This is a genomic window from Klebsiella sp. GG_Kp175, assembly GCF_040062325.1.
GTDB lineage: Bacteria > Pseudomonadota > Gammaproteobacteria > Enterobacterales > Enterobacteriaceae > Klebsiella > Klebsiella quasipneumoniae.
On record NZ_JBEAFX010000012.1, the window covers coordinates 1 to 111,607 of the forward strand.

Sequence of the window (111,607 nt, forward strand, 5' to 3'; positions counted from 1 at the left end):
GCGGCGGTGGAAGCCGCTATCGCCCGCGCCAAAGCGCGCAAAGCCGAACAGCAGGATGCCCAGGCGGAAGCCCCGGCAGCCGATCCGGTCGACCCGCGCAAGGCCGCGGTGGAAGCCGCTATCGCCCGCGCCAAAGCGCGCAAAGCCGAACAGCAGGCCGCGCCGGCGGAAACCCCGCCAGCCGAGCCGGTCGACCCGCGCAAGGCGGCGGTGGAAGCCGCTATCGCCCGCGCCAAAGCGCGCAAAGCTGAACAGCAGGCCGCGCCGGCGGAAGCCCCGGCAGCCGAGCCGGTCGACCCACGCAAGGCGGCGGTGGAAGCCGCTATCGCCCGCGCCAAAGCGCGCAAAGCCGAACAGCAGTCTGCCCAGGCGGATATAGCGTCAACCGCAGCCAATGACGACCCACGCAAAGCGGCCGTCGCCGCGGCGATCGCTCGCGTTCAGGCGCGCAAAGCAACACAGCAGGCAGTTAACGAGGAATAAATGGTTTTCAGAATCGCAAGCTCCCCCTATACCCATAACCAGCGGCAGACCTCGCGCATTATGCTGCTGGTGCTGCTCGCCGCCGTGCCTGGTATTGTGATCCAGACGTGGTTTTTCGGCTGGGGCACCGTCCTGCAGATTGTCCTCGCCGCCCTGACGGCCTGGGCAACGGAAGCCGCTATTCTCAAACTGCGCAAACAGCCTGTTGCGGCCACCCTGAGGGATAACTCCGCCATGCTCACCGGCCTGCTGCTGGCGGTGAGTATTCCGCCGCTGGCCCCCTGGTGGATGGTGGTGCTCGGCACCGCCTTTGCCGTAGTGATCGCCAAGCAGTTGTACGGTGGACTCGGCCATAACCCTTTCAACCCGGCGATGATCGGCTACGTCGTGCTGCTGATTTCGTTCCCGGTGCAGATGACCTCCTGGCTGCCTTCTTACGAGATTGCCGCCCATATCCCGACGTTCAGCGATACGCTGCAGATGATCTTCACCGGTCATACCGCCGTCGGAGACGACATGGCCGCCCTGCGGCTGGGTATCGACGGCATCAGTCAGGCCACCCCGCTGGATACCTTCAAAACCTCCCTGCATGCCGGGCATAGCGTCCAGCAGGTACTGCAGTTGCCGGTTTACGGCGGCGTTCTGGCGGGTCTGGGCTGGCAGTGGGTGAATATCGCCTGGCTGGCGGGCGGTCTGTTCCTGCTGTGGCAGAAGGCGATCCGCTGGCATATCCCGGTCAGCTTCCTCGTCAGCCTTGGCCTGTGCGCAACCCTCGGCTGGATCTTCTCGCCGCAGAGTCTGGCCTCGCCGCAGATGCATTTATTCTCCGGGGCCACCATGCTTGGCGCCTTCTTTATTCTGACCGACCCGGTGACGGCCTCGACAACCAACCGCGGACGTCTGATCTTCGGCGCCCTCGCCGGCCTGCTGGTGTGGCTTATTCGCAGCTTCGGCGGTTACCCGGACGGCGTGGCGTTTGCCGTTCTGCTGGCGAATATTACTGTGCCGCTGATCGATTACTACACGCGCCCGCGCGTGTATGGCCACCGTTGAGAGAGCGATGATGTTAAAAACGATGCGAAAACACGGCGTCACGCTGGCGCTTTTTGCCGCCGGCTCCACCGGGCTAACGGCGGCGATCAATGAGCTGACCAAAAGCACCATCGACCAGCAGGCGGCCCTGCAGCAAAAAGCGTTATTCGACCAGGTTTTACCTGCCGACCGCTATAATAACGATCTGCTCAAGAGCTGCTATCTGGTCAGCGCCCCGGCGCTGGGCAAAGGCCAGCATAAAGTGTGGATTGCCAAAAATAACGATCAGCCGATTGGCGCGGTCATGGAAGCCACCGCGCCGGACGGCTATTCGGGAGCGATCCAGCTGCTGGTGGCCGCCGATTTTAGCGGCACGGTCCTCGGCACCCGCGTGACCGAGCATCATGAGACCCCGGGTCTGGGGGATAAAATCGAGCTTCGCCTGTCGGACTGGATCACCCATTTTGCCGGGAAAGTCATCCACGGTCAGGGAGACAGCCATTGGGCGGTCAAAAAAGACGGCGGCGATTTTGACCAGTTCACCGGCGCCACCATCACCCCCCGGGCGGTGGTCAATGCCGTTAAGCGCGCAGGCCTGTATGCACAAACGCTACCTGCGCAACTTCCTGATTTCAGCGCCTGTGGAGAGTAACCATGAGCGAAGTTAAAGACGTCATCGTCCAGGGTCTGTGGAAAAACAACTCCGCTCTGGTTCAGCTGTTAGGGATGTGTCCCCTGCTGGCAGTCACCTCGACCGCCACCAACGCCCTTGGGCTGGGTCTGGCGACCACCCTGGTGCTGACCCTGACCAACCTGACCATCTCCAGCCTGCGCCGCTGGACCCCGGCGGAGATCCGCATCCCGATTTACGTGATGATCATCGCCTCGGTAGTGAGCGTGGTGCAGATGCTGATCAACGCTTATGCGTTCGGTCTGTATCAGTCGCTGGGGATATTTATCCCGCTTATCGTCACCAACTGCATCGTGGTAGGCCGTGCCGAAGCCTTTGCCGCCAAAAAAGGGCCGGCGCTGTCGGCGCTGGACGGTTTCTCTATCGGTATGGGGGCCACCGGCGCGATGTTCGTGCTGGGCTCCCTGCGCGAAATCCTTGGCAATGGCACGCTGTTTGACGGCGCCGACAGCCTGCTTGGCAGTTGGGCAAAGGTGCTGCGCATCGAGGTTTTCCATACGGACACCCCTTTCCTGCTGGCTATGCTGCCGCCAGGCGCCTTTATTGGCCTCGGCATGATGCTGGCGGTAAAATACCTTATCGATGAACGTAGCAAGCAACGGAAGGCGCAGGCGGCCCGGGCCGACGCTGTCGCCCCGTCTGACGCGACAGGGAAAGCGTAACATGAACAAAGCCAAACGCCTGGCGATCCTGACCAGGCTGCGGGACAATGATCCCCACCCCACCACCGAGCTGCACTTCAGCTCGCCGTTTGAGCTGCTGATTGCCGTCCTGCTCTCGGCGCAGGCAACCGACGTGAGCGTCAATAAAGCGACAGCCAAACTCTACCCGGTGGCCAACACGCCCGCGGCGATGCTGGCGCTGGGGGTGGAGGGCGTGAAATCCTATATCAAGACCATCGGCCTGTTTAACAGCAAAGCGGAAAACGTCATCAAAACCTGCCGTATCCTGCTGGAGCAGCACAACGGCGAGGTACCAGAGGACAGAGCGGCGCTGGAGGCATTGCCCGGCGTGGGCCGCAAAACCGCCAACGTGGTGCTGAATACCGCCTTTGGCTGGCCGACGATCGCCGTGGATACCCATATCTTCCGTGTTTGCAACCGGACGCAATTCGCTCCCGGGAAAAACGTCGAACAGGTTGAAGAGAAGCTTCTGAAGGTCGTTCCCGCCGAGTTTAAGGTCGACTGCCATCACTGGCTTATTCTGCACGGCCGTTACACCTGTATCGCTCGCAAGCCGCGCTGCGGTTCTTGCCTGATTGAAGACCTTTGCGAATTCAAAGAAAAAGTCTACGCCTGAGCGCCTTTCTCACGACCATAGCCTCACTCTGGGTTATGGTCCGTATTTAGCTATTTAACCCGCCGTTAACACCGCATAAACCGCATTTTGCTGGGCAATTATCCGGTTATATAACAAACAACTAGCTCATTCATTTTTTATCAACGCAAAATTTCTATACATTTGTGATCCAGATCATGCTCGCAACTCAATGTTGAACGAATGTTATGAAAATGGAAATTAAAGTCAGGTAATACAACGGCTGAGCAAAGATTGCCAGGATAATAGCCCATTAATTTTTAGGATAATGGACCATATCACTACCTCACTGCGCGATCAGCAGAATATATCGCCATTTTGGCGAAAAGCGGGCAATCAAAAAGATAAAAATATCAACGATAACGTAACGGTGAAATTTAACTCTGGATAACATTCATATGTCCGGAGCATTATGCCACCCTGATTATGTGTAACAGATTATTACAAAAGCCTTGCCTGATGCGCCAGGATAGTGAACATTACCTGCCGTTTTCCCTCCAAGAATAACTATAAAGGCGGCGGTCCAACGAGATTGCGCCCCGAACACCCCCCAGTAAATATGGGATGTAAAAAAAGAGGTATATGTGTCTACTGCAAACAATAAACCAGCAGAAAGCGTGAGTCTGAACGCTTTCAAACAACCACGCGCGTTCTATCTCATTTTCTCGATCGAGTTGTGGGAGCGTTTTGGTTACTACGGCCTGCAAGGGATCATGGCCGTTTACCTGGTAAAACAGCTGGGTATGTCGGAAGCGGATTCCATTACTCTGTTCTCCTCCTTTAGCGCGCTGGTTTATGGCCTGGTCGCCATTGGCGGCTGGCTGGGCGATAAAGTGCTGGGTACCAAACGCGTCATTATGCTGGGCGCTATCGTGTTGGCCATCGGCTATGCGCTGGTCGCCTGGTCCGGCCATGACGCCGCTATCGTCTATATGGGTATGGCGACAATCGCCGTCGGTAACGGCCTGTTTAAAGCCAACCCGTCTTCCCTGCTCTCTACCTGCTATGACAAAAACGACCCGCGTCTGGACGGTGCATTTACCATGTACTACATGTCCATCAACATCGGTTCGTTCTTCTCGATGCTGGCAACTCCGTGGCTGGCCGCGCGTTTCGGCTGGAGCGTCGCCTTCGCCCTGAGCGTGGTGGGGATGGTGATCACCATCATCAACTTCGCCTTCTGCCAGAAATGGGTAAAACAGTACGGTTCGAAACCGGACTTTGCCCCGGTGCATATGGGTAAACTGCTGGCGACCATCGCTGGCGTGGTGGTGCTGGTCGCTATCGCGACCTGGCTGCTGCACAACCAGGGTATCGCACGCATGGCGCTGGGCGTCATCGCGCTGGGTATCGTGGTGATTTTCGCCAAAGAAGCGATGGGCCTGAAAGGCGCCGCGCGTCGGAAAATGATCGTCGCCTTCCTGCTGATGGTAGAAGCGATCGTCTTCTTCGTACTGTACAGCCAGATGCCGACCTCTCTGAACTTCTTCGCTATCCGCAACGTGGAGCACTCGATCCTCGGCATCGCCTTCGAGCCGGAACAGTATCAGGCGCTGAACCCGTTCTGGATCATGATTGGTAGCCCTATTCTGGCCGCCATCTATAACAAGATGGGCGACCGCCTGCCGATGCCGCACAAGTTCGCTATCGGTATGGTGCTGTGCTCCGGCGCGTTTCTCGTCCTGCCTTTAGGGGCGAAGTTCGCCAGCGACGCTGGTATCGTCTCGGTTAACTGGCTGATCCTGAGCTATGCGCTGCAGTCTATCGGTGAGCTGATGATTTCCGGCCTCGGCCTGGCGATGGTCGCTCAGCTGGTTCCTCAGCGTCTGATGGGCTTCATTATGGGCAGCTGGTTCCTCACCACCGCCGGTGCGGCAATCATCGCCGGGAAAATCGCCAACCTGATGGCGGTACCGGAAAACGTCACCGATCCGCTGGTGTCGCTGGAAGTGTACGGCCACGTGTTCCTGCAGATCGGTATCGTCACCGCGGTCATCGCCGCCCTGATGCTGCTGACCGCGCCGAAGCTGAACCGAATGACTCAGGACGACAGCGCGGACGTAAAAGCACGCGAAACCGCGGCAGCCTGACGCCGCAGGGAAAACCAATTATTTTTAAGCCGCTAACGTTAGGTTAGCGGCTTTTTTTTTACCCCTGGCGGGACTAACATACAGAAAACTGCAGCCACGAGGAGTAACGCATGAAACTGTTCTACAAACCCGGCGCCTGTTCCCTCGCCTCACACATCGCCCTGCGCGAAAGCGGCCTGGATTTCACTTTGCAGAGCGTGGATCTGGCAAGGAAACAGCTGGAAAACGGGGAAGATTATCTGCTGATCAACCCGAAAGGTCAGGTGCCGGCGCTGCTGCTGGATGATGACATCCTGCTCACCGAGGGCGTGGCTATTATGCAGTACATCGCCGATCAGGTGCCGGACCGCCATCTGCTGGCGCCCGTGGGCTCCGTTGCCCGTTACCAGACCCTGGAATGGCTGAACTACGTGGCTACCGAACTGCATAAAGGCTTTACGCCGCTGTTCCGCCCGGACACCCCGGAAGACTATAAGCCCGTTGCCCGCGCGTTGCTCGAGAAAAAACTGCAGTACGTGGATGCCTCGCTGGCGGATAAACAGTGGCTGACCGGCCATCGCTTCACCATCGCCGATGGTTATCTGTTCACGGTGCTGCGCTGGGGCTATGCGATTAAACTGGATATGGCCGCCTGCGGTCATATCGGCAGCTGGATGGCGCAGGTGGCGGCGCGTCCGGCAGTGGCTGACGCACTGGCGGCGGAAGGCTTAAAGTAAGACCAGACTCTGCCCGGCGGTCTGCCGGGCAGAGTCAGAAAGTTACAGCCGGGTAGCGCTGAAGCAGTGCTCCGGCACGGCAATACGATCCTGCGCCGCCACCACCTGCAGTTCATACTCCTGCATGTTTTTGGTGGTCAACATGATCTCGTACACCGCGGCGGTGACGTGCTCAAGCGCGTCGCGCAGGCTGGCGCCCTGCAGCAGTTTCACCAACAGCAGACCGCTGGTCACATCGCCAACGCCCACCGGCTGACGCAGGCCAAAATCCACCAGCGGCCGGCTGATATGCCAGGCTTCCTCTGCGGTCACCAGCAACATCTCAAAGCGGTCCATGCTCATGCCGGCGCGGGAAAGATGCTTAACCAGCACCACCTCCGGCCCCTGGGCAATCAGCTCCCGCGCGGCGGCCACCGCCTCGCTCACGCTGGCGACCGGATGACCGCAGAGGATCTCCAGCTCCACCAGATTAGGCGCAATGATATCGCTGGCCGGCAGCGCATAGCGCACGTGGAATTCCGCCACGCCCGGGGCGACGATGCAGCCCTTCTCCGGATGGCCCATCACCGGGTCACAAAAATACTTCGCCGCCGGATTGGCCGCTTTTACCTGACGCACGATGCCCAGGATATGCTCGCCCTGTTCAGCAGATCCGAGATAGCCGCTCAGTACCGCATCGCAGGTCTGTAGCTTGTCGATGTCGGCGATGCCCTGGACGATCTCCGTCAGGTGCGAAGGCGGCATCACACAGCCGGTCCATTTGCCGTACTGCGTATGGTTAGAGAACTGTACAGTATTGAGGGGCCAGACATTGGCGCCCAGGCGGCGCATCGGGAACTCGGCGGCACTGTTGCCGGCGTGGCCAAACACTACGTGAGACTGAATGGCGAGGATGTTCTTCATTTTCTTACCACAACCCTAAAAAGAAAAAGGGCGTGGTTTCCCACGCCCTGGTAGTATTTTTTTATTTCCAGCAGACCAGGCAGTAATTCTTCTTACCGCGGCGCAGCAAGGTGTAGCGACCAAACAGGCGATCGCTGTCAGCAAAAACATATTCCGGATCGGCCTGTTTTTCACCGTTGATGGTCACCGCGTTAGAGGCGACGGTTTTACGCGCCTGGCCGCGGGACGGCTGCAGCTCGGAATCCACCAGCGCCTGCAGCAGATCGGCGCCTTTTTCCATCTCGATCATCGGCACGCCGTCCTGAGCCAGCTGTTCGAAGTCAGCTTCGCTGAGGTCGCTCAGGTTGCCGTTGAACAGGCTCTCGGTAATGCGTTTCGCCGCTTCCAGCCCCTCTTCGCCATGCACCAGACGCGTCACCTGCTCTGCCAGCACGTACTGGGCGCGCGGCGCTTTACCGCTGTTTTTATCTTCTTCTTCCAGGGCATTGATCTCTGCAATGTCCATGAAGGTGAAGAACTTGAGAAAGCGATAGACGTCAGCATCCGCGGTGTTGATCCAGAACTGATAGAATTTATACGGACTGGTCTTTTTCGGATCCAGCCACACGGCGCCGCCCTCGGTTTTACCGAACTTGGTGCCGTCCGCTTTGGTAATCAGCGGCACGGTGAGGCCAAACACCTGGTTCTGGTGCAGACGACGGGTCAGATCGATACCGGAGGTAATGTTGCCCCACTGGTCGGAGCCGCCAATCTGCAGCGCCACGCCATGCAGTTTGTTCAGACAGGCGAAGTCGTAACCCTGCAGCAGATTGTAGGAGAACTCGGTAAAGGAGATGCCCTGATCGTCACGATTCAGGCGCTGCTTCACCGCTTCTTTATTGATCATCTGGTTAACAGAGAAGTGTTTACCGATATCGCGGAGGAAGGTCAGCACGTTCATGCTGCCAAACCAGTCATAGTTGTTCGCCGCGATCGCCGAGTTGTCGCCGCAGTCAAAATCAAGGAACGGGGCTACCTGTTTGCGGATTTTATCCACCCACTCCTGCACGGTATCCTCAGTATTCAGCTTACGCTCAGCGGCTTTAAAGCTTGGGTCGCCAATCAGACCGGTAGCGCCGCCCACCAGCGCCACAGGTTTATGACCTGCCTGCTGGAAGCGTTTCAGGCATAACAATGGAACAAGATGCCCCAAATGCAAGCTGTCAGCGGTAGGATCGAAGCCGCAATAGAGCGCGATCGGGCCTTGCGCCAGTCGCTCTGCTAACGCTTCCTCGTCCGTCACCTGGGCTACCAGCCCCCGCTCTTGCAATTGTTTAATCAAGTTACTGCTTGCCATCAAATTCTCCATGTATAAACGACTGCACCTCTGCCGGTACACGACTTTTCGCCAGATGCGAAAAGTACATAGAATAAAGCGCCGGCCCTTTCAGCGCCAGCGCTTCGATAACTAATTTCGGCAATTACGGTGCCAGGCGGTCTATTTTCCAGGCGCCGTTATCGCGCTGGTATAAAAAGCGATCGTGCAGGCGATGTTCGCCCCCCTGCCAGAACTCCATCTGCTCAATGCTGACGCGGAATCCGCCCCAGAAACTCGGCAGCGGTACTTCACCCTGCTGGAATTTCTGCTTCAGCTCGAGGAATTTGCTCTCCAGGATACCCCGAGCAGAGATCCGACTCGACTGCTTCGAGACCCAGGCGCCGATCTGGCTGTCGCGCGGGCGACTGTGGAAATATTTGACCACCTCCAGCGTGGACAGGCGTTCCGCTTTGCCGATCACCATCACCTGGCGCTCCAGCATATGCCACGGAAACAGCAGACTGACCTGCGGGTTATTTTCAATCTGATGGGCTTTGCGGCTGCCAAGGTTGGTATAAAACACCAGCCCTTTTTCGTCGTAATGCTTTAGCAGCACAATACGCTGATAAGGTTGGCCGCGTTCATCTACGGTGGCAACCACCATGGCCGTCGGGTCGGCGAGTTTCGCGTCGCAGGCCTGACGCAGCCAGCGCTCAAACAGCGGCAGAGGTTCAGCTGGAAGATCGTGGCGACGCAAACCGCCACGGGTGTATTCACGGCGCAAGTGCGCGATTTGCTGGAGTTCGTCGTTATCAGACATGGCCATTGAGGATATAGTCATAAGGTGGCGTTATTGTGCGCCCCCCGGACAGAAATCTCAACGTTTGGCGGTCTGCAGCTGGCAGTTATCGAGAACGATGCGGTCGCGCTTATAGACGGTGGCGGTATCGCCTTTCGACCAGAAGACATAGACGCCGTCGGTGTAGCGCGCTCCGGAAGCCGACAGCCCCTCTGACAGATTCAGCTGCTGATTGTCATAGATAAAACTCACCTGCTGGCGTGAGTTATTGCGATGGACCGTCAACGGTTTCTGGTCGCATTGATACTCCAGCGTGTCCGTCTGCATCCGCTCGACAAACTGGTTGTAGTAGCTACAGCCCGCCAGCATAAAAGGTACAACTGCGATAAGAATTTTTTTCATTCGTTTGCCTTCGACTTTCCCGGTCACGGAGGGCACTCCGCCCTCCGCTTAACTTGTCCAGTTTACCGGTCGCGTCGTATTTAAGATTTCAGTTAACTCCGATTCTGCGGCGGGTTGGCAGGGAAAATGGCGCCCAGCACCGTGGCTTCGCTGGCGCCAGTCACAGAGGGCAGATTCCCCGGCAGGCCAGCGATGGTGCGCCAGGCCAGCCAGGCAAAGGCCAGCGCTTCCATATCATCGCCGCTGATCCCCGCTTCATCGGTGGTGGAGACTTCGGTTCCCGGCAGCAGGGCCGCCAGGCGCGCCATTAACAATGGGTTACGCGCGCCGCCGCCGCACACTAACAAACGCTCGCAGCCACCGCTTAACAATACCTGCTCACTGATGGTCACGGCGGTTAATTCCGCGAGGGTTGCCTGCACATCCTGTCCGCGCAGCCCCGGGTAACGAGCCAGATGCTGCTCCAGCCAGCCGTAATTGAAATATTCCCGACCGGTGCTTTTCGGCGCCGGCAAGGCAAACCACGGATCGCTCAGCATATCCTGCAGTAGCGGCAGGAGCACTTTACCTTCACTGGCCCATTGGGCGTCTTTATCGTAAGGTTTACCTTGCTTACGCCAGATCCAGGCGTCCAGCAACATATTGCCCGGCCCGGTATCATAGCCGCGCACCGGCTGGCCCGGCACCAGAAGCGACACATTAGCGATCCCGCCAATATTCAGCACCATCCGCCGCTCAACGGGGTGCGCCAGCAGCGCATGATGAAAAGCCGGCACCAGCGGCGCCCCCTGCCCGCCAAGCGCCATATCACGCCGACGGAAATCCCCCACCACAGTGACGCCGGTATGGGCGGCGATCTGGTTGTTATCGCCAATTTGCAGCGTGTGCGGGGCATCGCCCTGCGGCTCGTGCCATACAGTCTGCCCATGACAGCCGATGGCGATGACGTCCGCGGGTTTGAGACTTTCCTGACGCATCAGCGCCAGCACGGCCTCGGCAAACAGCCTTCCGAGGCGGGTATCCAAACGCCCCAGCTGCGAGAGGGTCAGCGACTGGCCCTGACAAATCGCCAGGATCTCTTCTTTTATCGCGTGTGGGATGGGCCAGGTGAGACTAGCCTGCTGCGCCACCATGTTTTCGTTGATAGCGGCTAAAACGACATCGATACCATCAAGGCTGGTACCCGACATAACGCCAATAAAGCGACCCGATCTCATACGTTTTTCCTTCATTCCATGACCCTCGTATGCGTCTCACTCCATCATAAAGTGTCCGCTAATGCTATGTTGTAATAATACTTTTTAACAATAGAGAGACATTTCGGAGAACATCGTAAAGAACCGGCGTTTAGTTTAGGTTGAAGCACCATTAATTATTATTTTTTGTATATCCCGGGGGGAAGCTATGCCCGCCGACGACTAAATGCCATATAATTAACCGCATGGACGTTCAATTGAACACCTTCGGTGAACAGGAGATTCATAAATGATTTTACGTGTTTTGGCTGTATCGATGATTGGTTTTACGCTCGCGGGCTGTGTGAGCAGCAGCGGCCTGTCCGGCGACGTTTATTCCGCATCTGAAGCCAAACAGGTGCAGAGCGTGACATACGGTACCATCGTGCATACCCGCGCCGTACAGATCCAGAGCGGCGACGACAGCAATGCCATCGGGGCGATTGGCGGCGCGGTTCTGGGCGGCTTCCTCGGGAATACCATCGGCGGCGGCACCGGACGTTCTCTGGCCACTGCGGCTGGCGCGGTCGCGGGCGGCGTAGCCGGTCAGGGCGTACAGGGCGCCATGAATAAAACCCAGGGCGTGGAACTGGAAATTCGTAAAGATGATGGCAACACCATCATGGTGGTACAGAAACAGGGCAGCACCCCGTTCTCTGTTGGACAGCGCGTAGCCATTGCCGGCAGCGGCAGCCAGGTCACCGTCTCTCCTCGCTAACACCTGTCACGATGCGGCCAGTTGCGCCGCATCGTACTTATCACCCACATTTATCTCGCCGTAAAAGTTTTGTATTAGCGATAACACATATTAATTTTAATATTTCATCAATCATTGCGCCTGCGCAATATCTTTGCCCACAGCCCCCACTACTCTTATAACCGTTAATATTATTAAGCCAACCCAACCTCGTTGCTGTTGTTATTATTCTGGAATATTGCCTATGAACAAACATGTGAATCATGTTGTTAGACGTCTTATCATTTATTTTTTTATTTGTTTGCTGGCCGGAGTCGGCATTACCGGGTTAACCAGCTCTTTTGAGACCAGATTCAACAGCACCTCATCAATACTATTTCCCCTGCTGACCAGTTTTCTGATGGTTTTTCATATCACTATTGCCTGTTTTATGGGCATGAAATACTGGAGCAGCAAGCGTCGCCTGTATCTGACGCCTGTCGCTTTCGGTTTTGCCTGTTCGGCGTTACTGATGCTGGGCACCCTCAGTAGCTATCCGGACTGGCTCAGCTGTAATCCCGCGCCGGTGGTGAAACAAAATGACGCTGTGATATATTATTTCTTTCGCAATATAATGATGGCCGTCTTATTCACGTCGTCAATTATTTTGTATTATTTTCGCCGACGGATCATGCACTCCTTTAAAGCCCATGTAATGACTTTCGCGGCATGTATTGTTTTTACGTTAATGATAATTTTTTTGTCATGGATCTACTCCAGCCACTCGCCATGGTTGAGCATTAGGTTTATTGACGATCTGAGCCATACTTTTACGCCGCTGTGGCGGAGTATTATTGGCTGGCTGCTGATGGCAGTCTGGTTTATCGCGCTGATTTTAATAATTTGGTTTAGCAAACTGCGCAATATTTTCTGGTACAGCGGCGCTTTTTTTTGCAGCGCATATTTGTTCACCATTTTCCAGCTGCTCTCTGCCGTTGGGGAGCTCGATCAGGCCTGGTATCAGGCGCGTTTTTTTGAAACGCTGTGCACCCTGTTCCTGATCCTGGTGCTGCTGGTAGACGTCTTTATCCTCTATCGCGAGTCTAACCACAAGTATGTCAACTCATACCAGAATTCGATACGCGACCCGCTGACCCGGCTTTACAACCGCAGCTTCTTCTACGATACCCTCAACCAGCAGCTGGCAAAGGTGAAGGCCCAGCATCCGCTGTCGGTGATCATCTGCGACCTCGACCATTTCAAACGCATCAACGATAACTATGGCCACATCGCCGGCGACAAGGTGATCCAGTTTGCCGCCTCGGTGCTGGACAGCCATTCGCGTAAGGATGACGCGGCCGCCCGCATTGGCGGTGAGGAGTTTGCCCTGCTGCTGGTCAACACCGCAGAGGACGAGGCGCAGGCGATCGCTGAGCGCGTCCGCCTGGCGGTCAGCGCCGAGCAAACCCCTCTGCCGGAGCGGATGACCATCAGTATGGGCGTGTATACGACCCATGACGGCAGTGTGACCGCCGAAGAGTGCGTCCAGCGCGCGGACGAAGCCATGTATGCAGCAAAAAACAGCGGACGTAACCGGGTGGTAATCTGGCGACGCCAGGGCAGGTAAAAAAAGGCCCGGGATAAACCGGGCCGCAAAACGATTAATCTTTTGCCTGGAGATCGAGGATATTTTGTTCAAGTTTACGAATTAAGTGAAGCAACGTTTCCACTTCCTGCTTCGAGACCCCTGCGAGGATTTCATCGCGGGTTTTGCCTATCACCTCTTCCATCTCGTTGATCAGCGGTTCGGCTTTTTCCGTCAGCTTGATGCGTTTGGCTCGCCGATCGCTTGCGCAGGTCTGGCGAGAAATAAGCCCTTTCTCCTCCAGCTGATCGAGCGTGCGCACCAGGGACGGTTGTTCAATACCGATGGCTTTCGCCAGCTGGATCTGCGACTGCTCAGGCGGCAGCTGGTGGATGTTATGCAGCGTAACCCAGTGGGTCTGCGTTAACTCCAGAGGTTTCAGGCGATGGTCGATTAGCGCGCGCCAGACGCGAACTAAACGTGCCAGATCAGAACCAAGTGGCGATTCCAATTTCATCTCCTTATAATTAGCTTGCTAAGTTATTATACTGATTTTAGAATAGTGTGCAGCATTTGAATAATCAAAACAAATGAATTACTTGATTCAACAAAAACCAAAACAATGATTTACACTGTTAAAGAGTAGCACGTCCTGAGGTTATCCCTGTTATGGCAAAGGATTTTTGCTTGTGAAACTGAGTCTTAATTCATCCGGATTGCCGCTGCAGGACCTGGTGTTCGGCGCATCCGTCTATTTCCCTCCGTTGTTCAAAGCCGTCCTGCTGGGCTTCTTTATCTGGCTGTTTTTACATCGCCAGCTGCGTGACTGGATGTATGCGGGCGACATCTGGCATCCACTGCTGATGGATCTCTCCCTGTTCGCGCTCTCGGTCTGTCTGGCCCTGGTGTTACTGATTGCCTGGTGATCTTCCTGCTATGAAAAAATTAAAATATCTTTCAACACTCTTGGTGGCGGCCATCGCTCTGGTTGCCGCGTGGTTGTTATGGAATTTCTACACTCAGTCCCCCTGGACCCGCGACGGTAAAGTGCGCGCCGAGCAGGTCGGGATCACCCCTCAGGTTTCCGGCAGTATATTGCAGCTGAACGTGGCCGATAACCAGCAGGTCAAGGCCGGTGAGGTATTGTTTACCATCGACGACACCCCCTACCGCATCGCGGTGCTGAACGCCCAGGCGCAGCTGGCGAAAGCGCAAGCTGAGGTGGCGAAAGCGCAGGCGGAGCAAAGCAAAGCCGCCAGCGAAGCCCGCCGTCGCAGAAACCTGTCGCAAAATGCCATCTCAGCTGAAGACCTTGAAAACGCCAATACCGCCCTGAATACCGCCACCACTACCCTGGCGGCCGCCAGAGCGGGAGTCGGTGTCAGCGAGGCGGCGCTGAAACATGCGCAGTGGCAGCTCAGCCAGACGGTCGTCAAAGCGCCGGTAGACGGCTGGGTGACTAACCTCTCCACCCGGGTCGGCGATTACGCCACCACCGGCCATCCGGTCTTTGCCCTGGTGGACAGCCATTCGTTCTACGTGCTGGGCTACTTTGAAGAGACCAAACTGCGCCATATTCGCATCGGCGATCCGGCGCAAATCATTCTCTACAGCAATCAGCAGACGCTGCAGGGGCATGTCGCCAGCATCGGTCGCGCGATTGTCGACCAGAGCGTGGAACAGGGAACCGGGCTGGTGGCCAATATCAAACCGAATATCCCCTGGGTCCGCCTCGCCCAGCGCGTGCCGGTGCGGATTGCCTTTGATACGTTGCCGGCCGATGTCACTCTGGTCTCCGGCACTACCTGCACCGTCTCGATCGGCGGACAGTGATGAATCTGCAGACCCTGTCATGGCGCACGCTGCCCTGGGTTAAAGCCACCCGACCGCAGTGGCGATACGCGCTACGCAACGGCATCGCCATGTGTCTCGCGTTAAGCATCGCCTACGCACTGGATCTGGATGAGCCCTACTGGGCGATGACCTCCGCGGCGGTGGTCAGCTTTCCCACCGTCGGCGGGGTGATCAGTAAAAGTTTTGGCCGCATTGCCGGCAGCCTTCTCGGCGCCTGCGCCGCCCTGCTGCTGGCGGGCCATACGCTCAACGATCCCTGGCTGTTCCTGTTCAGTATCTCCGGCTGGCTGGCGCTGTGCACCTGGGCCTGCGCCTTGTTCACCAATAACGTGGCCTACGCCTTTCAGCTGGCGGGCTATACCTGCGCCATCATCGCCTTTCCGGTGATTAATATCAGCGACAGCTACGAGCTATGGGTGATTGCCCAGTCGCGCGTGTGCGAAGTCATCGTTGGGATCTTGTGCGGCGGGTTGATGATGATGATCCTGCCCAGCACCTCCGATGGCAGCAATCTGCTGACGGCCCTGAAAACCATGCACGCCCGCCTGCTGGAGCACGCCAGTCTGCTGTGGGTCCCGGAAACGACGGATGCCATCCGCACCGCCCATGAAAGCGTAATTGGCCAGATCCTGACCTTGAACCTGCTGCGCATCCAGGCCTTCTGGAGCCACTACCGCTTCCGTCGGCAAAATCCCCTGCTGAACTACCTGCTGCACCAGCAGCTCCGCATGACCAGCGTCATTTCCAGTCTGCGGCGTATGCTGCTGAACTGGCCTGACGCCCCGGCCAATACCCGCCAGGTGCTGGAATCGTTGCTCGCGGAGCTCGCCAGCTCCAGTGCTGACAGCTATCACGTCGCCCGCATTCTGGCGCCGCTGGCGCCGCCGCCGGACGCGGATTACCGCCACCTCGCCTTTTGGGCGCGGTTACGCTATTTCTGCCGCATTTATCTGGAAAGCAGCCGCTGGATCCGCCGGGTTGAAAATGCCTCGGCGATCGCCGAGTTCAATGTCCCTTCCGCGCCCGCGCTGGCCCGCCACACCGACCAGGCAGAGGCATTGCTCAACGGCATCCGTACCTTTTGCGCGCTGGTGGCGATTGGCGCGTGGGGGATCAGTACCCAGTGGACCAGCTGCGCGGCGGCCCTGACCCTGGCCTCCATTTGCTGCGTGCTCTATTCGGTTTCCGCCTCGCCGTTTCGTTCGTTGACGCTGCTGATGCAGACCCTGGTGCTGCTGTCGCTGTTCAGTTTTGTGGTGAAATTTGGCCTGATGGTGCAGATAACCGACCTGTGGCAGTTCTTGCTGTTTCTGTTCCCGTTGCTGACCACCATGCAGTTACTCAAGCTGCAGTGGCCAAAATTTGCCGGCCTGTGGGGGCAGCTTATCGTCTTTATGGGCTCGTTTATCTCCGTCACCAACCCACCGGTTTACGACTATGCGGCCTTTTTTAATGACAATTTAAGTAAGATTGTCGGCGTGGGCTTTGCATGGCTGGCCTTTGCGGTGCTCAGTCCCGGCTCGGACGCCCGTAAAGGTCGACGCCACATCAGAGCGTTACGGCGTCACTTTGTCGATCAGCTCAGCCGCCACCCCCAGCACAGCGAGCACGAATTTGAATCGCTGGTATATCACCATGTCAGCCAGCTCAGTCAGAGCCAGGATGCGCTGGCTCGCCGCTGGCTGCTGCGCTGGGGGGTGGTATTGCTGAACTGCTCCCACGTGGTCTGGCAGCTTCGCGAGTGGGAAACGCGCTCCGATCCTCTCGCCCAGGTGCGCGACCTGTGTATCAACCTGCTGCGCGATGTGATGAGCGAGCGTGGCGTGCAGCAGCGGCCGCTGGCCTCCACGCTGCAGGAGCTGCTGCGGATCTGCGAAGTTCTGAACCACCATCATCAGCCGGCGGCCCGGGAGCTGGCCGCCGCGATATGGCGACTGTATTGCGCGCTGTCGCAGCTGGAACAGGCTCCGGTCGCCGGAACGATTGGCGAAAAGATTACTTAATCACCCCGCAGGCAAACCGTTCGCCGCCGCCGCCCAGCGGCTGCGGACTGTCGGCCATATTATCGCCGCCGACATGAACCATCAGCGCTTTGCCTTTCACTTCCGCCAGCGTTTTCAGACGCGGAGCGATAATCGGCTGGTCAGCCACACCCGCGTCGTTGACCACCAGTAGCGGTAGATCGCCAAGATGCCCGGTGCCCAACGGCCCTTCATGTTTACCGGTATGTTGCGGATCGTAATGTCCGCCCGCCGCTCCGGCGGCTACGGCTTTGCCCTCTTTCATCGCCGGCTGGCAGCTGCCTTCAGCATGAATATGAAAGCCGTGCTTGCCCGGCGGTAACGCCCGCAGATTAGGAGCAAATTCGAGTCCGCGGTCGGTTTCGGTGATTTTTACACTGCCGATGGATTGACCAACGCCCTGGCTGGTCACGAGATTAAGTGGCACATCTTCACTGACGGCCTGCGCGCCAGCGCAAAATGCGAGGGAAAGGATAGCGAGAATACATCGTTGCATAACACCTCCGGATGGCTGTCTCTCTGTTAAGTGTAAACCAGGAACTGCTTTCCGGAGGCGAAATGCCCGTTACGGCACGTCGTAACCGAGCGCGGCTTTGCGGATACGGAACCACTGCTGGCGGGTCATACTCAGTTTTTCGGCCACAATCGCCGAGCGAACGCGCTCAATTTTACCCGAGCCGATAATCGGCAGCGGCTGCGACGGCAGGCGCATCACCCAGGCGTAAACCACCTGCTCGATGCTGTCGGCGTTGAGCTCGTGGGCCACCTGGGCCAGCTCGTCGCGCAGCGGCTGAAAGCCCTCTTCATTAAACAGGCGGCCGCCGCCGAGGCAGGACCAGGCCATCGGACGAATACGCAGCTGCTGCAGCTGGTCGAGGGTACCGTCAAGCAGCAACGGCTGATGCACCGGCGAGATCTCCACCTGGTTGGTAGCAAGCGTAAACGGCAGGCGCGACTGCAGAAGGGTGAACTGGGCAGGGGTAAAGTTCGAGACGCCGAAATGACGTACCTTGCCGCTGTGGTGCAGCGCGAGGAAGGCTTCAGCCACCTCGTCGGCGTCCATCAGCGGATCCGGCCGGTGGATCAGCAGCAGATCGAGATGGTCCGTTGCCAGGTTGCGCAGCGATTGCTCGGCGCTGAGCACGATGTGGTCCCGGTCGGTAATGTAGTGACCGATGGTGTTTTCAGCGCGCGCCCGGGTGGCAATGCCGCATTTGCTGACAATCTCCATCCGGCTACGCAGATGCGGCGCCAGCTTCAGGGCTTCACCAAAGGCGGATTCACACTGGTAATCGCCATAGATATCGGCGTGATCGACGGTGGTAATGCCTAAATCGAGATGCTGTTCGATAAAGCCGACCAGCTCGTCTGGCGACATTTTCCAGTCCATCAGACGCCAGTAGCCCATCACAAAACGCGAAAATTCCGGCCCCTGGGGAGCCATAGCAATACGCTGAACCATAACCGCTTCCTCAATAAAAAAGTGCTCTGAGTATACGTAATTTTTGGCTTAAAACAGTGAGGGTTGCTGCGGTTCTTCCGCCGCCTCTGGTCTGTTCGCGCGTATTTTGCGCAGCAGGCGTTGACGGCACAGACGCAATACCTCCTGTTTCTGCGCATCGCTCATCGTTTGCCAGTTAAAACGCTCCTCACGGCTACGGAAACAGCCGCGACAGTAGCCGCGCTCATCGGTCTGACAAATTCCCCGGCACGGGCTCTGCACCGGGAAAAACTCTAACTGCTCTGCCACCACACGCCTCCTGTCCCCTCATCTCCTTTCATTGAAGACGTTTCCCTGCGCCGACGCAAATTTTGTTCACTCCGTGCTGCGCCAGCTAACATTTTTGCGCTAAGTCTTGCATTAGACCAATCGGTCTACTACAGTGTGCGCCATGAACAGACACAGCGATTGCGATACCCGAGAACATATCCTGGCCACCGGCGAGCAGCTATGCATGCATCGCGGCTTTACCGGCATGGGCTTGAGCGAACTCCTGAAGACGGCGGAAGTGCCCAAGGGCTCTTTCTATCATTACTTTCGCTCTAAAGAAGCCTTCGGCGTCGCCTTGCTTGAAAACCATTACGCCGGATATCTGCAGCGCCTTGTCGATCACTTCGCCCATGGCGAGGGCAACTATCGCGATCGGCTGCTGGCCTACTATCAGCACACGCTGAATCAGTTTTACCAGCAGGGGATTATTAGCGGGTGTCTCACCGTCAAGCTGTCGGCAGAGGTTTGCGATCTGTCGGAAGACATGCGCACCGCCATGGACCACGGCGCCAGCCAGATCATCGCCCTGCTGGGCGACGCGCTGGAGAAAGGGCGTCAGGAAGGCAGTCTGACCTTTGACGGCGAGGCCAGGACGCTGTCGCAGGTACTCTATTCCCTGTGGCTCGGCGCCAACCTGCAGGCCAAAATAACGCGTAGCGCAACGCCGCTGGAGAGCGCCCTTGCCCACGCGAAACAGATTATTGCGGCGCCTGCTGTATAACAGGCGTTTTTATTTCATCAGTTCCTAGACGACCGGTCTACTCAGGAGTCATTATGTCGGAATCAAAATTATTCACCCCGTTGAAAGTCGGTGCCGTCACCGTCCCTAATCGCGTATTTATGGCTCCACTGACGCGTCTGCGCAGCATCGAGCCGGGCGATATCCCTACCCCGCTGATGGGCGAATACTACCGTCAGCGCGCCAGCGCCGGGCTGATCATCACCGAAGCGACGCAGATTTCCGCCCAGGCCAAAGGCTATGCCGGCGCGCCAGGGCTGCACAGCCCGGAGCAGATTGCCGCCTGGCAGAAAATCACCGCCGGCGTTCACGCGGAAAACGGCCATATCGCCGTGCAGCTGTGGCACACCGGACGAATTTCCCATAGCAGCCTGCAGCCCGGCGGCGCCGCACCGGTAGCGCCGTCTGCGCTGAGCGCCGGCACCCGCACCTCGCTGCGCGACGAAAACGGCCACGCCATCCGCGTCGACACCTCGATGCCTCGCGCTCTGGAAACCGAAGAGATCCCGGGGATCGTCGATGATTTCCGTCAGGCGGTGGGCAATGCCCGTGACGCCGGTTTCGATCTGGTTGAACTGCACTCGGCCCACGGCTATCTGCTGCACCAGTTCCTCTCGCCGTCGGCGAACCAGCGTACCGACCAGTATGGCGGCAGCGTGGAAAACCGCGCCCGTCTGGTGCTGGAAGTGGTCGACGCCGTGAGCAAAGAGTGGAGCGCTGACCGGATTGGCATTCGCGTGTCGCCGATTGGCAGCTTCCAGAATGTGGATAATGGCCCGAATGAAGAAGAAGACGCGCTGTATCTGATTAGCGAGCTGGCGAAACGCGGTATCGCCTATCTGCACATGTCCGAGCCGGACTGGGCGGGCGGCAAGCCGTATAGCGAAGCTTTCCGTCAGAAAGTTCGCGACCGCTTCCCTGGCGTGATCATTGGCGCTGGCGCCTACACCGTTGAAAAAGCCAACGACCTGATCAACAAAGGGCTGATTGATGCCGTGGCCTTTGGCCGCGATTACATCGCCAACCCGGATCTGGTGGCCCGCCTGCAGAAAAAAGCGGCGCTTAACCCGCAGCGCCCGGAATCCTTCTATGGCGGCGGCGCGGAAGGCTACACCGATTATCCTACGCTGTAATCCCTCCATTGATAGCGGCGACGTATCGCCGCTATACTCAACGCTCTGATCTAGCAAATAAACTGCATAGGGGACATTATGCGCTTACTCCACACCATGCTGCGCGTTGGCGACCTGCAACGTTCTATCGACTTCTATACCAACGTGTTAGGCATGAAGCTGCTGCGCACCAGCGAAAACCCGGAGTACAAATACTCCCTCGCCTTCGTCGGCTACGGCGAAGAGAGCGATACCGCGGTGATCGAACTGACCTACAACTGGGGCGTGGACAGCTATGAGCTGGGCACCGCCTACGGTCACATCGCGCTGAGCGTCGACAACGCCGCCGAAGCCTGCGAGCGGATCCGCCAGAACGGGGGCAACGTCACCCGTGAAGCCGGGCCGGTAAAAGGCGGCACCACCGTTATCGCCTTCGTGGAAGATCCTGACGGTTACAAAATTGAGCTGATTGAAGAGAAAGACGCCGGCAAAGGGCTGGGCAACTAACCCCTCCCGACCATAGCGTCTTTATTTTCATCGCTCGCCCGGGCGCTGCGGCGCCCGTTGTTTTCACCCCTGCCTGCTGCAAGCCGTGGCAAAATTTGCCATAATGCGCGCTACTTTTTACCAGCTAAGAGAATCTGATGTCCGAGAACGCTCAACTGAATGGTCTGTGCGACCGTTTCCGCGGTTTTTATCCAGTGGTGATTGATGTTGAAACCGCAGGATTTAATGCCAAAACCGACGCCCTGCTGGAGATCGCCGCCATTACGTTGAAGATGGATGAGCAAGGCTGGCTGATGCCCGATGAAACGCTGCATTTCCATGTTGAACCTTTCGAGGGCGCCAATCTCCAGCCCGAAGCGCTGGCCTTTAACGGGATTAACCCGCACGATCCAGAGCGCGGCGCCGTTAGCGAATACGATGCCCTGCATGCCATCTTCAAAATGGTACGCAAAGGGATGAAAGAGAGCGACTGCAGTCGGGCTATCATGGTGGCGCACAACGCCACATTTGACCACAGCTTCACCATGACCGCCGCCGAACGGGCGGGGCTAAAACGCAACCCGTTCCATCCGTTTGTCACCTTTGACACCGCCGCGCTGAGCGGGCTGGCGCTGGGCCAGACGGTGCTGTCGAAAGCCTGTATTGCCGCAGGTATGCCGTTCGACGGCGCGCAGGCCCATTCCGCCCTCTACGATACCGAGCAGACGGCGCAGCTGTTTTGCGAGATAGTGAACCGCTGGAAGCGTCTGGGCGGCTGGCCGCTGCCGGTAGCGACGCCGGAGTGATAAAAAAAGCGACTTCCAGGAAGTCGCTTTTTTACTGACAGCGGGAATTATTCCGCTTTCGGCTCGTCAGTGTGATATTTCGCCGCGGTCTCTTTGATCAGCTGCTGCAGTTCACCGCGCTGGTACATTTCGATGACGATATCGCAGCCGCCCACCAGTTCACCGTCCACCCACAGCTGCGGGAAGGTCGGCCAGTTGGCATATTTTGGCAGCTCAGCGCGGATATCCGGGTTCTGCAGAATATCAACGTAAGCGAAACGTTCGCCACAGGCGGACAGCGCCTGAACGGCCTGAGCGGAGAAACCGCAGCTTGGCAGCTTCGGCGAACCTTTCATGTACAGCAGGATCGGGTTTTCAGCGATTTGGCGTTGGATCTTTTCTAAAGTCGAGCTCATTGTCGTGCTTCCTTAAACTTCTTTCTACGGCAGTAACTTGTCATTGTAGCGTCCCGAGGGCAGGACCGATAATAACATTTTTTTCACTATTCATATTTTATCTTCTGTTGCGCGAAGTTGCCTTAAAAATATCATTTTGACGCCGCGGGCAGGCGCGCGTTGCGCATTTTCTGTGCGAGGCGGTCAATGTCTGACGCGTTTTCTTGCAATCGTTAACCAATCGACATTTTTGATACAAAAGAATATTAACTTTCCGGGTTTTTATGCTTTAGAATCGTTCCGGTTTGTCATTCATCGTCAGGCATTTGTACATGTCTGTAATTAATCAGGGGATTGCTCAGTGGCGCGGCTAAACAAAATCGCGATATCGCTCTGTGCATTACTGTTCACATCTATCTCATTCACACCACTGGCTCAGGCTTCAGGGCATACGCACGCCTCCGCCTCGCCAAAGGCGTTGCCCGCGAAAAGCGGCTCAGAGCGCAAGAAAAAAGCAACCAGTCAAAAAAGTAAAACCACCGCTAAAACCACCAGTAAAAAGTCCTCGAGCACCCGGCTCCCTACCCGCACTACCGCAGCAAGCCAAACCGCGCTTCATCGTCAGGCCGTCGGCGCCACGAAAAAATGCGTGCTGCGTAAAGGGTATAAAAAGCAGTGCGCGAAAACGGTGGCCGCCAGCGCCGAGCCTACCCTGGCGTTGAACAGCGTCAAAAGCAAATGCGTGGTGCGTAAGGGCTATAAAAAGCGCTGTAAACCCGAGGCCAGCGAAGCGAATCTGACGATCGCCGATGCGCATAAAGTCCGGGTGCAAAAAGCGCAGAGTACCGCCATGAACAAACTGATGGGCCAGCTGGGTAAACCATATCGCTGGGGCGGCACCTCCCCGCGCACCGGGTTCGACTGCAGCGGGCTGGTCTATTACGCCTACAAAGACCTGGTCAAGATTCATATCCCGCGTACCGCCAACGAAATGTATCACCTGCGCGATGCGCGTCCGGTCGATCGTGACGAACTGCAGAGCGGCGACCTCGTCTTCTTCCGCACCCGCGGACGCGGCACTGCCGACCACGTAGGCGTTTACGTCGGCAACGGGAAATTCATTCAGTCACCGCGCACAGGTCGCGATATACAAATCACCTCCCTGAGCGAAGATTACTGGGTTCGCCATTACGTCGGTGCCCGGCGCGTCATGACCCCGAAAACCATTCGCTGATCCCGGTCTGCCGCTACGGCGGCAGCCCTCTTCACCTGCCCGTTCTCCGCCCCTACCGTCAGGGGAAACTGCATATTCGCCTCTGTGACCGGCCCTTCCCGACGATAGCGGGTGGGCGACATGCCAAAGTGACGGTGAAAGGTGCGGCAGAATGCCGCCTGCCCGTCGTACCCCAAACGTTGAGAAATACTCTGCATCGAGGCCTCGGTCTGCGTTAAGTAGATTGTCGCGATGGTCATCTTCCGTCGGCTGACGTAGCTCGCCAGCGTACAGCCGGTCACCATGGCGAATTGCCGTTGGAAATACCAGTGCGAGTAGCCGGACTTTTTCGCTATCGCGCTCACCGGCAGGGTGTCAAAAATATGTGCTTCGATCCAGTCAACGATCCCCTGCACTACCGGGATCATTTTCGGGCTTACCACTTCATCTGTTTTTGCCATCGTAGCCATCCTGTGGAAATTGCTGCCGGCGGCTATATTTGTCATACAAATATAAAAATAGACAATGAATTATTGGCATAGCGGCGATTACCTGAAAGCATAGCATCATTAATTAATTGATTTAGAATGCTTATTTCCACTCAGGCGCTTGCGCTGCAGGGATCTTCGAATGACGTGCTGAGAAATGAACCATCGCGGCGAGAGAATGTAGACCCTGCCCCCTTTAACTTATACATTTTTGCAACATCTACGGGCGTCTTACGCTCTGCTCCGCAGAAAACGGTTAAGCCTTCGGCAGTTGCGCCTGTGATAATAGCCTTTATCGTTGTAAGGCTTTTCACTGCCTGCGGCAAATGTTAACATTCTCAATACAATAACAGGCCGGGACGCGACAGCGTCGGCCGGTAAGCACTCGATTCAGGTGAAAACCTCATCTTGTCAATGTGAGATAAAACAAAAAAGTTATAAGGAGAGTAGCAATGTCGTTTGAATTACCTGCATTACCATATGCAAAAGACGCCCTCGCGCCGCACATTTCCGCAGAAACCCTGGAATACCACTACGGTAAACACCACCAGGCGTATGTCACTAACCTTAACAACCTGATCAAAGGCACCGCATTCGAAGGGAAATCGCTCGAAGAGATCGTGCGCACCTCTGAAGGCGGTGTTTTCAATAACGCGGCGCAGGTGTGGAACCACACCTTCTACTGGAACTGCCTGGCACCGAACGCCGGCGGCGAACCGGAAGGCGAGCTGGCTGCCGCTATTGCCAAATCCTTCGGCAGCTTCGCTGAGTTTAAGGCCAAATTTACCGACGCCGCGGCGAAAAACTTTGGCGCTGGCTGGACCTGGCTGGTTAAAAATGCCGACGGCAGCCTGGCTATCGTCTCCACCAGCAACGCCGGTACCCCGCTGACCACCGACGCCAAGCCGCTGCTGACCGTTGACGTCTGGGAACACGCTTACTACATCGACTACCGCAACGCCCGTCCAAGCTATCTGGATCACTTCTGGGCGCTGGTTAACTGGAAGTTTGTTGCCGCTAACCTGGCCGCATAAACGACAAACCGCAGCTGGGTCCCCCCGGCTGCGGTTTTTTTTAGCGCTTTCCCACCCGTTTATGACTGACTGGCAAAGGCCTCTTCCGGCTGCGCTCGTCCGCTAAACCAGACCAGCAGCAGCGCCAGACCGGCAATGATCGCGCCCATCACCGGCACAAAAGCGTATCCCAGTCCGCCGGAGATCACCGCCCCGCCGGCGGCGGCGCCCAGCGCGTTGCCAAGGTTGAACGCCCCAATATTCACCGAAGATGAGAGCCCCGGTGCCTCATGCGCCACGCGCATCACTCGCATCTGCAGCGGCGGCACCACCGCAAAGGTGGCTGCGCCCCAGACGATCATACTGATGGCCGCACCCGCCTGGGATTGCGCCAGCAGCGGGATCGCCAGCATGATCGCCATCAGCAGCAGCAGAAAGCCTTTCAGCGTGCCGGAGACCGACCGGTCGGCGAATTTGCCACCCAGATAGTTGCCCAGCGAAAAACCAACCCCAATCAGCACCAGCATCGCGGTAATAAACAGCGATGAAGCATGGGTCAGCGTATTTAGGACCGGCGAAATGTAGGTATACAGCGTAAACATCGCCCCGGCGCCCAGCACGGTGGTCAGCAAGGCTGAGAGCACCTGCGGCCGTAACAGGACCGAAAGCTCTTGTTTGACATCCGGCCGCTCGCCCGCGCTGCCCTTCGGCAGGGAGAACCACAGGCTCACCATTGCCAGCAGGCCTAACCCCGCGGTGGCGAGGAAGGACATCCGCCAGCCGATGGTTTCCCCAAGCCAGGTCGCGGCAGGCACGCCGCCGATATTAGCGATGGTGAGGCCCATAAACATGGTGGCCACCGCGCTGGCCTGCTTGTGCCTGGGCACCACGCTGGCCGCCACCACCGACCCCAGGCCAAAAAAGGCGCCGTGGTTGAGGCTGGTAATAATGCGCGACAGCAGCAGCGTAGTGTAATCCGGCGCAATGGATGACAGCAGGTTGCCGACGGTGAAGATCCCCATCAGAAAAATCAGCGCATTGCGTCGGGCGCGATGCGACAGCAGCAGAGTCATCAGCGGCGCGCCGACCATGACGCCGATGGCATATGCACTGATCAGCATTCCCGCCACCGGTATTGAAACGTCCACGCCTTTGGCAATCACCGGCAGCAATCCCATTGGGGAGAACTCGGTGGTACCGATGCCAAAGGCGCCGATCGCCAGCGCGAGTAAAGGAAAGTTGATTTTCATTCAATGACTCCATCAGACCGTCGGGAGGGACGGCATAACATCAGAAGCCAAAAGCATGACATCAATCACAAAAAAACAAAAGTGAACGAAATGACAAAAGATTTTTGCAGAATTGATAATAATGGCGGGATACGGGGAGGAAGCCGCGCTCCTCCCTCATTGGAGCATTAGTGCAGAATGGCGGTCAGGCTGAATGCGACGATCACGCCGAGAGCAATAATCGTGGTGATCAGCGAAAACTTTAAATTGGTATCCATCATTTTTCCCTCTTGTTATCCCCACACCAAAAGTGAGCTTGCTCATTTTTGCACAAAAAATCGCAAAAATCTTCCGGGATTTAGGGCGATGCACATTTTTGCTCTTCCACTTTGCCCCAAGATCGGACAAAATCCCACGCTAATTTAAAAGCGTATCGGCCATTGACCCCTTCCTGTCGTTCTGTGTCGTTTTCCCGACGTGATGCAATGTTGAAAATTGTATTCAGGGTGTGTGTAGGCAAACGTTTACGTATCGATGATCAGGCGATCAGGTCAAGGCATGGAGTGAGATGTAATGGCAACTATTAAAGATGTAGCGAAGCGCGCAAACGTTTCCACTACAACTGTGTCACATGTAATTAACAAAACCCGTTTCGTTGCCGAAGAGACGCGTAATGCGGTATGGGCGGCGATTAAAGAGCTGCACTACTCGCCGAGCGCCGTGGCCCGCAGCCTGAAAGTCAATCATACAAAATCGATTGGCCTGCTGGCGACCAGTAGCGAAGCCGCCTATTTCGCTGAAATCATTGAGTCCGTGGAAAAGAGCTGTTTCCAGAAGGGCTATACTCTGATCCTCGGCAACGCCTGGAACGACCCGGAAAAACAGCGTGCCTATCTGTCGATGATGGCGCAAAAACGCGTCGACGGTCTGCTGGTGATGTGTTCGGAATATCCGGATTCCGTCCTGAGCATGCTGGAAGAGTACCGCCATATTCCGATGGTGGTGATGGACTGGGGCGAAGCCAAAGCCGACTTTACCGATGCGGTGATCGATAACGCCTTCCAGGGCGGGTATATCGCCGGACGTTACCTGATTGAACGCGGTCACCGCGAAATCGGCGTGATCCCGGGCCCGCTGGAGCGCAACACCGGCGCGGGGCGACTGGCCGGCTTCATGCAGGCGATGAAAGAGGCGCATATCAGCGTGCCGGAAAACTGGATTGTACAGGGCGACTTCGAGCCGGAGTCCGGCTACCGCGCCATGCAGCAGATCCTCAGCCAGCAGCACCGTCCAACGGCGGTCTTCTGCGGCGGCGACATTATGGCGATGGGCGCCATCTGCGCCGCGGATGAAATGGGGCTGCGCGTGCCACAGGACATTTCGCTGATCGGTTATGATAATGTGCGCAACGCCCGCTATTTCAGCCCGGCGTTAACCACCATTCATCAGCCGAAAGATTCGCTGGGCGAAGCCGCGTTCAATATGTTGTTGGATCGTATCGTCAACAAGCGCGAAGAGTCGCAGTCTATCGAGGTGCACCCTCGGCTGGTCGAACGCCGCTCGGTGGCGGATGGCCCGTTTGTCGACTATCGTCGCTAAAGCATTGGCGGGCGTGGATCACTCCGGCGCCCGCAGCCACTCCCGATTCAACGTGTCGCTGTCCCCCAGGTAGTCCAGCATCCAGTTTAACGCCGGTGAAGCATCATTCTGCTGCCAGGTCAGACAGCAGGCCGCATCCGGAAACGGATTTTCCAGCGCCAGCGCGGTCCACTCGCCGCGATCCACCCATGGCCGGGCGAAATGGCTTGGCACCATGCCGACGCAGAGCCCTGCCGACAGACAGGTGGCCGACGATTCCCAGTCGGGGACCACCACCCTCTTCTGGTTATCCAGCAGCCACGTTGTCCTTTTGGGCAATGAACGCGAGGTATCCTCCCGCACCAGCGATGGCCAGTTGCGCAGGACATCATCGCTCAGCGGACCCGCCATCTTCGCCAGCGGATGATCGCTCGCCACCACGCAGTCCCAGCTCAGCATCCCCATATCGCGGAACGCGTAGCGCCCCCCGACAGGAATAGAGCGCGTTGCGCCAATCGCCAGCTCCACGCGGCCGTCGGCCAGCGCATCCCATACGCCGTTAAACACTTCCTGGAAAACGATCAGTTCGACGTCGGGAAAATGGCGATAGAAATCCACGATCATCTGGCGCATCCGCGCGGGTTTCACGATATCGTCCACCGCGATTGACAACTGCCCGCGCCAGCCGTTAGCGATTTGCTGGCACTGCTGGCGGGTGATCTGCATTTTTTTGATAACAGAGCGCCCTTCCTGTAAAAACCAGACCCCGGCAGGGGTCAGCTCCACGTCACGATGACGGCGCTCAAACAAGGGGACGGCCAGCCACTCTTCGAGCTGACGCACGGTATAGCTGACGGCGGAAGGCACCCGGTGCAGCTCCTGCGCCGCCGCGCTGAAGCTGCCGTTACGGGCGACGGCATCAACCACTTCCAGAGAGTATTCAGACCACATTTTCTGCCTGCAAAATTTTTGAATGCATGTGACAAATATTAGCGTTTCACAAGCCACCATGCACTCCCTACACTCTGCGGCATCGTACCTGTACTCCAAAAAAGAGAACGTTATGTCACAACCTGGGAAAGGATTTTTAGTCTGGCTGGCCGGCCTGAGCGTGCTGGGCTTTCTGGCCACCGATATGTACCTGCCGGCATTTGCCGCCATGCAGCAGGATCTCGACACCTCCGCCGCATCCATTAGCGCCAGCCTGAGCCTGTTCCTGGCCGGCTTCGCGCTGGGCCAGCTGTTCTGGGGGCCGCTGTCGGACCGCTACGGGCGCAAACCGGTGCTGCTGAGCGGCCTGGCGATTTTCGCGGTCGGCTGCCTGGGGATGCTGTGGGTGCAGAACGCCACTCTGATGCTGGCGCTGCGCTTTCTGCAGGCGATTGGCGTCTGCGCCGCGGCGGTCACCTGGCAGGCGATGGTGACCGATTACTATCCCGCCCAGCGCACCAACCGCATCTTCGCCACCATTATGCCGCTGGTAGGGCTGTCCCCTGCGCTGGCCCCGCTGCTGGGCAGCTGGCTGCTGGTGCATTTCGAGTGGCAGGCCATCTTCGCCACCTTGTTTGCCATCACCCTGCTGCTGATGCTGCCTGCCCTGCGCCTGAAAGCCGCCGCTAAGTCGGCCACTGTGACTGAAAAGAAAATCACTTTTCTCGCGCTGCTGCGCTCCCGGGAATACAGCGGCAACGTCCTGATCTACGCCGCCTGTTCCGCCAGCTTCTTCGCCTGGCTTACCGGTTCGCCGTTTATCCTTCATGAGATGGGCTACGGCCCAACCGCTATCGGGTTGAGCTATATCCCGCAGACCATCGCTTTTCTGGTGGGCGGTTATGGCTGTCGTGCGCTGCTGCAAAAATGGTCCGGACAGCAGATGCTACCTTGGCTGCTGGTGATCTTCGCCGTCAGCGTCGCCGCCACCTGGCTGGTGGGTCTGCAAACGCATGCCTCGCTGGTGGCGTTAATGATCCCGTTCTGCCTGATGGCGGTAGTCAACGGCGGGATCTACCCTATCGTGGTCGCTCAGGCGCTGAAGCCTTTCCCGCAGGCAACCGGCCGCGCGGCGGCGCTGCAGAACACGCTCCAGCTTGGCCTGTGCTTCCTGACCAGCCTGTTAGTCTCCGCGCTGATCGCCACGCCGCTGCTGACCACCACCAGCGTGATGCTGGTCTCTATTTTGTTAGCCGGAGTGGGTTATCGACTGCAGCAGACGCCAGAGCTGGCGGTCCACTCTTCCCACGCCTGACGCCCGTCGCCAGAGCCCGGACCAGTGATTAGCACGCTAAGATATTTTTATTGAAAGCCAGTACTTAGCGTCCTATACTGGATCCGGGTTCACATAAATAAAAAATATTTAACAGATTAACGGATGCAGGATGCCTCCGTTTCACCATGGAAGGCCTTTCGGCAAGGGTTATCTCCCTTCCTCTGTTCTACGTCGGATAGCGACTTCACGGATTATCCGTGAGATTTCTCACAAAGCCAAAAAAGCGTCTACGCTGTTTTAAGGTTCTGATCACTTGGGCGTGATGGAGAAGCTATGAGTTCATCGTGTATAGAAGAAGTAAGTGTACCAAATGATGACTGGTACCGGATTGCAGCTGAATTGTTGGGCCGTGCGGGAATTGAAATCAACGGCTCCGCGCCGTCAGACCTGCGGATTAAAAACCCTCTTTTTTTTAAACGCGTATTGCAGGAGGGGTCGCTGGGTTTAGGCGAAAGCTATATGGACGGCTGGTGGGACTGCGAGCGTCTGGATATATTCTTCCATAAAGTGCTCCGCGCCGGGCTGGAAAAACAACTCCCTCATCATTTCAAAGACACACTCCGCATCGCAGGCGCTCGCCTGTTTAACCTGCAAAGTAAAAAACGCGCCTGGATTGTCGGCAAAGAGCACTATGACCTCGGCAACGATCTTTTCAGCCGGATGCTGGATCCCTACATGCAATATTCCTGCGGTTACTGGAAAGAGGCGCAGACCCTCGAAGCCGCGCAGCAGGATAAGCTGGATCTCATCTGCCGTAAGCTGGAGCTCGAGCCAGGCATGCGAGTGTTGGATATCGGCTGCGGCTGGGGCGGTCTTGCCGAATATATGGCGCGAAATTACCAGGTGAGCGTTGTCGGCGTGACCATCTCCGCCGAACAGCAAAAGATGGCCCAGGCGCGCTGCGATGGCCTTGACGTAGAGATTCGTCTTCAGGATTATCGCGATCTGCACGACAGCTTCGACCGCATTGTCTCCGTCGGCATGTTCGAGCATGTGGGTCCCAAAAATTACGCCACCTACTTTGAGGTCGCCGATCGTAATTTAAAACCCAACGGCCGCTTCTTACTGCACACCATCGGTTCCAAAGTCACCGACCATAACGTTGACCCGTGGATCAATAAATATATCTTCCCCAACGGCTGCCTGCCGTCGGTACGGCAGATCGCTGATGCCAGTGAGAAGCACTTTGTGATGGAAGACTGGCACAACTTCGGCGCCGATTACGACACCACCCTGATGGCCTGGTATGAGCGTTTCCTCGCCAGCTGGCCGGAAATTGCCGATAACTATTCAGAGCGTTTCAAACGCATGTTCAGTTATTACCTGAACGCCTGCGCCGGCGCCTTCCGCGCCCGCGACATTCAGCTCTGGCAGGTGGTGTTCTCGCGCGGGGTTGAACACGGACTGCGCGTCGCCCGTTAAAACACAGTCCCCCGCTCACCGGCGGGGGATTTTTTTTCAGGCTTCACTGACCTTTGCCGCCATCTCTTTCGCCGCCAGCACGCGTTCGACCGTATCGACAACCGCCTGGGTTTGCGGGTCGATCTCGATATTGACGCGGTCGCCCAGCTTTTTCGCCCCCAGCGTGGTCCGCTGCAGCGTCTCCGGAATAAGATGCACGCAGAATCGGGTTGCCGTCACCTCACCTACCGTCAGGCTGATGCCATCGATACCGATGAATCCTTTATAAAGGATATATTTCATCAGCGTCGGGTCCTGTACTTTAAACCAGATCTGACGGTTATTTTCGGAAGTGAGGATCTTCACGATTTCCGCGGTGGTCATAATATGGCCGGACATCAAATGCCCGCCGATTTCATCACTGAATTTCGCCGCCCGCTCGACGTTAACTTCATCCCCGACCTGAATATCGCCGAGATTGGTAATCCGCAGCGTCTCTTTCATGAGATCAAAGCTGATGCGCGCGCCGTTGATGTCGGTCACCGTCAGACAGCAACCGTTGTTGGCTACCGATGCCCCGGTTTCGAGCCCCTCCAGCATATGCGCCGGCAGCTCCACCACGTGGGTGCGAAAATTGGGTTTATCATCAATGGAGACCACTTTCGCGGTTCCCTGAACAATACCAGTAAACATGTTTGGCTCCTGTTGAAAATCATGACGGTATCATTACCGTTTTCGCTATCGGGAACAATAACAGGAGGGCTGAGCGGTTGCCAGCGCGCTTCGTGCCTCGACTCTTTTTTCACTGGCTTAATGGCTAATCCTCGCTACAATAGACTGGAATTTCCTCATTTTTATCCCCTTGCTGCCAGTTACGGCGGCTTTTTTAGTCTCAAAATAACAACAATACAAAGGTGTTCACGTGCAGAAGTATTTCATTGAAGCGCGTCAGTTATTAGCTCTGGCTATACCCGTCATTCTTGCGCAGGTAGCGCAGACGGCGATGGGTTTTGTCGATACCGTGATGGCGGGCGGCTACAGCGCCACCGATATGGCTGCGGTGGCCATCGGAACCTCCATCTGGCTGCCGGCCATTCTCTTCGGCCATGGGCTGCTGCTGGCGCTGACCCCGGTGGTGGCGCAGCTTAATGGCTCCGGGCGGCGGGAGCGTATCGCGCCGCAGGTGCGTCAGGGCTTCTGGCTGGCGGGGCTGGTCTCGGTGCTGATCATGGTCGTGCTGTGGAATGCCGGGTATATCATCAGCTCCATGCATAATATCGACCCGCTGCTGGCGGAGAAAGCGGTTGGCTATCTGCGCGCGCTGCTGTGGGGGGCGCCGGGCTATCTGTTCTTCCAGGTCGCCCGTAACCAGTGTGAAGGGCTGGCAAAAACCAAGCCCGGAATGGTCATGGGCTTTATCGGTTTACTGGTCAACATTCCGGTGAACTACATCTTTATCTATGGCCATTTCGGCATGCCAGAGCTGGGCGGCGTCGGCTGCGGCGTGGCGACCGCCTCCGTTTACTGGGTGATGTTTGCCAGTATGCTGTGGTGGGTGCGCCGGTCGCGTTCGATGCGCGATATCCGCTGCGCCGAGGGCTTCAGCGGCCCCGATTTCGCCGTCCTGCTGCGGCTGGTGCAGCTGGGGCTACCCATCGCCCTGGCGCTATTCTTCGAAGTGACCCTGTTTGCCGTCGTCGCGCTGCTGGTCTCCCCGCTCGGGATCATTGACGTCGCCGGCCACCAGATTGCGCTGAACTTCAGCTCGCTGATGTTCGTTCTGCCGTTGTCGCTGGCGGCCGCGGTCACCATTCGCGTCGGCTTCCGCCTCGGCCAGGGCTCAACGATCGATGCCCAGGTTTCCGCCCGTACGGGTGTGGGCGTGGGCGTCTGCCTGGCGGTGTTTACCGCTATCTTTACCGTGCTGATGCGCAAGCAAATTGCCCTGCTGTACAACGATAACCCGGAGGTGGTGATGCTGGCCTCGCATCTGATGCTGCTGGCGGCGGTCTACCAGATCTCGGACTCTATTCAGGTGATCGGCAGCGGTATCCTGCGCGGCTATAAAGATACGCGGTCTATCTTTTTTATCACCTTTACCGCGTACTGGGTGCTGGGTTTACCCAGCGGCTACCTGCTGGCGCTGACCGACGTGATTGTCCCCCGCATGGGGCCCGCCGGCTTCTGGTGCGGATTTATCATCGGCCTGACCTCCGCCGCTATTATGATGATGCTGCGGATGCGTTTTCTGCAGCGCCAGCCCTCCAGCATCATCTTACAGCGCGCCGCGCGCTAATCCTGCCAAAGCCCGCCACCCTGGCGGGCTTTTTCTTTCTTCAGTTATGTTCCGACGTTGTACATTCCGTTACTCCCCGACACCAAAGACTCACTGATGAGCGCCCCGGAGATGCATATAGTGTGGCCAACAGCCCCGCAGTGGGGTTACTCAGGAAACCAATTCGAGGATTTCAGCATGAAAAAAGTATTAGCTCTGGTTGTTGCCGCTGCTATGGGTCTGTCATCTGTTGCTTTCGCAGCCGACGCCGCGACCACCACCCCGGCTACCGCAGCCAGCCACACCACCGTTCACCACAAGAAACATCACAAAGCGGCGGCGAAACCGGCAGCCGAACAGAAAGCCCAGGCAGCGAAGAAACACCATAAAGCGGCGACAAAACCGGCCGTAGCGCAGAAAGCCCAGGCAGCGAAGAAGCATCACAAAGCCGCGGCGAAACCGGAAGCAGCGCAGAAAGCCCAGGCAGCTAAAAAGCACCATAAAGCCGCGGCGAAACCGGCCGTAGCGCAGAAAGCCCAGGCAGCAAAGAAACACCATAAAGCGGCGACAAAACCGGCCGTAGCGCAGAAAGCCCAGGCGGCGAAGAAGCACCATAAAGCGGCGCACCACGCAGCCAAACCGGCGGTACAACCGGCGGCATAACGGTCAGGGCGTTAAGGTGATAAACCGGCGCTGAATAGCGCCGGTTTTTTTTCAGGAGGACATCATGCTGCAACGCTATCGCTTCGAATTGCTGTTGGTTCTGCTCATCGTCTGCGCGCTGTTTACCCTTCGCTTGATGTTTAAATAGCGGGCTGCTGAACCCATTTACGGGCCGGCGGCGTATAGTCGCGGAAACCGGCGATAATCTCCTCTGGCGAAGCAGCAAACGGCAGCATCTCCGCGTAGCGCGGGTGCATAAATCCTTCCCGTACCATGTTATTGACCATCGCCTGCAGCGGATCGTAATACCCCTTGATATTCAGGAATGCGCACGGTTTTTCATGGATGCCCAACTGCGCCCAGGTCCACTGTTCGAAAATCTCTTCAAGCGTCCCCGCTCCGCCCGGCAGAGCAATAAAGCCGTCGGCCAGCGCCGCCATTTTGGTTTTCCGTTCGTGCATATCCTCCACCACATGCAGCTCCGTCAACCCGCGGTGGGCAATTTCCCGCTCCACCAGGCCGCGCGGCATTACGCCGATGACCGTGCCCCCGGCCTCCAGCGCCGCATCGGCAACCGCCCCCATCAAGCCAACTTTGCCGCCGCCATAGACAACAGCCAGTCCCTGCTGCGCCAGCATGTGGCCAACCCGTCGGGCGGTTTCGAGATACAGCGGATGTTCGCCAGCTGAAGAACCGCAGAAAATACCAATCGATTTCATCTTCCTTATTACTCCTCTCTTCTGGTGGGCGCTAATTTAACACAACGGCAACCCTTACCCGCAGGGTGAGACCGGCAAAGAAAAGAGAGGCGAGGCGCCTGCTGGCGAAGAAATATCCTTGTGGTTCAGTAAAATATCGCCGGAGTGGGTAAAAGATCCGCAATCGCATGCAATGTACAAGAAAAGTGACGTTTACCTCTTGCCACATCCCCTGCCTGCCGCTAATATGCGTCCCCGTTGTCACCACAACATTGCGTTCGTAGCTCAGTTGGTTAGAGCACCACCTTGACATGGTGGGGGTCGTTGGTTCGAGTCCAATTAAACGCACCATAATGCGTCTGTAGCTCAGTTGGTTAGAGCACCACCTTGACATGGTGGGGGTCGATGGTTCGAGTCCATTCAGACGCACCAATCTCGTTTCGTATCATTCCCTCTCAACATTAGCCTGCTGCATCGTGACCGGAAAACGCACGCCTTCTGCGCTTCCAGCCTGAACGTCATCGAACCCTGCCAGCGACAAAGCGAAACCCGATTATTCGCGACTATGAATAGCCTGCGCCATCGCCAGGGCATCCTCCCCTGCCGGCAACCGCGAAGGGGCTTGAGGATCGTTCACCATCCGCCAGACGGCCTGAGCCACATCGACAGCCTGCGTCACGCTGGCGTTATCCTGGATGCTGTCGAGGATCTGCTGGCCGAGCGGCGCATAGCTCTCCGGGAGCTGGCCCATCGTTCGACGCGCGTTTTCCCCGAAGCGGGTCTGGGGAGCGCGTCCCGGCAGGATCACACCGACGCGAATATTAAAGGGCCGCAGCTCCAGCGCCAGCGACTCCGTGAAGGCATTCACCGCCGCTTTACTCGCGGTATAGACCGCCAGCAGGGGCATCGGCTGCAGGGTGACCGCCGAGGTGATATTAACGATCGTCCCGCTACGGCGCGCTCTGAACCGGGGAAGTACCGCCTGGGTCATGGCGATAGTCCCAAGCGTGTTGGTGGCAAACAGGTTCGCTATCGCCTCGTGCGACGCCCCCTCCAGGGCGTTGAGCATCCCCACTCCGGCGTTATTGACCAGAACGTCAATCTCTCCGGCCTCGGCAATCGCCTCGGCGATACTCTGCGCTGAGGAGACGTCAAGACGCACCAGCCGCAGACGGTCGCTGGCCGGCAACAGATCCTCGCGCGGAACCCGCATCGTGGCGATAACCTTCCAGCCCTGTTCAAGAAAATAACGCGCCGTCTCCAGACCAAAACCCGATGAACAGCCGGTGATCATAATCGTTTGCATCTCTCTGTCTCCGTTGGTTTCTTCCTTTTCATCATAGACAGCCCGCTCCGGACGATATAGGGTCAATAATCCATTATTCTTTAGCAGGAGTCCGGAAATGAGCGACCCGCTGGCGGAAATCATAGCGATGCTCAATCTCAGAGCGGTGCTGACCAAAACCATTGAGGGGGCGGGAGAATGGCGCGTTAAACGTTCAGACCAGGGAATGTCGTTCTACGGCGTGGTACTGGAAGGCGGCTGTCGGCTGGAAATAGACCAGCATGAACCGCAGATCCTGCGCGCCGGGGATTTTATGTTGATCCCGGCGGCGTACCGCTTCGCGTTAACCAGCCTGACCCCGCCGCCTTCACCGGCGCTGGAGACCACCCCGGTGAAGCTTGCGGCGGAACACTTTCGCCTGGGAGCTCTCGACCAGCCAGCGGAGATGCTGGCGCTGATTGGCCACTGCGCTGCCGATTCGGATAACGCCAGCCTGCTAACCTCCCTGCTGCCCGCCTTAGTGGTGGTTCGCGACCAGCCGCGGCTGGCCACCTTTGTCGGGCTGCTGAAAGAGGAAGCCCAGGCGGATCGCGCAGGCAAATCTTTCGTTCTGGCGCGGATGGTTGAGCTGCTGTTTATCGAGGCCATCCGATCCTGCGGAACGCTCGCCACCCCCGGACTGATGCGCGGCCTGAGCGACCCGCGGGTCGCCCAGGCAATCCGCCTGCTGCATCAGGCCCCCGCCAGACGCTGGACCGTCAACGCCCTGGCCGCCGACTGCGCGCTGTCTCGCTCGACGTTATTTGAACGCTTTACCGGCCTGACCGGAATGACCCCGATGGGCTATTTGTTGAGCTGGCGCATGACCCTGGCCATGCAGTGGCTGGGCGAGACGGGCATCAGCATAACGGATATCGCCGAGCGCCTCGGCTATGGCTCGACCAGCGCGTTCAGCGTGGCCTTTACCCGATATGCCGGGATATCGCCGGGCAAATATGCCCGCCAGCGGGCGGCGCAGCGCCCCCCAGGCCCGCCATAAGTTAACCTGCCGCAATCGTCGTCTGCAGCCAGCGCTCAAACAACTGCAGCGCCGGCTCCCCCTCGCCGCCGCCGGGTTTGATCAGGCAAAAGCGCTTGGCCAGCGTCGGCAAGCCCGGCCATGGGGCGACCAGCGTCCCGCTGCGCAGTTCGCTCTCCACATACATCTTCGGCACCAGGGCCACGCCCTGCTGGCTGAGTACCGCAGCGATCGCCATCTCATGCAGATCATAGCGCGGCCCCTGCGCCGGGTTATCCAGCGCCAGACCGCACTCGCGGGCATAGTGCAGCCAGGCGTCCGGGTTTTGCCGCCGATGAATGCGCGGCAGCCGGTTCAGCAGCCCCGGGAGATCGTCATCCGTCAGCAGCGCGGCATGACAGACCGGCAGCAGATACTCCGCAAATAAAAACGTTACATCCATTCCGGTCCACGCCGGGTGATCAAAATGGATGGCCGCATCAAATCCGCTGCCCGGCAGAATAAAGGGGTCGCTGCGGGCGGCGATATTGACCACGATATGCGGATGCTGCGCCGTGAACTGCCCGAGCCGGGGGATGAGCCAGCGGCTGGCGAAGGTGGGGAGCACGGCGATCTCGAGACTGCGGCCATCGGCGGGCATCCCGCTGACATCGTGGGTTTCCCGCTCCAGCCTGCTGAGGATCTCGCGGACCTGTCTGGCATAGCGGGCGCCAGCCGGATTGAGCCGTACCCGGCTCCCGATCCTGTCAAAGAGTTTGCTGTCGAGGAGCGCTTCCAGACGGGCGATCTGCCGGCTGATGGCCCCTTCCGTTAACGCGAGCTCCGCCGCCGCGCGGGCAAAGTTGCCGTGGCGGGCGGCGGCCTCAAAGGCCAGTAGCGCAGCGCTGCTGGGAATTTTACGACGCATAGCCAATGCTCCTTGTGCGGGCCCATTGAAAATCAGTGACAGAATATCACTGATTGATGAATAAACATCGTTTTTCAGCGCCATTATCGCCGGATAGGATGAGGAAAACTCACTAAAGCGCGTTATGCGCTGAATCATCTGTCTCTCGAGGTCACTATGCTCTATGTCGTCGAATGCGCCTACACCGACCCGCAAAGCGAAGCGGCGTGGAATACCTTTTACAATCGGGAAAAATTGCCGGCGCTGGTCTCGGTGCCCGGTTTTCATGCCTCCCAGCGCTTCTGCGCGTTCAGCGAGGGCTGCCCTCGCTACCTGGCCCTACACGATATCCGCGATGCCGCCGTCCTCGACAGCGACGCCTATCGCCGCAATGGTGGGGGTCATTTTGCCCGCTGGCAATCGGCGATCGCCGACTGGCATCGCCACCTCTATCTCACGACTCACGCGCTGCTGGAGGTGGCTCCTGACGAGGTGCTGCTGCTGAGCGATACCGCGGAAGCCCTGCCCGTCGCTGCGCCGATCGTCCTGCAGCCCGGGGGTCTGGCCACCCGGCATACCCGCTATGCCGCCATCGTCCCGCGTGACGATCTGCATCACCGGGTCACCTCTGCCGCGGTCTTTATCTATCAGCCCATTACCGCCAGGTTGCGTCACCCGGCGGAGCAAGCGTGAGGTCAACATGACACCAGCTCCCTTTTATACCCTGACAGCAGGCGACCTGACGATAAGCGCCATCAGTGATGGTCAGATGACGGCACCGCTGACGCTACTCGCGGGGATCGCCCCTGAAGAGGCGGCGCGTCTGCAGCGCCAGGCCGGGTTAACCTCGCCGGAGGCCATCGAGATCGGCGCTTACCTGATCCGCGGACGCGGGCACACGCTGCTAGTGGATACCGGCACCGGCGGGGCCAACGGCGTCGGCGGCGCGCTTATTGCCAATCTGGCGCTGCTCGGCGTGCGCCCTGAGGAAATTGACACCATCCTTCTCACCCACGCGCACCCGGACCATATCGGCGGCCTGCTGACCGCCGCCGGTACACCGGCTTATCCCAACGCCATGGTGTTCCTACCCTCGCGGGAAAGCGCTTACTGGCTGGCGCCATCGACACTGGACAACGCCAGCGATCGTGGACAACGTAACGTGCTGCTCGTCCGCCGCATAATGGCGATCTGCGCGACGCAAATTCGTGATATTGATGAAGACGAGCCGGTAGCCGGGATCCGGCCATGTCCCCTGCCCGGCCATACGCCAGGGCATACCGGATATCGCCTTGAGGCGGGCGGAACGTCGCTGCTAATCTGGGGGGATATCGTCCACTTTCCCTCGATCCAGAGCGCCCGGCCAGAGGTGTCGGTGGCATTTGACGTCGATCCTGACCAGGCCCGGCATACACGGGAAAGTCTGCTGCGCCAGGCCGCCCGCGAACGGTGGCTCATCGCCGGTATGCATCTTGGCCTGCCAGGTTTCGCCCGCGTGGAGAATACCGCCTCAGGCTACTGCCTGCGCCCGGTGTGACCTTCGCGGCGAACACCGATCACAGCGAAACCCCGGTCGTGACATTAACGCGACCGGGACGTGGTGTCTGGGGAAGTGGACTAGCCGTTAACCGCGGCTCTTCCAGCCTTTTTTACTTTTGCAGCTGGCTTTGGTGGCGACCCATGGGTGACGCAGTTGGGTCAACTGAAGATCCTGAGAGGCCGGGCTGGCGGACCAGCGTTTGTTGCACAGAGGCTTACGAGTTGCAATGACCATAAAAACGCTCCTGAAAGTAATGAACAGTTCCCTGGGTAATTCCATAAGTTCAGAATCAGCTTATCACCGCTTAAACGTAGTTATTTCAATCTTTGTTTTGCTATGTAAATGGTGATTGCCACCTGAAAGGTATTAAATTGATCTAGATCAATGTAAGTGCGATTTTTTGATTTCGCCACCTATATTTTCAACCGTTTAACTTCGGCCACCGCTTGATTAAGACTTTTCCTATACCACATAATCCAACAGAAGAGGGCAAGATTATCAGATTTTTATTCTAGTTATGTATGCTAATGTGGTTAATTGTTTTGATTATTCTAGCTAATAAAATTCACTTGGTCAGACCGCCGCAGGCGGGTACTCTGCACCGGCAATACGGGGATTTGTCAGGGAGTGGTGGATGACTACAGGCTATAAACTACTTGGCTATAAGTTAGCGGATAATATTTTCTACTGCCTGCATCATCGGGAAATTATCGCGTTACGTGGGACGCGAACGCAGGTTCAGCTGCGCAGCACCATGGCTTGTTTACTGGAATATTTGCTGGCACATGGCAGAGAACGTCTGGTCAGCGATGAAGAGTTAATGATTAACGTCTGGGAAAAAAATAATCTCCGTCCGTCCGCGCAGCGATTATGGCAGGTTATCCAGACCCTAAAATCTCGCTTAAACCAGGCGGGGGTCGAAAGCACATTAATTGTCCGCGTTAAATGCGCAGGGTATTATATTAATCCTGCTTGCGTAGCCGAAATTTATTCCTTCAAACCGCCGGGCATGATGAATTATATAAACAACTCGCCTGCTGATATGAATAAGCTCCTGGTTCGCAACTAATCTCCTCTCCACGCCGTTTAGATCGCTTGCAACAGGGTTTATTCTTTGAATATTTTAATTCACAGCAATAATATTTATTTTAATATCGGCCTCGCCCAGTGTTTCAGAGATATTCAGGAAACCCTGCCCGGTCTGAATATTATTCATTCACTGCCGCTCAGCCATCTGCCCGATCTGGCCGGGATGGATGTAATTATTTTAGCGCTGGAAAACTATCACGATTATCAGGCCGCTGCTGAATTAGCCCAGCGCTATCCCGGTCTGGTGGTCGGATTTACCTCCGCCAACAATGTGAGACGCGGGCGCGCCTTTTACGCAGATACCCTCCTGTGGGTCAGCCAGCGGGAAAGCGTTCACGAGATCGGCCGCCTTCTGCGCCGGCTGGCAGACCGTAGCCGCCCTTTCGCGCCGCGCCATCAGCGTCAGAGTCACTCCTCCCGGCTGCGAGCCCCACTTAATGACCTGGAGATGCAGATGATTCGTGGCGTGGTCGACGGACAGTCAATTAATCAGATGGCGGACGCGCTGGGGGTTAATCGAAAGCGGGTTTATAACGGACTGGAGCGGATCAAAATGAATTTTCGCCTCGTCAGCCATACTCATTTTCATCATTTTATGACCGCGGAGGCCACGTTTAGCCACCTCTGCGCCGATCACAGTTGCTATAGACCAGGAGTACGGCCAGCCCGGCAACGACGTGCCGCATCGCGACCGCCGAAAATCATTCATATAATTTGAATGAGTTTCGCAAATTGTTTTGATTTTAACCACGAGGTATTGCGCGTATTCTTTATCACATCAGGGCGACAAGCCCTATATCAGACATCAGATTAAGGAATACGACCATGAAATCCATCAAAACTTTAGTTGCTGTTGCTGCACTGTCACTGTTCTCTTCCGTTAGCTTCGCCCAGAGCGTCAGCGCCACCGCCTCCACCCTGGACCGTGCTGAAGCCAAAATCGCCGCCCAGGCCGCCGAGCAGGGTGCGTCCTATAAAATCACCAGCGCCCAGTTTAATAATCGCGTCCATATGACGGCTGAGCTGAGCAAATAATCTCTTCGTTCTTTCGCAATGAAAAAAGCGCCGTCAAAAACGGCGCTTTTTTTTCGCCTCTTTCTCCGGGCAGTGATTTCCTGAGCGGCGCGCTGTGGCGTTCAGCCAATTCCGGGCCAATACTTACCGTATCCCCCGGAAAAGAGAACCCGATGATGAAAGTCTGGATCGTCAACAAACCCGGTTCACTGGACAATCTGCAGCTTGTCGATCTTGCCGACCCCGGCGCGCCGGCGGCAGGCGAGATCCGCGTAGCGCTCCACGCCACCTCCCTGAATTATCACGATTTGCTGGTAGCGACGGGGGTGATTCCTACCGCCGATCGGCGGATCCTGATGGCGGACGGCGCGGGGGTGGTCGAAGCGGTTGGCGCCGGAGTCAGCGAGTTTCAGCCAGGCGACCGGGTGGTGGCTGGCTTTTTCCCGCAGTGGCTGGATGGCCGTCCTGGCCCGCAGGTGAAGGACTTCAGCCAGACCCCGGGCGACGGCGCCGAGGGGTTTGCCTGCCAGTATGTGGTCAGACCGGCCAGCCATTTTACCCATGCGCCTGACGGATGGAGCTTCAGGGAAGCGGCGACTATCACCACCTCCGGCCTCACCGCCTGGCGCGCGCTGGTGGTGGAGGGGCGGCTAAAAGCGGGCGATACGGTGCTGACGCTCGGCACCGGCGGCGTGTCGATAACCGCCCTGCAGCTGGCGAAAAGCATGGGCGCGCAAGTCATCGTCACCTCCTCATCAGATGAAAAGCTCGCCCGCGCGCGCGCCCTGGGGGCTGACCATCTCATCAATTACCGCACCACCCCGGCGTGGGGTGCTACGGTGCAGGACATCACCGGTCATCGCGGGGCCGATATTATCCTCGAGCTCGGCGGACCGGGCACCCTGAGCCAGTCGTTCGAAGCCGTACGTGTTGGCGGACACATCGCCCTCATCGGCGTCCTGACTGGCTTCGAAGGTCATGTGCCCACCCATCTGCTGATGAGTAAACAGGCCCGGTTGCAGGGGCTGGTGGTGGGTCATCGCCGGCAACAACAGGACTACGTCAACGCGCTGAACCTGCAGGCGTCGCGGCCGGTCATCGATAAAGTGTTTGATTTTGCGGCCTTACCAGACGCCTTCCGCTATCTGCAAAGCGGCGCCCATTTCGGCAAAATTTGCGTGGAGTGGTAGGGGTGAGGAGATGAGATGAACAGGGCCTCCGTGCCCTGGGAACGGCTTTATTCGAAAAAGACGTCCGGATTGTCCGACAGCGAAACAAAGGATTTCGTGTTTTTATCCAGCGCCTGAATCTCGCCGCTTTCAATGTCGTAGAACCAGCCGTGCAGGCGCAGGGTATGGTCGCGCAGGCCGACCGCCACCGACGGGTGGGTTTTGATGTTGTTCAGCTGAGCGATGACGTTTTCCTGCACCATGCCGTTGACCTTATCGGTTTCGCTGGCCCAGGTTTTCTTTTCCACCACCGCTTTTGCAGCATCAGCGTAGCGCAGCCAGTGAGACACCGCCGGCATCGGCTCCAGGCACTGGCAGGTGGCGATCGCTTTCATCGCCCCGCAGTTTGAGTGGCCGCAGATCACGATATCAGTCACGCCCAGCGCAACCACGGCATACTCAATGGTCGCGGATACACCACCCGGCTCCGGCCCGAAAGACGGCACGATATTCCCGGCATTACGAATAACAAAGAGCTGTCCCGGCTCCTGCTGGGTAACCAGTTCCGGCACCAGACGGCTGTCAGAGCAGGAGATGAAAAGCGCTTTGGGATTCTGGCTGGAAGCCAGGCTGCGGAAGAGCTCTTTACGCTGGGGGAAGATCTCTTTCTGGAAGTTGAGGAAGCCCTCAATGATATGTTGCATAGCAGTGTCTCTTCTCTGTAGTTATTACGGTATGACAAAGATCACAGTTATTCAGTTTACCATTGCTGACAAGAATGGGAATCGTTATTCAAACAGTTGCGCAGAAAACGCGCGCCGCGGATGCCCATTCAGCCTCGCCTATTCCACAGGGTTTTCACGTGCTTTCCTGAGCCAGTTTGCTACTCTGTCTGCTCGTACCGCCCCCACGTTGCCGACCGCCTGACGGCGGCGAACACACCAGGAGTTGCTATGTTCTTATCCAGCCTGATGGCCATTGCCGCGGTGCTGATCATGGGCGTGATCAGTCCCGGCCCGAGCTTTATTTTTGTCGCGCGCAATGCGGTCGCCCGCTCGCGCCTGCATGGTCTGGTGACCGCCCTCGGCACCGGCGCCGGCGCCGCCATTTTTTCTATTATGGCGATGCTGGGCCTGCAGAAGGTGCTCACCGCGGTGCCAGAGCTGTTTATTGGCTTAAAAGTAGCGGGCGGGCTCTACCTGTTATGGCTGGGCTATAAGATTTTCCGCGGTTCGGCGCAGCCGATGGATTTCTCCGCCAACGGTATGGCCGGTAACCGTTCGTTGCTGAAGACCTTCCGCGACGGGCTGTATACCCAGCTGAGCAATCCCAAAACCGCGCTGGTGTTTGCCTCGATTTTTACCGCCCTGCTGCCGACGCAGATCCCCACCGCGTTCTATTACATCGTGCCGCTGATGAGTTTTCTGATTGACGTCAGCTGGTATTCGCTGGTGGCGCTGGTGCTCTCCGCCGATCGCCCGCGTCGGGTCTACCTGCGGTTGAAGCGGCGAATCGATATCGCCACCGCGACGGTGCTGGGGGCGCTGGGCCTGCGGCTTATCGCGACCTCACTCACCCGCTAGCGGCTACACGGTATGGATACGGATATCGTGTTGCTGAAAGGCAACGCGATATTCGCGACTAATATTCTCCTCCACCACCAGCACATCGATATCGCTGCTCGCGGCCACCACGAACCGCGCCACCGCCGGAATTTTATCCGAGGTCAGGCCGATGATAATTTCGCTGCACTGCTTAATCACCGCTTTCTTAAACTCACAGTCGGCATAGTCAAAGCCGGTCAGGCCTGACTCTGGCGCCATGGCGCAGCCGCCGATAAACCCCTGGTCGAATAACATCCCCTGCACCTGAGCCACCGCCGCGGCCCCAACGCAGCCCCCGCTCGCCCGCTGCACCTGACCGCCGAGCATCACCACGTCGTAGAGCGGCTTTTTCACCAGCACCGCGGCGATCTCCGGAGAGTTCGTCACCACTGTCAGCGCAAGCTCGGCGGGCAGCGCCTCGGCCATCGCCAGATTGGTGGTGCCGGTATCAATGAAAATAGTGCCGCCGGGTTTCACCAGCCGGGCGCACTGCTGCGCGATCCTGAGTTTTGTTGCTCGGTTTTTATCTTTCCGTTCACTGTAGTCTCCCGCTTCCGGCAGGCTCAACACCGCCCCGCCGTAGACTTTTTTACAGACGCCTTCGCGGCTAAGCTCATGCAGATCGCGGCGGATAGTATGCTCAGACACCTGAAGACGCGCCGCCAGATCCGCACACACCACCCTGCCGTTTTCCTGCAGGATCTGGCAAATCAGCGCTTGTCGCTGTTGGGGAAAAGCAGCATAATCGAGCAAAGCAACTCCTTAAATAATCATAAACGAGCAACAGTAAGCATGATCGTCTGCCCTGCTGTGATTGTCAATGTTCCTGCCCGGAGGTTTACCATGAAAATTGCCCATTTCGCTCTGTGGACCCAACAGCTTGAGGCTCAGGCCCGCTTCTGGGTCGAGTTCTTTGCCGCCAGTATTAATGAAAAATACCTCAGCCAGACCAACCCCGGATTTGCCTCCTATTTTGTCACCATCGACGACGAAGTAGTGATCGAGCTGATGACCAAGCCTGGCCTGCAGCAGGCCAGCGCGGATAATAACCATACCGGCTGGGCGCATCTGGCCCTCTCGGTGGGCGGCGCAGAACAGGTCGATGCCCTTGCCCAACGCGCTGGAGCGGCGGGAATACTGGTTTCACCCCCGCGCACCACCGGCGACGGCTATTATGAGGCGGTGATCGCCGATCCCGATGGCAACCTGATTGAAATCGTCGCATAGTCAGTAGACCGCCAGCTATAAGGAGGCATCCATGGCACGTTACCGGATCATCGACACCGCGGCCTGGCCCCGCCGGGACCATTTCACCTTTTACCGACAATTTGCCAACCCCAGCTTTAATCTCTGCGTTCCGATAGAGGCGCAGCGCCTGTACGAATGTGCGAAGGACCGGCGGGTCTCATTTTTTCAGCTCGCGCTCTATGCCCTGCTGCGCGCGGCCAACGGGGTGCCGCAGCTCCGACAGCGTGTGCGCGATGGCGAGGTGATTGAATATCACAGCCTGGCGGTCATGACGCCGGTGATGACCGTCGAGGAGGGCTTCCGCCAGGTATGGTGCGACAACGCTGCCGAGTTCACCGCCTTCAGCGCCGCGGCAACGCCGAAGATCGTCGCGGCAAGAGAGACATCGCCGGCGCCGCTCATCGTCGATGGCGAACATTTTATCTGCGCCAGCTGTCTGCCGTGGCTCCACTTTACCTCGATGACCCATGCGGAATACGCGGTGGGCGCCGCGATTCCGGCGCTCACCTGGGGGAAACTGCAGAACGGCGTGATCCCGGTGGCCGGGCGATTTAACCATGCCTTCGTCGATGGTCTCCATGCCAGCCGCTTTTATGCCCTCGTCGAAGCGGGGTTTCGTGACCCCGAGCGGCTCTGGCAGCCGCTAACCGCGACCGCCCCCTCACTGCTTCCCCCTACGGCGAAGGATCGCTGAGAACTCGGCACACTCACCGCCGGGCAGTCTTCCCTCTGTCCGGAGGTCGCTTTTCCCTAACTGTCGCCTTTGCAACAGGCAGCGCAAAAGCGCGCTGCATTTGCAGCAGTCCGCTCCGTCAGCAGACATAGCCACCCCGCTAAATATCGCCAACCTGCCTTCCTCTCTCGCTGGCACGTGTTTTGCTTACTCATACATATAACCCATGGGCATTATGAATAATTTATTTATCCAATTTACGCATAAGCTATTCACTGAATAAGAGAGAAGATGATGTCAGCCAGTTCACCCGCTCTGCCTTACACCCAGTCCTCGCCGCAGGCGCATATTATTGCCAGCGATGCGGAAGCCCTCGCCATCGCCGATGAGATCGCCGCCGTGCTCAAACCCGGCGCCGCCGAGCGCGACCGCACGGGTATCGTCCCGGTGGAGATCGTCAACACCTACTCCAACAGCGGGCTGTGGGGTATTACGGTGCCGCGCCGCTTTGGCGGCGCCGAGGTCTCGGCCGCGACCCTGGCGCAGGTCATTGCCATTCTTTCCGCGGCCGATCCATCGTTAGGTCAGATTCCCCAGAACCACTATTGCCTGCTGGAAGATATTCGTCTGCAGGGCAGCGACGACCAGCAGGCGTTCTTTTTCGCCCAGGTACTGCAAGGCTATCGCTTCGCCAATGCCCTGTCGGAAACCGGGGGGAAAACGGTCCTCGATATTCGTACCCGTATCGTGCAAGGCGCCGAGGGGCTGCGGATCACTGGCCGTAAAGGCTATTGCACCGGATCACTGTATGCCCACTGGATTGGCATTCTGGCGCTGGATGCTGACGATCGCGCCCAGCTCGCCTTTGTGCCACAGAACAGCCCGGGGCTGACGGTGGTCGATGACTGGGCGTGCCTCGGTCAGCGAACTACCGCCAGCGGCACCGTACTGGCCGATAATCTTCCGGTCAATCCCTTCCACCTTTTCCCAACGTGGAAGTCCTACGCCAGCCCGACCCTTGCCGGCCCCTTTGCCCAGTTGACCACCGCGGCGATAGACGCCGGTATCGCCCGCGCGGCGCTGGACGATACCGTGGCGTTCGTGCGCAACAGCGCCCGACCGTGGATCGACGCCGGTGTGGCGCGGGCCAGTGACGACCCGCTGACTATCTACCATATCGGTCAGCTGGATAGCCGTCTTGCCGCTGCCGACGCGCTGCTGGAGCGGGCCGGACGGGTGCTCGACCGCTATAAAAATGACCTCAGTGAGGAACATGTCGCCGAGGCATCGCTGGCCGTCGCCCGCGTCAAAATCTGGACCACTGAAGTGGCGCTGGAGGCCGCCAGCCGCCTGTTTGAGCTGGGGGGCACGCGGGCTACCGGTGAGTCGCTCAACCTCGACCGCCACTGGCGCAATGCCCGGGTGCACACCCTGCACGACCCGGTACGCTGGAAGTATCAGCTGCTCGGAAACTGGGTTCTGAACGGTATTCGTCCGCAACGACATGACTGGAACTGATATGACGAGTCTGCTGGCATTTTTCGCACAAATCGACTGGAGCGATGTGGCCCAGGCCGCCCTCGATACCCTCACCATGCTGGCCTGGTCGCTGGGCTGGACCGTGCTGCTGGGCCTTCCGCTGGGGATCGTACTCTATCTCACCGGCGAGCCGCGTTTGCTGTACGCCCCGCGTCTTTACCGCCTGTTGTCATTGTGCGTCAACGTGCTGCGCTCCCTGCCGTTCATCATTTTACTCATTGTCATGATCCCGTTGACCACGTTGCTGACCGGCACCTCGCTGGGGGTGGAAGGAACCATTCCGCCGCTGGTCGCCGGCTGCGCCCCGTTCTTCGCCCGGCTGGTGGAAACCGCTCTGCGCGAGGTGGAGCACGGCCTGGTGGAGGCCAGCTGGTCGATGGGCGGCAGCACCTGGCAGCTTATCTGGCACACGCTGTTGCCGGAGTCGCGGGCCGGGCTGATCGCCGCTGTGACCGTGACGGCCATTTTGCTGGTCGACTACACCTCGATGGCGGGGGTGATTGGCGGCGGTGGGCTGGGCGATCTGGCCATTCGTTTTGGTTATCAGCGCTTTCAGACTGACGTGATGGTGGTCACCGTCCTGATGCTGATTGCGCTGGTACAGCTTCTGCAAATGAGCGGCGACTGCCTGGTGCGCTACGTCAGCCGCAAATAATTTACCCTTCCAGGTTTCAGGAATCACTATCATGAAAAAATCCATTATCGCCGCCGGACTTCTGGCCCTCTTCTCCACCACAGCAATGGCTAACGAGACGCTGATCGTCGGCGCCACGCCGGTACCGCATGCGGAAATCCTGGAGTTTGTGAAGCCCGTGTTGGCAAAGGAAGGCGTCGATTTACAGATCAAAGTATTTAACGATTTTATACAGCCCAATCAGCAGCTGGCGGAGAAACACCTCGACGCTAACTACTACCAGTACCGTCCGTTTCTCGATAACTACAACCAGACCCGGCATACCAACCTTGTTCCGGTGGTCGGGGTGCATATCGAACCTTTCGGCGCCTACTCCAGCAAATACACGAGTCTCACCGCGGTGCCGGACGGGGCGACGATCGCCATTCCTAACGATCCGGTGAACACCGGACGCGCGCTGGTGATGTTAAGCAACGCCGGGCTGATTACCCTCAAGGATCCGCACAATCCGCAATCGGCAACGAAGGACATCACCAGCAACCCGCATCACTTTAAAATCCGCGAACTGGAGGGCGCCATGCTGGCGCGGGCGGTGAAGCAGGTCGACCTCGCCTTTATCTTTGCCAACTATGCGCTGGAGGCCGGTATCGACACCGATAAAGCGTTGCTGGTGGAAAAAGGCAGCGATCTGTACGTCGAATATCTGGTGGCGCGTCCGGACAATATTCAGGACCCGGGCATTCAGAAACTGGCGCAAGCGCTGCATTCGGACGCCGTTCGTCAGTTCATTCTGACGCGTTATCAGGGCAAAATTTTACCCGGATTTTAATCACCGCGGGCAGCGGCGACAGCCGCTGCCCGGGCAAACGGAGCGCATCATCGTGACGCATATCCCCGCCCCACCGATCCATATTGAGTTTGCTGGTATCAGCAAAGCCTATCCTAACGGCGTGCAGGCGCTACAGGACATTGACCTGACCATCCGTCAGGGCGAAATTTTCGGCATCATCGGCCGCAGCGGCGCCGGAAAATCCACCCTGCTGCGCCTGTTTAATCGCCTGGAAAGTGCCGATAGCGGCGAGATGTTCATCCACGGCGAGTCGACCGTTCGCTACTCCCCGCGCCAGCTGCGCGACCTGCGTCGGCGGGTGGCGATGATTTTTCAGCACTTTAACCTGATGGCCACCAAAACCGTGGCGCAGAATATTGCGCTGCCGCTGAAGATGGCTGGCATCCCGGCCGGCGAACGTCAGCGGCGGGTTACGGAAATGCTTGAGCTGGTGGGCCTCAGCGCCCTGCGCGACAGCTACCCTGCCCGCCTTTCCGGCGGCCAGAAACAGCGAACCGGCATCGCCCGGGCGCTGGTCACTCAACCGGAAATTCTGCTGTGCGATGAGGCAACTTCGGCGCTGGATCCGGAAAACACCTTGTCGGTGTTAACCCTGCTGAAGGAGATTAACCAGCGCCTGGGGCTGACTATCGTGCTGATCACTCACGAAATGGAGGTTATTCGCACCCTCTGCGATCGGGTCAGCGTGCTCGAAGGCGGACGCATTGTCGAACAGGGGGAGGTCTGGCGCGTGTTTGGCAACCCGCAGCATCCGGTGACGCGAGCTATGCTCGGCCTGCAGCTCCCCGACCGCCCGGAGGCCGGGCCATCGCTGCGCGACGGCGAGCAGATCGTGACCTTACGGTTTGACGGCAGCAGCGGTCGCGAACCCAATCTGCAGCATATCGCCAGCCTGCTGGGGGGCGACGCCCGCCTGCTGTACAGCAACTGCGAGCGTATCCAGGGCCGGGTCATCGGCCAGCTGCAGGTCCGGCTGAGCGGGCCGCTGGCCGCCAGCGCGCTGGTGCAGGATGGCTGGGTCGCGGACAGCATTTTGACCCACCCTCTTCAGGCAGCGGAAACCACTGCGCCATAGCCATAGAATGGAATTATATTTCCGATCCTTTGCTAAGGATAATTGGTTATAAATCATAGCGTTTCAGTGTTAGACAGGGCGAAGTGCGCCTCTTATCTTTCGTCATGAATTGTAAATCACCACGCAATCACTTGATGAGGTAGCACTTTTGTCCAGATTACAACAAGGATTAAAAACCCAAAAAACCCGCTTCGCCCTGGCGCTAAAAGTGGCCCTGCTCGGCGGCGTGGTAGCATTTTCTTCTGCTGTCTTTGCTGAGGGTCTCCTGAAAGAAGGCATCACCCCGGCCACTGACGCCAGTCAGATCCCGGCCAGCGCCAAGCTGCGTAAAGACACGGTGGTGGCCGGGATCTCCGAGCCGCAGGGGATCTTTAACCCCTACTTTTTCGTCAACGGCTGGGATGAGAACGTCACGAACGTCATTTTTTCACGCCTGATCGACTGGGACAGCCAGGGCAAGCTGGTCCCGGGGCTGGCGGAGAGCTGGACGGTCAGCCCGGACAGTAAAGTCTATACCATTAAATTGCGCCCTGGTCTGACCTTCAGCGATGGTTCACCGCTGACGGCGGAAGATGTCGCCTTTACCCTGACGGTCCTGCTCGACCCCAAATATGATGGCGATACCGACATCACCCTGGCCAATATCGCTGGCGGCGCAGAATACAAAGCCGGCAAGGCTGACAGCGTCAGCGGCCTGAAGGTCATCGACCCGCTCACTCTTCAGGTGACCACCACCCAGCCAGGCGCCACCACGCTGGCCAAAATTGGCGGGCCAGTGCTGTCGAAAGCCTGGTACGGCAAAGGATATCAACGGGGACATCTCGACTATCTGCGCTCACTGCACGGCAAGCCGCTGGGCAACGGCCCTTACGTGTACGATACCTATATTCCCGGTCAGGAAATTCGCTTCCATGCCAATAGCCATTTTTACCGTGGGACGCCGCCAACGCCGCGCTTTATCTATCGCGTGACCAATCCGTCGACCAACTTCCAGTTGTTCCAGACCGGGGAGACCGACTACGACGCCTTTACCTCGCGTCCTGACGATATCGAACAGCTGAAGATGCTCGGCTTCGCCAACATTAATCTTTACGGCTCCAGCGACTACAGCCAGGTGGAATTCAACGTTCATCGTCCGGCGCTGCAGGATAAGCGGGTACGCCAGGCGCTGATTTACGGCCTGGACCGGCAGAAGCTGATCGACGTGGTCTATCAGGGGTACGGCAAAGTCGCCATCGAGCCGATCGCCCCGATCTCCTGGGCCTTTAACGCAGAAGGCGTCAATCCTTACCATTACGATCCGGCGCAGGCGAAAAAGCTGCTGGATGAGGCCGGCTGGAAAGCTGGCGCCGACGGTATCCGCGTCAAAGAGGGCCAGCGCCTGGAGCTGACCCTGCTGGTGAGCAAGAAGGTGCTCAACGATGCGTTGATCCCCATCGCCAAAGAGAACTGGCGGCAGATCGGCGTGCTGCTTAAGCCGCAGGTGGTGGATTTCAACGCTCTGATGGCGCAGCGCAAAGCCGGAAATTACGATCTCGCCTCGTTCAGCACCAGCACTCTCAACGACCCGCACGACGGGGTATGGGATTTCTACAGCAGCGAAGCTAAAGAGTCCGGCTACCACAACGCGGAGGTCGATAAGCTGATTAACGCCGGCAACGCGGTGCTCGACATCGAAAAGCGCAAGCCGATCTATCACCAGCTGTATAAAGTGCTGGCCGACGATCCGCCGGTGATCCTGCTCGGCTATCGCAACATCCTTTCCGCCAGCAGCGCCCGCGTCACCGGCTTTAAACCGGATATCTACAACGGCCTGACCGGCAGCCTGCCGGATGTGAAAATCGTTAAGTAAATCCCCTGGCCGCCGGGTTAACCGGCGGCTGATGCGAGATCGTCATGAAAAATTTCATCCTGAGGCGCCTGCTGCAAACGCTGCCGATGCTACTGCTGGCCTCGTTCATTATTTTTATGCTGTTTGCCAAAACCCCCGGCGACTTTATCGATGGCAATATTACCCTGACCGCCGCCCGCGCTGCGGAGCTGAAGGCGATCTATGGCCTCGACCAGCCGCTGTTCACCCGCTATCTCCACTGGCTGGGACAGCTTCTGCGCGGCGATTTAGGTTTTTCGCTGCAGTATCAGATCCCGGTCAGCCAACTGCTCAATCAGTACATCTGGAACTCTTTTCTGCTGGCCAGCGTCGCGCTGGTCTTTTACTGGGGCATTGGCCTGGCGGTCGGCGTGGTGTCGGCCCTGCGACCTGGCTCCTGGTTTGATCATCTGGTGAGCGTTGCGGTGTTTGCCGCCATGTCATTCCCCACCTTTTTCCTCTGCCTGTTGCTGATTAAATGGTTTGCCGTCGATCTCCACTGGCTGCCGGTAGGCGGGATGACCAATACCGGCAGCGACGAAAGCGGCTGGCAGTATGTGCTGCAAGTGGCTGCCCACCTGGCGCTGCCGGTGCTGGCGCTGGTGATGCTGCAGGCGGGCAGCCTGACGCGCTATGTGCGCGCCAGTATGCTCGACGTGGTGAAAATGGATTTTATCCGTACCGCCCGCGCCAAGGGATTACATGAGCGCACGGTGATCCTTAAACATGCGTTGCGCAACGCCCTGCTGCCGATCATCACCCTGCTGGGCTTTGAGCTGCCGGGGCTGTTCTCCGGGGCGATCATTACCGAAAAGGTATTCAACTGGCCGGGGGCAGGCCACATCCATATCGACTCGCTGGCCGCCCGCGACTATCCGGTGCTGATGGGGTTTACTCTGTTTCTGGCGGTGCTGACGATAGTCGGTAATTTGCTCGCCGACGTGCTGTACGCCTGGGCCGATCCGCGTATTCGGGTGAGGTCATGATGATCCTGTCTTACTTTGCTTCCCGTCGCCGCCAGCGGCAGGCGGCTATCCCGGTGCTGGCGCACATTACCCCCTCTCCCTGGCGCCAGGGATGGCGACAGCTGCGCCGTAACCGGCTAGCCATGTTCTGCCTGATCCTGCTGGCCGTAATGGCGGTGTGGTGCGTGCTGGGGCCCGTCTGGTCGCCGTGGAAAGATGATGCCACCGACGCCTTGAGCATCAACCAACCGCCCGGCGCGGAACACTGGCTGGGGACCGATTTCCTTGGTCGCGATATCTACACCCGCCTGCTGCTGGCCGGGCGCATCTCGCTGATTATCGGCCTGCTGACCATGGTGATGTCGGTATTCCTCGGCTATCTGCTCGGCGCCCTCTCGGGTTATGTCGGTGGGTTAACCGACAGAGTGATCATGCGCGTGGCCGACCTGGTGATGACCATCCCTGGATTGCCGCTGTTGATTGTTGCCGGGGCGATGCTTTCCGAGCTCGATTTTTCCCCGGACTCGCGCATCTATATGGTGGTGGTAATGCTCAGCCTGCTGGAGTGGCCCCGACTGGCGCGGCTGGTGCGCGGGCAATGTCTCTCCCTGCGCGAACGCGATTTTATGCTGGCCACCCAAGTACTGGGCCTGTCGGCGCGTCGCCGGCTGTTTGGCCACCTGCTGCCGAATACCATTCCGATTCTGGTGGTGATGGCGACCATGGCTGTCGCCAACGCCATTCTCAGTGAATCCGCGCTGAGCTATCTCGGCCTCGGCGTGGTGCCGCCAACGCCGTCGTGGGGCAATATGATGGATGCCGCCAATAGCCTGATTGATTTCCAGCGCCGTCCCTGGCTGTGGATGCCGCCTGGGATCGCCATCTTTCTCACCGTGATCGCCATTAACGTGCTGGGCGATGGCCTGCGCGACGCCATGGATCCCAATATGAAACCGAGGCTGAAATGACCCTACCGTTAGTCTCTTTTAATCATCTCTCCGTCTCTTTCGCTGGCGAACGTCATCGCGTGCGCGCGGTGCAGGACGTCTCTTTCACGATTCAGGCCGGGCAAACCGTTGGCGTGGTGGGCGAGTCCGGCTGCGGCAAAAGCGTCACCGCCATGGCGCTGATGGGCCTCCTGCCGTCGCAGGCAGCGCGCATCGACGGCGGCGAAATTCGTTTCGCGGACCGCGATCTGCTGCGGCTGAACCCCAGACAGATGGCCGACCTGCGCGGCCACCAGCTGGCCATGATCTTTCAGGAACCGATGTCGGCCCTGAACCCGGTGTTGACCATCGGCGAACAGCTGTGCGAACCAGCGATCCGCCACCTCGGCGCCACGCCGAAAGCCGCCTGGCAGCTGGCTACCCGGCTGCTAAGCGAGGTCGGCCTGGCGCGCGGCGACAGCCTGATGGCCAGCTACCCCCACCAGCTATCCGGCGGCATGCTGCAGCGGGTGATGATCGCCATGGCGCTGAGCTGTCAGCCCAAACTGCTGATTGCCGACGAACCGACCACCGCGCTGGACGTCACCGTGCAGGCGCAAATCCTGCGCCTGCTGCGGGACCGGGCGCGGGCCAGCCAGATGGCGATGATGCTGATTACCCACGACCTGGGGGTGATCGCGCAGATGGCCGAACAGGTGGTGGTGATGTATGCCGGGAGGATCGTGGAACAGGGCGCCACGGCGGAGGTGCTACGCCATCCGCAGCACCCTTATACGCGGGGGCTCATCGCCTCCCGCCCGGTGCCGGGCGAGCGGCGTCGGCGACTGTACTCGATTCCCGGTCAGGTACCGGATCTGGCCGCCCTGCCGGCGGGCTGCGCTTTTGCCGGGCGCTGCGAACGGGCGACGCCGCGCTGCCGGGAGGCGATTCCGCCGCTGCTCGGCGAGCGCCAGCGGGCCGCCTGCTTTTATAGCGAATTTGCGGAGGCGACAGCATGAGCGATCGCTATGTTATTGAAGTGGATGGATTGAAGAAGTATTTTCCGCTGCGCGACGGCCTCTTTGGCCAGCAGACCGGCGAGCTTCGCGCGGTGGACGGCGTCAGCTTTAACATCCGTCCGGGCACTATTTTTGGCCTTGTGGGTGAGTCCGGCAGCGGCAAAACCACCGTCGGCCGAACCCTGCTTGGCCTGTACGAGAAGAGCGCCGGCAGCGTGAAATTTCACGGTCAGGAGCTGGCCGACCTGACCGCGCCTGCCCTGCGCGCCATACGGCCGAGGATGCAGCTGGTATTTCAGGATCCCTACAGCTCGCTGAACCCGCGGCTGCGTATTGGCGAGGCGATAGGCGAAGCTATGCTGCAGCACAAGCTCTGCACCCGCGATGAGCTCTATGACCGGGTGATCGACGTGATGAAGATCTGCGGCCTGGCGCCGGAACACTACGCCCGCTTCCCGCATCAGTTTTCCGGCGGCCAGCGCCAGCGGATCGGTATTGCCCGGGCGCTGATCCTCAACCCGGATTTTATCGTCGCCGATGAGCCCATCTCGGCCCTCGATGTGTCGATTCAGGCGCAGATCATCAATTTGTTTTCCGACCTGCGCGACGACCGCGGCGTCACGTTTCTGTTTATCTCCCACGACCTCGGGGTGGTGGAGCATTTATGTGACGATGTGGCGGTGATGTATCTCGGGCAACTGGTGGAAAGCGCCAGCCGCGATGCGCTGTTCAGCCGCCCCCTCCATCCCTACACCCGCGCTCTGCTAGCCGCGGTGCCGACCCTCGACCCGCACAGCGAACCGCAGGCGCTGGTGCAAGGCGAGATCCCGGATCCGACCAATCCTCCCGCCGGCTGCCGCTTTTCATCTCGCTGCCCGCAGGCCGGCGATCGGTGCCGCAGAGAAGCTCCGGCGCTGCGCGAGGTGGCCCCTGGCCATCGAGTGGCCTGCCATTGGGTCGCGTCCTGAGCGCGGCCGACGGGGGTTATTTATTTCTAAACAACCGGTCGATTGTGCGCAGCGGCGCCAGGATTTACTATCCGCTCCGTCTTGTGAGACGCGTTATGAATGAAGCGTAATATTTTTGTTCATTTTTGCCCGATGGCTTCGGGCATTTTTTTGCGACACGCCCGGGAGCGATCCTGCCGGCGACAAATTTAGCGGGGCGCGGTCGCCCGTCTGTCAAAACGCAGCAATGGAATTGCTCGCCCGCTTCCCGCTATTCCTTAATGACCTTCCCGTGAAATCCCGGAAAAAAATAAGACTATATGAGATTGCCTGAGGCATAGCGTTATCTTATTTTTTAAGCGTGTACTCCACATTAAGGAAGCAAGATCATGCTTAAGCGTCGCACTATTAAAACAGCACTGGCGGCGGTTATTTCTCTCGCCGTCATGGCGGCACCGGCCTATGCCAACCCGGGTAACGGTAATGGCAATGGCAATGGCGGCGGTAATCACGGGAACAGTGGTAACCATGGCAATAGCGGCAATCATGGTAACAGCGGTAACAGCGGCGACCATGGTAATAAAGGACAAAATAAAGGTCAGTCCACCGCCGATCATGGCAACCGCAAAAACTACGGCAAGCCGGACCACGTCGACAGCGATATTAGCTTCTCACGGGCGCGCTCCCTGGCCGTGAACTACGGTCTGGTCGGCTATCAGGCGCTGCCTCCGGGTATCGCCAAAAATGTCGCCCGCGGCAAACCGCTCCCTCCGGGTATCGCGAAAAAGACCCTGCCAGCTTCTATGATTAACGATCTGCCCTATTATCCGGGCTATGAATGGAGGGCGGTCGGCGATGACCTGGTGCTGGTAGCGCTGAGCACTGCCATTGTCACCGCCGTGATTAACGGTGTGTTTGACTAACTCACCTGCTTATTGAAAAGCCTCGCCCCGGCGAGGCTTTTTTTGTGCCTTGCGCTGGCGAGTGACAACTCGCTGGCATCATCGCTAAGATAATGGCTCAACCAACCCGGGACCGACTATGGACAAAGACACTGTAGTGACGCTGTTGAAGTACAAGCGCTGGATTGACCTTGCCACCTTACAGGCGATCCGCACGATAGACGGAACAGTACATGGCGAAAAACGCCACCTGACCCTCAGGCTGATGAACCATATCCATGTCGTTGACATGATTTTCCGGGCGAATCTGCGCGGCAGGACGCACGGTTACACCGCGCTGAATACCCCCGAGACGCCAACCATTGATGCGCTGGAAACGGCAATGACCGCCTGTACGGACGAATACATTCACTACGTCAGCGCCATGACCCCCGCCGATTTCCACGAACGTATCGCCTTCAAATTTGTCGACGGCGGCGACGGCAATATGACCGCGATGGAGATGCTGAACCACATGCTCTTTCACGGCGCCTATCACCGCGGCGCGGTGGGCTGGATGATTGGCGAATGCGGCGGCGTGCCGCCGAAAGATGTGCTGACCGTTTTCCTGCGCGACCATCATTCCTGAGGATGCGAGACCATCAGCCGTGAATCGCGCGGATGATCAGCAGCAGTTCTGCCTGATTACGGGTGTGGGTTTTCCGGTACAGGGCGCTAAGGTGGGTTCTGATGGTGGCGATAGATACGCCCAGATGTAAGGCGCACTCATCCGGCGTCATGCCCCGCACCAGCAGCTCCGCCACCGCATTTTCGGCAGGCTTGACGTTAAACAGTTCCATCAAGGCGCTGCCGGTGAGAAACGGCTCGGGAATAATCACGCAGGCCATCCCGGTCTGGCGGGCCGCCGGGATCACGAGGATCGGTTTCGGCTGACGCCCGGCGGTATAGCACACCCCTGCCCTCGGCGGCTCTGCCGTCCGGGTGGCCTGCTCGATAGCCCGTTTCAGTTTTTTGCTGTCGGTATCAAGGCACAGCGTATCGCCCCCGTTATACCAGGAGAGGCGGGCGTTGGCGCGCAGGTAGCGTTCGGCATGCGCGCTGGCGTAGAGAATTTTACCGCCATGATCCACCAGCCATACAGGGTAGATCCCGTTGTCCATCACCGCGCTCTGGTATTGTATGGTGTCTCGCAGCTGTTCAAATCGGGCGTGAAGCTGGCAGGCGGTTTTTAGCGCCGGGATCAAACGCCTGAACAGCTCAAACTGCGCCGGCTGTGGATAAGCCGCCGTATTGGCCGTCATCAGTGACAAATAGGTGGCATAGCCATTGAGGGTGCACAGCTTGACGCTGGTAAGATTATTCAGATCGTTGGGGTGATGAAACTCATTGTAATAGACGCTGCCGGCAATAAATTTATCGCCTAAATACTCGCGGTCCCGGTACATTTGCCCGACCGGTAACGCGGTCAATATTTTTTCGGCGGGATCGATGGCCAGAAACACGTCGCGATAGGCGGTAAAGACTTTTTCCTCGAGCAGGAGTGAATCGGTCAACAGGTGCGCATTGCCTTTATCGTAGAACAGAAATGCCGCGTACTGATGGCCGGTGAGGAACGCCAGTTTCTGCAATGCCGATTTCCACAAATCGGGATCCAGGGTGGCCATCAGCACCGTTTCCAGGATCTCGATATAAATCAGTTCAGGATCACTCGCCATACCGCCACCTGTGAGTCACTGTTTCCGCGGCCGGAGCGGCGCATGTGGCCGCCCTGATCAGCATAGTTCCGCCAGCGAAACAATGACAGTCCCGGTTCGCTGAGCGGACCGGGAAAGGCGGTTGCCGGGAGCGTGACGCCAATGCGCTATCAAGGGGGCTCAGGATCCGCTGTTGCGGGTTTGGAAATCGCTCCCCTTCCGGCATAGCGTCCGCCAGACCATCAGGGCGCACAGCAGGGTGACGACCGCCAGCCCGCTAAACAGTAGCGTATAAGCAGAGTCATAGCTCTCGCGCAGCGCCCGGAGGGAAAAGTCAGGCAAAAGCGCAGCCGCCTGCGGCATATTGCCGGCTCCCAGCCAGCCTGCGGCGCGGTGAATCACCTCGGGGGCATACCCGTGAACGCGACTCTGCAGGGTCAGGGTATTGCTTGCCGTTAATACCGCGGAGACTATCGCCAGGGCGATCCCCTCACCGGCAACGCGAACGGTGTTGAACAGGCCTGCCGCCATACCGGCTTTCGCCACCGGCACAGCGGATATCGCCAGGCCGTCCATCAACCCCCAGGGAAGCGCCGCCCCCGCCCCACAGAGGATCAACGCCAGCACCAGTTGCGGAAGATGGTTACTGTGAAAAGCATTCCCCAGCAACAGCAACCCGACGGAGGCCATCATCAGCCCTCCCGTGGATACCCGCCCCGGTGAAAACCAGCGGGTAAGCAGGACCGCAACGGATGGGAAAATCAGCATCGGCGCGGTCAGCGCCATCAGATACAGCGCGCTCTTCGACTCACTCATCCCCTCTCCGCCCATAAAATGCAGTGGAACAACAATCAGCAGGACCACGTAGCAACAGCAGGTGGCGACAGGCAGCAACAGTACGCCGACAAAACGCGGATGGCGCAGCAGGGAGAGTTCCAGCACCGGGTTGCTCACCCTCCGGCAGCGCACGGCAAACGCCACGAACAGTCCCGCCGACGCGATGAACAAGGCCAGCGTGGTCAGCGATAAAAAGCCGCGGGCCGGAATGACCATAAGCGATGCAGTAAACAGCATCAGAGCCAGCGTAAACAGGGTTAAGCCGAGGTTGTCAGGTGTCCGCGGCTGGCTTTGTTCTGCCGCCGGCAGATACGCCAGACCGATAAGCAGTACCATCGCCGAGAGCAGCGCAAACAGGGCGTATACGCCGCGCCAACCCACCGCGTCGGTCATGAAGCCGATCAGCAGCGGGCCGAACGCCAGGCCGGCGCCGAACACCGTGCCCAGGATGCTGAATGCCCGCGTCCGCTGAGCACCATCATACAGCTGGGCCAGCGCCGCACTGCCGCTGGCTAAAATCATCGCCGCGGCCAGACCTTGCAGCGCCCTCAGCACGCCTGACAGGAAGAGATTGTGCGTCAGACAAAACAGCAGGCTGCTCAGGCAAAACAGCGCGGCGCCGGCGATAAAAATACGTTTTCTGTCGATGGCATCCGCCGTCACCCCTGCGGCCAGCAAAAAGCTGCCGAAAGTCAGCATAAAGCCATTGGTCAGCCACGACAGCGCAGCGGGAGAGCCGCCCAGCGACTGCTGTATCGCGGGGGTGGTCATGACGCCGCCGGTAAAACTTAACGGCAGCAGCAAGGCCGCCATAAAGACAGAAAGCGCCGCCAGGGCGCTGGCGTATCGGGAAGGTGTTCTGGCGGTGAGTAACATCGGGCGGCCCTCATCAGTCGGCAAGGAATGAATAAACTATCGCCATCCTATTGCGGATGTTCTTGCCGATAAATAGACTGAAAATATCTTCTTAAGAGACATAAGGTTTATAATCAATGGACAGCCTCACCTCGCTGACGTCCTTTGTCCGCACCGCCGAAATGCTAAGCTTTGTTCAGGCCGCCAGGCTGCTGGGCATATCTGCCTCGGCGGTGGGTAAGAATGTCGCCCGCCTTGAGCATAAACTGGGGGTCCGGCTGTTCAACCGCAGCACCAGAAACGTCAGCCTGACGGCGGAGGGGGCCGCGTTTCTGACCCGCTGCCAGAGTATCCTGGAGCAGATCCAGGAGGCCGAGTCTGAGCTGACCAGCAGTCTTTCACAGCCCACCGGTAAACTGAGGATTTCACTGCCTGTCATCGGCTACCGCCTGTTGCTCCCTGCCCTCACCGCCTTTAGCCGTCTTTATCCGCAGGTTGAACTGGATCTCGATTTTAGTGACCGGCTGGTCAATCTGATCGATGAAGGATTTGATGTCGCTATCCGCAGCGGCGAACTAGCGGACTCCCGCTTGATCGCCAGAAAGCTGGGGGGCTTTCGTTTTGTGCTCTGCGCCAGTCCGGCCTATCTGGCGGAATACGGCGTTCCCGGCTCGCCAGCGGAATTAGCGGCGCACAAGTGCATTTTTTTTCGCTTCCCCGCGACAGGGCTGATCCAGCCCTGGGAACTGCGCGATATGCGGCTGACGGGAGATTTCAGGGCCGCTGCCATTATGACAGTCAATAACATTGAGGCCGCCATTCGCTTAAGCGCGGCGGGGATGGGCATCGCTTATGTGCCTGATTTTGTCGTGCGCGAGGCCATCAACGAGGGACAACTGCAGGAGGTGTTGCCCGGCTGTTGCGTCAAGGATGGGCATTTCTCGGTCCTGTGGCCCGCCAGCCGCTACCTGTCACCGCGAATACGCTGTTTTATCGATTTTATGGCTGCGGCAGAGATACCCTTGCCACCCGTATCGGCAAGCCCTACCCCCTGAAAAGCTCAGCGCCGGATGTCCTGCCGCGCGGCCAGCGAAAGCCGGCGGCAGGACATACCACTCAAGGGAGCATCTTACCCTTTGGCAAAATTGGCCTGGATCCGCTGCTGCAGATAATCCTCGGCGCTGATGGGCGGGTACTTTCTCTGCGGCCCGAGGATCTCGACATCTTTATTGGCCTGGCAGAAAAACGCCAGGCTGTAGCGCGGCCCCTGATATTCGTGGGGCAGCGGGTTTCTCACCCGGTGGAAGTTAGACGGCAACTGGTCGTCGCTCCAGCGCATTAGCATATCGCCGATATTGCAGGTGATGACCTCTTCGCGCGGCTCAATGCTGGTCCACTGCTGGCTTTCGCGGTCCTTGCCGGGACAAACCTGCAGGCCGCCCTGACCGGGGCGCTGGAACAGCAGCGTCAGACAGTCAAAATCGGTATGCGCGCCGGCCCGCCACATTCCCTGCTGCGACTGCTCGGTTGCATAGTAGTGCAGCATGCGCAAGGTGCTCTGATAGGTGTCACGCTGCGGATCGTGCGCGGTGGTGAAAAACGATTCCGGAAAACCGAGCTTTAACGCAAAGCAGGAGAGGATCTTCATCCCCAGCTGCCAGCACTGCGATTCAAACCCGAGCATCGTCTGTCGGAAGCCTGGCAGCTCCCGATCGCTGGGCCAGCGCCCATCCATCAGCGGGCGGGTTATCTGATAGGACTCTTTTTGATCCGGCGTGCGGGTCGACGGCCGAACCTGCGCCTTGCTCTCCCAGCCGGCGTTGCCGGCCAGCGGATACTGGCGCTTCACCTCGTCGGGCAGGTTGAAAAACGCCTCGGTCGTGCTGAACGCCTGGCGGATCTCCGCCAGCGGAATACCATGGTGGCTGACCTGGAAGAAGCCGATCTCCACCGCCGCCTCCCACAGTTGTTCGGCAATATCATGTTTTCTTTCGGCAAAGTTCGACAGGTCGATACAGCGCACTTCGCGGGTGAAGGTCTCTTCGCCCTCGGCGCCCATCAGCGCCTCTTTTTCCAGTTCCTGTAAGGCATAGCGTTGATTCTGGGTGGTTGCGTTCATCGTCATTATCCTGTTATCAGTTAAACAGCGGCGCGCTGTTGGAGGGTACGGACGGCCGCCAGCGCGTCGTGGCGCATCGCGTCAAGGTCGAGACCGGGAATGGCGTCATCTTCCACGATGGGTCGGCCATTGAGCAGCAGCGCCTTCAGCGCGGCGCGCCCGCCGCAGGCCACCGGGCCAATGGCCATATCGTGCAGGCCGAAGTAGCGCGGATCGTCCAGCCGGTAAATGGCGAGGTCCGCCTGCATCCCGACCTGCAGAGTGCCGCTCTGCGCTAAGCCGAGGATCTGCGCCCCGCCGGCGCTGCCCCAGCGCACCACATCCTCCACCGTGGCCGCATCGGCCCCGCCCTCGAAGGTGCCTCCGGCGTAGCGCGGCTGCGCCAGCATCCCCTTGCGCGCGCGCTGCAGCAGCCATGCGGCGTGGGCTTCGCTTTGCATATCCGCCGCCTCATTGGAGGCAGCGCCATCCACCCCCAGCGAGACCGGGACCCCGGCCTGCTCCAGCGCCAGCAGATCGGCGATGCCGCTGCCCAGCCGACCGTTGCTTTGCGGGCAATGGGCGATGCCGGTTCCGGTGCGGCCCAGCAGGGCAATCTCCTCCGGCAGCAGCTTCACCAGATGGGCAAACCACACGTCATTTCCCAGCCAGTCATGCTCCGCGCAGAACTGCACCGGCGTCATGGCGAATTTCTGCCGCGCGGCGTCAAGATAATCGACGGTTTCCGATAAATGGCTGTGCAGCCGGATCCCCAGCTGGCGGGCCAGCTTCGCCATCTCCCGCAGCTGGGCGCCCGGCGCGGAGTGCAGGACGGTAGTGGGCGCCATCACCACCCGGCGCAGAGAATCGGGCCGGGGGTCGTGATAGCGGCTGACCAGCCGTTCGATATCCGCCATATAGCCGTCGAAGGTTTCCGGACGCAGCGCCACCGGCAGATCCTGTTCCACCGCCCGCCCCTGGGTCGCCCCACCCCGGCACAGAACGATGCGCATCCCCAGCGCTTCCCCTTCGCTGAAGACAATCTCCGAGGTATCGAAAGGCATATCTGGCCAGTACAGGTAGTTGTGATCCGCCACGCTGGCGCAGCCCGAGCGCAGAAGCTCCACCAGGCCAATGCGCACCGCCAGACGAAAAGTATGCTCATCGAAAGCCGCGCGAAAGCGGTACGGCGTGGCGCTCAGCCAGGCCGTCAGGCTCTGGTTCAGCCCCTGCGGCTCGCCCTTCAGCAGCGACTGAAAAAGATGGTGGTGCGTGTTCACCCATGCCGGATAGATCACACAGTCGCGGGCATCGATCTGTCGCTCTTCCGGCAGCGGCGTCAGGCTGCCGATGGCCGCAATCTTGCCGTCGCGGATGCGAATATCTGGCCCGGCCAGCCGCGCCGCCTCTCCGGGCAGACCGCTGAGGATGGCATGGGCATTTTTAATCATTAATGACATGGCGTCGCTCCTCAGGGTTTAACCTGCATGGCCTGAACAAATTCGGTGGTGTAGGCCTGTTTCCAGTCGGTGGCCGCCGCCAGCAGACCGGCGCTGACCATAAAATCGCGGGTCTTCTGCCAGCGCGCGTCGGTCATCGTCCCCCAGCCCTGGCTGGCGGCATCCCCGCCGTCGATCAGATGATGCTCACGGATCTGGGTCACGCCCCAGGCGAGCAGATCGTCGGTCATTTTCGGATTGTCCTGCTTAATCAGCGCATTGCCCGGCGCCGGATCCTTGAGATAGCTCACCCAGCCCTCCATTGAGGCGCGGACAAACTTCGCCATCGCCGCTTTACGCTCGGCGATGGTGTCCGGGCGGGCGATAAGAATGCCGCCATAGGGAGGGTAACCATGCTCAGAAAAGAGGAAGAAGTTCGCCTTCACCCCAGCCTTCTGCACCTGGAACACCTCGGAGCTGACATAAGCCTGCTGGGCGACAGCGTCGTCGACGACAAAGGGTTGAATATTGAAGGTGTAGGGGCGAACCTGAGCGTCGCTCAGCTGGTATTGTGCCTTCAGCCACGGCCACCATGTCGCCTGACCGGAGCTGGAGACCAGAATGGTTTTATCTTTCAGCCCCTGCAGGGAGGTGACATCGGCGTGGGTCAGCAGCCCCTGGGGATCGTACTGAAAGGGAGCGGCAATGGCTTTCGCCTGGAAGCCGCGCTGAATGCCTTCCAGCAGCTGCAGATCGTAACCGATGATCACATCGGCCCGCTTCGACAACAGCAACTGCATGCCGTTGACCTGGGGGCCACCGGAGCGGATCTCGACGTCGAGACCATATTTTTTGTACAGCCCAGTGGCCTGAGCCTGATAATAACCCCCCTGCTCCGCCTGAGCGTACCAGGAGGTCAGCAGAACGATTTTCTCCTCGGCCTGAACGGCCAGCGAGACACCGCCGAGGGCCATCAGGCCCAGCCAGCGTAAACCCCGGGGAAGGCGTGCGCCTGTTTTCATTATCCCTCTCCTCTTTACGCCGGGAGGGGGAGCGAGCGAATGTGGCTCAGCCTCCCATCCCGGTCAACATTGAACCGCGACATGGTGACTGAGCAATGTCCCGTATGGATAACCCGTACTGACCGCTTCTACTCACACTTAGCTATACAAAAACAATGCCAGATTTTATCGCCCGCGCGCGGCCGCGCAAAATCGCCTGCGCCGCCGCCCTGGGGCATGCAACCTTTGATTCATGCACACAAAAAACGCACCATTATGGTGCGCTAATGAATGATTTTAGTGCCTGCCGGTCTCTCACAGCTGGCTGAAGAGCATCTCCAGCTGGTTCAACATCATCGAGGCGGCAAGTGAAAGCTGGCGGGCGGGCGAGACGCACAGCGCCAGCGTGAAAGGCTTAAGCTGCGGATCGGTAAGCGGCACAAACGCCAGCTGGCCGGACTCGATCTCATCGAGAATATCCAGCCGGCACAGGATGCCGATACCCATCTGCTCTTTAATCAGGGTGCGGATCATGTGGATGTTATTCGACACCGCCACCTCCTTCACCTCGTTGCCGCTGATGTTCACCAGCGCCTCTACCGGTTCGCTGATCATCAATGGGGCGGAGGGCAGGATAAACGGGTAGTCGATGCACTGGCTAAAGCGCACAGCGCTGCGGCTGGCCAGCGGATGGCCGGTCGGCACCACGATCCCCATATTCATTTCGGCAAACGCCCTCACCTGCAGTTCACGGGAGGTCTGCGGATTGAGCATGATGCCGAAATCCGCCTCGCCGGAGATCAGCGCCTGCTGGATGTGGATATTGTTGATGGTGGTCAATGTAAAAGAGATGTTGGGATAATGTTTATGCACCTCTTTGAGCATCGTCGAAAAGAAATGCCGGTTAATGGCATCGATGGTGGCGATGCGCACATGCCCGCGCCGCAGTCCGCGCAGGTCATCCAGCTGCTCACAGACCCGGGTAAAGTCCTTTTTCCAGTTATTGGCCGCATGCAGCAGCAGCTCCCCGGCGGCGGTCAGCCGCAGCCCGGTGGGATGGCGCTCGAAGAGCGGCATCGCCAGCTCCTGTTCCACGCGCAAAATCTGACGGTCGATAGAGGACGCAGAGACATGCAGCGCCTCTGACGCTTTACGAAAAGACCCCTGACGGGCCACTTCAGTGAAATAGAGCAGAAATCGGGAGAAGGCAAACATCGTTTGGGTGCTCTCTTTTTTGCAACGGGTTGTGCGAATCAAAGCTCTGGACGCAACAGTTTTATCACAATACCGTAGCATTCATAGCGGAGAAACGATCGTTTCACCCATTTTCTTGCACGCCGGACAGTTCACCGCGAAGGGGAGTTATCTCTTCGCCGACCCTGGCCGCCCTGCAGACAGCGGAATGAGGGAGAGTAAACGGTAATGCACAGCCACGATTTTATTTCGGTCTCGGTCGGGGAAATACGGCCTAACGGCGAGGGAAATCTGTCTTTAATATTGCAGGCAGCGGCCGGGGAAATATTACCGGCCTACTCCGCCGGGGCGCATATCGATATTATTATTCCCGGCGTCGGCTCCCGGCAGTATTCCCTGTGCGGCACGCCTGACCGCAGTAATACTTATGAAATTTGCGTCAGACTGACTGACACCTCCACCGGCGGCTCACGCTATTTGCACCAGCAGCTCAAAGCCGGCGATCGGCTCTCCATTTCGCAGCCGCGCAACCATTTCCCCCTGCCGCAAGCCGGGCGCTACCTGCTGTTTGCCGGCGGTATCGGCATCACGCCGTTGCTGGCGATGGCTGACGCGATTGCCGCCAGAAAGGGTGAGCTGGAGCTGCATTATTATGTCGCCAGCTCGCGCCAGACCGCCTTCTCCCCGCGCCTGGCTCAGCTGGCCGCGAGCGGCACGGTGGCGATTCACTGCAGCGAGGAAGGCGAGTCGTTTCGCCAGCAGATCCCCCCATGCTTAACCGCGCCCGATCCTGATACCGCGGTGGTGGCCTGCGGCCCGGAGGGCTTTATTCAGCGACTGCGGTCGGTCATGGATGAATATCGCTGGTCGCCGTCGCAATTTGTATTCGAGCGCTTCACTCCCGCGGCGGAAAATAATACTGCGGCGAAAAACGCTTTTTATATTGAGCTGGCCTCCAGCGGGCAGCGTCTGCAGGTCGCCGCGGATCAAACCATTGCTCAGGTATTACAGCACGCCGGGGTGGAGGTCATGCTCTCCTGCGAACAGGGAATGTGCGGGTCATGTATTACCGGGGTCCTCGACGGGATCCCCGAGCACCGGGACAGCGTGCTGACGGCGGAAGAGAAAGCTGGCAACGACCAGATCACGCTCTGCTGTTCGCGGGCGAAATCGCCGGGTCTGGTTTTGGATCTGTGAGGAGACTGACGATGACATTCTCCTCCTCTTGCGCGCCGCTCACCGGTATCAGCCGCGCCCGACTCCCGGCCTGGGCGCTGCCCGACGGCTGGCCGACGCAGGCCAACGGTGAACCGCTGCTGGCGGACCTGGTCTTTCGCGATGGCCGGATCGCCGCATTGACCCCAACCGACCAGCCGACTCCCGGCCTGTGGGACCTGGCGGGGGCCCTGACGCTCCCCGGTCTGGTGGAACCCCATGCCCATCTGGATAAAACCTTTACCATTGAACGCTGCCGTCCGGCGCAGGCCGGGCTGCTGCCGGCGATCCACGCCATGCATGAGGATCGCCGACACTGGACCGGGGCGGATATTCAACGTCGGGCGTCCGCCGCGCTGGCCCGGGCGGCAGCGAATGGCGTGACCCATTTGCGCAGCCATATCGACTGGTTTACCGCCGACGCGCCGGACGCCTGGCAGGAGATCGCCCGCCTCGATACCGGCGGCATCACCCTGGAGCGGGTGGCGCTGGTCCCGCTGCCCCTGTTTCAGGATCCGGCGGATGCCGAGGCCATTGCCCGTGCGGTCGCCAACAGCGGGGAGCGCTGCCTACTGGGCGGCTTCATCCACTCCTCCAACTGGGACGCCGCCGCCATGGCAAACCTGCTGCATAGCGCAGCCCGCTGGAAACTGGATCTGGATTTGCATATCGATGAGGAGCTCAGCGAGGTGTCTCAGGGGCTGACCTGGTTGGCGGATCATCTCTCCCGCCACCCTTTCCCCGGACATATCTGCTGCAGCCACGGCTGCGCGCTGGCCGCCGGCAGCGACGCGCAGGCGGCGCAAATCCTGCGTCAGCTGGCGGCGCACGGCGTCACCCTTATCGCCCTGCCGATGACCAACCTGCTGCTGCAGGATGCGACGTTCGGCCGCACGCCGCGCCAGCGGGGGATCACCCTGCTGCACGAGGCGCAGGCCGCCGGCGTGGCCACCCTGCTTGGGTGCGACAACGTGCAGGACGCTTTTTGTCCGGCGGGAAGCTACGACCCGCTGGACACCCTGGCCTGCGGCCTGTTCAGCGCCCAGCTTAGCGACCCGTTCGACCGGCAGTCGCGGCTGATCTGCGATCGCGCGGCGCTAACCGGTTCGCCGGCAGACGCGGTGCCCTTTGCCGTCGGGGCGGCGGCCAGCGTGGTGATTTTCCCGGGTAGCGACCGCTTTACCTGGCCTTTAAACAGCGCCGCCCGTCTGGTGGTTAACCACGGCAGGTTAACCCACCGGCGAGTGTGGCAGGAGGAGATAGCACATGAGTCTTGAAGCAGGCGCGGGGGCGCCGCTGGCGCGGTATGCCGCCTGGCGCAGAGCCGGCGATTTTATCTTTCTCTCCGGCATTATTCCGGTCAATCCCCTGACCGGCACCATCGTCAATGGCTTTCAGGATGTGCCTGAGCCGGTGCGGGAGCTGCTGGGGGCGACCGGCGAATTTTCAACCGATGCGAAACAGGGGCCGATCCTCGCCCAGAGCTGGTACGTCCTGGAAAGCATCCGCCGCACCGTGGAGTCCGCGGGAGGGCAGATGAGCGACGTTATCAAGCTGGTGCAGTACTTTCGCAACCTTGACCATTTTCCCTATTACAGCCGGGTCAGGAAGCTGTTTTATCCCGGCCAGCCGCCCGTTTCCACCGTGGTGCAGGTCAGCGAAATGCTGCCCGACGCCACGGTATTGATTGAAGTCGAAGCAACCGTCTGGTTACCCCAGCCAATTCACTCGAGGCACCGCGATGATTAACGGTTACATTCCTGCAGCGCGCTTTCTCCCTTTCCTGAGCTGGACGGACGTGGCCGCCCTGCCGGATAAAAGCAATACGGTTATCGTCCTCCCCACCGGGGCGATCGAACAGCATGGCCCGCATCTGCCCTGCTCGGTGGACAGCGTGATATCTTCCGGCGTGGCGGGCCATGCCCTCGCCAGGCTACCGGCGGCGATCCCGGCCTACGCCATCCCGCCGATCGTCTACGGTAAGTCAGAGGAGCATCTGCATTTTCCCGGCACCCTGACCCTCAGCGGCGATACGCTGCTGCATACCCTGCTGGAGATCGCCGAATCTCTCTATCGGGCCGGTTTTCGCAAGCTGCTGATGATCAACGGCCACGGCGGCCAGCCGCAGATCCTGCAGATCGCCTGCCGGGAAATGCGCCTGCGCCACGGGGATTTCATCGCCATCCCGCACGATGTGTTCAACGTGCCCAACTGCGAAAAACAGTTTCTCAGCCCGCATGAACAGCGGATGGCGATGCACGCCGGCCATAGCGAAACGGCGCTGATGCTGGCGCTGGCGCCGGAGTGCGTTCATATGGAGCGGGCGGTCGCCAACTTCCCGCCGGAATTCCCCTGCCCGACCCTGTCGAAAGGCCGCCCGGCGGCGGCATGGGCAGCGTATGACTTTGGCCCCAGCGGGGTGATTGGCGACCCGACCCCGGCGACGCGGGAGCAGGGCGAAGGGCTGCTCGACTCCCTCGCCGCCAGCTGGGCGCAGGCAATCATCGAGATCCACCGCATGGCCTGGGTCGAACGTCGCGAACCGACCTGGGGCAAACAGCACTGGCACGGCTTTGTCCAGTCCCTCCCCCCCTCTATCGCTGCTGATTCCAAGGAGCCCTGATGAATACCAGATCGACGCCAGTTTTAACCCTGCTGACCGTGACCGCCCTCGCCACCTCAGCCTCCTCCTTCGCGGCGGAGAAGTTTACGTTTCTCACCAACTGGTATGCCCAGGCGGAGCACGGCGGGTTTTACCAGGCCCAGGCCACCGGGCTGTACCAACACACCGGTCTCGATGTCGAAATTAAAATGGGCGGCCCGCAGATCAACGTTATGCAGCTGATGGCGGCCGGTCAGGCGGACTGCACCCTTGGCGACAACGGCCAGGCGCTGGAGACCTGGCAGGCGGGGGTGCATGCGGTAACCGTCGCCACCGTGTTCCAGCACTCGCCGACGGTGTTTATCACCCATAACAAAGTAAGCAACCCGGCTGAGCTTAAAGACAAAACCTTCCTGCTCGCCACCGAGGCCTATACCTCCTTCTGGCCGTGGGCGAAGAGCGAGCTGGGTCTGGCTGGCAGCAAAGTGCGCCCCTATACCTTTAACGTCCAGCCGTTCCTCGCCGACAAAAATCTGGTGCAGCAGGGCTACGTCACCTCCGAGCCGTTCTCCGTCGCCAAAGGCGGGCAGCCGTTCTATGTCTATCCTCTCAGCGACTGGGGCTACCCGCCCTACGGCAACTCGATCATCTGTATGGCGGACACCATCCGCAAACGTCCGGCGGCGGTGGCGGCCTTCGTCAAAGCCTCCATGGAGGGCTGGAAAAGCTACCTGCAGAATCCCACCCCCGGCAACAACCTGATCGGCAAAGCGAATCCACAAATGGGCGCCGAGCAGATCGCCTTTGGCATTGCCCAGATGAAGCACTACCAGCTGGTGACCGGCGGCGATGCTAAGACCGGCGGCATCGGCATCATCACCGAGCCGCGGCTGAAAAAAACCTGGGACATGCTGGTGAAAAACAAACTGATCGACGCCAGCAAGGTGCCGTTTGAGCAGACTTACACCCTGGAGATGGTCAAAGACGCCGGAGTGATGCCATGAATACCGCCCCGAAACTGACCGTGATGAGCGACACCCGCTTTACGCCCGCCTCCGCCACGCCGGCCATTGAGGTGCTGTCGGCGGAGAAGATCTACAGCAACGGCACCCGGGCGCTGCTGCCCGTCAACCTGACCATCAATCAGGGGGAGTTCATTACCCTGCTCGGTCCGTCCGGCTGCGGTAAAAGTACGCTGCTGAAGATGGTCGCCGGCCTGGTGGAGCCCAGCGACGGCAAGCTGATGCTGTGGCGGCGCGACAGCCGGGAAAAGGCCCAGCATCCGCTCTCGTTCGTCTTCCAGGAAGCCACCCTGATGCCGTGGAGCAGCGTGCGCAATAACGTCAGGCTGCCGCTGGATCTGGCCGGCGTGCCGCGCGCGGAAGGTAATACCCGGGTGAGTGAAGTCCTTGAACTGGTGGGGCTGGGCAAGTTCGCCGACGTCCTGCCGCGCGAACTCTCCGGCGGCATGCAAATGCGCGTCTCCATCGCCCGCGGTCTGGTCACCCGGCCAAAGCTGCTGCTGATGGATGAGCCCTTCGGCGCGCTGGATGAAATTACGCGCAACAAGCTCGACAGCGATCTGCTGCGTCTGTGGCAGGAGCAGAACCTGACGGTGGTCTTCGTCACCCACTCGATCCACGAAGCGGTGTTTCTCTCGCAGCGGGTGATCATGATGGCGGCCCGTCCCGGACGGGTGGTGGAAGATATCGCCATCCGGGAGCCGTTCCCGCGCAGCGAGGCGTTCCGCGTCAGTCCGGCCTTTTCCCTGTATGCCCGTCAGCTGCAGGACAGTCTGTTGCAGGCCAGCCAGTCTGGTATGGAGCCATAATATGAAAACCACAACCGCAACGCCGTGGATCCAGCATCCGCGTTTTCTCAAAATTCTCTATCCGACCCTCGTCGCGGTGGCGGTGGTGCTCCTGTGGCAGGGCGCGGTAAGCTATTTCCGCATCCCGGCCTTTCTGGTGCCGTCGCCGCTGGTGATGCTGGACAGCCTGTGGACGCATCTCACGCCGCTGCTGCTGGCGCTGCTGTTCACCCTTAAGATCACCCTGATCTCGTTTCTGCTGTCGATTGTCATCGGCGCCGCCGTGGCGTTTATCCTGGTGCAGAACCGGTTTGTGGAAACCGCCCTGTTTCCCTACATCGTGTTTTTGCAGGTGACGCCGATCGTTGCCATCGCCCCGCTGATTATCATCTGGGTGAAGGACGCCACCCTCTCGCTGGTGGTGTGCGCCACCCTGATGGCGGTCTTCCCCATCATCTCCAATACCACCCAGGGACTGCGCAGCGTCTCTCCCGGCCTGCTGAGCTATTTCCGCCTCAATCACGCCAGCCGCTGGCAAACGCTGGTGCGACTGCGTATCCCCTCGGCGCTGCCCTATTTCTTCGGCGCGCTGCGTATTTCCAGCGGGCTGTCGCTGATTGGCGCGGTGGTGGCGGAGTTTGTCGCCGGCACTGGCGGGACCAGTACCGGGCTGGCCTATCAGATCCTGCAGGCCGGCTATCAGCTGGATATCCCGCTGATGTTTGCCGCGCTGCTGCTGATCTCTCTCGCCGGGATCGCGCTGTTCGGCGTGATGTCCTGGGTCTCGCGTCGGGCGCTCAGCGCCTGGCATGAAAGCGAAGCCGTGCAATCTCATTAATGTTCTGCTGACGAACAGGAAAAAGAATGATGACTGATGAACAGCGTCAACAAGCGATAGCGGCGATCCAGCAGGCACTCCCGGCGCTGGAGTGGACCCTGCAGCCGGCGAAACTCAAACGGCTTTCCCGCGATTTTCACTGGTTCAGTCCGGTGCTCACCGAGCAGCTGGCGGGAAAACAGGCGGACGCGGTGGTTCGTCCGCGCGATGAAGAGGAACTGCGGCAACTGGTCGCCGCCTGCGCGCAGCACCAGCTGCCGCTGACCCTGCGCGGAAGCGCCACCGGCAACTATGGCCAACTGGTCCCCCTCGAAGGCGGGATGCTGGTGGATATGACCGGGCTCAACCAGATCGTCGCTCTCGGCAACGGCACGGTGAGAGCCCAGGCCGGCATTCGCCTGGCGGACATCGAAACCGCCGCCCGCCCGACGGGCTGGGAGCTGCGCTGTATGCCGTCGACCTATCGCCTGGCGAGCCTGGGCGGCCTCTACGGCGGCGGGTTCGGCGGCATCGGCTCCATCAACTATGGGCCGCTGGCGGCGCCCGGCAATGTGCTCAGCGTCAAAGTGATGACCGTCGAGCCGGTCCCTCGCGTACTGACCGTCCCGGCTCCCGAAGCGCTGCTGCTGCATCACGCCTACGGCACCAACGGCATCATTCTCGAGGTTGAGCTGGCGCTGGCTCCCGCGCACCAGTGGATAGAACGCCTGGACGTGTTTGACGATTTCGCCGATGCGCTGAACTATGCCAACGCCTGCGTCCGCTCCCCGGGGCTGGTGAAGCGCCAGGTGGCGCTGCTGGCCACGCCGATCGCCGATTATTTTAGCCACCTGAAAGATCGTTACCGCGCCGGCCAGCATGCGGTTATCAGCCTGATCGCCGAGGAGAGCGAAGGACTCTGCGCCAGTCTGTTACCGCGCCATCGCGGGAGCAACGCCATCCGTCAGACCAGCGACGAGGCCCGGACGCAAAACGCCTCGTTAATGGAATACTGCTGGAACCACACCACCCTGCATGCGCTCAAGGTGGACAATACGCTGACCTATCTACAGACGGCGTTTGATCCGCTGCGCTATCCGCAGCAAATTTTACAGATGGAGCAGCATTTCGCCGGGGAGGTGATCTCCCATATTGAATTTCTGCGCGATATCGAAGGCAACCTCACCGCCAGCGGTCTGCAGCTGGTGCGCTATACCACGCCCGAACGTCTCAACGCGATCATGCAGATATTTCGCGATAACGACGTCAAAATTAACAATCCCCACGTGCTGCAGGTTGAGGACGGCAAACAGGGGGTTATTCGCCCTGACGTGGTGGCGGTTAAACAATCTCTCGACCCGGCGGGATTGCTTAACCCCGGCAAGCTGCGCGGCTGGGCGCTGCGCGACCAGCTGGAACTGGACAGCAACCCGCTGGCGCGGGCCACCCGCGAAAGCCCCGCGATCTGATCGCCCCCGCTCCGCGTGCGGGCTAACGCGGAGCGGGCCCGTCTCTCTTCCCCCTGCCCGCACGGCGAGTTTTTTTACGTCACTCATTCATATGAATGAGTGGTGTCTCTGTTTCCTCCGTTATACTTTTCTGTAGTTGACGAGACGGCCGTTAAAAATTGTTCACAGCATTTTCTCAATTTTCTCTTTGAGCAAAAAAGAGGTCTTCTGATAACGGCCAATAAATTCCCTTGTATGATCAACAATGATCAGATCCGTTGCTAAGGAAATTAAAATGTCATTATCCGTGAATAGCTACCTAAAAGAAGTTGAAGAAATAAAAAATAAAGCCACCGCCCTGTCCAATAAAGAATTCAGTGACACTATTGATGAAAATGGCCATCAATACGTTGATCTGGTAATGGAGGGTGGCGGCGTCCTCGGATTAGCCCTTGTAGGTTACATATATATTTTAGAGCAAGCAGGGATAAGATTCATTGGTATCGCAGGCACGTCAGCCGGTTCAATTGCCGCCTTGTTATTATCTGCAATAGATGTACCTGAAAAAGAAAAAAGCGAACGCCTAATAGATATGATCGCCAACATGCCAATAAATACATTTATTGATGGGAAAAAGGACGGAGATTATGACCCAAAGAAATTTATGGATACTGCCACAGGCTTAATGAACTCTAAAAACAAGTCAGGGTTTAAATATTTTAGTGCATTTTTAAGGTTTCTTACGACAACGGACAACTTAAAAATAATGCAAGGACTGAATAGAGGCGATGAATTTGAGTCCTGGCTTAAAAAACAGCTATCATCTTTTAATATTTATACAGTCAACGATCTTAGAAAAAGAATGGCGACGACTCCATACGGATGGAAGCTTAGAAGCACCAGCATTGATAAACCATCCCAACTTGAAGGTAAACAATCCCTTGATGAACTGGATGTAAATCATGACTATTTATGCCTGATAACAGCAGATTTAGCCACCGAATATAAAGTTGAACTTCCTGTCATGGCAGAACTATACTGGGAAAAACCGAACGATGTAAATCCCGCGGTGTTCTGCCGCTGCTCTATGTCTATCCCTTTTGTTTTTCAGCCCTACACGGTAAAAATACCTCATATGGATAATAATCTACAATTGAAATGGCAAAAATATACCGGCATTAGTTTTCAAAGCAGATTAGCCACTCGATTTCCGCCACCTATCGCTTGTTTTGTTGATGGCGGCATCATGTCAAACTTTCCGATTGATGTTTTTCACAACCCCACAAAAATTCCAGCAAGACCCACATTTGGTGTCAAACTGCAACTTGACGATCACAGTCATGAAATTAATAGCACCCTTGATATATTTGCTCAATCGTTCAACACCGCCAGACATGCCATGAATTACGATTTCATTAAAAAAAACCCTGATTACAATAAGCTAGTATCATTCATAGACACTGGAGACATTGGCTGGTTAGACTTCAGTATGTGCGATGCCAACAAACTTAAATTGTTTAGACTTGGCGCAGAAACCGCTTATCAATTTCTTATTAATTTTGATTGGCATAATTACAAAAAAATCAGGCGAGATATTACTTCCGCTTATCAGACAAGCCTTCCCCTTACAAAATTAAATAGATACTTCAAGAACAAATAAATACTTCAAAGATAAAAACAGAAAAGTTCAGCCAGATAAGGAGCGAAACTCGAAAAAATCATTCTCTGCCATCCACAATTTAACAATCTACCTGATTAGGATAAGAACATGCCTAATGGTAATGACTTAATAAACGCAGCAAGAAGTCAGCTTAATGTTAAAGAGGAACCACTTAACAGCAACTCTGGCCCGATGGTAAATACCTATCTCGACTACGTGGGTAGCCCCTCCGGCTCGCCATGGTGTATGGCTTTCGTCTACTGGTGTAGTTGTCAGGCTGGTATTCCCGGCCTGCCTAAAACCGCCAGCGTAGCGAAATTCTATCAGGAGTCATTAGCGCACGGAAAAATAATAAATATTTCCGACATTGCCGTTGGCGATATTGTTTTAAGAGTAGATTATCCCGCCCAGTCTAACGGCAAAAAGCCAGGAGATCACGCCGGGATTTACACAGGTAAAAATAAGGCAGGCATCCCGTTATATATATCAGGTAACACCGTCTCCACAAATCCTGTAGTCACCGATGAAACTAGCTCATATGTTGATGAACATCAAATGAAGCATTTTAATTACGCAGCTCGCTTTTGGTAACGCGAAGTCTTATAGATGCTTTGAGAAATAGAGACATTGCTATTACCACACCTTCCGGCCGACGACTGTTTCACCAGGCATCGGCCCCTTTCCCCATACCGTCCCTGCCTCCCGCCTTTTCAGCCCAACGCCGACCTCACCCTGCGCCGGACAGTCCCGCCATATGGACGATAAGCCCTACCGCGGCGGCGGCGGCCAGTACCCAGGTCAGCTTCCACTTATAGCGAAACAGCAGCCCGGCGGCGGCGAGAGCAATGGCCGCAGACCATGGGTCGAAACCGGATGGCCCCCAGACGCTATGCCAGATAAAAAACAGCGCCAGATTCAGGATAACGCCCACCACCGCGGCGGTAATGGCGGTCAACGGCGCGGTAAATCCCACTTTATTATGCGTGGTTTCAATAAACGGCCCGCCGGCGAGAATAAAGATAAACGAGGGTAAAAAGGTAAACCATGTCACCAGGCACGCCGCCGCGATGCCCCCCAGCAGCACATCATCAACGCCCAACACCGCTTCGGTGTAGCCGCCGACAAACCCGACAAAGGTCACCACCATGATCAACGGTCCGGGGGTGGATTCCCCCAGGGCGAGGCCGTCCATCATCTGCCCTGCGCTCAGCCAGCCATAGTGTGTCACCGCCCCCTGGTAAACGTAAGGCAAGACGGCATACGCCCCGCCGAAAGTCATCAACGCGGCTTTGGTAAAGAACCAGCTCATCTGGGTCAGCGGGTGCGCCCAGCCCAGCATTAGCGCCAGGGTGGCCATCGGCACCAGCCACAGCAGTATCCCGGCGATCAGCACCCGGGCAGTGCGCCGCCAGCTGAACAGGGCGTGGGCTGGGATCGGCGTCGCGTCATCAATAATGGCTGCCCCGCCAGGCTGACTCTGCGCGCGATGGGCGTCGGCTTTGCCGAAGGTCGCCGGCGCCACCCGTCCGCCGATAAACCCGACGATCGCCGCGGTCAGGACGATCAGCGGAAAAGGTACGTTCAGCGCAAAAATAGCGACAAAGGCTGCGGCGGCAATGGCCCAGTAGGCGCCATTTTTCAGCGCCCGCGAGCCGATGCGGTGCGCCGCCTGCAGCACGATCGCCGCCACGGCGGGTTTGATGCCATAAAAAATCCCCGCCACCACCGCGACATCTCCCCAGACGAGGTAGATCCACGCCAGCGCGATGAGCAACACCAGCGAGGGCAAAATAAACAGCACCCCGGCGATGATGCCTCCCCAGGTTTTATGCATCAGCCAGCCGATATAGGTCGCCAGCTGCTGGGCCTCCGGGCCCGGCAGGACCATACAAAAGTTGAGCGCGTGCAGGAATCGCCCTTCCGAGATCCAGCGTCGGTTATCCACCAGCTCCTGGTGCATCATGGCGATCTGCCCGGCAGGCCCGCCGAAGCTGATAAAGCCGAGCTTCAGCCAGAAGCGAAATGCCTGCCAGAAGGAGACGGAAGCGACGATGGAAGGGCTGTCAGTCTGCGGAAGAACGACCGTTTTGCTCATGATTACCAGACCTCATTTCACAGGACTTCAGTAAGCCGTCGAACAGCGAGCAGGCTGCCGCCAGCAGTTGGTCATCGTCCGTAATGGTTTCCCGCAGCCCTGCAAGAATGCTTTCCCCCCCCGCCGCCTCCGGGGTGGATACCCCACCGACGTCCAGGAAGTGGATCAGCCGGCCCAGAGCGTCGGGGATAGCGGCCTCCAGAGCAAAGCGCCGGACCAGAACTTCGAAGGTCACCCGCGTGCCAACATGGCTGAACGGCGCCCCGTCATAATCAAAACCAACCGCCGTCGCCGGACAGTCCTCAGGCGCGGCCAGCCACAGGAATCGCGCCTCAGGGTCGATAAAGCGCTGAATTAGCCAGGCGCTGGCCAGACGATCGACCCACGGGCGTCGGCGGGTGGCCCACAAACGGCCGCGAAAGGCCTCTCTATCCAGAAGGCTCAGTTCGCCCGCAACCGCCTGCGGCTCGTCCGGCGATAGCCGCTGATTAATCGCCTGCTCGAGGGTGGCCAGTCGCTCAGCGGCCTGCTCCCGGGCGGCCCCCGGGAAAAAATCGATAGCCGCGATCCGCTGGTAGTCACGCTGAATTTTACGCAGCTGTTTGAGCTGAGCCGCCAGTCCGTCGGCGGATAACGTCTCCTGCAGCACCAGCAGATCCTGCAACAGCGCATCATACTGTTCGCGACGATCGAATAGCGGCCTGAGCGCCTCCTCTTCCGCCGACTCAATCGTAAACACATACCCGGCCCCGCCCTCCGCGCGGATCGCCTGGCAGGTGCTGAGGAAAATGTCATAGCCCTGGCGCACGTCGGGCAGCAGATAGACCCCGTCGCGCAGGACCGCCGCCCCGCTCTGCTTCAGGGTTCGCCAGACACGCATGCGCAGCGTGGCTTGAGACGTCGTCAGGTTAAGGATCAAGAGATGCATTGTCATGATGTAGAGATTACTACAGCATGTAGCGTGTGTGACGTTTATTCGCGCGCAGGTTAAGATGAATTTCAGCAATGCATAGCTAAAAAGCACAAAACGAGGGCCCGCGCAGCGGCAGGCCAGGCGCTAAGCGCGGGGCGGCGATAACGGGCGCAGCAGCAGGGTGAACAGCGCCAGCCCCACCGGCGCCAGGGAGCCCCACAGCACCGCGTTCCAGCCGAAGGCGTTGAGCAGAACGCCGGACGAAAACGAACCCACGATCATCACGCCGAAGACCAGAAAATCGTTGAGCGACTGAACCTGGGTCTTCTCTTCCGGGCGGTGGAAATCGATGATTTTCGCCGAGGCGCCGGTGAAGCCAAAGTTCCAGCCGATGCCGAGCAAAATCAGCGACAGCCAGTAATGATACACCCCGACGCCGCTGAGACCGACCGCCACCGAGGCGCCGGTGATCAGCAATCCCGCCGCCGCCATGCGCGCTGCGCCGAAGCGCTGGATCAGCCGGCCGGTGACAAATCCCGGACCGTACATCGCCATCACATGCCACTGGATCCCGAGGTTGGCGGCCTGCTGGGAAAGGCCGTGCATATGCATGGAGAGCGGCGCGGCGGTCATCAGAAAATTCATTACCATATAGGCCACCGCGCCGCTGAACACCGTGGTGGCAAAGCCCGGCTGGCGGACAATCTCGCGCAGCGGCCGCCCTCCGCGAACGCTGGCCGCCGCGGGCTCTGCTGGCGTCACGCCTGCCAGCAGAATGGCGGCGAGCGCCGCCACCAGCGCCTGAGCGAGGAAGGTGAAGGCGAAGGTATGAGTCGGCCAGAGGTGCATGGTGCCGGTGACCAGCATCGGGCCAATGATCCCGGCGGCCACGCCGCCGCCCATCACCAGCGACAGCGCGCGGGCGCGACGTTCCGGAGCGACGCCGTCGGCGGCGGCAAAGCGAAAACTGAGCGCCACCGCGGCATAGGCGCCGCCAAGCATCGCGGCGAAACAAAACAGCAGAAAAGAGCCCAGCACCACCGCCAGAGCGGCCGCCAGACCGGTAACCACCCCGGCGCCGGTACCGGCCATAAACGCGGCTTTGCGGCCCCGCTTACGCGCCAGCGCGCCGAAAGGCAGAATCGAGGCCGCCATCCCCAGCACAAACAGCGTGATAGGCAGCGTGGCCAGCGACGGGCTGGGGGCGATAGTATTGCCGACGATAGCGCCGGTGGCGTAGAACACCACCGAGTTGGCGCCGGCCAGCGCCTGAGCGACGGCCAGGCGGATGATATTGTTGTTCTGCGCCGCCAGCGGCAGCATCTGTTCGCTAGACATCCGTTGTTTTCACCAGTTTGAGAGTGGCGCCAGGCGGGTCGTCTGGCATCGCGCCCTGTTTGTTGGGTTCCCTGACCGTTACCTTAGCTGCAAAATACGCTTTTGCACCATAGTGAATAGCAATATCACCCGGCGACCTGGCCCTCTTCTGCGCCAGATAGCCGGGCCGGGCTTCGCAGCCCGCTTTTTTCACGGGATCAGTCGCGCCGCGCCGCGGCGAATTTAGCCGCAATCATCGCTTCCGTCGGCTGGACGCCCCCCAGGCTCCACTGCTCCGGGTCATGTTCATCAATGCGGATCCACACCGACTGGCGGAACTGCGGATCGCCCTGCCCCTCAATCTCCACCAGCAGATCGGTCATCCGCCGCAGCAGCTCACTTTTCTGTTCCGCGGTCATGATCCCTTTAATGGTTTGCACGTTAACAAATGGCACGCTATGCTCCTTAGCATCTAAGTCTAAATTTCAAACTCAGAGTAGAAGGCCAATCTCACGATGTCAAAAAATAAATCATTGCCCTACCTCGATCCTGAGCTGTGCGGCCTGGCGGAAGGAGCCAAAATACTGGGCGACCGCTGGGTGCTGCTGATCCTCCGCGAGGCGTTTTACGGCGTGACGCGCTTTGAAACGATGCAGGCGCATACCCATATTACCCGCCAGACGCTCACCATCCGGTTGAAAACCATGACCGAAATGGGCTTGCTTCGCAAAGTCCCCTATCGGGAAGCGGGGGCTCGCGAGCGCTATGAATATGTTCTCACCGAAAAAAGCCGTAGCCTGGCGCTGGTGCTGTTCGCCCTGATGGAATGGGGCCACCAGCAGGTGCTGCACAGCACGCCGCATATTGCGCTGGTGGACAGCGCCAGCGGCGAGGCCGTCCATCCCGGGTTCGTCACCGCCAGCGGCAGCGTGGCGAATCCCGCCGCGCTGCAGATCGTTAAGGCAGACGAACGCTGAGAGCGGCGCGGTTGCCCTGATACAGAACTTTCATAGGCCTCTGGCGGAAGCCGCGACGAGCAGGTATGTTGCATTGCCACGTTACCCGACGACTGGGTGACATTTTGGTTTCATCGAACGGTGCGATAAAGAATGAGGCTCTCTGCCGGGTCCGATCCCGGCTATTATTCGTGGCGCACGCCATGACCGCCCTGGTCCGCCGCTGATCCGCGGATCGTTCATGCTAAAGGAAGAAAATGTCGCTTCGTTCACTGCGGGCTTTATGTTTGACCAGCTTCTTTATCGCCGACGTTCGCGACGGCCTCGGCCCGTTTCTGGGGATCTTTCTCACCCAGCGTCACTGGCAGGCGGAGGACATCGGCCTGTTGATGACCGTCGGCGGCGTGGCCGGCCTGCTGGCGACCCTGCCCGCGGGCTTCATCACCGACACCTCGCGGCATAAGCGCGTGCTGCTGGCCGGGGTCTGCCTGGCGATCACCCTGACCACCCTCCTGCTCTGGTTCAGTCAGAAGACCAGCGTGGTGGCTCTTTCACAGGTTGCCAGCGGGATCTGCGCGGCCTTTGTCGGACCGTTAATCGCCGGGATCACTCTTGGGCTGACCCGACAGCGCGGCTTTAGCGCTCAGATGGGAAAAAACGAAGCCTTCAACCATGCGGGGAATTTCTTCACTGCGCTGATTGCCGGGGCCATCGCCTGGTACTGGGGCATCGGCGGCATTTTCATCCTGATGGCCTGTACCACCCTGTTTACCCTGATCGCCCTGCTGGCAATCCGCAGCAGCGATATTGACGATGACGCCGCCCGCGGCCTCGAGTCGGCCGTCACGCCCGCTGTGCCTGGGTTTGCCATCCTGTTCCGCCATACGCCGCTGCTGATCGCCGGCGTGACCCTGATGCTGTTCCATCTCGCCAACGCCGCGCTGTTGCCGATGCTCAGCATGCGGATCGCCGCCGCGCCGGGACACCTCAATCCGGGGCTGTTTGCCGCCGCCACGGTGATTATTTCGCAGGTGGTAATGATCCCGGTGGCCATCCGGGTCGCCGGCAGCATCGACAAATATGGTTACTGGCGATGCATTCTGCTGGCGCTGCTGATCATGCCCATCCGCGCGGCGCTGGCGGCCGCCAGCGACGCCCCGGCGATGATGGTCCCGGTGCAAATTCTTGATGGTCTGGCGGCAGGGATTTTGGGGGTGGCGGTGCCCAGCTTTATCGTCTCGCTGCTGCGCGGCAGCGGGCACGTTAACGCCGGACAAAGCGTGGTGATGCTAATGCAGGGCGCCGGGGCGGCGATGAGTCCGGCGTTAACCGGCGCTATCGCCGGGCGCTACTCTTTTGCTACCGCCTTCGGCGTGCTGAGCGTTATCGCGCTGGTCGCGCTGATAGTGTGGTGGCGCAGCGCCCCGCTGCTCACCAACTCGGTGTCGCCGCCGATCGGCGAGAGCGGCCAGTAAAGAAAGGATATCGTCAGGCGGACAACAGCCCCCTGCTGCCTGCCTGACGTGGGAAAGGCGTTAATTCATCTGCGGATTCAAGGTTATTTGCCGCAGAGCGTTCGCCATTTCGAGCTGAATCAGCTCTTTGACACCTTCGCGCTTAATAAACTGGCTGCGGTGTTTACTTTTTACCTCTTCAAGACTTTTTTTGATCTCCTGCGCCGGCAGTTTATACCAGCCGCGAGCCTGTTTCTCTCCGCCCATTTCCAGCCACAGCGATGAATAACTGGCTTTCACCAGATCGCTTTTCACGTGGTAATCGGAATCGATCGCGTAGACCGTAGTGATGCCGAAATAACGCAGGAAACCATACAGCACGCTCATGATGATATTTTTCGGCCGCGCGCCATGCAGCTCTTTGGTCAGCACCTTCACCTCATCATTGGTGATATCTTTCCCGCCCTGTATTCCGCCGATATAAGCGCGGCCATCGTCGGTACAGGAAAAACAGACGCTATAAACGCGCCGGTCGCCGAGAAACAGCTGCAGCATCAGCTCACCCTCCTCCTGAAACGGCGATGCCAGCAGCTTAACGTCAAGCTTTTCGCCATTTTTCAGAGGAATAGCAAACATCGTCCGGCCAAAATCCGCCACGTTATAGAGCTGCGGCAGCACATCGGGCTGAAACGTTTTCTCGATAAAATTCAGCGAACCGTGGGCAATATCCAGCTTGCGCCGTTTTGACATCCGTTTATTAAGATAGGCCTTAAAGGGTTTATCCTCGAAAGGCACCAGTCCCTGGGTCACGGCGGTCAATCGTGCGCACTGATATTTGGCGCAAAGTCCTTGATATTCTCTGTATTTACCTCCTGCGAGCGAGAGCTCTCTGCATTTTCGTAAGAATTTTTTATAGCTTATTTTGACCTGACCGATCACTTTATTATGTTTACGCCATTCTTTGATGGCGCCTGTAACAGTATGTTCCATTGATTAAGATCCATAGATTCATCCATAATCGCGGCCATATTAACATAAAAGCCATTCGTCAATGCTTAATTACACCTTCGTTGTCCTTTCATTTAATATTTAGGCAGGAAATTATTCTGGTGGAGATATTTAAAGCTAACGCCATCCTGTCAACGGTTATTTATGGTGGGTTTTATCTGCTGCCGGCGGACTTAACGCTCTGTGCGTTCGGCGCGAAGAGCGGTTACCTCCGCAGGCGGTTATGCCCTATACTTGACGCTGATTCAAAACCAGCAACGATAGGTAACTTATGGAAATTGATCTCGACAACCTGGTCTTCAGCGGCCTGGATGAAGCGGAAGAGCGCAACGCGGAGCGTCTGGAAGAAGCGGACAAAAAAGCCCAGGCGATCGTTGCCGATGACGATTGCGGCGACGCCTGCAAAATCTGATTATCAAACCGGCCTGCGGGCCGGTTTTTTTCCCCACGCCCCCTCAGGTGGGTAAATACCCTTTCAACGTATCCAGCAGCGCCTGCGCCGCCTTCGACAGCGGCAGATGTCCGGCATGGATCGCCCCAACGCACTTTTCAATCGGCGGATCGCTGAGCGGAATGCACACTGCCCCCAGCGAGGTCATCTGCGTTTTGCATAGCGCCGGCACCGCGCTGCCTCCCAGACCGCTGGCTACCATCCTCCCCACCGTCACCAGTTGGTGGCTCTCCAGCGCCACTTCCAGCTGACGCCCGCTGCGCGCCAGCGCCTCCTCCAGCATCAGGCGCACCGCCGAGGGACGCTGGAGGGTGATAAAGTCAAGAGTTAACAGCTCCTGCCAGGTGAGCTTTTTTTTCTTCGCCAGCGGCGATTGCCGGGGAACGATCGCCACGAAGCGGTCCACCGCCAGCGGGGTAAACAGCAGGTTGTGGTTGGGCGATGGCTCGAAAGCGATGCCCATCTCTACCCGCCCCTCACGCACCATCTCGATTACCTGCTCATTGATCACATCATGCACCGTGACGTTCACCCCGGCATAGCGGTCGCGGAAGGCTTTCAGCGCCTCCGGCAGAACGTTGGCGGCGAACGACGGCATCGCGGCGACCGAGATTTTGCCGCGCTGCAGGGTAAAGCTCTGGCGCATCGCCTCCTCAACGTTATCCCAGTCGGCCAGCAGTTGACGGGCCATCGGCAGAAAGAGTTCCCCCTCCTGGGTGAGGGTCACTTTGCGGGTGCTGCGCTGCAGCAGCGCGCCCCCCAGCGCCTCCTCCAACCCTTTGATGGTCAGGCTGAGCGCTGGCTGCGACAGATTCAGCCTTTCGCTGGCGTGGGCGAAATTGAGAGTGTGAGCTACCGCTAAAAACGCGCGTAACTGTTTGACACTCATTCTCATTTTTCATCCTGTTAACTAATTGAAAGAAATTAGTTAACAGGAAATTAATTAAATTTCCAAATGAGTGAGTCACAAATTCAAAATTATCAAATCAGTCGCCCGCGCCAATGATAAGGGTATCGCAAGGCAGGAGAGACAAGATGGCAGGACTGGATAAACGCGTCGCCAGCTACGAAGCGGCGCTGGAAGGGTTAACGGACGGCATGACGCTGCTCGCCGGCGGCTTCGGCCTGTGCGGTATACCCGAGAATTTGATCGCCGAGGTGAAGCGTCGCCAGGTGAAGGGGCTGACGGTGGTTTCCAACAACTGCGGCGTCGATGGCTTCGGTCTCGGCATGCTGTTGGAGTCGCGCCAGGTCAGCAAGGTAGTGGCCTCTTACGTCGGGGAAAACGCGCTGTTTGAACAGCTGGTGCTGAGCGGCGAGCTGGCGGTAGAGCTCACCCCGCAGGGAACGCTGGCGGAAAAAATCCGCGCCGGCGGCGCCGGGATCCCCGGCTTTTACACCGCCACCGGCTATGGCACGCCGGTCGCCGAAGGCAAAGAGGTGCGCCAGTTCGACGGTAAAAATTACATTCTTGAACAAGCTATTCGCGGCGATTTCGCCCTCGTGAAGGGCTGGAAGGCTGACTGGTACGGCAATGTGGTTTATCGCCATACCGCACAGAATTTCAACCCGCTGATGGCCACCGCCGGGCGCATTACGGTGGTGGAGGTGGAAGAGATTGTGCCGCCGGGCGAACTGCCGCCCTCCGCCATTCACACCCCGGGGATCTATGTCGACCGGCTGATCGTCGGGCAATTCGAAAAACGCATTGAACAGCGCACCCTGCGCGCCGGAGGGCACTGAGATGTTAACCCGCGAACAAATGGCGATGCGCGTCGCCCAGGAGCTGCGCGACGGCGACTACGTCAACCTCGGGATCGGTATCCCGACGCTGGTGGCCAATTACATTCCCGCCGGCATTGAAGTGATGCTCCAGTCGGAGAACGGCCTGCTGGGGATGGGCGAGTTTCCCGATGAGCAAACTCTCGACGCCGACATGATCAACGCCGGCAAACAGACCGTCACCGCGCAAACCGGGGCGGCGATCTTCGATTCGGCCCAGTCGTTCGCCATGATCCGCGGCGGCCACGTCGATCTTACGGTTCTTGGCGCCTTTGAGGTCGACGTCGCAGGGAATATCGCCTCGTGGATGATCCCCGGAAAAATGGTCAAGGGGATGGGCGGCGCCATGGACCTGGTGGCCGGCGCGCAGAACATCATCGTGGTGATGACCCACGCCTCAAAGAACGGCGAATCCAAACTGCTGCCGCAGTGCACCCTGCCGCTCACCGGCGTGGGCTGCATTCGCCGGGTGCTCACCGACCTGGCCCTGCTGGACATTGTCGACGGGGCGTTTGTCCTGCGCGAAGTGGCCCCGGGGGTCAGCCCCGACGAGGTGATGCGTAAAACGGCGGGACGGCTGATCGTCGCCGACGACGTGCGCGAAATGCGCTTCAGCTAAGGAGAGACCATGACCGATATTGCCATAGTTGCTGCCGTACGCACCCCGGTCGGCAGCTTTCGCGGGGCCTTCGCCCCGCTTTCCGCCGTCGACCTCGGCGCGGCAGTGGTGCGCAGCCTGCTTGAACGCTGCCAGCTGCCCGCCGCAGCGGTCGATGAACTGATTTTCGGCCAGGTGCTCACCGCCGGCTGCGGGCAGAACCCGGCGCGCCAGACCGCGCTGCGGGCCGGCCTGCCGGTGGACACTCCAGCGGTCACCGTCAATCTGGTGTGCGGCTCAGGGCTGAAAGCGGTTCAGCAGGCGGTGCAGGCGATCCGCTGCGGCGACGCCGAGATCGTTATCGCCGGCGGCCAGGAGAGCATGAGCAATGCTCCCTATCTGATGAATGGCGCCCGCGACGGCCTGCGTTTCGGCCATGCCAGCCTGCAGGACAGCATGATCCAGGACGGCCTGTGGGACGCTTTTAACGACTACCACATGGGCATTACCGCCGAGAACCTTGCCGACGCCTTCGACATCAGCCGCGAGCGCCAGGACGCCTTCGCCGCCAGCTCCCAGCGCAAAGCGGCGGCCGCTATCGCCGCCGGACGCTTTCGCCAGGAGATCGTCCCGGTCAGCGTCCCGCAGGGCAAAAAGCCGCCGCGTGTCGTGACCGACGATGAGCAACCGCGCCCGGAGACCAGCGAGCAGCAGCTGGCCCAGCTGCGCCCGGCGTTTCGCCCGGCTGACGGCAGCGTCACCGCCGGGAATGCCTCATCGCTGAACGACGGCGCTGCGGCGGTCCTGCTGATGAGCGTCGATAAAGCGCACGAGCTTGGGCTGCCGGTGCTGGCGCGCATTGTCAGCGCGGCGGTCGCCGGGGTCGACCCGTCGGTGATGGGCATCGGCCCGGTGAGCGCCTGCCGCCAGGCGCTGCAGCGCGCCGGCTGGACGCTGGACGAGGTGGATCTGATCGAAGCCAACGAGGCCTTTGCCGTCCAGGCGCTGGCCGTCGGCCAGCTGCTCGAATGGGACAGCGAGAAGGTCAACGTTAACGGCGGCGCCATCGCCCTGGGCCATCCCATCGGCGCCTCCGGCTGCCGGATCCTCGTCAGTCTGGTGCATGAGATGCAGCGCCGGGGCGCCAGCAAAGGGCTGGCCACCCTGTGCGTCGGCGGCGGACAGGGCATCGCCATGACCCTTCAACGTTAACAGGAGCCACTATGTTTACACCACGCCTGGCGGTACTCGGCGCCGGACTGATGGGCGTCGGCATTGCCTGCCATTTCGCCCGTCACGGTCACGCCGTCCGCCTGTATGACACCGATCCGCAACGTCTCGCCGAGATACCCACAGTAGCCGAGGCGATCCTGCGCGAGCTGGAGGCGAGCGGTCAGCAGGCTCCCGCCGACCGCGACGCCGTGCTGAGCCGTTTAACCCCTACCCCGGCGCTGCAAGCGCTGGCGGACGCCACGCTGCTGATTGAAGCGATCCCCGAACGGCTGGGGCTGAAGCACGCCCTGTATGCCGAACTGGAAACGCTGATCGCCGACGAGGCGATTATCGCCAGCAACACCAGCGGCCTGCCGCCGGATCAACTGGCGCAGGGCATGCGCCTCCCGGAACGGCTACTGATCGCCCATTTCTGGCATCCGCCGCACCTGATCCCGCTGGTGGAAGTGGTGCCCGGGAGCGCCACCCTGCCTCATCTGGCGCGCCAGGTGAGCGACTTTTGCGCCGCCTGCGCGCTGGAAGCGGTGGTGCTCAACCGCGCCGCGCCGGGCTTTGTCGGCAACCGGCTGCAGTTCGCCCTGCTGCGCGAAGCGCTGCATATCGTCCACAGCGGCATCGCGTCCCCGGAGGTGGTGGACCAGGTGATGCGCGCCTCGCTGGGCCGCCGCTATGCGATGGTCGGCCCGCTGGAGGCAGCGGACATGACCGGCCTGGCGACGGTCCAGGATATCTGCCAGCACTTGCTGCCGGAGCTGGCCAGCGGCACCGAGATGATGTCGCTGGTGGCGGAGAAAGTAGCGCGAGGCGACACCGGCGCCCGCAGCGGGCAAGGCTTTTACCGCTGGGACGAGGCCCGGCGCCAGCGCATCCAGTCGCGCCGGGAACACCAGCTGCGCTTCGCCCTGAAGCCCTAGTATCGCGTTCTGTACCCCTACAATAACAATGAGAGTGAGACGTCGTGATGAGTGTGATAATAGCCCTGGCCGCGCTGGCATTACTGATGCTGGCAGCCTACCGTGGATACAGCGTGATCCTCTTTGCGCCGATCGCCGCCCTCGGCGCGGTGCTGCTCACCGACCCGGGCGCGGTCGGCCCGGCCTTTACCGGCCTGTTTATGGAAAAAATGGTCGGCTTTGTGAAGCTCTATTTCCCGGTGTTTCTGCTGGGCGCGGTATTCGGCAAGCTGATTGAGCTGTCGGGATTCTCGCGGTCGATTGTCGCCGCCGCCATCCGCATCCTTGGACGCCGCCATGCGATCCCGGTGATCGTGCTGGTGTGCGCCCTGCTGACCTACGGCGGGGTATCGCTGTTTGTGGTGGCCTTTGCCGTCTACCCTTTCGCCGCCGAGCTGTTTCGCCAGAGCGGGATCCCCAAACGGCTGATCCCAGCCACCGTCGCCCTCGGGGCCTTCTCGTTTACCATGGACGCCCTGCCCGGCACGCCGCAGATCCAGAATATTATTCCCACCAGCTTCTTCGGCACCAACGCCTGGGCGGCCCCGTGGCTGGGGCTTATCGGCTCGCTGTTCATTATCCTCTTCGGTTTGCTGTGGCTGGAGCGCCAGCGCCGCAAAGCGCAGGCCAGCGGCGAAGGCTATGGGACCGACCTGCAAAATGAGCCGGAGACCCCGGATGATATCAACCTGCCGCATCCGCTGATCGCTATCGCCCCGCTGCTGCTGGTGGGGGTGCTGAATCTGCTGTTTACCCACTGGATCCCGCAGTGGTACGGTGCCAGCCATGAGCTCACCCTCCCGGGTCTGGCGAAGCCTGTGGTCACCGAGGTGGGGAAAATCACCGCCATCTGGGCGGTACAGGCGGCGCTGCTCTCCGGCATTGTGCTGGTACTGGTCTGCGGCTACCGCAATATTCGCGGCCGGCTGGCAGAAGGAAGCCGGACGGCGGTGGGCGGGGCTATTCTCGCGGCGATGAACACCGCCTCTGAGTATGGCTTCGGCGCGGTTATCGCCGCCCTGCCGGGTTTCCTGGTGCTGTCGAAAGCCCTCGCGGCTATTCCCAATCCGCTGTTAAACGAGGCGATCAGCGTCACGGTGCTGGCCGGGATCACCGGCTCGGCCTCCGGGGGAATGAGCATCGCCCTGGCGGCGATGTCCGAGACCTTTGTCGCCGCCGCCCACGCCGCCAATATTCCGCTGGAGGTCCTGCACCGCGTCGCCGCCATGGCCAGCGGCGGCATGGATACCCTGCCGCATAACGGGGCGGTGATCACCCTGCTGGCGATCACCGGCCTGAGCCATCGCCAGGCCTATGGCGGCATTTTCGCCATCACGGTGATCAAAAGCCTCGCGGTACTGTTTGTCATTGCCACGTTCTATGTGACCGGCATTGTCTGAGACCCGACTGAAGGAGAAATATGATGAATTTAAACGGTAAAACAGCGCTGGTCACCGGCTCCACCAGCGGCATCGGCTTAGGGATCGCCAAAGTGCTGGCGCAGGCAGGCGCCCAGCTGGTGCTCAATGGCTTCGGCGACAGCAGCCACGCCCGGGCTGAAGTCGCCGCGCTGGGCAAGATCCCCGGCTATCATGACGCCGACCTGCGCGACGTCGGGCAGATCGAGGCGATGATGCGCTATGCCGAAAGCACCTTCGGCGGCGTCGATATCGTGATCAATAACGCCGGCATCCAGCACGTGGCCCCGGTGGAGCAGTTCCCGGTGGACAAATGGAACGACATCATCGCGATCAATCTCTCCAGCGTCTTCCACACCACTCGCCTGGCGCTGCCGGGCATGCGCCAGCGCAACTGGGGGCGCATCATCAACATTGCCTCAGTGCATGGCCTGGTGGCGTCGAAAGAGAAATCGGCCTATGTCGCCGCCAAGCACGCGGTGGTCGGCCTGACCAAAACCGTGGCCCTGGAAACCGCGCGCAGCGGCATCACCTGCAACGCCATCTGCCCCGGCTGGGTGCTGACTCCGCTGGTGCAGCAGCAGATCGATAAGCGCATCGCCGAGGGGGTCGACCCGGAGCAGGCCAGCGCCCAGCTGCTGGCGGAAAAGCAGCCCTCCGGGGAGTTTGTCACCCCGCAGCAACTGGGCGAAATGGCGCTGTTTCTGTGCAGCGACGCCGCCGCCCAGGTGCGCGGCGCGGCGTGGAACATGGACGGCGGCTGGGTGGCGCAGTAAGCCGCAGGCGTCGCGAAGATCAGAACATCGCCAGAAAGCGTTTCACCGTGCGCGAGCGCTCGAAGCGCCGCCAGGCGATGGCGATATCGGTCTTCAGCGGCGCCCCGCTGAGCGGGTGATAGCTGACGTTCGGCTGCTGGATGCAGGTCATTGACTGCGGGACCAGCGCGAAGCCGAACCCGGCATTGACCATGCTCAGCGACGACGAAATCTGCGACGACTGCCAGGCGCGCTCCATATCGATGCCGGCGCGCAGGCAGCTGTTGTACACCAGCTCATACAGCCCCGGAGCCACTTCCCGCGGGAAGAGGATCGGCGCCACGTCGCGCAGCTGCTCCAGGGCCAGGGTCGGCTGCGTCGCCAGCGGGTTATCGCGCGGCAGCGCGATAACCATCGGCTCCTCATCGATAATCCGCAGATTAAAAGCCTTACTGCTCTCGCACGGCAGACGGACGAAGGCAATATCCAGCTCGGCCTCGCTCAGGGCGGTCATCAGATTGGCCATGTTGTCTTCCATCTGGTGCAGGGTCACCCCGGGGTGGTCGAGCTGAAAACGGTGCAGCAGCGTGAAGATTTGCGGGTGGAAAGCATCAGAACTGGTAATGCCTAGCGACAGGCTGCCGTTCATCCCGCGGGCAATGCCCTTGGCCTTCTCCAGCGCCGCATCGCTCATGGCGAGGATCTGACGGGCATCCTCATAGAACGACTCACCGGCCTCGGTGAGCTCCACACCGCGGGTCAAACGCCGAAACAGCGGGGTCCCCACCTCGCGCTCAAGCCGCTGAATTTGCTGACTTAACGGAGGCTGTGAAATACCCAGTTCCTTGGCGGCCTGGGTGAAGTGCCGCGTCCTGGCGACGGCGACAAAATAGCGAAGATAACGAAGTTCCATATCGAAAACGTCTCAAACCAGCATGGTTTCTATATTGGAACTGTGAGCTGAATCGGGTCAACATTTATTTAACCTTTCTTATATTTGTTGAACGAGGAAGTGGTATATGAATCATTCTGCTGAATGCACCTGCGAAGAGAGTCTATGCGAAACCCTGCGGGCGTTTTCCGCGCAGCATCCCGAGAGCGTGCTCTATCAGACATCGCTCATGAGCGCCCTGCTAAGCGGGGTTTACGAAGGGAGCACCACCATCGCCGACCTGCTGAAGCACGGCGATTTCGGTCTCGGCACCTTTAATGAGCTGGACGGGGAGCTGATCGCCTTCAGCAGTCAGGTCTATCAGCTGCGGGCCGACGGCAGCGCGCGCAAAGCCCAGCCGGAGCAGAAAACGCCGTTCGCGGTGATGACCTGGTTCCAGCCGCAGTACCGGAAAACTTTCGACCACCCGGTGAGCCGCCAGCAGCTGCACGAGGTGATCGACCAGCAAATTCCCTCTGACAACCTGTTCTGCGCCCTGCGCATCGATGGCCATTTCCGCCATGCCCATACCCGCACCGTACCGCGCCAGACGCCGCCGTACCGGGCGATGACCGACGTCCTCGACGATCAGCCGGTGTTCCGCTTTAACCAGCGCGAAGGGGTACTGGTCGGCTTCCGTACCCCGCAGCATATGCAGGGGATCAACGTCGCCGGGTATCACGAGCACTTTATTACCGATGACCGCAAAGGCGGCGGTCACCTGCTGGATTACCAGCTCGACCACGGAGTGTTGACCTTCGGCGAAATTCACAAGCTGATGATCGACCTGCCCGCCGACAGCGCGTTCCTGCAGGCCAATCTGCATCCCGATAATCTCGATGCCGCCATCCGTTCCGTAGAAAGTTAAGGGGGTCACATGGACAAACAGTATCCGGTACGCCAGTGGGCGCACGGCGCCGATCTCGTCGTCAGCCAGCTGGAAGCCCAGGGGGTACGTCAGGTGTTCGGCATCCCTGGCGCCAAAATCGACAAGGTATTCGACTCACTGCTGGATTCCTCCATTCGCATTATTCCGGTACGCCACGAAGCCAACGCCGCGTTTATGGCCGCCGCCGTCGGGCGCATTACCGGTAAAGCCGGCGTGGCGCTGGTCACCTCCGGCCCGGGCTGCTCCAACCTGATCACCGGTATGGCCACCGCCAACAGCGAAGGCGACCCGGTGGTGGCCCTGGGCGGCGCGGTGAAACGCGCCGATAAAGCCAAACAGGTCCACCAGAGTATGGATACGGTGGCGATGTTCAGCCCGGTGACGAAATACGCCGTCGAGGTGACCGCGCCGGACGCGCTGGCGGAAGTGGTCTCCAACGCCTTCCGCGCCGCCGAGCAGGGCCGCCCGGGCAGCGCTTTCGTCAGCCTGCCGCAGGATGTGGTCGATGGCCCGGTCAGCGGCAAAGTACTGCCGGCCAGCGGGGCCCCGCAGATGGGCGCCGCGCCGGATGCCGCCATCGACCAGGTGGCGAAGCTTATCGCTCAGGCGAAAAACCCGATCTTCCTGCTCGGCCTGATGGCCAGCCAGCCGGAGAACAGCGCGGCGCTGCGCCGTTTGCTGGAGGCCAGCCATATTCCGGTCACCAGCACCTATCAGGCCGCCGGGGCGGTGAATCAGGATAACTTCTCTCGCTTCGCCGGCCGGGTCGGGCTGTTTAACAACCAGGCCGGGGACCGTCTGCTGCAGCTCGCCGACCTGGTGATCTGCATCGGCTACAGCCCGGTGGAATATGAACCGGCGATGTGGAACAGCGGCAACGCGACGCTGGTGCATATCGACGTCCTGCCCGCCTATGAAGAGCGCAACTACACCCCGGACGTCGAGCTGGTGGGCGATATCGCCGGCACCCTCAACAAGCTGGCGCAAAATATCGATCGCCGGCTGGTGCTCTCCCCGCAGGCGGCGGAGATCCTCCGCGACCGCCAGCACCAGCGCGAACTGCTGGACCGCCGCGGCGCGCAGCTGAATCAGTTTGCTCTGCATCCGCTGCGCATCGTTCGCGCCATGCAGGATATCGTCAACAGCGACGTCACGCTGACCGTGGACATGGGCAGCTTCCATATCTGGATTGCCCGCTACCTGTACAGCTTCCGCGCCCGTCAGGTGATGATCTCCAACGGCCAGCAGACCATGGGCGTCGCCCTGCCCTGGGCCATCGGCGCCTGGCTGGTCAATCCTGAGCGCAAAGTGGTCTCCGTCTCCGGCGACGGCGGCTTCCTGCAGTCGAGCATGGAGCTGGAGACCGCCGTCCGCCTGAAAGCCAACGTGCTGCACCTGATCTGGGTCGATAACGGCTACAACATGGTGGCCATCCAGGAAGAGAAAAAATATCAGCGCCTGTCCGGCGTCGAGTTCGGGCCGATGGATTTTAAAGCCTATGCCGAGTCCTTCGGCGCCAAAGGGTTTGCCGTGGAAAGCGCCGAGGCGCTGGAGCCGACCCTGCGCGCGGCGATGGACGTCGACGGCCCGGCGGTGGTGGCCATTCCGGTGGATTATCGTGATAACCCGCTGCTGATGGGCCAGCTGCATCTGAGTCAGATTCTGTAAGTCATCACAATAAGGAAAGGAAAATGAAAAAAGTCGCACTTGTTACCGGCGCCGGCCAGGGGATTGGTAAAGCTATCGCCCTTCGTCTGGTGAAGGATGGATTTGCCGTGGCCATTGCCGATTATAACGATGCCACCGCCAAAGCGGTCGCCTCGGAAATCAACCAGGCCGGCGGCCGCGCCATGGCGGTGAAAGTGGATGTTTCTGACCGCGACCAGGTATTTGCCGCCGTTGAACAGGCACGCAAAACGCTGGGCGGCTTCGACGTCATCGTCAATAACGCCGGCGTAGCGCCGTCCACGCCGATCGAGTCCATTACCCCGGAAATTGTCGACAAAGTCTACAACATCAACGTCAAAGGGGTGATCTGGGGCATTCAGGCGGCGGTCGAAGCCTTTAAGAAAGAGGGGCACGGCGGGAAAATCATCAACGCCTGTTCCCAGGCCGGCCACGTCGGCAACCCGGAGCTGGCGGTGTATAGCTCCAGTAAATTCGCGGTGCGCGGCTTAACCCAGACCGCCGCTCGCGACCTCGCGCCGCTGGGCATCACAGTCAACGGCTACTGCCCGGGGATCGTCAAAACGCCGATGTGGGCCGAAATTGACCGCCAGGTGTCAGAAGCCGCCGGTAAACCGCTGGGCTACGGTACCGCCGAGTTCGCCAAACGCATCACCCTCGGTAGGCTATCCGAGCCGGAAGATGTCGCCGCCTGCGTCTCCTATCTTGCCAGCCCGGATTCTGATTATATGACCGGTCAGTCATTGCTGATCGACGGCGGGATGGTGTTTAACTAATAAATAATAAGCTCTGACATGGCTTGCCCCTGCTTTCGCGCGGGGGCTTTTTTGGGTTTGAGTGTAAGCATTCCGGTGAAACGAACCCTCTATTGATTAGGTAGAGTCCGCTCCTGGCACTCAGGGGACTTTAACGACGTAGACGATGCTTCAGGGAACTTGTCATTATAAGTTCTTACTGCTTATTTGCGGGACCGCCGTCTGATTTGGGTTGGATCTTGACGACTAATCTTTGCGCTTTTCCTGGTTTCCCCTTTTCAAAACGCCATTTTTTCATCATTTTATCAATGATTTGATGTTCCAACTCCGGAGTCGTTGTCGATTCAAGTATCTTTACATTCTGAACTCTGCCATCTGAATCCACATCGTACTGAAGCCGCAGGAAACTCGGCAGTAGGTTTCCGTTCTTATCACGAGTGGTAATTGATGTGTTTGCAGAGGAAATGCTGCCTGAAGGTGTGCTGGCGCTGACCTGTGTGCCGGCGCAGAGTGCCAGGAACAATGGCAGAATCAGAGTGAATAGTCTGATAGCTTTCATAAATCGTCCGAACTCCAAAATTAATCATGAATCTTCACGTTACCAATGGCGCGAGTGACAGGTTACCAGCTGAGATGATCACTGAATACCGCGTCTTCAGTAGCAATCACGTTGACCTCCTGACCAGGCGTTTCGTACTACATCCATTCCCGATGACGTTTCGCTATCAGGACAAGTGGGCGCTGAGCGACTAAATCAACGATTCTTATGCCAGCTGTCAGCAGCACTATCCGGTTCGCCAGGGAACATGGCCGAGCTAACCCCCTCAAGTGATTAGCATTTATTCGCGTCCCGCGCTGAAGACCTTTAGCTAATCCTTTTTAACTTCGGTGCTCGGGATCTCCAGCGCTTGCAACGTTAAGAGGGTGTTCTCCGCGGGCTTAGCGGCAGCTTGCTGCTGATGCTAAGGGGGAGATTCTTCAGTCATTCCTGCGACACCTAGAGATTAACACGGAAGCGGCTGAGCATAGCGCCCGCAGGGAGAATCCCGGAGAGCGATGCGTGAGACCTTATCCCGGCTACGCTATGGGGCCGCTCTTGTGCCGTATTTTTGCCGGGTGGCGGCTGCGCCTTACCCGGCCTACAAAAACTCGCTAACTGACTGGCTTGCGCCGCGTTGAGTGGTACCTTGTGATGTCAGCGCTTTCCGCTCCTGGCATCAAGCGGACAAACCAGCAGAGCCAGAGGTCCGCCATCAGCGAGGAGCGGAAGTTGGTCATTATTCTGCTAGTCTGATAGACGGTGAACACAAAAATGGGATTTCAGTAATCATCTGATTCGCATCCCTCCTAATGAGACAGAGGATTCTACTATGGAACCTTATCGTACTTTTCTTATTACTGGCGCAACCAGAGGGATAGGAAGAGCGCTCAGTGACAAATTATCAGGACAGGGTCACCTTGTTGTGGGTATTGCCCGTCATGTTGATGCCGGCTTTCCGGGGGTTTTATATACGGCCGACCTGAGTAGTGCTGATGAAACTCGCGTAGTTTTATTAAAAATTACCGAAAATCATGAAATTCACGGCATCGTAAATAATGTAGGTGTGGCCTTACCTCAACAATTGGGAAACATTGATATTCAAACGTTCCTGAATGTTATGGATATCAATGTACGGGTGGCAGTTCAGATAACACAAGCGCTGGTTAGCAACATGAAGAGCAGAGGCTGGGGAAGAATTGTGAATGTATGTAGCCGTGCTATTTTCGGTGCGACTGACAGAACAGCTTACGCAGCGGCCAAAAGTGCTCTGGTAGGTTGTACACGAACCTGGGCCTTAGAGCTTGCTCAATTCGGGATCACCGCAAACGCGATTGCTCCCGGGCCAATAGAGACAGAGCTTTTTCATAGAACACGACCTGTTGGAAGTGAAGCAGAACAACGCATTTTATCGACAATACCTATGGGCAGACTTGGTTCTCCTGCTGAAGTGGCTTCAGCAATAGCCTTTCTTTTATCATCAGACGCGAGTTTTATTACTGGCGTAGTACTGCCTGTTGATGGTGGAGGAAGCCTGGGAGGACGTTAGAAACGTTAAGGGACTCTGTGGAAATAGACAGCGCCTATCCAGGGCTGGGATTTGATATTGTCGCAGTTAATAAGATATTTTTGACCTGTCAAACCCAATAAATACACTGATACATTTAAGCGAGACATATGAGTTTAAAGCCGCGTAAAATCGTTTTAATTCCCGGGTTTATGCTGAATGAAATGCTGTGGCATGAATTTGAAAGATACCTGCCGTCAAACTGTATTGTTCATCATGCATCTGTAACTGAAGGACGAACCATTCATGATGTAGTGCAGCATCTGATTACTTTTCTGCCTGAGAAGTTTTCTTTGATAGGTTTTTCGATGGGAGGGTATATTGCCCGACAACTGGCAGCAGAATTCCCTGAACGTGTAGAGTCCTTAGTGCTTATTGCCAGTTCCTTACGGGAAGATACGCCGTTAGAGGCTGAAGCAAAGCGGAAAAATGTGCAGTCATTGTCCCCCACAACGTTTAAGGGGCTGAGCAGCTATGCTATTGCCCGGTCACTCCACCCTCTCAACACATCAAATCAGGATATGATTTCAGCTATCCAGAAAATGGGATACTCTCTGGGATTTGAAGCCTTCATCACGCAATCATCCTTATCCAGACAAGGTATACCTTCTGCAACAATATGCTGTCCAACATTGGTTATAGCCAGTGAAGATGATGCCATCCGTTCGATGAAGGAGGCAAAAGAGTTGGTCGAAGCCATACCTTCTGCGTCGTTAAGAATTATTCGGGATTGCGGCCATATGATTCCGCTCGAACAGCCCAGGGAGTTGGCAAGAACTATTGTTGAATGGCTCCCGGCTACGTAAATTATTGGGCGTTTATCCGGCAAATATCCTGACTGACTTCATCAGGGTATGGTCTGTTCCTGGTCACCAGCAAACATGAAGTTCTGCAATAGCAACACGGAAGCGGCTGAGCATAGCGACAGCAGAGAAAATCCCGGATGGCGGCGTATGGCACCTTATCCCGGCTACGCTGTTGGGCCGCTCTTGTGCCGTATTTTTGCCGGGTGACAGCTACACCTTACCCTGCCCACGATTTGGCGCTCTATTCGCGCCCTTCGTAGGCCCGCGCAAGCGTAGCGCCGCCGGACAAGGACAGCGGGCACGGAGCCGATTTTGTGCCGGGTGGCGGCTACGCCTTACCCGGCCTACAGTTCGTGCGACCTGTCGTTAATTTATTCACCAGCCTTGCTGAAACTGCCGGTGCTGGCGGCCTCAAAATCGCTGAGACATTCCCGGAAGGCCGGGGCAGCCCGCATGGATGCGGGCTGAGGGCCGTGTTTTGCACGGACGCTGCCTCGGCCCGACCCGAAGCCTGCAGGGATAAGTCGAAGGGACCACGCAGTGGCGATTTTGCTGGCCGGAGCCCGGGGGTACAGGGAGCGGCGGCGACTGGCCGCCCCCTGTGCGCTCCCTGCGCCATGCCAGGCATAACGCAGACGATTAACCTGGAGCGCAAACTACGCTGAAGTCACGCGTGATAAACGCTTTGCCCGGGCTGAGAACCTGTAAAACCGATAACAGTCTCCCCCGCCGCCGGGCAAGATATCGCACCGTGGCCGCCATGTTGCCGGGTGGCGGCTGCGCCTTACCCGGCCTACAAAGACCTCCCGTCAGCTCATATCCCCGGGCCCACGCTAACGCAGCGCCGCCGGGAAGATATCAGGCTCCGAGCTCAACATGTTGCCGGGTGGCGCTTCGCTTACCCGGCCTACAAAGGCTGCCCGCGATTTGGCGCTCTATTCGCGCCCTTCGTAGGCCCGCGCAAGCGTAGCGCCGCCGGGCAAGGACAGCGGGCACGGAGCCGATTTTGTGCCGGGGGGCGGCTGCGCCTGACCCGGCCTACAAAACCAGGGCTGTCCGTACCGCCCTCGCGGCAGACCCCACGTTCAGCGCCGCCGGTCAGTTACTGCGCCTGCTGCTGCGCCTGCGCCAGCTGGCGGACGATCGCCTCGCGCCGCGCATCCCCTTCCGGCAGCCGGGCCAGCAACGCCTGCAGGGCCGCCACGGCTTCGGGGTAATCTTCATTACGCACCGCGCTCAGGGCCAGCATCTCCAGCACCGGCAGGCTGGTCGGCTGTCGCTGATGCAGGTCACGCAGCAGCAGCTCGCCCATCCGGACCTGACCGCTATCCCCCGCCCGCACCAGCGCGCTGGCATAATCGAAAGCCGCCGCCGGGTCGTCCGCCGCCAGCGCATGCGCCCGGCCAAAGGCGCCGATCGCCGTCTTGCCATCGTTCAACAGCAGACCCAGCCGCCCAAGCAACTGCCAGCCGGCGAGGTCGTGCGGAGTATTCTGCAGATGGCTGCGCAGGCCAAGCCGCAGCTCCGCCAGCTCATCCATACGCAGCGGCGGCGCGGTCGGGTCCTTAACCTGCTGCAGCAGCGCAGGATAATGCCGCTCCGCCTGCTGCCAGAGCAGCACCTGGCCAATATCGCTGGTTTTCAGATACAGGCCCAGACTCAGAACCACCAGCAGCAGCGCGCCCGGAAGCAGCGCCCAGCGGCTTAGCGGCCGTTCGCCAGGCTGTGCCTGGGGCGGGATATCGGTCAGCAGCGTGCGCTGCAGCTCGACGACCAGCGCCGGGTTGTCCTCGCCGCGCTCCTGCGTCAGCTCCTGCAGGCGCGACTGATACAGGGCGCGGTTGAGGGTATCGCGGTCCACCGCCCCGTTGCCCGTCCATGGGTAATAAAGCAGTCCCAGCGCGCCAGCCAGCAACAGCCCGGCGATAACCACCAACAGGCTCATCGTTCTTTTCCTTCTTTTAATAATTCCGCCAGCCGCTGGCGCTCTTCAGCGCTGAGCGCCGCGTCAGGGATGTCGCGACGACGCGCGCGGGCGATAATCATCCCGGCGCCCGCCAGGACGAACAGCCCCGGCCCCAGCCACAGCAGCACCGTGCCCGCGGTCAGCGGCGGCTCGTAGCTGACAAAATTGCCGTAGCGGGCCACCATATAGTCAACGATCTGCCCTTTCGTTTTCCCCTGCTGCATCAGTTCGTACACCTTCTGCCGCATATCGGCGGCAATCATCGCGTTCGAGTCGGCGATGCTGTTGTTCTGGCATTTCGGGCAGCGCAGCTGGGAGGTGATCTCGCGAAAGGCCTGCTCCTGGGCCTCATCCTTAAACTGCCAGGTATCGATGGCGGCCCACGCCTGGCCGGTCAGCATCAGCGCCAGCAGGATGCCCATTACCCCTCTCATCAGCCCGCCCCCCGGTTGTATTGATTCCACAGCGGCTGGAGCTCCTCGCGCCACACCCGTTCGTTCAGGTCGCCGGCGTGCCGCCAGCGGATGATGCCCTGACCGTCGATAAGAAACGTTTCCGGCGCGCCATAAACCCCCAGATCCAGGCCGAGCATGCCGTTGCCGTCGTACAGGCTCAGCCTGTACGGATTACCCAGGCGCTGCAGCCAGCTCATCGCCTTCTGCCGATCGTCTTTGTAGTTCATCCCCACCACCCGCACGCCCTGCTGCGCCAGGCCGTTGAGAAACTGATGCTCGGCGCGACAGGTTGGGCACCAGGTGGCCCAGACGTTGAGCAGCAGCGGCTTGCCGTCAATCAGCGTCCGCCGGTCCAGCGTCTGACCGGGGGTATTCAGCGCTTCAAGGCGAAACTCCGGCAGCGGTTTGCCGATCAGCGCCGACTCGAGGGTCGTCGGGTCGTCGCCATCGGCGTTGCGCATCAGCTGCCAGAACAGCGCAGCGGCCAGCGCCAGAAACAGCGCCAGCGGGATAAACAGCAGCTTCCGGTTCATGAGGCCTCCTGCAGCTTCTTACGCATCCGATAGCGCGGGTCGAGCATGCAGCACAGACCGCCGAGGGCCATCAGCACCCCGCCGTACCAGATCCAGCGAACGAACGGTTTGTAGTACAGACGTACCGCCCAGCTGCCGTCGCTCAGCTCTTCCCCCAGCGCGGCGTACAGATCGCGGGTCAGCCCGCCGCTGATCGCCGCCTCGGTCATCATCATCCGGCTGGCGGTGTAAAAGCGTTTCTCGGCATACAGCGTCGCTTCCGGGCGTCCGCTATGGGTCACGGCGATAATGCCTTCGCCGCCGGTCCAGTTGGGGCCGACGATATTGCGCACGCCGTTAAACACAAAGTGATAGCGATGGATATCGATACTGTCGCCGGGGCGCATCCGTACATCGCGCTCCACGCTGTAGTTCTGGCTAAAAGTGATGCCGATAACGGTCACCGCCACGCCGACGTGACCGAGCACCATCCCCCACTGGCTGCGGGTCAGCGTCCGCAGGCCGCGCCAGAAGCCGTGGCGATGAGTGGCCCGTTCGTGAACCTCCAGCAGGGCGAAGATCAGCACCCACAGGGCCATCATCAGGCCAATGACCGCCATGGCGGTGATACGGTCCTGTAGCAGCCACGGCAGCGCCAGAGAAAGTGACAACGTCACCAGCAGAGCGATAATCAGGCGCTTAATCTGCCTGGCGATGTCATCGCGCCGCCAGCGGATCAGCGGTCCCAGCCCCAGCAGCAGCGCAAACGGCGCCATCAGGGCGGTGAACATGGTATTGAAGAACGGCTCGCCGATGGAGATGCTGCCGAGGCCCAGCTCCTTATGCACCAGCGGCAACAGCGTCCCGAGGAGCACCACCAGCATCGCGGCCATCAGCAAAATATTGTTGCCAAGCAGGAACGACTCGCGCGACCACAGGGTATGTTCCACCCGCGCCCGCACCCGGCCGCCCTTCAGGGCGTACAGCAGCAGCGACCCGCCGATGGCGACAATCAGCAACGCCAGGATAAACAGCCCGCGCGATGGATCCGAGGCGAAGGCATGCACCGAGACCAGCACCCCGGAGCGCACCAGGAAGGTGCCCAGCAGGCACAGGGAGAAGGCGGCGATGGCCAGCAGCACCGTCCAGGCGCGGAAGCTGCCCCGCTTCTCGGTCACCGCCAGGGAGTGCAGCAGCGCGGTTCCAACCAGCCACGGCATAAACGAGGCGTTTTCCACCGGGTCCCAGAACCACCAGCCGCCCCAGCCCAGTTCGTAATAGGCCCACGCCGAGCCCAGCACGATGCCGAGGGTGAGGAACATCCATGCCGCCTGGGTCCAGGGACGCGACCAGCGCGCCCAGGCAGTATCCAGCCGGCCCGCCAGCAGCGAGGCGATGGCGAAGGCGAAAGCCACCGAGAAGCCGACGTACCCCATATAGAGGATCGGCGGATGGAAAATCATGCCGATATCCTGCAGCAGCGGATTGAGGTCGCGGCCATCAATGGGGTACTGCGGCAGGCCGCGGCTGAACGGGTTGGAGGTAAAGAGGATAAACAGCAGGAACCCCAAGGCGATCATCCCCATCACCGCCAGCACCCGGGCGACGGCGTCGAGCGGCATCCGGCGGCTGAAGAGGGCGACGGCGAAGGTCCAGACGCTGAGCAGCAGAACCCACAGCAGCAGCGAGCCCTCATGCGCCCCCCAGGTCGCCGCCACCCGATACCACACCGGCAGCGCGCTGTTGGAGTTTTCCGCCACGTAGCGGACGGTAAAGTCGTTGACCACGAAGGCGTGCACCAGCAGCAGGAAGGCGCCGCCGATACAGGCGAACAGCCCGCAGGCCAGCGGCCGGGCAAGGGCCATCAGCCGCCGGTCCTGCCGCGCCGCGCCCCACAGGGGATAGACGCTCAGGAGCAGCGCCAGCCCCGCCGCCAGACACAGTAAAAAGTTGCCCAGCTCCGGCATCATGGCTGCGCCCCCGTTTTCTCCGGCGTCATGGCGTTTTTCACCTCCGGCGGGGTGTAATTTTCATCATGTTTGGCCAGCACCTGCTGGGCGGTAATATGCCGCTCGCCGTCCAGCACGCCCTGGGCCACCACGCCCTGCCCCTCACGGAACAGGTCCGGCAGAATGCCCTTATAGCTAACGTCCACCACCCCGCGGGCGTCATACAGCTTAAAGCGCACGTCGAGAGTTTGCGGGTCGCGCTGCAGGGAGCCCGGCTGAACGTAGCCTCCCACCCGAAGGCGCTGCCCGGTATGGGGTAGCGCCCGGGTTTCCGTTTTGCCGTAGATAATTTCCCCCGGGGTGTAGAACAGATCGATATTGCTGCTCAGGGCGTACAGCGTCAGGCTGACGGTGAGCCCAAGTCCGGCGAGCACCGCCAGCACGATATACAGCCGGGTTTTACGACGCGCTTGCATCCGCGGCCTCCTTGTCATGTTCGCGGGCAGCAGCGATCCGCCGCTCGCGCGCCTGCTGGCGTCGCACTTCATGGAATAGCGCCCGCCGCGCCCACAGGGTGTGCACCGTCAGCAGGCCAAATGCGGCGACGGCCACCGCCACCGCCAGCCAGACGTACTGGGCATAGCCGCCCATATTCAGGAAGGCGGCGAACGAAGAAAAAGCGGGGCTCATCGGACGGCTCCTTTGTTAGCCAGCGCCACCACCCACGGTCGACGACGCTCCAGCTGGAGTATCAGGTTACGCAGGCGCATCAGGGTCAGGGTGACCGACAGCGCGAGGAAAGCAAAGATACAGATCCGCAGCGGCAGACGCATGCTCGGGTCGATGGTTTGCTGCAGGTTGGTCGAACCCTGGTGCAGGGTATTCCACCAGTAGACCGAGTAATGAATGATGGGCAGATTGACCACCCCGACCAGCACGAGGATCCCCGCCGCGCGCCCGGCCAGCCGCCGGTCGTCAAAGGCGTGCCACAGGGCGATGATCCCGGCATACAGAAACAGCAGCACCAGCTCCGAGGTCAGGCGGGCGTCCCAGATCCACCAGGTCCCCCACATTGGCTTGCCCCACGCCGCGCCGCTGACCAGCGCCACCAGGGTGCAGACCGCCCCCACCGGTGCCAGGGCGGCGATCGCCAGGTCGGCCATTTTGATCTGCCAGACCACCCCGATGAAGGCCGCGACGGCCATCGCCAGGTACAGCCCCATCGACCACATCGCCGCCGGGACATGAAGATACATGATCCGGTAGCTTTCCCCCTGCTGATAGTCCGCCGGGGCGAAGCCAAATCCCCACCCCAGACCGATGACCAGCAACAGCGCGCTCAACGCCGCCAGCCAGGGGATCCAGCATCCGCACAGGCGGTACAGCCGCTCGGGGATCGCCAGTTGATGTAACGCTTTCCACATAGACGCTTACTCACACGGTTATGATGGCCGCGCCCGCAGGCGCAGCGAATTATTGCACGGTCAGCCGCAGCGCGGCGGCGGTGGCGAACGGACACAGGGTGGCGCTGGCGGTTAAGAACGCCGCCAGCATCGCCAGATAGCCGCCGACCGGGAGCCCGGCGACGGCGGCCTGGCAGGCCGCGGTGGCGAAAATCAGCAGCGGCACCGCCAGCGGCAACACCAGCAGGCTCAGCAGGACGCCGCCGCGCTTCAGGCCGACCGTCAGGCCAACCCCCACCGCGCCGAGAAAACTGAGCGTCGGGGTGCCGAGCAGCAAGGTCAGCGCCAGCACGCCGGCGTCATGCAGACTCATCCCCAGCAGCAGCGCCGCCAGCGGCGAGACGATCAGCAGCGGCAGGCCGCTCATCATCCAGTGGGCAACCACCTTCACCAGCACCACCGCCACCAGCGGCGTCGGCAGGAGCATCAGTTGCTCCAGGGAACCGTCCTGCCAGTCGTCGCGAAACAACCGATCCATCACCAGCAGCGCCGCCAGCAGCGCGGCGACCCACACCACGCCCGGCGCAATCTGCGCCAGCAGCTGCGGCGCGGCGCCTACGCCGAACGGAAACAGGGTGATGACGATCAGAAAGAACCAGAGGGGATTGAGGATCTCCGCCCCGCTGCGCCACGCCAGGCGCAGTTCCCGGGCCAACAGCGCACGCATCATTGCCCGCCTCCAGCCTCGCCGCCGAGGCGCAGGGTGCGCAACGGACAGCCCAGCGGCCGCAGCGGCTGGTGGGTGGTGAGGATGGCGCATCCCCCCTGCCGGGCGTGCTGTTCCAGGCGACGGGTCAGGGTTTCCATCGCCGTGGCGTCGAGGGCGGTGAACGGCTCATCGAGGATCCACAGCGGCGCGTCGGTTAACCACAGGCGGGTGAGCGCCACCCGACGCTGCTGCCCGGCGGAGAGCTGGCTCAAGGGGAGATCTTCATAGCCCGCCAGGCCGACGGCAGCGAGGGCGCGTTCCCGCTGCTGAAGGCGGCTGGCCGGAAAGAAGAAACGCAGGTTTTCATCGGCGGTCAGCGCCGCGTTGACGCCGGATTTATGGCCCAGCCACAGCAGCTGACGGTGAAATGACTCCCGGACCTTCGCCAGCGGCTGGCCCTGCCAGCTCACCACCCCGCTTTCCGGGCGCGCCAGGCCGCAAAGGATCCGCAGCAGCGAGGTTTTCCCCGCGCCGTTATCACCGGCGACCTGCAGCAGCTCGCCGGCAGCGAGGGACAGCGTCAGCGCCGCAAACAGCGGTCGATCGTCAACGATGCAGGTCAGTCGCTCTGCATGCAGCATGAAGGCAAACTCCTTGATTCAGACAGTATTTTACGTCCTGGCTAAGTATGGGTTGCGCCGCGTGGGCGACGCAACCCTGACGGTTACTGTCCGGCCCCCGGCAGCTTCGAGATATCAGCGTTGCCTAACGCCTTCTCATCGTGCGCCGCGGTCTCCTTACGCACCTTCGCCACATCGCTGGCGCTGACCGCCGGCGCGTTGTTGCCCCAGCTGGTGCGGATGAAGTTGACCACATCCGCCACCTGCTGGTCGTCCAGACGCCAGCCGAACGATGGCATGGTCAGGTTGGAGACCGCGTCTTTCACCGCCGGCGTGGTGCTCCCGGTCAGAACGATATGGATAAGAGAAGTGGCATCTTCGGTCTGCACCACCGGATTGCCCTTCAGCGACGGGAAGGCGCGTTTATAGCCTACGCCGTCGGTGCGGTGGCAGGCGGCGCAGTTATCGACGTACAGCGCGGCGCCGGTTTTGCTGTCGTTACCCTTCCACAGATCTTTCGCCACGCTGTCTTCCACCGGGGCTGGGGTCTGTTTGCCTCCGCGCGGCGGGAGCGACTTCAGATAGCGGGCGATGGCGGTGATGTCGTCATCAGAAAGATACTGCAGACTGTGCTCCACCACATCGCTCATGCCGCCGAAGACCACCGATTTATCGTTACGTCCGGTTTTCAGGAACTCGGCCAGCTCGGCTTCGCTCCAGGTCCCCAGACCGTCGCGGTTTTCGCCGCGCAGGCTGGAGGCAACCCAGCCGTCAATCGGCGCATTGCTGCCCGCCAGGTAATCATCGCCTTCGCTTTCGCTGAGCGCTTTTTCCTGCATCGTCAGGCTACGCGGGGTATGACAGGCGCCGCAGTGGCCCAGGCCTTCCACCAGATAGCGGCCGCGCTCCAGCACCGGGTCAACCTGCGTGTTGGCGACAAAGTCGCTCGGCGTCGGCGCGAAGATGCCGCGCCAGAACGCCAGCGGCCAGCGCATCGACAGCGGCCACGGGATGTCGGTGTCCTTGTTGGCGACATTCACCGGCTCCACGCCGTGCATAAAGTAGGCGTACATGGCGCGCATGTCCGCTTCGCTGATCCGTGCGAACGAGGGATACGGCATCGCCGGATAGAGTGTGGAACCATCTTTCCGCACGCCCTTGCGCACCGCGTCGTCGAACTCTTCGAAGGTGTACCCGCCAATGCCGTGTTCTTTATCCGGCGTGATATTGGTGGAGTAGATGGTGCCGATCGGCGTCTCCATCGGCAGACCGCCGGCGAAAGGTTTGCCCGCTTTGCCGTTGGTGTGGCAGGCGACACAGTCCCCCGCCCGCGCCAGATACTCCCCTTGCTTAATCAGATTGCTGTCCACAGGCGCCTCTTCGGCGAAGGCCGCGCAGCTCAATGCCCCAAGCACCAGGGCCGATAACCATTGCATTTTCATCATCTGCCTTCCTTTATGCCTGCACCAGGGGACCCGGATTTTTCAGATACTGCTCGCGGATCGCCTTCGCTGACCAGTAGGCCAGCGCGGCCACCGTGCCGGTTGGGTTATAGCCCAGCCCCTGCGGGAAAGCGGAGGCGCCGATGACGAAGACGTTATGCACGTCCCAGCTTTGCAGATAACGGTTAACGGCGCTGGTTTTCGGATCCTCCCCCATCACCGCCCCGCCGTTCATATGGGTGGTCTGGTAGGTGGTGGTATCAAAGTGGCTGTTGGCGTTTTTCGGGCTGCCGAGGATATATTTCGGCTTCATCGCTTTGGCGATCGGCGCCATCTTATCGAACATAAACTGCGCCATCTTGATGTCGTTTTCCTGCCAGTCGAAGGTCATGCGCAGCAGCGGCTGGCCAAAGACGTTTTTGTAGTTCGGATCAAGATCGAGGTAGTTCTGCCGATAGGACTGGTGCGCGCCGTGGGCATCCATCGACAGGTGATGGGTGTAGGTATCGGCCACCGCCGCTTTCCACTTGCTGCCCCACGCCGGGGTGCCCGGCGGTACCGGGAAACCGGAGATGGGCTTGGTCCCGGCCTGGTTGACCCAGAACGGCGAACCGCCGACAAAGCCGGCCGCGCCGTGGTCGAAGTTGTCGGCGTTGAAGTCGTCGACGCCGACGCCGTTGCCGCCCGCGCCGATAAACGGGTTGGTATAAGTGTCTTTGTCGAAAATGGCCTTGATGGTGGTCATGTTCTGGTAGGCGAAGTTACGCCCCACCACCCCTTCGCCGGTCTCCGGATTGTACGGTTTACCGATCCCGGAGAGCAGCATCAGGTGCACGTTATGGAACTGGAAGGCGCCGATGATCACCAGGTCCGCCGGCTGCTCCATTTCGCGCCCCTGGCCGTCGACGTAGGTCACGCCGGTGGCGCGGGATTTGTCGTCGGTCAGGTTGACCTTCAGCACGTTGGCGTTGGTCCGCAGCTCAAAGCGTTTTTCCTGGCGCAGCGCCGGCAGGATGTTCACGTTCGGCGAGGCTTTAGAGTACATGTAGCAGGCGTAGCCGCTGCAGAAACCGCAGAAGTTGCACGGACCCATCTGCGCGCCATAGGGGTTGGTATAGGAGTCGGAGGTGTTGGCCGACGGCAGGTTGTAGGGATGGTAACCCACCTCGAGCGCCGCTTTTTCAAACAGCTGCGCTGACCAGGTGTTTTTCTGCGCCGGCAGCGGGAAGTCGTCTGAGCGGTCCGGGGCGAAAGCGTTGCCGCCGCGGCCTTTACCGACGACCTTGCCTTTGATCGACCAGGCGGTCCCGGAGGTGCCGAACACTTTCTCCGCTTTATCGAAGAACGGTTCCAGCTCGTCGTAGGTGACGCCGAAATCCTGGATGATCATATCCTGGGGAATGAAGTTTTTGCCGTAGCGCTCTTCATAGTGGCTGCGCATCCGCAGTTCGATGGGATCGACGCGGAAATGGACGCCGGACCAGTGCAGCCCGGCCCCACCCACGCCGGTACCCGGCAGGAAAGCCGCCAGCTGGCGATACGGCACCGCCTGCTGGCTGGTGTTATGGCGGATGGTGACGGTGCTTTTCGACAGATCCTGGAACAGCTTGCGGCGGATGTTGTAGGTCAGCTCATCAATCACCTGCGGATAGGCGCCGTCCGGCCAGGTGTCGCGCATCGGGCCACGCTCCAGCGCCACGACGTTGAGCCCGGCTTCGGTCAGCTCTTTGGCCATGATCGCCCCAACCCAGCCGAAGCCGACGATCGCGACATCGGTTTTTTTCAATACGGTGGCCATGATTACGCCCTCTCCCCATTAATTGATACCGGCGGGAAGGGGTAGCGTTCGCCCCGTTCAACCCAGTCCATAAAGTCGGCGCGCGCGCCGGGAAAATTAATCAGCGTCCAGCCGACCATGCCTTTATTACCGCCATGGATCGGGTCGCTGAAGAAGCCTTCTCGGGTGTTCTGCAGCAGATAGGTGAAGAACAGCGAGGCCGGAAGCTGTTTGAACTCGGCTTTGCCGGATTCCCACAGGCCGAGGGCCTCGTCCTGTTGCTCGTTGCTCAGTTCAGCGAAGGTCTTGTGATACTTGTCCTGACACCACGCCTCGGCGTCGGCGATCCCGAGGTTATAGATCTGTTTGGGCACCAGCGGCAGCTGATAGCCCATCTCTTTCGGCACATCGGGGTTGAAGGGCCCCTGCATATACCAGATGGATCCGGTGGCGTAAGGGGTATTGAGCTGGCGGTCGATAAACTCCGGCACGCCGGCCTCTTTGGCACCGGGGCCAAGTTCATCCGCTGGGATCAGGCGCGCGACGGCGGCGTTGATAAACGCCCACTCACGGTCGTTGAAGAACTGCGGCTTCCAGTGGCTGGCCGCCGCCGTGTTCCCGGAGGCTGGCTCTGAAGCGGGGGCCGCCTGCGCGGTCGCGCTGGTGGCCACGCCAATGGCCCCTGCTCCCGCGCCGCCGATCACCACCGTCGGGATCAGCGCCATCGACTTCACCAGGAAATCACGCCTGGAATTGTTAGTTTTCTCGCTCGACATCATCACATTCCTGTCATTGAAAATTACTGTTTTTGTCGCTGACAAAACCAGTGAATGTCGTGCTGGAACCGATACCATTGCGCTTTTAAACCGCTTAGCGTCTGGCCCGGCCCGGCAAGTCGGATAAAACATCGCCAGAGGCGATATCATTTATAGGGTTATCGTTTGGATAGTAGACGATTCTCAACGAAACGCGGGAAATCGGAGAGAAATTCACCGGAATGTCATCGTGAGAAGGGTGCTGCCATAACCTTGAGGCGGTAAACCGGCGGCGTTCACACCGCGCTGAGCTTACCCATGCGCCAAAAAAGAGTGACTTGTATCACAAATGTTATTTTTTGTTTATGGTACATGGCAGATTAAACGTCTGTAAATACTCGTATTAGGAATAATTAAACATTTTGAGCTGTTAAAAAAGTTAATAACCGTTGTTAACTATTTTGCATCTATTTCCCGGCTAACGCGTTCGGCTGGCGATATCCCATCCGCAGGAGAAGAGAAGATATGTTCGATCATGTGAAATTCGGCGTCAGTGATTATGCCGCGAGCAAAGCGTTCTTTTTACAAGCCCTTGCCCCGCTTGGCGTAACGCTGGTCGGCGAAGGCGAGCCGACCTACGGCGCAGAGCTGGCCGGCAGCGGCGATGTCTCTCTATGCCTCTATCAAAGTACGGAAAAACCGGCGCCGCTGCACATTGCCTTTCGCGCCGACAGCCGCGAACAGGTCGACGCCTTCTGGCAGGCGGCGCTGGCCGCCGGAGGAAAGGACAACGGCGCGCCGGGGTTACGACCAAACTACCACGCCAGTTACTACGCCGCCTTTGTGATTGCGCCAGACGGGCACAATATTGAAGCTGTGTGCCATCTGGCGTCTTAACCAGCGGTTACCGCTGCGGAAAAACCCACACATCCTCCGCCGGGAGCGTCAGATGACAGTGTTCGGCATCGCGCAGCGCCGTTCCGTAGGCGCGCAGCGGGAAATCGTCGCCTTCGGTGCGGAACAGGTACTCCCAGCGGTCGCCGAGGTACATGCTGGTCAGCAGCGGTAGCTGGAGACTGTTATCCTGCGCCGCGCCGTCCAGACGCAGGCGCTCGACGCGGATCACCGCCGTCGCCGGCTCGCCGATGCTAACCCCCTCGCCCGCTCGCCCCCACAGGCTCCAGCTGGCGCCTTCGATCCGCGCCCTGCCGTTCTCCAGCGCCATTACCTTGCCGTGCAGGCGGTTATTGCTGCCCATAAACTCGGCGGCGAACAACGTCGCCGGGCTGCCGTACATCTCCTGCGGCGTCCCCTGCTGCTCGATGACGCCATTGTTCAGCAGAAGAATACGATCCGAGATGGCCATCGCTTCATTCTGATCGTGGGTGACCATCAGCGCCGACAGGCCCAGCTTGACGATCAGCTCGCGCAGAAACACCCGCGCCTCTTCGCGCAGCTTGGCGTCAAGGTTGGATAGCGGCTCATCCAGCAGGATCACCGGCGGGTTGTAGACCAGCGCCCGGCCGATGGCCACCCGCTGCTGCTGGCCGCCGGAGAGCTGGTGCGGATGGCGGTTGCCAAGGTGCCCAAGCCCCAGCTGATCCAGCACGCGCTGCACCCGCTCTTTCATCTCCCCGGCGGCGACTTTACGCAGCTTCAGCGGATAGGCCACGTTGTCGAACACCGTTTTGTGCGGCCACAGGGCATAGGACTGGAACACCAGCCCGAGGTTACGCTCTTCGGCCGGTATTTCGCTGCGCGGCGTGCCGTCGTACACC

General features: G+C 59.2%; 116 protein-coding genes, 2 tRNA genes and 3 pseudogenes (1 of these 121 cut by a window edge). 72 read left to right on the plus strand and 49 right to left on the minus strand.

Annotated features, from left to right (window positions below; genetic code table 11):
• The 7 genes and pseudogenes from ABLU73_RS17705 to gstA all read left to right on the plus strand — a co-directional run.
• Positions 1-483 (plus strand): annotated as a pseudogene (locus ABLU73_RS17705) (electron transport complex subunit RsxC); the annotation flags it as partial.
• On the plus strand, positions 484-1,536 hold the full coding sequence (gene rsxD, locus ABLU73_RS17710) for an electron transport complex subunit RsxD (protein ID WP_226549744.1): 1,053 nt from the start codon (positions 484-486) through the stop codon (positions 1,534-1,536).
• A gap of 10 nt (positions 1,537-1,546) precedes the next feature.
• Positions 1,547-2,167: an electron transport complex subunit RsxG gene (rsxG, locus tag ABLU73_RS17715; protein WP_130942523.1), complete on the plus strand. Its 621-nt coding sequence runs from the start codon at positions 1,547-1,549 to the stop codon at positions 2,165-2,167.
• Positions 2,168-2,169: 2 nt separating this feature from the next.
• Positions 2,170-2,868 carry an electron transport complex subunit E gene (locus tag ABLU73_RS17720; protein WP_004202853.1) on the plus strand — a complete coding sequence of 233 codons (699 nt, stop codon included), beginning with the start codon at positions 2,170-2,172 and terminating at the stop codon, positions 2,866-2,868.
• Between the two features lies 1 nt (position 2,869).
• Positions 2,870-3,505, plus strand: coding sequence for an endonuclease III (nth, locus tag ABLU73_RS17725; protein WP_004202854.1), 636 nt, complete (start codon positions 2,870-2,872; stop codon positions 3,503-3,505).
• A 602-nt stretch (positions 3,506-4,107) separates the two neighbouring features.
• Entirely contained in the window at positions 4,108-5,613 is a 1,506-nt protein-coding gene (gene dtpA / locus ABLU73_RS17730; RefSeq protein ID WP_004202855.1) for a dipeptide/tripeptide permease DtpA, read from the plus strand.
• 110 nt (positions 5,614-5,723) lie between these two features.
• On the plus strand, positions 5,724-6,329 hold the full coding sequence (gene gstA / locus ABLU73_RS17735; protein ID WP_004202856.1) for a glutathione transferase GstA: 606 nt from the start codon (positions 5,724-5,726) through the stop codon (positions 6,327-6,329).
• Between the two features lie 42 nt (positions 6,330-6,371).
• Here the strand turns inward: gstA and pdxY are convergent, their stop codons facing one another.
• From pdxY to anmK, 5 genes are all read right to left on the minus strand, one after another.
• Positions 6,372-7,232: a pyridoxal kinase PdxY gene (gene pdxY, locus ABLU73_RS17740; protein WP_057215612.1), complete on the minus strand. Its 861-nt coding sequence runs from the start codon at positions 7,230-7,232 to the stop codon at positions 6,372-6,374.
• Between the two features lie 61 nt (positions 7,233-7,293).
• The gene (gene tyrS, locus ABLU73_RS17745; protein ID WP_004175868.1) at positions 7,294-8,568 is read right to left on the minus strand and encodes a tyrosine--tRNA ligase; all 1,275 of its coding nucleotides are present in this window, start codon (positions 8,566-8,568) and stop codon (positions 7,294-7,296) included.
• A 124-nt stretch (positions 8,569-8,692) separates the two neighbouring features.
• Positions 8,693-9,349, minus strand: coding sequence for a pyridoxamine 5'-phosphate oxidase (gene pdxH, locus ABLU73_RS17750; protein ID WP_025710831.1), 657 nt, complete (start codon positions 9,347-9,349; stop codon positions 8,693-8,695).
• Between the two features lie 57 nt (positions 9,350-9,406).
• Positions 9,407-9,730, minus strand: a complete 324-nt coding sequence (gene mliC, locus ABLU73_RS17755; RefSeq protein WP_004202862.1) for a C-type lysozyme inhibitor — start codon at positions 9,728-9,730, stop codon at positions 9,407-9,409.
• Positions 9,731-9,822: 92 nt separating this feature from the next.
• Positions 9,823-10,947 (minus strand): anhydro-N-acetylmuramic acid kinase, encoded by a 1,125-nt coding sequence (gene anmK, locus ABLU73_RS17760; RefSeq protein WP_017901088.1) that lies wholly within the window; start codon positions 10,945-10,947, stop codon positions 9,823-9,825.
• A 268-nt stretch (positions 10,948-11,215) separates the two neighbouring features.
• Between anmK and slyB the strand changes: the two genes are divergently transcribed.
• Both slyB and ABLU73_RS17770 read left to right on the plus strand, forming a co-directional pair.
• Entirely contained in the window at positions 11,216-11,683 is a 468-nt protein-coding gene (gene slyB / locus ABLU73_RS17765) for an outer membrane lipoprotein SlyB (RefSeq protein WP_002907749.1), read from the plus strand.
• A 223-nt stretch (positions 11,684-11,906) separates the two neighbouring features.
• Complete coding sequence (locus ABLU73_RS17770; RefSeq protein WP_264924298.1) at positions 11,907-13,268, plus strand: GGDEF domain-containing protein; 1,362 nt, start codon at positions 11,907-11,909, stop codon at positions 13,266-13,268.
• Positions 13,269-13,302: 34 nt separating this feature from the next.
• Here the strand turns inward: ABLU73_RS17770 and slyA are convergent, their stop codons facing one another.
• Positions 13,303-13,743: a transcriptional regulator SlyA gene (slyA, locus tag ABLU73_RS17775; protein WP_017901090.1), complete on the minus strand. Its 441-nt coding sequence runs from the start codon at positions 13,741-13,743 to the stop codon at positions 13,303-13,305.
• A 172-nt stretch (positions 13,744-13,915) separates the two neighbouring features.
• Between slyA and ABLU73_RS17780 the strand changes: the two genes are divergently transcribed.
• From ABLU73_RS17780 to ABLU73_RS17790, 3 genes are read left to right on the plus strand one after another with little or no spacing between them, the layout of a single operon-like run.
• The gene (locus ABLU73_RS17780) at positions 13,916-14,152 is read left to right on the plus strand and encodes a DUF1656 domain-containing protein (RefSeq protein ID WP_004202868.1); all 237 of its coding nucleotides are present in this window, start codon (positions 13,916-13,918) and stop codon (positions 14,150-14,152) included.
• Between the two features lie 10 nt (positions 14,153-14,162).
• On the plus strand, positions 14,163-15,059 hold the full coding sequence (locus ABLU73_RS17785) for an HlyD family secretion protein (protein WP_023318434.1): 897 nt from the start codon (positions 14,163-14,165) through the stop codon (positions 15,057-15,059).
• The gene (locus ABLU73_RS17790) at positions 15,059-17,083 is read left to right on the plus strand and encodes an FUSC family protein (protein WP_348850334.1); all 2,025 of its coding nucleotides are present in this window, start codon (positions 15,059-15,061) and stop codon (positions 17,081-17,083) included. Before ABLU73_RS17785 ends, ABLU73_RS17790 begins: the two co-directional genes overlap by 1 nt.
• On the opposite strand, the gene sodC is transcribed toward ABLU73_RS17790, so the two are convergent.
• The 3 genes from sodC to ABLU73_RS17805 all read right to left on the minus strand — a co-directional run bounded on the left by sodC (position 17,076) and on the right by ABLU73_RS17805 (position 18,854).
• Positions 17,076-17,597 (minus strand): superoxide dismutase [Cu-Zn] SodC, encoded by a 522-nt coding sequence (gene sodC, locus ABLU73_RS17795; RefSeq protein ID WP_017901092.1) that lies wholly within the window; start codon positions 17,595-17,597, stop codon positions 17,076-17,078. The genes ABLU73_RS17790 and sodC overlap by 8 nt on opposite strands.
• 69 nt (positions 17,598-17,666) lie before the next feature.
• Positions 17,667-18,563, minus strand: a complete 897-nt coding sequence (locus ABLU73_RS17800) for an aldo/keto reductase family oxidoreductase (protein WP_004202873.1) — start codon at positions 18,561-18,563, stop codon at positions 17,667-17,669.
• A 48-nt stretch (positions 18,564-18,611) separates the two neighbouring features.
• Positions 18,612-18,854 carry a DUF1289 domain-containing protein gene (locus tag ABLU73_RS17805; protein WP_017901094.1) on the minus strand — a complete coding sequence of 81 codons (243 nt, stop codon included), beginning with the start codon at positions 18,852-18,854 and terminating at the stop codon, positions 18,612-18,614.
• 139 nt (positions 18,855-18,993) lie between these two features.
• On the opposite strand from ABLU73_RS17805, the gene ABLU73_RS17810 reads away from it, so the two are divergent.
• The 4 genes from ABLU73_RS17810 (at position 18,994) to rnt (ending at position 22,015) form a co-directional block, all read left to right on the plus strand.
• On the plus strand, positions 18,994-19,593 hold the full coding sequence (locus ABLU73_RS17810) for a TetR/AcrR family transcriptional regulator (protein WP_004202876.1): 600 nt from the start codon (positions 18,994-18,996) through the stop codon (positions 19,591-19,593).
• 53 nt (positions 19,594-19,646) lie between these two features.
• Complete coding sequence (locus tag ABLU73_RS17815) at positions 19,647-20,744, plus strand: alkene reductase (RefSeq protein WP_004202878.1); 1,098 nt, start codon at positions 19,647-19,649, stop codon at positions 20,742-20,744.
• 78 nt (positions 20,745-20,822) lie between these two features.
• On the plus strand, positions 20,823-21,230 hold the full coding sequence (gloA, locus tag ABLU73_RS17820) for a lactoylglutathione lyase (RefSeq protein ID WP_004202879.1): 408 nt from the start codon (positions 20,823-20,825) through the stop codon (positions 21,228-21,230).
• Positions 21,231-21,367: 137 nt separating this feature from the next.
• Complete coding sequence (gene rnt, locus ABLU73_RS17825; protein WP_004202881.1) at positions 21,368-22,015, plus strand: ribonuclease T; 648 nt, start codon at positions 21,368-21,370, stop codon at positions 22,013-22,015.
• Positions 22,016-22,062: 47 nt separating this feature from the next.
• Here the strand turns inward: rnt and ABLU73_RS17830 are convergent, their stop codons facing one another.
• Positions 22,063-22,410 (minus strand): Grx4 family monothiol glutaredoxin, encoded by a 348-nt coding sequence (locus ABLU73_RS17830; RefSeq protein WP_002907768.1) that lies wholly within the window; start codon positions 22,408-22,410, stop codon positions 22,063-22,065.
• Positions 22,411-22,750: 340 nt separating this feature from the next.
• Between ABLU73_RS17830 and ABLU73_RS17835 the strand changes: the two genes are divergently transcribed.
• On the plus strand, positions 22,751-23,623 hold the full coding sequence (locus ABLU73_RS17835) for a C40 family peptidase (RefSeq protein ID WP_004189707.1): 873 nt from the start codon (positions 22,751-22,753) through the stop codon (positions 23,621-23,623).
• Here the strand turns inward: ABLU73_RS17835 and ABLU73_RS17840 are convergent.
• Positions 23,578-24,063 (minus strand): AraC family transcriptional regulator, encoded by a 486-nt coding sequence (locus ABLU73_RS17840; protein WP_004202883.1) that lies wholly within the window; start codon positions 24,061-24,063, stop codon positions 23,578-23,580. The two genes, ABLU73_RS17835 and ABLU73_RS17840, sit on opposite strands and share 46 nt — an antisense overlap.
• 479 nt (positions 24,064-24,542) lie before the next feature.
• On the opposite strand from ABLU73_RS17840, the gene sodB reads away from it, so the two are divergent.
• Complete coding sequence (gene sodB / locus ABLU73_RS17845; protein WP_004202885.1) at positions 24,543-25,124, plus strand: superoxide dismutase [Fe]; 582 nt, start codon at positions 24,543-24,545, stop codon at positions 25,122-25,124.
• Positions 25,125-25,183: 59 nt separating this feature from the next.
• On the opposite strand, the gene ABLU73_RS17850 is transcribed toward sodB, so the two are convergent.
• Both ABLU73_RS17850 and ABLU73_RS17855 read right to left on the minus strand, forming a co-directional pair.
• The gene (locus ABLU73_RS17850) at positions 25,184-26,353 is read right to left on the minus strand and encodes an MFS transporter (RefSeq protein ID WP_004202887.1); all 1,170 of its coding nucleotides are present in this window, start codon (positions 26,351-26,353) and stop codon (positions 25,184-25,186) included.
• A gap of 167 nt (positions 26,354-26,520) precedes the next feature.
• On the minus strand, positions 26,521-26,613 hold the full coding sequence (locus ABLU73_RS17855; RefSeq protein WP_002907776.1) for a YnhF family membrane protein: 93 nt from the start codon (positions 26,611-26,613) through the stop codon (positions 26,521-26,523).
• A gap of 292 nt (positions 26,614-26,905) precedes the next feature.
• Here ABLU73_RS17855 and purR point away from each other — a divergent pair, with 292 nt between their 5' ends.
• Complete coding sequence (gene purR / locus ABLU73_RS17860; protein WP_004202888.1) at positions 26,906-27,931, plus strand: HTH-type transcriptional repressor PurR; 1,026 nt, start codon at positions 26,906-26,908, stop codon at positions 27,929-27,931.
• An 18-nt stretch (positions 27,932-27,949) separates the two neighbouring features.
• On the opposite strand, the gene punR is transcribed toward purR, so the two are convergent.
• A complete protein-coding gene (gene punR, locus ABLU73_RS17865) occupies positions 27,950-28,861 on the minus strand; it encodes a DNA-binding transcriptional activator PunR (RefSeq protein WP_004202889.1) in 912 nt (303 codons plus the stop codon).
• A 112-nt stretch (positions 28,862-28,973) separates the two neighbouring features.
• Between punR and punC the strand changes: the two genes are divergently transcribed.
• A complete protein-coding gene (punC, locus tag ABLU73_RS17870) occupies positions 28,974-30,155 on the plus strand; it encodes a purine nucleoside transporter PunC (protein WP_048294975.1) in 1,182 nt (393 codons plus the stop codon).
• Between the two features lie 294 nt (positions 30,156-30,449).
• Positions 30,450-31,598 (plus strand): cyclopropane fatty acyl phospholipid synthase, encoded by a 1,149-nt coding sequence (gene cfa / locus ABLU73_RS17875; RefSeq protein WP_023318439.1) that lies wholly within the window; start codon positions 30,450-30,452, stop codon positions 31,596-31,598.
• A gap of 36 nt (positions 31,599-31,634) precedes the next feature.
• Here the strand turns inward: cfa and ABLU73_RS17880 are convergent, their stop codons facing one another.
• Entirely contained in the window at positions 31,635-32,270 is a 636-nt protein-coding gene (locus ABLU73_RS17880) for a riboflavin synthase (protein WP_004202894.1), read from the minus strand.
• A gap of 229 nt (positions 32,271-32,499) precedes the next feature.
• Here ABLU73_RS17880 and mdtK point away from each other — a divergent pair, with 229 nt between their 5' ends.
• Both mdtK and asr read left to right on the plus strand, forming a co-directional pair.
• Entirely contained in the window at positions 32,500-33,873 is a 1,374-nt protein-coding gene (gene mdtK, locus ABLU73_RS17885) for an MdtK family multidrug efflux MATE transporter (protein WP_004202895.1), read from the plus strand.
• Between the two features lie 177 nt (positions 33,874-34,050).
• Positions 34,051-34,515, plus strand: a complete 465-nt coding sequence (gene asr, locus ABLU73_RS17890) for an acid resistance repetitive basic protein Asr (protein WP_032456174.1) — start codon at positions 34,051-34,053, stop codon at positions 34,513-34,515.
• A 140-nt stretch (positions 34,516-34,655) separates the two neighbouring features.
• Here the strand turns inward: asr and ABLU73_RS17895 are convergent, their stop codons facing one another.
• Positions 34,656-35,234: a TIGR00730 family Rossman fold protein gene (locus tag ABLU73_RS17895; RefSeq protein ID WP_004202897.1), complete on the minus strand. Its 579-nt coding sequence runs from the start codon at positions 35,232-35,234 to the stop codon at positions 34,656-34,658.
• A gap of 253 nt (positions 35,235-35,487) precedes the next feature.
• Here ABLU73_RS17895 and ABLU73_RS17900 point away from each other — a divergent pair.
• Both ABLU73_RS17900 and ABLU73_RS17905 read left to right on the plus strand, forming a co-directional pair.
• A tRNA-Val gene (locus ABLU73_RS17900) sits at positions 35,488-35,564 on the plus strand.
• Positions 35,565-35,568: 4 nt separating this feature from the next.
• Positions 35,569-35,645, plus strand: a tRNA-Val gene (locus tag ABLU73_RS17905).
• Between the two features lie 121 nt (positions 35,646-35,766).
• Here the strand turns inward: ABLU73_RS17905 and ABLU73_RS17910 are convergent.
• The gene (locus ABLU73_RS17910) at positions 35,767-36,519 is read right to left on the minus strand and encodes an SDR family oxidoreductase (protein WP_264924282.1); all 753 of its coding nucleotides are present in this window, start codon (positions 36,517-36,519) and stop codon (positions 35,767-35,769) included.
• 97 nt (positions 36,520-36,616) lie between these two features.
• Here ABLU73_RS17910 and ABLU73_RS17915 point away from each other — a divergent pair, with 97 nt between their 5' ends.
• Entirely contained in the window at positions 36,617-37,537 is a 921-nt protein-coding gene (locus ABLU73_RS17915; protein WP_260204582.1) for an AraC family transcriptional regulator, read from the plus strand.
• Position 37,538: 1 nt separating this feature from the next.
• On the opposite strand, the gene ABLU73_RS17920 is transcribed toward ABLU73_RS17915, so the two are convergent.
• Positions 37,539-38,423 carry a LysR substrate-binding domain-containing protein gene (locus tag ABLU73_RS17920; RefSeq protein ID WP_114508213.1) on the minus strand — a complete coding sequence of 295 codons (885 nt, stop codon included), beginning with the start codon at positions 38,421-38,423 and terminating at the stop codon, positions 37,539-37,541.
• A 156-nt stretch (positions 38,424-38,579) separates the two neighbouring features.
• On the opposite strand from ABLU73_RS17920, the gene ABLU73_RS17925 reads away from it, so the two are divergent.
• The gene (locus tag ABLU73_RS17925; protein WP_080935645.1) at positions 38,580-39,095 is read left to right on the plus strand and encodes a hypothetical protein; all 516 of its coding nucleotides are present in this window, start codon (positions 38,580-38,582) and stop codon (positions 39,093-39,095) included.
• Between the two features lie 7 nt (positions 39,096-39,102).
• On the plus strand, positions 39,103-39,939 hold the full coding sequence (locus tag ABLU73_RS17930) for an MBL fold metallo-hydrolase (RefSeq protein ID WP_065877545.1): 837 nt from the start codon (positions 39,103-39,105) through the stop codon (positions 39,937-39,939).
• An 87-nt stretch (positions 39,940-40,026) separates the two neighbouring features.
• On the opposite strand, the gene ABLU73_RS17935 is transcribed toward ABLU73_RS17930, so the two are convergent.
• Positions 40,027-40,176: a hypothetical protein gene (locus ABLU73_RS17935; protein WP_002907802.1), complete on the minus strand. Its 150-nt coding sequence runs from the start codon at positions 40,174-40,176 to the stop codon at positions 40,027-40,029.
• A gap of 400 nt (positions 40,177-40,576) precedes the next feature.
• Here ABLU73_RS17935 and ABLU73_RS17940 point away from each other — a divergent pair, with 400 nt between their 5' ends.
• The 4 genes and pseudogenes from ABLU73_RS17940 to ABLU73_RS17955 all read left to right on the plus strand — a co-directional run bounded on the left by ABLU73_RS17940 (position 40,577) and on the right by ABLU73_RS17955 (position 43,235).
• A complete protein-coding gene (locus ABLU73_RS17940) occupies positions 40,577-41,011 on the plus strand; it encodes a winged helix-turn-helix domain-containing protein (protein ID WP_017899535.1) in 435 nt (144 codons plus the stop codon).
• Between the two features lie 45 nt (positions 41,012-41,056).
• Positions 41,057-41,772 (plus strand): annotated as a pseudogene (locus tag ABLU73_RS17945) (hypothetical protein).
• 84 nt (positions 41,773-41,856) lie between these two features.
• Positions 41,857-42,066 carry a YdgH/BhsA/McbA-like domain containing protein gene (locus ABLU73_RS17950; protein WP_117263186.1) on the plus strand — a complete coding sequence of 70 codons (210 nt, stop codon included), beginning with the start codon at positions 41,857-41,859 and terminating at the stop codon, positions 42,064-42,066.
• Between the two features lie 152 nt (positions 42,067-42,218).
• Positions 42,219-43,235, plus strand: a complete 1,017-nt coding sequence (locus tag ABLU73_RS17955; protein WP_264924274.1) for an NAD(P)-dependent alcohol dehydrogenase — start codon at positions 42,219-42,221, stop codon at positions 43,233-43,235.
• Positions 43,236-43,282: 47 nt separating this feature from the next.
• Here ABLU73_RS17955 and ABLU73_RS17960 read toward each other — a convergent pair whose 3' ends face one another.
• Entirely contained in the window at positions 43,283-43,918 is a 636-nt protein-coding gene (locus ABLU73_RS17960; protein ID WP_004202911.1) for a carbonic anhydrase, read from the minus strand.
• A gap of 249 nt (positions 43,919-44,167) precedes the next feature.
• Between ABLU73_RS17960 and ABLU73_RS17965 the strand changes: the two genes are divergently transcribed.
• Complete coding sequence (locus ABLU73_RS17965; protein WP_064149860.1) at positions 44,168-44,797, plus strand: LysE family transporter; 630 nt, start codon at positions 44,168-44,170, stop codon at positions 44,795-44,797.
• Between the two features lie 3 nt (positions 44,798-44,800).
• On the opposite strand, the gene ABLU73_RS17970 is transcribed toward ABLU73_RS17965, so the two are convergent.
• Positions 44,801-45,571, minus strand: a complete 771-nt coding sequence (locus ABLU73_RS17970) for a DeoR/GlpR family DNA-binding transcription regulator (RefSeq protein ID WP_004202915.1) — start codon at positions 45,569-45,571, stop codon at positions 44,801-44,803.
• A 90-nt stretch (positions 45,572-45,661) separates the two neighbouring features.
• Between ABLU73_RS17970 and ABLU73_RS17975 the strand changes: the two genes are divergently transcribed.
• The 13 genes from ABLU73_RS17975 (at position 45,662) to ABLU73_RS18035 (ending at position 58,094) form a co-directional block, all read left to right on the plus strand.
• Positions 45,662-46,045 (plus strand): VOC family protein, encoded by a 384-nt coding sequence (locus tag ABLU73_RS17975; RefSeq protein WP_004202917.1) that lies wholly within the window; start codon positions 45,662-45,664, stop codon positions 46,043-46,045.
• A gap of 31 nt (positions 46,046-46,076) precedes the next feature.
• Positions 46,077-46,760, plus strand: coding sequence for a CatA-like O-acetyltransferase, family 1 (locus ABLU73_RS17980; RefSeq protein WP_064177740.1), 684 nt, complete (start codon positions 46,077-46,079; stop codon positions 46,758-46,760).
• 270 nt (positions 46,761-47,030) lie between these two features.
• The gene (locus tag ABLU73_RS17985; RefSeq protein WP_264924261.1) at positions 47,031-48,257 is read left to right on the plus strand and encodes an SfnB family sulfur acquisition oxidoreductase; all 1,227 of its coding nucleotides are present in this window, start codon (positions 47,031-47,033) and stop codon (positions 48,255-48,257) included.
• A gap of 1 nt (position 48,258) precedes the next feature.
• Positions 48,259-48,933 (plus strand): methionine ABC transporter permease, encoded by a 675-nt coding sequence (locus ABLU73_RS17990; protein WP_117131270.1) that lies wholly within the window; start codon positions 48,259-48,261, stop codon positions 48,931-48,933.
• A 31-nt stretch (positions 48,934-48,964) separates the two neighbouring features.
• Positions 48,965-49,741 carry a MetQ/NlpA family ABC transporter substrate-binding protein gene (locus tag ABLU73_RS17995; protein ID WP_017899539.1) on the plus strand — a complete coding sequence of 259 codons (777 nt, stop codon included), beginning with the start codon at positions 48,965-48,967 and terminating at the stop codon, positions 49,739-49,741.
• Positions 49,742-49,793: 52 nt separating this feature from the next.
• Positions 49,794-50,837: a methionine ABC transporter ATP-binding protein gene (locus ABLU73_RS18000; protein WP_348850336.1), complete on the plus strand. Its 1,044-nt coding sequence runs from the start codon at positions 49,794-49,796 to the stop codon at positions 50,835-50,837.
• A gap of 148 nt (positions 50,838-50,985) precedes the next feature.
• Positions 50,986-52,689, plus strand: a complete 1,704-nt coding sequence (locus ABLU73_RS18005) for an ABC transporter substrate-binding protein (RefSeq protein ID WP_004202925.1) — start codon at positions 50,986-50,988, stop codon at positions 52,687-52,689.
• Between the two features lie 44 nt (positions 52,690-52,733).
• Entirely contained in the window at positions 52,734-53,693 is a 960-nt protein-coding gene (locus tag ABLU73_RS18010) for an ABC transporter permease (protein WP_004202926.1), read from the plus strand.
• The gene (gene opp4C / locus ABLU73_RS18015; protein ID WP_114465568.1) at positions 53,690-54,640 is read left to right on the plus strand and encodes an oligopeptide ABC transporter permease; all 951 of its coding nucleotides are present in this window, start codon (positions 53,690-53,692) and stop codon (positions 54,638-54,640) included. The genes ABLU73_RS18010 and opp4C overlap by 4 nt, the downstream gene beginning before the upstream one ends.
• A complete protein-coding gene (locus ABLU73_RS18020) occupies positions 54,637-55,617 on the plus strand; it encodes an ABC transporter ATP-binding protein (RefSeq protein WP_023318454.1) in 981 nt (326 codons plus the stop codon). Before opp4C ends, ABLU73_RS18020 begins: the two co-directional genes overlap by 4 nt.
• Positions 55,614-56,585, plus strand: a complete 972-nt coding sequence (locus ABLU73_RS18025; protein WP_124989287.1) for an oligopeptide/dipeptide ABC transporter ATP-binding protein — start codon at positions 55,614-55,616, stop codon at positions 56,583-56,585. Before ABLU73_RS18020 ends, ABLU73_RS18025 begins: the two co-directional genes overlap by 4 nt.
• A gap of 368 nt (positions 56,586-56,953) precedes the next feature.
• The gene (locus tag ABLU73_RS18030) at positions 56,954-57,487 is read left to right on the plus strand and encodes an anti-virulence regulator CigR family protein (RefSeq protein WP_048294989.1); all 534 of its coding nucleotides are present in this window, start codon (positions 56,954-56,956) and stop codon (positions 57,485-57,487) included.
• A gap of 118 nt (positions 57,488-57,605) precedes the next feature.
• Positions 57,606-58,094: a DinB family protein gene (locus ABLU73_RS18035; RefSeq protein WP_094334033.1), complete on the plus strand. Its 489-nt coding sequence runs from the start codon at positions 57,606-57,608 to the stop codon at positions 58,092-58,094.
• 13 nt (positions 58,095-58,107) lie between these two features.
• Here ABLU73_RS18035 and ABLU73_RS18040 read toward each other — a convergent pair whose 3' ends face one another.
• The 3 genes and pseudogenes from ABLU73_RS18040 to ABLU73_RS18050 all read right to left on the minus strand — a co-directional run bounded on the left by ABLU73_RS18040 (position 58,108) and on the right by ABLU73_RS18050 (position 60,873).
• Positions 58,108-58,911 (minus strand): LuxR C-terminal-related transcriptional regulator, encoded by an 804-nt coding sequence (locus ABLU73_RS18040; RefSeq protein WP_308706235.1) that lies wholly within the window; start codon positions 58,909-58,911, stop codon positions 58,108-58,110.
• 156 nt (positions 58,912-59,067) lie between these two features.
• A pseudogene (locus ABLU73_RS18045) lies at positions 59,068-59,181 on the minus strand (LuxR family transcriptional regulator); the annotation flags it as partial.
• 159 nt (positions 59,182-59,340) lie between these two features.
• Positions 59,341-60,873, minus strand: coding sequence for an MFS transporter (locus ABLU73_RS18050; protein ID WP_114506141.1), 1,533 nt, complete (start codon positions 60,871-60,873; stop codon positions 59,341-59,343).
• Positions 60,874-60,989: 116 nt separating this feature from the next.
• Between ABLU73_RS18050 and ABLU73_RS18055 the strand changes: the two genes are divergently transcribed.
• On the plus strand, positions 60,990-61,907 hold the full coding sequence (locus tag ABLU73_RS18055) for a LysR family transcriptional regulator (protein WP_264924253.1): 918 nt from the start codon (positions 60,990-60,992) through the stop codon (positions 61,905-61,907).
• Between the two features lie 74 nt (positions 61,908-61,981).
• Here ABLU73_RS18055 and ABLU73_RS18060 read toward each other — a convergent pair whose 3' ends face one another.
• From ABLU73_RS18060 to ABLU73_RS18075, 4 genes are all read right to left on the minus strand, one after another.
• Positions 61,982-62,971, minus strand: a complete 990-nt coding sequence (locus ABLU73_RS18060) for a 2OG-Fe(II) oxygenase family protein (protein WP_116397434.1) — start codon at positions 62,969-62,971, stop codon at positions 61,982-61,984.
• Positions 62,972-62,991: 20 nt separating this feature from the next.
• Positions 62,992-64,410: an amidohydrolase family protein gene (locus tag ABLU73_RS18065; protein ID WP_032435162.1), complete on the minus strand. Its 1,419-nt coding sequence runs from the start codon at positions 64,408-64,410 to the stop codon at positions 62,992-62,994.
• Positions 64,411-64,421: 11 nt separating this feature from the next.
• Positions 64,422-65,411 (minus strand): ABC transporter substrate-binding protein, encoded by a 990-nt coding sequence (locus tag ABLU73_RS18070; RefSeq protein WP_043519923.1) that lies wholly within the window; start codon positions 65,409-65,411, stop codon positions 64,422-64,424.
• A 294-nt stretch (positions 65,412-65,705) separates the two neighbouring features.
• Positions 65,706-66,605, minus strand: coding sequence for a LysR family transcriptional regulator (locus ABLU73_RS18075; RefSeq protein WP_004202952.1), 900 nt, complete (start codon positions 66,603-66,605; stop codon positions 65,706-65,708).
• Between the two features lie 207 nt (positions 66,606-66,812).
• Here ABLU73_RS18075 and ABLU73_RS18080 point away from each other — a divergent pair, with 207 nt between their 5' ends.
• The 10 genes from ABLU73_RS18080 (at position 66,813) to ABLU73_RS18125 (ending at position 76,727) form a co-directional block, all read left to right on the plus strand.
• The gene (locus tag ABLU73_RS18080; RefSeq protein WP_264924698.1) at positions 66,813-67,781 is read left to right on the plus strand and encodes a PDR/VanB family oxidoreductase; all 969 of its coding nucleotides are present in this window, start codon (positions 66,813-66,815) and stop codon (positions 67,779-67,781) included.
• Between the two features lie 11 nt (positions 67,782-67,792).
• Positions 67,793-69,076 (plus strand): amidohydrolase family protein, encoded by a 1,284-nt coding sequence (locus ABLU73_RS18085; RefSeq protein WP_114508220.1) that lies wholly within the window; start codon positions 67,793-67,795, stop codon positions 69,074-69,076.
• Positions 69,066-69,548: a RidA family protein gene (locus ABLU73_RS18090; protein ID WP_049003312.1), complete on the plus strand. Its 483-nt coding sequence runs from the start codon at positions 69,066-69,068 to the stop codon at positions 69,546-69,548. Before ABLU73_RS18085 ends, ABLU73_RS18090 begins: the two co-directional genes overlap by 11 nt.
• Entirely contained in the window at positions 69,541-70,422 is an 882-nt protein-coding gene (locus tag ABLU73_RS18095) for a creatininase family protein (RefSeq protein ID WP_017899559.1), read from the plus strand. Before ABLU73_RS18090 ends, ABLU73_RS18095 begins: the two co-directional genes overlap by 8 nt.
• The gene (locus tag ABLU73_RS18100) at positions 70,422-71,405 is read left to right on the plus strand and encodes an ABC transporter substrate-binding protein (protein WP_264924697.1); all 984 of its coding nucleotides are present in this window, start codon (positions 70,422-70,424) and stop codon (positions 71,403-71,405) included. Before ABLU73_RS18095 ends, ABLU73_RS18100 begins: the two co-directional genes overlap by 1 nt.
• Positions 71,402-72,232, plus strand: coding sequence for an ABC transporter ATP-binding protein (locus tag ABLU73_RS18105; protein WP_032431880.1), 831 nt, complete (start codon positions 71,402-71,404; stop codon positions 72,230-72,232). Before ABLU73_RS18100 ends, ABLU73_RS18105 begins: the two co-directional genes overlap by 4 nt.
• Before the next feature lies 1 nt (position 72,233).
• Positions 72,234-73,049, plus strand: a complete 816-nt coding sequence (locus tag ABLU73_RS18110; protein ID WP_049093736.1) for an ABC transporter permease — start codon at positions 72,234-72,236, stop codon at positions 73,047-73,049.
• 26 nt (positions 73,050-73,075) lie between these two features.
• A complete protein-coding gene (locus ABLU73_RS18115) occupies positions 73,076-74,497 on the plus strand; it encodes an FAD-binding oxidoreductase (RefSeq protein ID WP_108433501.1) in 1,422 nt (473 codons plus the stop codon).
• Between the two features lie 274 nt (positions 74,498-74,771).
• Complete coding sequence (locus ABLU73_RS18120; RefSeq protein WP_048294999.1) at positions 74,772-76,136, plus strand: patatin-like phospholipase family protein; 1,365 nt, start codon at positions 74,772-74,774, stop codon at positions 76,134-76,136.
• Positions 76,137-76,244: 108 nt separating this feature from the next.
• The gene (locus ABLU73_RS18125; protein WP_004202969.1) at positions 76,245-76,727 is read left to right on the plus strand and encodes a hypothetical protein; all 483 of its coding nucleotides are present in this window, start codon (positions 76,245-76,247) and stop codon (positions 76,725-76,727) included.
• A 136-nt stretch (positions 76,728-76,863) separates the two neighbouring features.
• On the opposite strand, the gene chrA is transcribed toward ABLU73_RS18125, so the two are convergent.
• The 4 genes from chrA to ABLU73_RS18145 all read right to left on the minus strand — a co-directional run bounded on the left by chrA (position 76,864) and on the right by ABLU73_RS18145 (position 80,916).
• Positions 76,864-78,231 (minus strand): chromate efflux transporter, encoded by a 1,368-nt coding sequence (gene chrA, locus ABLU73_RS18130; protein ID WP_114506078.1) that lies wholly within the window; start codon positions 78,229-78,231, stop codon positions 76,864-76,866.
• On the minus strand, positions 78,200-79,159 hold the full coding sequence (locus ABLU73_RS18135; RefSeq protein WP_348850347.1) for a chromate resistance protein ChrB domain-containing protein: 960 nt from the start codon (positions 79,157-79,159) through the stop codon (positions 78,200-78,202). The genes chrA and ABLU73_RS18135 overlap by 32 nt, the downstream gene beginning before the upstream one ends.
• A 129-nt stretch (positions 79,160-79,288) precedes the next feature.
• Entirely contained in the window at positions 79,289-80,482 is a 1,194-nt protein-coding gene (locus ABLU73_RS18140; RefSeq protein WP_264924695.1) for an MFS transporter, read from the minus strand.
• Positions 80,483-80,679: 197 nt separating this feature from the next.
• Positions 80,680-80,916 (minus strand): tautomerase family protein, encoded by a 237-nt coding sequence (locus ABLU73_RS18145; protein WP_049003323.1) that lies wholly within the window; start codon positions 80,914-80,916, stop codon positions 80,680-80,682.
• A 60-nt stretch (positions 80,917-80,976) separates the two neighbouring features.
• Here ABLU73_RS18145 and ABLU73_RS18150 point away from each other — a divergent pair, with 60 nt between their 5' ends.
• Entirely contained in the window at positions 80,977-81,438 is a 462-nt protein-coding gene (locus tag ABLU73_RS18150; protein WP_048324517.1) for a helix-turn-helix domain-containing protein, read from the plus strand.
• A 236-nt stretch (positions 81,439-81,674) separates the two neighbouring features.
• Positions 81,675-82,892 (plus strand): MFS transporter, encoded by a 1,218-nt coding sequence (locus tag ABLU73_RS18155; protein WP_004202979.1) that lies wholly within the window; start codon positions 81,675-81,677, stop codon positions 82,890-82,892.
• 60 nt (positions 82,893-82,952) lie between these two features.
• Here ABLU73_RS18155 and ABLU73_RS18160 read toward each other — a convergent pair whose 3' ends face one another.
• Positions 82,953-83,861 (minus strand): DUF535 family protein, encoded by a 909-nt coding sequence (locus tag ABLU73_RS18160; RefSeq protein WP_004202981.1) that lies wholly within the window; start codon positions 83,859-83,861, stop codon positions 82,953-82,955.
• A gap of 289 nt (positions 83,862-84,150) precedes the next feature.
• Between ABLU73_RS18160 and ABLU73_RS18165 the strand changes: the two genes are divergently transcribed.
• Positions 84,151-84,291, plus strand: a complete 141-nt coding sequence (locus ABLU73_RS18165; RefSeq protein WP_002908189.1) for a hypothetical protein — start codon at positions 84,151-84,153, stop codon at positions 84,289-84,291.
• Positions 84,292-84,334: 43 nt separating this feature from the next.
• Here the strand turns inward: ABLU73_RS18165 and ABLU73_RS18170 are convergent, their stop codons facing one another.
• Positions 84,335-85,225 carry a LysR family transcriptional regulator gene (locus ABLU73_RS18170; protein ID WP_048295005.1) on the minus strand — a complete coding sequence of 297 codons (891 nt, stop codon included), beginning with the start codon at positions 85,223-85,225 and terminating at the stop codon, positions 84,335-84,337.
• A 140-nt stretch (positions 85,226-85,365) separates the two neighbouring features.
• On the opposite strand from ABLU73_RS18170, the gene ABLU73_RS18175 reads away from it, so the two are divergent.
• Genes ABLU73_RS18175 through ABLU73_RS18200 form a run of 6 tightly spaced genes read left to right on the plus strand, consistent with a single transcriptional unit; the run spans position 85,366 to position 91,090 of the window.
• A complete protein-coding gene (locus ABLU73_RS18175; protein ID WP_004202983.1) occupies positions 85,366-86,073 on the plus strand; it encodes a CoA transferase subunit A in 708 nt (235 codons plus the stop codon).
• 1 nt (position 86,074) lies between these two features.
• A complete protein-coding gene (locus ABLU73_RS18180; RefSeq protein ID WP_004202984.1) occupies positions 86,075-86,731 on the plus strand; it encodes a CoA transferase subunit B in 657 nt (218 codons plus the stop codon).
• Between the two features lie 9 nt (positions 86,732-86,740).
• Positions 86,741-87,922 carry an acetyl-CoA C-acetyltransferase gene (locus ABLU73_RS18185; RefSeq protein ID WP_004202985.1) on the plus strand — a complete coding sequence of 394 codons (1,182 nt, stop codon included), beginning with the start codon at positions 86,741-86,743 and terminating at the stop codon, positions 87,920-87,922.
• Between the two features lie 11 nt (positions 87,923-87,933).
• A complete protein-coding gene (locus ABLU73_RS18190; RefSeq protein ID WP_048295006.1) occupies positions 87,934-88,857 on the plus strand; it encodes a 3-hydroxyacyl-CoA dehydrogenase family protein in 924 nt (307 codons plus the stop codon).
• A 44-nt stretch (positions 88,858-88,901) separates the two neighbouring features.
• Positions 88,902-90,296: a GntP family permease gene (locus ABLU73_RS18195; RefSeq protein WP_196531944.1), complete on the plus strand. Its 1,395-nt coding sequence runs from the start codon at positions 88,902-88,904 to the stop codon at positions 90,294-90,296.
• A 23-nt stretch (positions 90,297-90,319) separates the two neighbouring features.
• Complete coding sequence (locus ABLU73_RS18200; RefSeq protein ID WP_004202988.1) at positions 90,320-91,090, plus strand: 3-hydroxybutyrate dehydrogenase; 771 nt, start codon at positions 90,320-90,322, stop codon at positions 91,088-91,090.
• Positions 91,091-91,109: 19 nt separating this feature from the next.
• Here the strand turns inward: ABLU73_RS18200 and ABLU73_RS18205 are convergent, their stop codons facing one another.
• Positions 91,110-91,982, minus strand: coding sequence for a LysR family transcriptional regulator (locus tag ABLU73_RS18205; RefSeq protein WP_004145376.1), 873 nt, complete (start codon positions 91,980-91,982; stop codon positions 91,110-91,112).
• Positions 91,983-92,088: 106 nt separating this feature from the next.
• Between ABLU73_RS18205 and budA the strand changes: the two genes are divergently transcribed.
• The 3 genes from budA to ABLU73_RS18220 are packed head-to-tail and all read left to right on the plus strand — an operon-like array spanning position 92,089 to position 95,351.
• Entirely contained in the window at positions 92,089-92,868 is a 780-nt protein-coding gene (budA, locus tag ABLU73_RS18210) for an acetolactate decarboxylase (protein WP_002908205.1), read from the plus strand.
• Positions 92,869-92,877: 9 nt separating this feature from the next.
• Positions 92,878-94,557 (plus strand): acetolactate synthase AlsS, encoded by a 1,680-nt coding sequence (alsS, locus tag ABLU73_RS18215; protein ID WP_004202990.1) that lies wholly within the window; start codon positions 92,878-92,880, stop codon positions 94,555-94,557.
• Between the two features lie 23 nt (positions 94,558-94,580).
• Positions 94,581-95,351: a (S)-acetoin forming diacetyl reductase gene (locus tag ABLU73_RS18220; RefSeq protein ID WP_004151179.1), complete on the plus strand. Its 771-nt coding sequence runs from the start codon at positions 94,581-94,583 to the stop codon at positions 95,349-95,351.
• A 175-nt stretch (positions 95,352-95,526) separates the two neighbouring features.
• Here ABLU73_RS18220 and ABLU73_RS18225 read toward each other — a convergent pair whose 3' ends face one another.
• Positions 95,527-95,889 carry a TonB family protein gene (locus ABLU73_RS18225; protein ID WP_004202991.1) on the minus strand — a complete coding sequence of 121 codons (363 nt, stop codon included), beginning with the start codon at positions 95,887-95,889 and terminating at the stop codon, positions 95,527-95,529.
• A gap of 811 nt (positions 95,890-96,700) precedes the next feature.
• Here ABLU73_RS18225 and ABLU73_RS18230 point away from each other — a divergent pair.
• Together ABLU73_RS18230 and ABLU73_RS18235 are read left to right on the plus strand one after the other, a co-directional pair.
• A complete protein-coding gene (locus tag ABLU73_RS18230) occupies positions 96,701-97,417 on the plus strand; it encodes an SDR family oxidoreductase (protein WP_017899578.1) in 717 nt (238 codons plus the stop codon).
• A 128-nt stretch (positions 97,418-97,545) separates the two neighbouring features.
• Positions 97,546-98,241 (plus strand): alpha/beta hydrolase, encoded by a 696-nt coding sequence (locus ABLU73_RS18235; RefSeq protein ID WP_017899579.1) that lies wholly within the window; start codon positions 97,546-97,548, stop codon positions 98,239-98,241.
• A gap of 1,102 nt (positions 98,242-99,343) precedes the next feature.
• Here the strand turns inward: ABLU73_RS18235 and ccmI are convergent.
• The 12 genes from ccmI to ABLU73_RS18295 all read right to left on the minus strand — a co-directional run bounded on the left by ccmI (position 99,344) and on the right by ABLU73_RS18295 (position 109,853).
• Entirely contained in the window at positions 99,344-100,186 is an 843-nt protein-coding gene (gene ccmI / locus ABLU73_RS18240; protein WP_264924693.1) for a c-type cytochrome biogenesis protein CcmI, read from the minus strand.
• Complete coding sequence (locus ABLU73_RS18245) at positions 100,183-100,629, minus strand: cytochrome c-type biogenesis protein (RefSeq protein WP_074377610.1); 447 nt, start codon at positions 100,627-100,629, stop codon at positions 100,183-100,185. The genes ccmI and ABLU73_RS18245 overlap by 4 nt, the downstream gene beginning before the upstream one ends.
• 11 nt (positions 100,630-100,640) lie before the next feature.
• Complete coding sequence (locus tag ABLU73_RS18250) at positions 100,641-101,195, minus strand: DsbE family thiol:disulfide interchange protein (protein WP_004202997.1); 555 nt, start codon at positions 101,193-101,195, stop codon at positions 100,641-100,643.
• Complete coding sequence (locus ABLU73_RS18255; protein ID WP_049092281.1) at positions 101,192-103,144, minus strand: heme lyase CcmF/NrfE family subunit; 1,953 nt, start codon at positions 103,142-103,144, stop codon at positions 101,192-101,194. The genes ABLU73_RS18250 and ABLU73_RS18255 overlap by 4 nt, the downstream gene beginning before the upstream one ends.
• Positions 103,141-103,599 carry a cytochrome c maturation protein CcmE gene (gene ccmE, locus ABLU73_RS18260; RefSeq protein ID WP_004143391.1) on the minus strand — a complete coding sequence of 153 codons (459 nt, stop codon included), beginning with the start codon at positions 103,597-103,599 and terminating at the stop codon, positions 103,141-103,143. The genes ABLU73_RS18255 and ccmE overlap by 4 nt, the downstream gene beginning before the upstream one ends.
• Entirely contained in the window at positions 103,583-103,813 is a 231-nt protein-coding gene (gene ccmD, locus ABLU73_RS18265; RefSeq protein WP_023286548.1) for a heme exporter protein CcmD, read from the minus strand. The genes ccmE and ccmD overlap by 17 nt, the downstream gene beginning before the upstream one ends.
• A complete protein-coding gene (locus ABLU73_RS18270; RefSeq protein ID WP_032456216.1) occupies positions 103,810-104,547 on the minus strand; it encodes a heme ABC transporter permease in 738 nt (245 codons plus the stop codon). The genes ccmD and ABLU73_RS18270 overlap by 4 nt, the downstream gene beginning before the upstream one ends.
• Before the next feature lie 49 nt (positions 104,548-104,596).
• Positions 104,597-105,256, minus strand: a complete 660-nt coding sequence (gene ccmB / locus ABLU73_RS18275; RefSeq protein ID WP_029602292.1) for a heme exporter protein CcmB — start codon at positions 105,254-105,256, stop codon at positions 104,597-104,599.
• Entirely contained in the window at positions 105,253-105,876 is a 624-nt protein-coding gene (gene ccmA / locus ABLU73_RS18280) for a cytochrome c biogenesis heme-transporting ATPase CcmA (RefSeq protein WP_264924692.1), read from the minus strand. Before ccmA ends, ccmB begins: the two co-directional genes overlap by 4 nt.
• 83 nt (positions 105,877-105,959) lie before the next feature.
• Positions 105,960-107,300, minus strand: coding sequence for a cytochrome c (locus ABLU73_RS18285; RefSeq protein ID WP_255896762.1), 1,341 nt, complete (start codon positions 107,298-107,300; stop codon positions 105,960-105,962).
• 10 nt (positions 107,301-107,310) lie between these two features.
• On the minus strand, positions 107,311-109,095 hold the full coding sequence (locus ABLU73_RS18290; protein WP_002908285.1) for a GMC family oxidoreductase: 1,785 nt from the start codon (positions 109,093-109,095) through the stop codon (positions 107,311-107,313).
• A gap of 2 nt (positions 109,096-109,097) precedes the next feature.
• A complete protein-coding gene (locus ABLU73_RS18295; protein WP_077263577.1) occupies positions 109,098-109,853 on the minus strand; it encodes a gluconate 2-dehydrogenase subunit 3 family protein in 756 nt (251 codons plus the stop codon).
• A gap of 501 nt (positions 109,854-110,354) precedes the next feature.
• Here ABLU73_RS18295 and ABLU73_RS18300 point away from each other — a divergent pair.
• Positions 110,355-110,726: a VOC family protein gene (locus ABLU73_RS18300; protein ID WP_017899590.1), complete on the plus strand. Its 372-nt coding sequence runs from the start codon at positions 110,355-110,357 to the stop codon at positions 110,724-110,726.
• Positions 110,727-110,733: 7 nt separating this feature from the next.
• Here the strand turns inward: ABLU73_RS18300 and ABLU73_RS18305 are convergent, their stop codons facing one another.
• Positions 110,734-111,607, minus strand: partial view of an ABC transporter ATP-binding protein gene (locus ABLU73_RS18305; protein ID WP_243811673.1) — the 3' portion only. Its footprint extends 197 nt past the window's final position; only the last 874 of its 1,071 coding nucleotides appear in the window; the start codon falls outside the window, past its right edge; the stop codon is at positions 110,734-110,736.

Bases quoted from the DNA above. Each gene is read 5' to 3' on its own strand.
- ABLU73_RS17975 (WP_004202917.1), top strand. From the start codon at position 45,662: ATGAAAATTGCCCATTTCGCTCTGTGGACCCAACAGCTTGAGGCTCAG.
- ABLU73_RS17720 (WP_004202853.1), top strand. From the start codon at position 2,170: ATGAGCGAAGTTAAAGACGTCATCGTCCAGGGTCTGTGGAAAAACAAC.
- ABLU73_RS18190 (WP_048295006.1), top strand. From the start codon at position 87,934: ATGTTTACACCACGCCTGGCGGTACTCGGCGCCGGACTGATGGGCGTC.
- ABLU73_RS18035 (WP_094334033.1), top strand. From the start codon at position 57,606: ATGGACAAAGACACTGTAGTGACGCTGTTGAAGTACAAGCGCTGGATT.
- rsxD (WP_226549744.1), top strand. From the start codon at position 484: ATGGTTTTCAGAATCGCAAGCTCCCCCTATACCCATAACCAGCGGCAG.
- ABLU73_RS18040 (WP_308706235.1), bottom strand. From the start codon at position 58,911: ATGTACCGGGACCGCGAGTATTTAGGCGATAAATTTATTGCCGGCAGC.
- ABLU73_RS18115 (WP_108433501.1), top strand. From the start codon at position 73,076: ATGATGACTGATGAACAGCGTCAACAAGCGATAGCGGCGATCCAGCAG.
- opp4C (WP_114465568.1), top strand. From the start codon at position 53,690: ATGATGATCCTGTCTTACTTTGCTTCCCGTCGCCGCCAGCGGCAGGCG.
- ABLU73_RS18250 (WP_004202997.1), bottom strand. From the start codon at position 101,195: ATGAACCGGAAGCTGCTGTTTATCCCGCTGGCGCTGTTTCTGGCGCTG.
- sodB (WP_004202885.1), top strand. From the start codon at position 24,543: ATGTCGTTTGAATTACCTGCATTACCATATGCAAAAGACGCCCTCGCG.
- ABLU73_RS18030 (WP_048294989.1), top strand. From the start codon at position 56,954: ATGCTTAAGCGTCGCACTATTAAAACAGCACTGGCGGCGGTTATTTCT.
- ABLU73_RS17830 (WP_002907768.1), bottom strand. From the start codon at position 22,410: ATGAGCTCGACTTTAGAAAAGATCCAACGCCAAATCGCTGAAAACCCG.
- gloA (WP_004202879.1), top strand. From the start codon at position 20,823: ATGCGCTTACTCCACACCATGCTGCGCGTTGGCGACCTGCAACGTTCT.
- ABLU73_RS18140 (WP_264924695.1), bottom strand. From the start codon at position 80,482: ATGTCTAGCGAACAGATGCTGCCGCTGGCGGCGCAGAACAACAATATC.
- gstA (WP_004202856.1), top strand. From the start codon at position 5,724: ATGAAACTGTTCTACAAACCCGGCGCCTGTTCCCTCGCCTCACACATC.
- mliC (WP_004202862.1), bottom strand. From the start codon at position 9,730: ATGAAAAAAATTCTTATCGCAGTTGTACCTTTTATGCTGGCGGGCTGT.
- ABLU73_RS17910 (WP_264924282.1), bottom strand. From the start codon at position 36,519: ATGCAAACGATTATGATCACCGGCTGTTCATCGGGTTTTGGTCTGGAG.
- alsS (WP_004202990.1), top strand. From the start codon at position 92,878: ATGGACAAACAGTATCCGGTACGCCAGTGGGCGCACGGCGCCGATCTC.
- ABLU73_RS17850 (WP_004202887.1), bottom strand. From the start codon at position 26,353: ATGAAAATCAACTTTCCTTTACTCGCGCTGGCGATCGGCGCCTTTGGC.
- ABLU73_RS18165 (WP_002908189.1), top strand. From the start codon at position 84,151: ATGGAAATTGATCTCGACAACCTGGTCTTCAGCGGCCTGGATGAAGCG.
- ABLU73_RS18020 (WP_023318454.1), top strand. From the start codon at position 54,637: ATGACCCTACCGTTAGTCTCTTTTAATCATCTCTCCGTCTCTTTCGCT.
- ABLU73_RS18245 (WP_074377610.1), bottom strand. From the start codon at position 100,629: ATGGGCATCCTGCTGGCGCTGATGCTGACCGGCCAGGCGTGGGCCGCC.
- ABLU73_RS17985 (WP_264924261.1), top strand. From the start codon at position 47,031: ATGATGTCAGCCAGTTCACCCGCTCTGCCTTACACCCAGTCCTCGCCG.
- punR (WP_004202889.1), bottom strand. From the start codon at position 28,861: ATGTGGTCTGAATACTCTCTGGAAGTGGTTGATGCCGTCGCCCGTAAC.
- anmK (WP_017901088.1), bottom strand. From the start codon at position 10,947: ATGAGATCGGGTCGCTTTATTGGCGTTATGTCGGGTACCAGCCTTGAT.
- slyB (WP_002907749.1), top strand. From the start codon at position 11,216: ATGATTTTACGTGTTTTGGCTGTATCGATGATTGGTTTTACGCTCGCG.
- ABLU73_RS17980 (WP_064177740.1), top strand. From the start codon at position 46,077: ATGGCACGTTACCGGATCATCGACACCGCGGCCTGGCCCCGCCGGGAC.
- ABLU73_RS18235 (WP_017899579.1), top strand. From the start codon at position 97,546: ATGAGTTTAAAGCCGCGTAAAATCGTTTTAATTCCCGGGTTTATGCTG.
- cfa (WP_023318439.1), top strand. From the start codon at position 30,450: ATGAGTTCATCGTGTATAGAAGAAGTAAGTGTACCAAATGATGACTGG.
- ABLU73_RS18220 (WP_004151179.1), top strand. From the start codon at position 94,581: ATGAAAAAAGTCGCACTTGTTACCGGCGCCGGCCAGGGGATTGGTAAA.
- ABLU73_RS17840 (WP_004202883.1), bottom strand. From the start codon at position 24,063: ATGGCAAAAACAGATGAAGTGGTAAGCCCGAAAATGATCCCGGTAGTG.
- ABLU73_RS17940 (WP_017899535.1), top strand. From the start codon at position 40,577: ATGACTACAGGCTATAAACTACTTGGCTATAAGTTAGCGGATAATATT.
- ABLU73_RS18075 (WP_004202952.1), bottom strand. From the start codon at position 66,605: ATGTTTGCCTTCTCCCGATTTCTGCTCTATTTCACTGAAGTGGCCCGT.
- asr (WP_032456174.1), top strand. From the start codon at position 34,051: ATGAAAAAAGTATTAGCTCTGGTTGTTGCCGCTGCTATGGGTCTGTCA.
- purR (WP_004202888.1), top strand. From the start codon at position 26,906: ATGGCAACTATTAAAGATGTAGCGAAGCGCGCAAACGTTTCCACTACA.
- ABLU73_RS18180 (WP_004202984.1), top strand. From the start codon at position 86,075: ATGTTAACCCGCGAACAAATGGCGATGCGCGTCGCCCAGGAGCTGCGC.
- ABLU73_RS17815 (WP_004202878.1), top strand. From the start codon at position 19,647: ATGTCGGAATCAAAATTATTCACCCCGTTGAAAGTCGGTGCCGTCACC.
- ABLU73_RS18300 (WP_017899590.1), top strand. From the start codon at position 110,355: ATGTTCGATCATGTGAAATTCGGCGTCAGTGATTATGCCGCGAGCAAA.
- ABLU73_RS17770 (WP_264924298.1), top strand. From the start codon at position 11,907: ATGAACAAACATGTGAATCATGTTGTTAGACGTCTTATCATTTATTTT.
- ABLU73_RS18070 (WP_043519923.1), bottom strand. From the start codon at position 65,411: ATGAAAACAGGCGCACGCCTTCCCCGGGGTTTACGCTGGCTGGGCCTG.
- ABLU73_RS18175 (WP_004202983.1), top strand. From the start codon at position 85,366: ATGGCAGGACTGGATAAACGCGTCGCCAGCTACGAAGCGGCGCTGGAA.
- ABLU73_RS17925 (WP_080935645.1), top strand. From the start codon at position 38,580: ATGCTCTATGTCGTCGAATGCGCCTACACCGACCCGCAAAGCGAAGCG.
- ABLU73_RS18095 (WP_017899559.1), top strand. From the start codon at position 69,541: ATGATTAACGGTTACATTCCTGCAGCGCGCTTTCTCCCTTTCCTGAGC.
- ccmB (WP_029602292.1), bottom strand. From the start codon at position 105,256: ATGATGCGTGCGCTGTTGGCCCGGGAACTGCGCCTGGCGTGGCGCAGC.
- ABLU73_RS17855 (WP_002907776.1), bottom strand. From the start codon at position 26,613: ATGATGGATACCAATTTAAAGTTTTCGCTGATCACCACGATTATTGCT.
- ABLU73_RS17895 (WP_004202897.1), bottom strand. From the start codon at position 35,234: ATGAAATCGATTGGTATTTTCTGCGGTTCTTCAGCTGGCGAACATCCG.
- chrA (WP_114506078.1), bottom strand. From the start codon at position 78,231: ATGAGCAAAACGGTCGTTCTTCCGCAGACTGACAGCCCTTCCATCGTC.
- ABLU73_RS18160 (WP_004202981.1), bottom strand. From the start codon at position 83,861: ATGGAACATACTGTTACAGGCGCCATCAAAGAATGGCGTAAACATAAT.
- pdxH (WP_025710831.1), bottom strand. From the start codon at position 9,349: ATGTCTGATAACGACGAACTCCAGCAAATCGCGCACTTGCGCCGTGAA.
- ABLU73_RS17950 (WP_117263186.1), top strand. From the start codon at position 41,857: ATGAAATCCATCAAAACTTTAGTTGCTGTTGCTGCACTGTCACTGTTC.
- ccmA (WP_264924692.1), bottom strand. From the start codon at position 105,876: ATGCTGCATGCAGAGCGACTGACCTGCATCGTTGACGATCGACCGCTG.
- budA (WP_002908205.1), top strand. From the start codon at position 92,089: ATGAATCATTCTGCTGAATGCACCTGCGAAGAGAGTCTATGCGAAACC.
- ABLU73_RS18090 (WP_049003312.1), top strand. From the start codon at position 69,066: ATGAGTCTTGAAGCAGGCGCGGGGGCGCCGCTGGCGCGGTATGCCGCC.
- ABLU73_RS18080 (WP_264924698.1), top strand. From the start codon at position 66,813: ATGCACAGCCACGATTTTATTTCGGTCTCGGTCGGGGAAATACGGCCT.
- ABLU73_RS18105 (WP_032431880.1), top strand. From the start codon at position 71,402: ATGAATACCGCCCCGAAACTGACCGTGATGAGCGACACCCGCTTTACG.
- ABLU73_RS18255 (WP_049092281.1), bottom strand. From the start codon at position 103,144: ATGATGCCGGAGCTGGGCAACTTTTTACTGTGTCTGGCGGCGGGGCTG.
- rnt (WP_004202881.1), top strand. From the start codon at position 21,368: ATGTCCGAGAACGCTCAACTGAATGGTCTGTGCGACCGTTTCCGCGGT.
- punC (WP_048294975.1), top strand. From the start codon at position 28,974: ATGTCACAACCTGGGAAAGGATTTTTAGTCTGGCTGGCCGGCCTGAGC.
- ABLU73_RS17960 (WP_004202911.1), bottom strand. From the start codon at position 43,918: ATGCAACATATCATTGAGGGCTTCCTCAACTTCCAGAAAGAGATCTTC.
- ABLU73_RS17955 (WP_264924274.1), top strand. From the start codon at position 42,219: ATGATGAAAGTCTGGATCGTCAACAAACCCGGTTCACTGGACAATCTG.
- pdxY (WP_057215612.1), bottom strand. From the start codon at position 7,232: ATGAAGAACATCCTCGCCATTCAGTCTCACGTAGTGTTTGGCCACGCC.
- ABLU73_RS18025 (WP_124989287.1), top strand. From the start codon at position 55,614: ATGAGCGATCGCTATGTTATTGAAGTGGATGGATTGAAGAAGTATTTT.
- ABLU73_RS18120 (WP_048294999.1), top strand. From the start codon at position 74,772: ATGTCATTATCCGTGAATAGCTACCTAAAAGAAGTTGAAGAAATAAAA.
- ABLU73_RS18055 (WP_264924253.1), top strand. From the start codon at position 60,990: ATGGACAGCCTCACCTCGCTGACGTCCTTTGTCCGCACCGCCGAAATG.
- ABLU73_RS18295 (WP_077263577.1), bottom strand. From the start codon at position 109,853: ATGATGTCGAGCGAGAAAACTAACAATTCCAGGCGTGATTTCCTGGTG.
- ABLU73_RS18270 (WP_032456216.1), bottom strand. From the start codon at position 104,547: ATGTGGAAAGCGTTACATCAACTGGCGATCCCCGAGCGGCTGTACCGC.
- ABLU73_RS17995 (WP_017899539.1), top strand. From the start codon at position 48,965: ATGAAAAAATCCATTATCGCCGCCGGACTTCTGGCCCTCTTCTCCACC.
- ABLU73_RS17930 (WP_065877545.1), top strand. From the start codon at position 39,103: ATGACACCAGCTCCCTTTTATACCCTGACAGCAGGCGACCTGACGATA.
- ABLU73_RS17790 (WP_348850334.1), top strand. From the start codon at position 15,059: ATGAATCTGCAGACCCTGTCATGGCGCACGCTGCCCTGGGTTAAAGCC.
- slyA (WP_017901090.1), bottom strand. From the start codon at position 13,743: ATGAAATTGGAATCGCCACTTGGTTCTGATCTGGCACGTTTAGTTCGC.
- ccmI (WP_264924693.1), bottom strand. From the start codon at position 100,186: ATGAGCCTGTTGGTGGTTATCGCCGGGCTGTTGCTGGCTGGCGCGCTG.
- tyrS (WP_004175868.1), bottom strand. From the start codon at position 8,568: ATGGCAAGCAGTAACTTGATTAAACAATTGCAAGAGCGGGGGCTGGTA.
- ABLU73_RS17915 (WP_260204582.1), top strand. From the start codon at position 36,617: ATGAGCGACCCGCTGGCGGAAATCATAGCGATGCTCAATCTCAGAGCG.
- ABLU73_RS18010 (WP_004202926.1), top strand. From the start codon at position 52,734: ATGAAAAATTTCATCCTGAGGCGCCTGCTGCAAACGCTGCCGATGCTA.
- ABLU73_RS18185 (WP_004202985.1), top strand. From the start codon at position 86,741: ATGACCGATATTGCCATAGTTGCTGCCGTACGCACCCCGGTCGGCAGC.
- sodC (WP_017901092.1), bottom strand. From the start codon at position 17,597: ATGCAACGATGTATTCTCGCTATCCTTTCCCTCGCATTTTGCGCTGGC.
- ABLU73_RS17785 (WP_023318434.1), top strand. From the start codon at position 14,163: ATGAAAAAATTAAAATATCTTTCAACACTCTTGGTGGCGGCCATCGCT.
- ABLU73_RS18060 (WP_116397434.1), bottom strand. From the start codon at position 62,971: ATGAACGCAACCACCCAGAATCAACGCTATGCCTTACAGGAACTGGAA.
- ABLU73_RS18155 (WP_004202979.1), top strand. From the start codon at position 81,675: ATGTCGCTTCGTTCACTGCGGGCTTTATGTTTGACCAGCTTCTTTATC.
- ABLU73_RS18125 (WP_004202969.1), top strand. From the start codon at position 76,245: ATGCCTAATGGTAATGACTTAATAAACGCAGCAAGAAGTCAGCTTAAT.
- ABLU73_RS18135 (WP_348850347.1), bottom strand. From the start codon at position 79,159: ATGCATCTCTTGATCCTTAACCTGACGACGTCTCAAGCCACGCTGCGC.
- ABLU73_RS18200 (WP_004202988.1), top strand. From the start codon at position 90,320: ATGAATTTAAACGGTAAAACAGCGCTGGTCACCGGCTCCACCAGCGGC.
- rsxG (WP_130942523.1), top strand. From the start codon at position 1,547: ATGTTAAAAACGATGCGAAAACACGGCGTCACGCTGGCGCTTTTTGCC.
- ABLU73_RS17990 (WP_117131270.1), top strand. From the start codon at position 48,259: ATGACGAGTCTGCTGGCATTTTTCGCACAAATCGACTGGAGCGATGTG.
- nth (WP_004202854.1), top strand. From the start codon at position 2,870: ATGAACAAAGCCAAACGCCTGGCGATCCTGACCAGGCTGCGGGACAAT.
- ABLU73_RS17800 (WP_004202873.1), bottom strand. From the start codon at position 18,563: ATGGTTCAGCGTATTGCTATGGCTCCCCAGGGGCCGGAATTTTCGCGT.
- ccmE (WP_004143391.1), bottom strand. From the start codon at position 103,599: ATGCAAGCGCGTCGTAAAACCCGGCTGTATATCGTGCTGGCGGTGCTC.
- ABLU73_RS18050 (WP_114506141.1), bottom strand. From the start codon at position 60,873: ATGTTACTCACCGCCAGAACACCTTCCCGATACGCCAGCGCCCTGGCG.
- ABLU73_RS18290 (WP_002908285.1), bottom strand. From the start codon at position 109,095: ATGGCCACCGTATTGAAAAAAACCGATGTCGCGATCGTCGGCTTCGGC.
- ABLU73_RS18150 (WP_048324517.1), top strand. From the start codon at position 80,977: ATGTCAAAAAATAAATCATTGCCCTACCTCGATCCTGAGCTGTGCGGC.
- ABLU73_RS18085 (WP_114508220.1), top strand. From the start codon at position 67,793: ATGACATTCTCCTCCTCTTGCGCGCCGCTCACCGGTATCAGCCGCGCC.
- ABLU73_RS18285 (WP_255896762.1), bottom strand. From the start codon at position 107,300: ATGATGAAAATGCAATGGTTATCGGCCCTGGTGCTTGGGGCATTGAGC.
- ABLU73_RS18100 (WP_264924697.1), top strand. From the start codon at position 70,422: ATGAATACCAGATCGACGCCAGTTTTAACCCTGCTGACCGTGACCGCC.
- ABLU73_RS18065 (WP_032435162.1), bottom strand. From the start codon at position 64,410: ATGTCATTAATGATTAAAAATGCCCATGCCATCCTCAGCGGTCTGCCC.
- ABLU73_RS18205 (WP_004145376.1), bottom strand. From the start codon at position 91,982: ATGGAACTTCGTTATCTTCGCTATTTTGTCGCCGTCGCCAGGACGCGG.
- ABLU73_RS18110 (WP_049093736.1), top strand. From the start codon at position 72,234: ATGAAAACCACAACCGCAACGCCGTGGATCCAGCATCCGCGTTTTCTC.
- ABLU73_RS17965 (WP_064149860.1), top strand. From the start codon at position 44,168: ATGTTCTTATCCAGCCTGATGGCCATTGCCGCGGTGCTGATCATGGGC.
- ABLU73_RS17810 (WP_004202876.1), top strand. From the start codon at position 18,994: ATGAACAGACACAGCGATTGCGATACCCGAGAACATATCCTGGCCACC.
- ABLU73_RS18230 (WP_017899578.1), top strand. From the start codon at position 96,701: ATGGAACCTTATCGTACTTTTCTTATTACTGGCGCAACCAGAGGGATA.
- ABLU73_RS18225 (WP_004202991.1), bottom strand. From the start codon at position 95,889: ATGAAAGCTATCAGACTATTCACTCTGATTCTGCCATTGTTCCTGGCA.
- ABLU73_RS17880 (WP_004202894.1), bottom strand. From the start codon at position 32,270: ATGTTTACTGGTATTGTTCAGGGAACCGCGAAAGTGGTCTCCATTGAT.
- ccmD (WP_023286548.1), bottom strand. From the start codon at position 103,813: ATGAGCCCCGCTTTTTCTTCGTTCGCCGCCTTCCTGAATATGGGCGGC.
- ABLU73_RS17935 (WP_002907802.1), bottom strand. From the start codon at position 40,176: ATGGTCATTGCAACTCGTAAGCCTCTGTGCAACAAACGCTGGTCCGCC.
- ABLU73_RS18170 (WP_048295005.1), bottom strand. From the start codon at position 85,225: ATGAGAATGAGTGTCAAACAGTTACGCGCGTTTTTAGCGGTAGCTCAC.
- ABLU73_RS17920 (WP_114508213.1), bottom strand. From the start codon at position 38,423: ATGCGTCGTAAAATTCCCAGCAGCGCTGCGCTACTGGCCTTTGAGGCC.